The sequence below is a fragment of the Aureimonas sp. AU20 genome, assembly GCF_001442755.1.
Classification (GTDB): Bacteria; Pseudomonadota; Alphaproteobacteria; order Rhizobiales; family Rhizobiaceae; genus Aureimonas.
Window position 1 is genome coordinate 1 of the sequence record NZ_CP006371.1, and the last position, 101,355, is coordinate 101,355.

The following is a 101,355-nucleotide window of genomic DNA, read 5'->3' on the forward strand; positions in this document are numbered from 1 at the left end:
AAACGCTCTAGCATGAGCGAGCTGCATCGGAAATGTCGAATTAGTTCTCAGTTCCATCTGACAAGGAACTGAATTGGAATTAAGTCAGAACCGACCTGGAACCGATTCGGAACTCACTTCCTTCTGGACAGCATGCTAGTTCTCAGCTAGTTCCTTTTGGCTTCTGTGTCGGTTCGTGGTCGCTTTCTGGTAACCACATTTCGGCATCATGGCTGTTGCGAACCGTAAGGGAACTGAGAAGATGCCGGTGATTGTCCTGTGCTCAACAAAGGGTGGCGTTGGGAAATCCACAACTGCTCTCCTGCTTGCGCAGGTGTATGCTGAGGCCGGATCGAACGTGACATTGATCGACGCCGATCCCAACCAACCACTTGCCACCTGGGCTTCACGCTTTGCGAAGAGCGTTCCGAAGCGTCTCGAGATAATCGGTGACGTCACCGAGGAAACGGTCGTTGAAGTGATTGACGATGCGGCTGAGCGCAAACCGTTTGTGATTGTCGATCTTGAGGGATCGGCAAACGTGACCGCGAGCTATGCAATCTCACGCGCCGACCTAGTCCTGATCCCAATGCGCGGGAAACAACTCGACGTAGATCAGGCGGCAAGGGTGGTTTCACTGATCGAGCGGGAAAGTAAAGTTTTCAGGCGCCAGATCCCTTACCGGGTTATGTTCTCGATGATCGGTATGATCCAGAGCCGAGAGCAGAAGCACATCCGCACAACGCTCGATGAGAAGGGCATTCCGGTGTTGGATAGCGCTTTGTTCGAACGTGCAGCCTTCAGCGCTATCTTCCAGATTGGCGGCACGATATTCGACCTAACTGTCGAGGATGTCTCTAATCCAAAAGCGGCTCAAGAGAACGCAACCGCTGTTGCCCAGTCCGTGATTGCAGCTCTCAACGAGGAGAACGCACGATGAGCCGTGAACGCATCCCCCTAGATCTGCCAGACGTCACAAGCTTCCGACCGCGGACTGAACGTCCCGCCCTACCGTCACCAGAGGTGGTTAAGGCTGCGGAGAAGGCAGGTTTCCGAACTCGACATGCTCCCATGCCGAACGCGAAGGCCGAACCCACGAAAGAAGCCTTCGATGCTCGCGCGCTTCGCCGTTCGAACCGCACTGCCAAACTCAATATCGCGACGTCGCCAGAGGTGCGGGAGCGCTTCTGGAGACTGGCTCAGCAACATGACCTTTTATCCGGAGAAGAAATGCTCGTCGCATTGATGGATGCTTTTGAGCAGGCCTCGTAAGGAATCTCTTCGATGTCAAAGATTGATAGCGTCAGTCTGTCCGACAAGCTCGGAGCCATTCGCGACGAAGATTTACTCGCTGAATTAAGAGAGTTCGAGGGTCGCAGCACCTACGCTATCATGGTCAAAGAGCTGACGCGCCGACAGGGCAAACGCGATCGGGAGGCGAAGGCTGCACAAGCTATCGAGAAGCTCCCGGTTGGCGTCCGTCGGCGCGCTCGCGCTCGTATCCAAGTCGAAAGCGAGAAGCCATCAGCCGATTATCTCCGGTTTCTCCCAACCCCTCTAGCCATCTGCAGCCTACCTTATCGAGCGCTCCCCGCAGATGTGACACGCTACGAGCGCCGACAGGGCAAAATGTCCTTGGTGGTTTCGTCCGGCACACTCATGGCTCCGAACGGAGAGTGGACTCCTCAGCCGGTTCCCTGGGGACCGAAGGCGCGTCTGATAATGGCTCACCTCTCAACGGAAGCTCTACGGAACCAGAGCTCCACCGTAGAGACTGGCGCATCGTTCTCGGAGTTTATGCGCGAGATCGGCTTCGAGCCGACCGGAGGCAGGGAAGGGAACATCCGCCACTTCAAGGACCAGCTTAGGGCCTTGGCCGCATGCCGTATGACGTTCGGTGCGTGGGATGGCCACCGCTCCGCGACGATGGAGATGAAGCCGCTTGAGAAGGTCGAGCTTTGGTACGAGGGCCATCCGGATCAACGCAGCCTTAGTCCCAACACTATCCAGTTCTCCGAGAGTTTCTATAACCAGCTGAAGAAACATGCTCTGCCTATCGACGTTCGGGCTTTGAAGGCCTTCTCGAACTCTGCGCGCAAGCTCGACCTACTTTTCTGGATCACCTATAGGGCCACCCGCCTAGACGAACCCCTGATCCTAGACTGGAAACCTCTGAAGGAACAGTTCGGAGAGGGGATCTCGCGCGACCGGAAATTCCGCGAGCAGCTCACCGAGGATCTTGCTGCTATCAAAGAGGTTTTTCCAAAACTCCAGATAAAGGTCACCACACAAGGGTTGGAGATGAACCCTACGGACCCCTCCCTTTTAGCTCTTCCAAAAAAACGTTAAATTTCAGCACTTTAAGTTCGCATGTTCGGGGGCACCCCCTAAAGAACTCACGCATGTCCGGGGGCGCATAGCCCCACGCATGTTCGGGGGCGGCCTAATATAAGACAGGTCAAACAAAATCAGTGACTTATATAAACATTACGCATGTTCGGGGGCGCTTCCACGCATGTTCGGGGGCGGTTGGTCTGAGTGACACGCATGTTCGGGGGCGCTCGTACGCATGTTCGGGGGCGCTTCCACGCATGTTCGGGGGCGCCCCTATATAAGGAACAGAAATATTCAGAAACGTCTCCAGAAAACCACCTTCAGAATCCTGTCAGAATCCCAGAAATACAGCTTCGATGAAAAAACCTGTGAAAAGCGAATAACGGGCCAAGGAATGCATTCCATAAATTTTTGCGAGCCGGAGGTGCCTTCCCCTACGAACGAGCGCCTACAGCCATTTTCAAGAGAATTAGACGTATCCCACGGTAGACCGCCTCACATTCTTCTCGAATCCGGAAAATAAGCCGTTCAGAGAACGAATGGTTGCGAAGCGGGTGCTCCGGATCATGCAGCATCCGACCGATTTACCACCGCCGGCAGTTCCGTGATCCACTGGATAAGCGATCAATTTTGTATCGATCAGGTCGTTAGTCCTCCTCGCCCCAGATTTCGTCCATGAACCGCTTCTCTTCCTCCCAGGTGGTTGGGGCGTAAGGTCCCGCTGCCTGGGCCATGGCGAGGACCGGAGCCAGGCGGTCGCGGATGCGGATGGGGTCGCAGATCTCGCGCGCTGGCATCGTCAGGGCGGGGTCGAAGCTTGAGTTGCTGAACCGCGTCCCGGCGGGGTTGCACCGAATAAGCGTGCCGCTCGCAAGGGCCATCTGGACGCTGTGGTGCAGGTGCCCGTGCACCCAAAGATCGATCCGACCGGTGTCGAGGAGAGGAGACAGATCGGAGGCGCCGTTGCCGGCCAGGAAGGTGCCGTGGTCCTGCGGCGGCACGCAGTCGGGATGGGGGGCGTGATGCGTGACGACGACGAGCGGCTCGGGTCCGGTGTGGGCGTCGATCAGCTCGACGAGGCGTGCCCGCTCGATCCGGTGCTGCGCAACGGTGGCGCCGATCGTCAGCAGGGCCGTGCCGGGTCCGTGTTCGACTTCCTGTTCGACCCGGATCGCTTCGCCGGTCTCTCCGTCCGGCTTCACCGTGTCGCCGGCGAGCGCGTAGTCGCTCCACAGCGTCGTGCCGACGAAGCGGCATCCCGCCAGCGTCACCGCATCGCCCTGCAGGAGGGTGACCCCGTAAGCTTCGGCAGCTTTGCGGGCAGCGGGCAACCGCTCGCCCAGCACGCTGTTCCAGTGCTCGTGGTTGCCCAGCACGCAGACCACGGGCTTGTTCCCGGCCAGGCGCCGCAGGACGCGGAAGCCGTGCGCGGGATCGGCGCGCCAGACGTCGCCGGCGCAAACCAGGACGTCGAAGTCGGGGGGCGTGGGGGCGAAGGCATCGGGGTGGGGAAGGGTCTCCAGATGGAGATCGGACAAGATCCAAAGCCGGGCGATCGTGTTGGTCATCCGCGTTATCCGATGGCGTGGGGGGCGGCGGCTCTCACCAGCGCCCTTGTTCCGCTTCGAGGCGCCTCGGATCGCGTCCGACGTCGGTCGCTGGACCGGCCTCGACGGGCGGGTACCGACGCAAGCGGTTTGTCACCGGCGCGACGCTCAAAGAGCGGCATCAGGGCATCGTGGTGTCGGCCACGCAATGGCCACCCGAGAGCGATGCGGCCGTCGTCGACGCGGGAGGGGAGGGCGGATCCGCCGAACGGCCGGATGCTCGGCGCGCGGTCGCACACAGAGGCGGACAGGGGGAAGGCGGAGCGCTGTTCATCCTCGGCCTGCAGCATGAGCCCTCGTCCTTCCATCCAGGCCAGGCAAAGCGTAGCGGCTGACGGTTCTTGGCGCCATCCGGATCGGCGCGCGATGCGATGCATCAGCGGCATCGTGGACGCCAAGGTTCGGGCCCAATCGGAGCGATGCGGTTGAGAGAACGAGACAGGGAGGGAGAGGGGGAACTTCGTTCAGGAGAGAGAGGAAGACCCCATGCCCTGTTTGGCCTTTTTGGAACCGCATGAACTGGCGATCGAAGACCTGTCGGTGGACGGCAGCCTGTTGTTTGACGAGGAGGATCTGCGCTCGCTTGATGATGCGCGTCTGTGTGCCTACGCAATGGGGTACGCAGGCACGGCGGGCACGTTCCACGACGCTCCGGATCCCTACGCTCCGACGTATTGGGTGTACGCGATCTGCCGACCGGATGGGACGCCGTTCTATGTCGGGATGACGACGTGTCTGGAGCGTCGCTGGCAGGAGCATCGCGCCAGCATCGACGAGTTGCCAAAGTTGCGTGAGGATCTGGCCGGTGAGCCCAATCCTCACGCCGACACGATGCTGAGGTATCGTCGGATCCAGCAGATCGCGACCCATCTCGCAGACGGCACGGGGCCGATCTTCCGGCAGCTGGGCGAGGCGGGGTCGTGCAAGGAAGTGCTGGCGCTGGAAACGACCTGGGTGCACCGGATGACGGCACAGGGGCACAAGCTTCTGAACCCCGGCGCACACCGCGCCATTCCCAAGCACTACCGCAGCCATCGCCGCTACGAGCGGAAGTACCATTGCGACGCCGCTCAGGCCGGGACGCGGTGAGCAATCCCATCCGACCGGTTCGGGATGGGCATCGGGGCAGGGAATGGGCCAGGGAACGGGACGGTGGAAAGCGCTTTCGCCGTCTCAGTCGCTGGCGCGGGCAAGCGTCTCGAGAGCGGCGGCGAACTCGGCGGCGAGGAGGGGCTCGCAGCGTTCCGCCTCCTCACGCCGTTGACGGGCTCGCATCCTCTCCTCGACCCACCGCTCGGTCGCCTCGTGCAACCCGGCAGACGCGCCAGCCTGAACCGGGTTCTCGGGGTGACCACCGCCCGCTTGGTGAAGGGCGACCTGCACCAGCATGGCCAGGCGTCCCACCGCCTCCGGTTCGTCGGCCCGGTCAACAGGCTGGAGCATGCGCTCGACGATGTGAAGCAGGGGGAGCGACCCATGCTTTATCCAACCCTCCAGAACAAAGCGCAGGTGCAGGGACACGGATGCCAGTTCGTCGAACCCGACGCGGCCATCGGCATCGGTCTGCAGGCTGAGAACGCTCGCCATGCGCTCGGCGCCCATCCCGAAAGCGGCTTGCAGGATGGCGGGATCGAACACGTCGATCGCACCCTGGTCAGAGGCATGCAGTCCGATGCGTCGCTCGCGAAGAGCTTGATCGATCCAGCGATCGCAACGAGGGCCGACGGGGCCACGCTCGGGCATCAGCCAGACGAAGCACTTGGTGTCGTAACGCGAGTCAAACCCGCACGTGATCTCATGCTCGTCCGCGAAGGCGAACGCCCCGCCTTCTCCCGTTTCCTGGCAGACACCGGGCTCGCCACGAGCAAATCGCCGATAGGCGTCGATGGCAGCGTCCTGCATGCGGTGGCTCCTTCCTTTTCCGTCCGGTTCCCGCTGCGCCTCTTCGGGCTCGCTCGGACGAGCAGCGAAGAGGGCCCTGACATTGCGACGCATCAGCACGAGCGGCGTGTCGAAGAGGCTCGCTCGCCAGGTGCTTCTTTCCTGTTTTCTTGGCCGATCTGATGGAGGTTTGGAAGCCGCTCAAAGGGTGTTTCGCCGCGATCCCGGCGACGCATGCCGTGCCTCGCAGGACCCTGCTGTTTCCTCTCTTCTGCCTTTTCCTAGCGGTCTCTCCGGAGCGGAGCGACCGCTTTCAAACGGAGACCGCTTCGCGGTCGCGCTGGTATCTAGTAGCGAAGCTAATAGCGCACTTAGCTGTTGCTTTTCGCAACAGACCCTTGCTAGGCTTCAAAACATGCCGCTGACGCGGCCTTTTCGCGTTTTGGGTACGGTTTGGCGATCTACAGTTTCCGCCAGTCTGCGATTTCGGGGGGGTACGGCCAATCGGCCGTGGCCGCTGCTGCCTATCGTCACTCCGTTCGTATGGAACGTGAGCGCGGCAATCAGATCGAAGATTATTCCCATAAGAAGGGGACCATTCACTCCGAGATCGTCCTCCCGCCCAATGCGCCAGGCTGGCTGCTATCGGCACTGCACGTTCGGACCTACGATCCAGACTCCGCTGCCAACCGGGTCGAAGGCCCAGCCGCCGCTGTGGCCTCCGAGGCTCTTTGGAATGCGGTCGAGACCGGGGAGAAGCGGCGGGACGCCCACTACGCCACGGAACTGGTTCTGGCGCTTCCGGTCGAGCTGACGCGCGAGCAAAACATCGAACTCGTTCGCGCCTTCATCGAGCAGAACTATTCCGCCAAGGGGCGGGTTGCGGATTGGGCCTATCACCTTCCGGAAGGGCGCGAACACAATCCCCATGTTCACATCCTTTCGACCGTCCGACCTCTAACAGAACAGGGGTTTGGACCGAAGGCGACGATTGCCTACAACGAAGATGGAGAGCCGCGCAAAACCGCCCGGGGCGATGTGGTCTACGAGAAATGGTCGGGGACCAAACCCGAGCTTTATGCGATGCGCGCGTCCTGGGCCGAGGAGGTGAACCACGCTCTCTCGATCGCAGGTTACGACATCACCGTCGATCATCGCTCCTTCATGGAACGCGGCATCCACGAAATCGAGCCGACGCTCCACCGCGGCAAGACCCATCACATGCGGGAGATCACCCCCGAGCATGAGGTTCCCAAGTTCGATCAGGAAGACCGCGCCGCGAACTTCCAGGCGTTCTGCCAGAACCCCTCCCTCGTGCTCGAACACATCACCCGCGAGCAGTCGACTTTCGACACCCGCGACATCGCCAAGGTGCTTCACCGCTACGCCGGTCGAGGAAACGACATCCAGGGCCTGATGCAGCAGGTCGGAATGCTCCCCGAACTGGTGACGGTGCAGGCTCAAATCCACGATCCCGAAAGCGATCGTATCGTCCAGCGCGAGCGCTTCACCACCACCGCCGTTCTGGAACGCGAAGCCCTTTTGCAGGAGCGCATCCACTCCCGCCATCATGACCACAGCTTCGCTGTCGCGCCCGAGGTTCGCGAGGCCGCGTACCTTCGATCCGAGGAAGCCCAGGGTTTCTCCTACTCGCCCGAGCAACGGGCCGCCATCGAGCGCCTGACCCGGGACGAAGGCGTCGGCGTCATGGTTGGCATCGCGGGCGCCGGCAAGTCCACTGTCATGCGCGCGGTCAACGAGATCTACCACTCCGAGGAAACCCGTGTTTGGGGCGCGGCGCTGGCGGGAAAAGCCGCTGACAATCTCCAGCAGTCTTCCGGCATCGCGAGCCGAACCCTGGCCTCCTGGGAAAGCTCATGGTCGCGTGGCTTCGATCACCTGAACAAGGGCGACGTGTTCGTCATCGACGAGGCCGGAATGGTCGCGTCCGCGCAGATGCTGCGGGTGATGGAACGCCTGGACGAGTTCGGCGCCAAGGTTCTCCTCGTCGGTGACGCTCGCCAGCTCCAACCGATCGAAGCCGGTGCCGCCTTCCGGTCCATCGCGCATGAGGTCGGCTACGTCGAACTGACCGAGGTTCGCCGTCAGGAACGCGACGATCATGCCCAGGCCAGCGTCCTGTTCGGCGCGGGGCAAACTCGCTCCGCGCTGAGCATCTACCATGGCAACGACGCGTTCCAGTTCCACGAGACCGCCAGCAGCGCCTATCAGTCCGCCATCGAAGGCTGGAAACATGATTGGACTGCCGGCGCCGATGTCGTGATGTTGGCTCACACGAACCGGGACGTGTTGGCTCTGAATGCCTTGGCTCGCGAAGCCATCAGGCTCGATGGTGGTCTCTCTGACGGCGAGCGCTTCGTGACCGCGCGGGGCGTGCGCGAGTTCGCGGTTGGCGATCGCGTGCTCTTCCTCGAAAACGACCGACATCTCGGCGTTCGCAACGGCACGATCGGCGTCGTGGAAGAAATCGTGGAAGGCCGCCTCGGCGTGTCGGTGCCGGATCGTCTGGAGCCCGTCACCGTGTCGCGGGAGGGCTACAACAACATCGACCACGGCTACGCCACGACGATCCACAAGTCGCAGGGCGCCACACACGACCGCGTGCATGTCGTCGCCAGCGGAATGATGGACGCCCAGCTCTCCTATGTCGCCCTATCGCGTCATCGTGAGGAGGTCACGATGCACGTTCCGCTGGATGCCTTCACGCATCCCTCGCGGTCAGAACTGGCGACCCCCGATTACGCCCTCAACCGTCTGGCCATGGACCGGCTGAAGGACACCTCGCTCGATTACGCCCCTACGCTCGACTACACGCAAGCCAGACAGGCTCTGGATGAGCGTCGGGCCTACGAGCAAAGCCTGGCCGGTCGCTTCGATGCCTTCCTCGAACAGCGGGGCTTGCCGCATCCCTCCGACGTGCTCCAATCCGTGCGCGAGTTCGCGAACCAGTTCTTTGAACAAAGGCGTGCTATTCCCGCGCACGAGCAGATCCGAGTTCCGACGGAACGGGCCATTCCAGAACGCGACCCTTCGCATCAGTTCGAACCCGGCGAGGATCTGCGTCATGCCCTGAACCGCCTGGAGCATGTTCAGTCCCATTCCGCCGCCATGAACCACGAGGGCCTGGCACGGCGCTCGGCTTTCTTCACCGCTGAAAACGAGCTGACGCGATCGGTCACGGCCGAGCCGCTTCGCGCCTATGCGGAGACGGTCGCCGCGATCGTTCCGCCCTCTCTCGTCGTGTCGATCGGTCCCCACCTTCCCGACGCGCAAGACGAGCCTCGGTTGGCGCACCTGTCGCCGCCGGTTCTGGACGCTCTCCAGGCGAATTGGCGTGACGTCCACGCGGTCTCGCGAGGGACCTGGGAGCTTGGCCTTCTGGAGACCGTGCGTGCCATCGATACGAGCTACCGTCAGGAGCGAGAAGATCGCTCGGTGCTGCGAGACTACGAGCGGATGGTTGCGGACCAGCTCAAACGGCACGAACGCGTTCCTGAGCCCGTTTTGGAGCCTTCCGTGCCGGTCGCGCCCCGACGCGACTTCCTTCCCGCCGTGACGTCATGGTTGCTCAGCGTCGATCAAGCCGTCGCGCAGGCCGTGGCGCGTGATTCAGACGTTCTTTACTTCGAGACGCTTGTACGCAAAACGGCTCTCCATGTTTGGCGCGACGTTGAAAGCGCATGGGCTCAGGCCAAAGCGGAAATTGTTGCCTCTCCGAACAACGTGATGGTGACCATCAATCGGATCGAACGGGAGCCGCAGAGCTTTGGTGAGCTGCTGGGAGGTCGGACCTGGCTGCTTCGCCCCGATGCCGAGCGTCAAGCGGCGATCGAGCATGTGCCTCGCCTTGGGTCCATCGTTTACGAATACGCTGGGTCGCTTGCCAGAATGGAACCGATAGTGCGCGAGCGGGAAATCGCGTGGCGCCACGCCATGCGGCAGCCGCTTCCGGCCCTGTCGCGCGAAGCTCGCTCCCTTCTGGACGACCTCAATCAAGCCCATTCGATGCGGACCTCCGGCAAGCGGGAGCAGTCCCAGGAATTGTCTTTGAAGGCGCTTGAGAACAAGCCGGCGTGGGAGGAGCTACAAAGCTGGAGCCGCGACCTCTCCAGCCGCCTTACCATGCCCGACGCCATCCATCGGATACCCGGCCTGTCGCGCGAGGATCAAGCCACGGTCCAGCACACCATCGAGGCTGTGAGCGTCGCCGAACGTCAGGCCGATGCCGCGCAGAAGCATGAGCGTTCGCGCGTGTGGCAGATCGAACAGGAGCGCATCTATGGACATGAACGCGGGCACCAGTGGGAGTGGTAGGCCGCAACGATCGCACCCTTTGCCCTCGCGACCTGAAGCTTCGATGGATCTTTATGGCGTAGGATGCTCTCCACCGGAGATGCACCACAGGCTTAAACCGTAACGTTTTGGCGCGGCTGGTTCCAGCGACGGCTGGCGACCTCCGACCATCAAGGGCAACGCCTGGCATCGGTGCCGGCCTCGATCCGAAGCCCAATCCGGGCTTCGAGGTGCTCGAAGTTCAGGGGTGCGCCATACTCGACGAAATCCATGGCCGGTGATGCCGAAGCCAGCTCCAGCATGCTGCGCCGGAGGTCGTCGGGACTGGGAGCGAACCTCCGCTGCGAGAGTTCCCGGACCTCTTCCATGATCCGGTCGGTGTCGTACTCCAAAGCCTCGAGAACGGCATCGAACCGCTCGGCGCCGACGACGCCCGCCAGGTTGGACGGTCGGACAAGGCCGGCACCGAGGCACGCATGGATGTCGTAGATGTCCCGACCTTTCACGGCGGCGGGACTGGTTGCCCGGTAGACCAGTTTCTTGGTCACGACCTCTTCCGGATGCTCCAGGCAGAGATCGACTCCTTGGACGCGCACAGGAATGCCCGGATGCGGGGTCAGTGGCGCGGCGGCGAGCAGGTCGATCTCGCCGATGTCGTCCCACACGAGCTTCACGAAGTTGCCGGGATACTGGACGTCGCTGGTCAGGCTGCGCGGCAGCCCGCTCGCCATCAACCTGTGCAGATGCCCGGCGCGGGGTGCCGGATCACCGACAAAGAGGTCGAGGTCGAAGGACAGGCGATGGTCGACGAAGAACGTCAGCGATGTTCCGCCGCCGACGCGGAGCGTCGCGTTCTCCTTCACCCGGTAATGGTCGAGAATGGCCTCGGCGTCAGGAAGAAGTGCCGGCCATCTTTCTGACATTTCGGTTTCCATGTCGGCTGGCCCTATCCCGGATCGCGGCGACGTTGTCGCCGCTTCGCGCGCCCACACTGTCCGCGACCCCGGCAAGGGACCGATAGCCCATAGCCGACCGCCTGATCGCCGAGAAAAGAAGGGAGGGATCGGCTCCCTCGAGGAGCTTGCGAACGATGAAACGGTCGTGATCGCTACCGATTTCGCCAACGATCACAGCATAGACCGTTGCCAGCGTCGAAGAGCGACGTCCATAGGGCGTCCAAGCGTTCACGATCAGCGAGCGCCAAGCTTGGGGAACGTCGGCTTCCTCGATACTGCTCATTTTGGAGATCGCGACCATCAAATCCCCATATCACGACACGGCAACTGGTCAAAAGGCTCCCGCTTCCCCTCTCGCTTGAGACCCATTGTCTCGTAACATCGATCAGTGAGTTCCATCTGGTGGCAACTGCTACATAATAGCGAATGGAATGCTGCCCGACGCGGTCGCCATGCCAAACGAGCATGCCTAGCCAAGGCGATTTCTAGGCTCGTCAGATCCCGGCCAAGATGGCGTAGGATGCTCTCCACCGGAGATGGAGAGCCGGCTCAAGCCGCCACGTTTTGGCGCGGCTGGATCTTCAGCAGCGCTTCGCGCTTTGCCTCGCCTTCCGTTCTAAGCTCGAACGTCGCTTGTAGGCTCGTCCAGAACTCGGCAGACGTTCCGAAATAGCGAGCAAGCCTGAGGGCGGTGTCGGTCGTGACAGGGGTTTCCTCACGCGCCAGACGTTCGATCCGCGTGCGTGGAACGTCGATCGCCTTGGCGAGAGCATAAGGCGTCAGATCGAGCGGGATCAGGAACTCCTCCCGCAGAATTTCGCCGGGATGGATCGGCGGCAGCATGTTCGCGAGCATAGCAATCCTCAATAATAATCCACGATTTCCACGTCTTCAGGTCCGGCATCCGTCCAGTGGAAGCAGATGCGCCACTGATCGTTGATCCGTATGGAATGCTGGCCCTCGCGGTCTCCATGGAGCGCTTCCAGCCGGTTGCCCGGCGGGGCGCGCAGATCCTCGAGAGCAGCGGCAGCGTTCAGCATGGCAAGCTTGCGCTGGGAAGCCCTGAGGAGATCGCCTGGGAAACCCTTCGGTGACTCTCCCGAAGCGACCGCCTCCGTATGCTTGCCTCGATAGGCTCGGATCACGCCACGCCCTCAGCATGGTATCACCATATGATACGTTCATCGTTGAAGGCAAGTCGGAGGATGATGGAAAAGCTGTTGGATTGTCTCAACAGGGTGGTCGCCTCAGTGGAGGTGTCACAAAGCGCGTTGAAGATCGGATGGAGACGTTTGAGGTGTCACATCCAGGCGCCGCTCCGGGGTGCACCCTTGAGTTCATCAGCTTCAGCAGGTTGGTGCGCTTGCGCCAACACCTCGATGTTAGGGGGTCTCAGGCTCAGCTTCGAGAACCGCCGCAGTCTGGTAGCCGGTTTCCAGCAATGTCGCATCGATCAACGCGCACACCATCTTGTAGTTGAGGGAGACGGCAAGGTCACGAGCTTGCAGGAGATGGTCGATCAGCGCCATCTCCTGTTCCTTCCGTTCGCTCTCCAACGGGTGTGATAACGGTGGGTCGATATCCACCAGGTACCCGGAAATATGGGTCAGATCGCCATTCGCCGTTCGAAAGCAGCGTCCAATGGAGCGAACCCAACGCGTTCCATGCAAGCGGCTCATAAGCCGATACTCAGCCGTGAGCGAATTGCCCTCCGCTATTACCGTAGCGACGATCCGGGCGAGCTGTTCTCGATCGTCGGGATGAATGGCAGCAATGAAGCGCTCTGGTTTGACACCGTGGCGTCCAGTCTCAGGCGGGACGTTGATATATTCGCAGACCTGATCACAGGCGGTGACGAGATTGGTGCTGACCTGCCAGTTCCATATGCCGACCAGATTGCGAACGATCTGATTGTCCTCTGAGTCATTCATCGTTTCGACAACCCACGAGTATATCGCGCATCATGGACTTTCTTTAGACCTCATAGAGTCCTAGGAACCTCTTGGCGCAATGTCCACCGCATGGTGAGGCATCGAAATAATCTCTGGTTGCAAGACACAACCTAGACCCACGGATCGCTGTGGGCGTGGAAGGAAACGACAATGACCAGCGACCCCTTTGATCGGCATTTGGGCAAGCGCATTGAGGCACTTCGACGGGCTCAGAAAAAGTCCGTTCAATCTCTCGCAAGCGAACTTGGCATCACGCATCAGCAGGTTCGCAAGTATGAGAATGGCCAGAACCGGGTCAGCGCCAGCACGCTCTATCGCCTGGCGAGGACGCTGAATGTGACGCCCAGCGTGTTTTTCCAAGGAATGGAGCACGTGGACGCCAGACGCGCCCTTGGCCCGTTCCCTCGCATGGAACCAGCCTACGAAGAGCTGCTCGAACGCGTCAAGGACATGCAGGTGCGAGAGGCGTTACGCCACCTGTTCGCTGGGGTGGCAAAGCTCGACCAGCCCTAGCAGCGGATAGATCCCCTGAACGCCTTCGCCGGGGATTTTTTCCAAGAGTATCGCTTGCGATTTGTTGGACAGCGTTTAGATCGCTGCGGCATGAAGCCGTCATCTGACATTCAGGCCATTCGAGAGCGGTTGATCGCCCGCGAGGTGGCCACCCCCAATCGTCTCGTTAAATGCGACGTGTGTCTGGAGCCGGCAGAGGTCGCGGCAGGGCTTTGGATCTCGGGAGAGTTCGACGCGACCGTCTGTGCGCTGTGCCTTGCTACTGCCTTACGGAAAACCGAAAGTCTCTGACAATTCTAAAAACGCAGGTCCGAGCCACGACCAATGAAGGTGCAAGCCTTTTCGTTGTTCGGCAGCCGCACGATCAGCGTGCTCAACTCTGGTTCTTGAACATGGTCCGCTGCATCCAAGAGAGATAGCCAGGAAGTTTGACGTTCTTCCATTTCCTTCCATCGCTTCTTTTGACGCTTCACACGCATCAAAAAGACGGCGACCTCGGTGTAAGTGAATCTGCCTTCACCACGACGCCAGAAGTGGTAGCGACCGAGGGGCTTGTCCCAAACCTTTCCGAGCAGGCCCGCCTCCTCTTTCGCCTCGATTTTGGCTGCTTCCAAGTCGCTTATTCCAACCATGAGACCACCTTTCGGGATGATCCATCGCCCAGTTTCACGGGAGGTGACGAGGCAGATCTCAACCATGCCAAACTCTCCAACGCGGACGGGAAGCGCCGCGATCTGACGAGGCAGTTTGAGCTTGCTCATTCAGGATCCAACCGGTGCTGATCCAGACGGTTTCACATGGTTCCGTTAGCTTATCAATTGGCCCAGGGATGACCCATGCGTCTCCCGTATGTCGCCCGTGCAAGCCACCGATAGCGAAAAGACGCAGGGCTCCCCTTCGGTCTTTGCGCTACTGCCGGGCGTAGGCGAAGCGTAGGTTCCGAGCATCGAAAGAACACGAACACGCCGGCCACCACCGATGAGAGGCCGGACAGACAAGGAAGCCTCCCATGAACCTCGCTCGCTCCTTCAACGCTTGGCGCCAGTATCGCAGCACGGCCAACGAACTGAACCGCTTGTCGCAGCGCGAACTCTCCGACCTCGGCATCTCGCGCTCCGAGATCCCGGCTCTCGCTCGCCAGTCGGTGCGCTAACCCATTCCCCATCCGTCCAGGCCGGTCCTCCCCCGGCCTGCGGCGACCCGGCCAAGAGGTTTCTCCCACCCCTGGCCCTAAGCTGACGCCCTTGCCGGTCCTCCCCCGGCAAGGGCGTTTTCGTTTGCGCACGCTCACTTAAAACACCTTTTGCTGCAGGTGTTTCAGGTTTGGAAGAACGCCAACGATTTGAACTCAACTGATGTCGAGGCGTTTATGTAAGGCTACTCAGGACGCAGTAGCGCACCAGGAGTTGGAACGACAAAGCCGCCCGCTTGGCTCCGGCTCCCGCAGCTTGTGCACAACGGGCAAACCGAAACGCTGCGAGGTGATCATGGGCCGTCCCCTACCAGTGGTGGTGGGCGCACGGGCAAGGACAGAGTAGGAGGCAGACTGTGGGTTCTGGGCGGTTTGCGGATCGTCTCGCTTCGAGGAAATCACCTGCGAGAAACCACAGTTCGCCAGTCCGCATGGTCTGACCATCAGCATTAAGCCGGCGCTGGGCGCCGTTCAGGATATCCTCTCCTGCTGTCTGATCAGAACCTATATCGCAACGATCCGATCACGTTGCGGCCTTCGTCGCGGTAGCAATAGCCAGCTTGGCAACTGTCGGCGCGCTTGTCGAAGAGGTTCTTGGCGTTGATTTGGGCGCTAACGCCCTCGAGCTTCGGATTGGCTTTGCCGAAGTCGTATGACAGCGACGCGTCGATAAGGACGCGCGGGTCGTTGCGGGACGTGTTGGTGTCGTCACCCCAGCTTTGGCCGAGATAGCGAACGCCCGCCCCAAAACCAAGCCCTGCGGCCTGTCCGCTCTGGACGGTGTAATCGCTCCAGAGCGAGAACTGATGAGCGGGAATGCCGGACGGGACGCGTCCCTCATTGTCGCCCGCCGTGATCTCGAGGTCGAGATAGGTGTAAGCGGCAGTCAGGCTCAAACCTGCCATGAGGCTCGTTGTCGCCTCCAACTCGACGCCCTTGGACTCCACTTCCCCGCGCTGGATCTGGAAGTTCGGGTTATTGGGATCGCTCGCCAGAACGTTGGTCTGACGAATGCGGAAGAGCGCGGCATTGACGACCAAGTTGATGTCGGTCGGCGCGTATTTTACGCCGATCTCCTCCTGCCTGCCCTGCGACGGGTTAAAGGAGGCGCCGCTGAAGCTGTTGCCGATCACGGGCGAGAACGAGGTCGAGTAGCTGACATAAGGCGAGATGCCGTTGTCGAAGAGATAGCTCAGACCTGCGCGGCCGGAGAATTTTTCGTCGTCTTGTTCGCTGGTGCTGACGCTGAGCTGGTTGAATGCCTGCTGGCTCAGCCAGTCGTACCGGCCGCCCAGCGTCAGGACGAGGCGGTTGTATTGGAGCTGATCTTGGAGGTAGACGCCTGTCTGGTTCTGCCGTGTCGTCGTCGCGACGAAGTCGAGAGCGGGGGAGGCGATCGCCTGCGCGCCGTAGTTTCGCGTCACGAGATCGAGGTCTGGCGCGCTGCCCAGCCCGATCTTATCGTCCACATCGACATGGTTGTAGTCGAGCCCGCCGAGCAGCGTATGGGCGACCGGTCCCGTGTCGAAGTGCATCTGCGCTTGATTGTCCACAGCGATCGAGTCGAGATTGTCCACGATGCGTCCCGTAGACCGGCTAGCGGTCAATCCGTCCGCCGAGAGACTGCCGATCGAGGTATACTTCACGTCCGCATCGATATGCGCGTAGCGTAGGTTTTGGCGGACGGTCAACGTGTCGTTGAACCGATGCTCGAACTCGTAGCCAACCCGGCCTTGCCGTTGGTCGAAGTCGCCGAAGGCAGGGTCGCCGGACTCGAGGTCCGTCGGGCGGCCATTCTGGTTGAAGTAGGTCGCGTTGCCGCCAGTCGTGATGTCGGCATACTCGCCGAGGATGGTCAGATGCGTGTTCCGGTCGTCGGAGCGCAACGTCAGAGCCGGGGCGATGAACGTGCGGTCGTCGGGAACACTGGAAAGATCGGTCTCCGCGCCGCGCGCTAGGCCTGTGATGCGATAGAGGACGTTATCGTTGCCCGCCAACGGGCCGGATGCGTCGAACTGCGCCTGGTAGCGGCTGTTGTTGCCGATCTGGGTTTCGATCTCACGGAACGGCGTATCGGTCGGGCGCTTGGACGTCAGGTTGACGATGCCGCCGGGCGAGCCCCCACCGTACAGAACCGAGCTTGGACCCTTGAGGACGCTGATGCCTTGCAAGCCGTAGGGCTCGGTCTTGAAGATCGAGAAGTTGCCGGTGAGCTCGCGCAGGCCATCGCGATAAACGCCGTTGTAGACCACGTCGAAGCCCCGGATGTAAAAGCTGTCGAAACGTGGATCGAAACCAAAGGCGCCGACCCGCACGCCTGGCGTATAGGTCAAGGCTTCCGAAAGGCTTTGGACGTTGCGGTCCTCCAGCTGCTGTCGGGAGACCACCGAGATGGACTGCGGCACCTTATTGAGCGGCGTATCGGTCTTGGTTCCAACAGCCGCCGCCTTGGCAACGTAGCCGTCGGTTTCCAGTCCGCTGCCTTCTCCTTCTCCTGGTGTGGTTGAACCGGCGCTGCCCTCGACAGTGACGGTGTCGAGTTCGATCGTATCCTGCGCGCGCGCCATCGTCGTGCCAAACGACGTGAGACAAGTGCATCCCAGAAGGGCGGCGGCGAGCGCGCGGGGTGCATTGCGAGCAGCGAACATGGTGAATCCTCAAGGCATGCGACTTGTGATCGGCTGGTTGCCTGCGTAGGGAAACATGACTTAAAGAGTCAATATTTTCGAATAGCGCCTTTGGGCCTTTTTGCAGGGCGTTCTGTGAAAAAATGTTATGGAACAACAACTTGATTTTGTATCTCGTTCATAGCGGACCTGGCCAATCGATGCCAAGGTGTAGGCATTGCGGCAGATTGGTCACAGCTGCGTGACCTCACTTGCCACTCAATCCGAGGGCCGGTCCTTTTCCGTCCCGCAGACGCAGTTCTTCGACCTTGGATCGTCGGAGGCTGAACCATGGAGGGTCTTCGTGCACGTCCCACCTGGGGAAGCGCCGGCTGGGGGATGGCCCCTCCTCGTCATCACCGATGGCAACGCGATGATGGCGACGGCGGTGGATGCCCTTCGCGTCCAATCGAGCTACCCTATGGGTACCAATGTCGGGCCGGGTGTTATCGCAGCGATCGGCTACCCGACGGACGACGCATATGATCCGCTGCGTCGCTCCTTCGATCTCTCGCCACCGCCAGGGCAGTCCTATCCGCCATTCTTCGAGGGTGGGCCGCAGGTGCTGACAGGAGGCTCGCAACGCTTTCTCGACTTCATCGAGGGGGAGGCGCTACCTTTTCTCGACGGCCTTGCGCGGATCGATCCGGCACGGCGCACCTTGTTCGGTCATTCGTTCGGAGGCCTCTTCGCCTTGCATGCTCTGTTTTCGGGGTGCGAAGCATTCTCACGCTATGTCGCAGCCAGCCCAACCATCTACTGGGAAGGCGCAGGGCTACTCGACAGCGAACGGCGCTTCGCTACCGAGCATCGAGAGAAGGACATCGTAATCCATCTCTCGGTGGGCGAATATGAGGGAGACGCCCTCGCGCCGTTTCAGTACGGTCGCGAAGACACTGAGAAGCGCCTTTCCAATGCACGCACAGCCCGCACGCTCGAGCTCACAAGGGAGATGGCCGCACGTCTTTCCACGCTACCCCGCACCCGCGTCTGCTGCGAGATTTATTCGGGTGAAACCCATATGACGATGCTGCCTATCGCCGTGTCGAGGGCCATCCGAATGGCGTTTGAGATCGACGCTGTTTGATAGTGGTTGCCGACCTCGTAAAACCTCCAGAATGACCCGGCGCTGCACCGGTTGCGTTGTTGCCGTTCTAAGCGTGTTCGACACCCCGAACAACGACGTTAGGAACCGTAATAGCTGGGCAATGTCCTACAACTGCCGTGCTAATTGGACACAGCGCCCACATGTGGGCGCTCGCATGTCTTGCCTCACGCGCCAGCCGGTCGAGAACCTTCGTTTCTGTCAAAGGACGGTCGAACAAGTAACCTTGCCCCAATCCGCAACCGGCCTCCATAACGAAGGCGCGGTGCTCGGCAGTCTCGATACCTTCTGCGACGATGCCAAGCTGAAGGCGATGGGCAAGGGTGCATACGGCCGCAATGATAGCTGAACTGTTCTCATCGATACGGCATCTGTCTACGAATGAGCGATCGATTTTCAGCTTGTCGAAGGGAAACCGCTGAAGGTAACTCAGCGATGCGTAGCCTGTGCCGAAGTCGTCAAGGGCGATCCGGCAACCCAAGTCGCGTAGCGCTCGTAGGGTGCCGATCGCCACGGCGTCGTTTTCGATGAGCGCGGTTTCCGTGATCTCGATCTCAAGCCGTCGCGAGGCAACGTTGTGGTCCCTCAACGTTGTGGAGATGAAGGCTGCGAGGTCAGGATCGGTCAGCTGTCGGGCTGATATGTTGACGGCAACGAAGACATCCTCGGGCCATGCTCGCGCTGTCTCGATTGACTTATCGAGAATCCATCGGCCTAAGCCCAAGATGAGGCCGCTTTCTTCAGCTATTGGGACGAACCGTGATGGAGGCACGGCGCCAAGTTCGGCATGATCCCAGCGTACAAGCGCTTCGAAGCCCAGCGTCCTATTGGCTTGCAAATCCACGACCGGCTGGAAATGCAAGTGGTGTTCACCCCGTTCGAGAGCGCCTCGCAAATCGTTCTGGAGACGGTGGCGATCGAGAAATGCCTGCCTCATCTCCGGTTGGAACTCGATGGTACGACCACGACCTGCGACCTTAGCCTCGTAAAGTGCTAGATCGGCATCCTTTAAGGCTTCCGAGATGTGCGCTGGTTCACCTGTGCCAAGGGTGCGCAGGCCCAAAGTTACCCCGACCACGATATTACGTCCCACCGACGCGATAGGTTGGCGCATCCGATCTAGAATGCGTTCGCAGGCCAACCGGCTGCGTCGCGTCGCGTCGTTTCCCTCATATAGAACCGCAAACTCGTCGCCGCCGATGCGAGCCACGAGCGCTGCATCATCTGCTGCCTCAATGAGCCGACGCGAGACCTCGCCCAGAACGACATCGCCGACATCATGTCCATAAGTGTCGTTCAGCGTTTTGAAATGATCGACGTCTATGAGGATAACGGCGCACCCACGATCGATCGCGAGGCTCTCAAGCCGCACTCCAAACTCAAATCGGTTCGCCAAACCCGTCAACGTGTCGGTTCGCACGGTTCGGTCGAGCCGGCTGTTCTGTCGAAGCACAAAGATGACGAGGGCCGCCCCGAACAGAACGAGCATGAGCGTCACTGTGCAAAGGCTGACGAAGACGAGGCGCAGCTGCGTCTGATTATGGGCCACCTCGTCGCCAGCCATGGCGTGGCTGCGCGACGTCATTCGTGCTAGCGGTTGCACTAGCGGATCTAGGCTAGCTTCGGCTTGAGCTACAACCTCAGGGCTCGGCATACGATCCAGCAACAACTCTACATCTGTGATTGCCCTGGAAAGACGTGGAATGAGGTCGTCCCGCATTGCGGAGATCGGGAAGGTTGCGCTGTTCAGCAGGGTCGTACGGTTCTTCAGAATGGCGGCGCGCAACTCAAGCTCGTGCAGATCGTCTGCACTCTTGGCTTTGGCGAAAGCGAGTTGCAGTCGGAGGAGTTCTGTCAGCGTCTGTGTGGCGTCAAAGGTCCGGTTGTATCGCGATGCCTCATCGATGCGGTGCTGATAGGCAGCCGCCAGTACCGAGACCGTAACGGCGGTGACCGCAAGAAGCGCTGTCACCGCCACAAGTCCGATCCGCAGCCGATGGAAGCTGCGCGGTAGCGTCAACTTCCCTCGACTGATCACGGCGTTACAACAATCTCGGCGAGCTGCCAGACAGCACGACTATAATAAGCCTGATGCTGCGTTTCAGGTCGTTGATCGAAGGGGAAAACTAGGAAGATCGGCCCTTTGTCGCTGACCGGCATTGGGACACCATTCTGCCTCGTCGCAAATAGGCCGTCCCCAGCGATAATATCACTTACCTTAGCCTCCACCACGTAGTCGTTGAGCGCGATAAGCTGCAGGTTCTCGCCATGTGCGCCAACGGCTTGGAACAGGTCCCGGGCGGAAACGCCAGCGAACTCCACTGGGGTATCGTGCCAGGGAGTCGTGGTGGCGAAGCGGGTTTGCGGAAGCGCATCGAGGGCAGCAGCGTCGTACTCGACCCGACCGTCTTCAACATCGTCTCCAACCATGCCGATCACGCGGAGCATCGTATCGGCTGCTGCAGCGCGCAACGGCCTCCAGAAAACGAATGGTAGGACAGCAAATGCCAAAACGACATCTCGGCGGCTCAGCATACGGAACTCCAGAAACAAGGAGGCCAATCGCTAACTCACAAACTTTAAATTCGTGCTTCCTTCTATTGATCGAAAGTACGATCTTTCGAACTCATTAGCGGGTAAATCTGCATCCTTCCCACGCTTCTCGCGCGGAAGATACGTGGAGTGAACCCCGTTTCACAGAACATGCGGCGGTTGGGTTTGAAGGGATCGCAGCGCACGACGATCCCCATGCCCTTACGCAGACCTTCGCCAAAGTCCAGTATTGCCTGCACCGCCTGCGGACCCCATTCCCAATCCTGTGAACAAAATAGGAACAAAAGCTTCCCCGCAAGAGCGTTCGGAGTCATGGTCGCCGCACGGAATCAGGAGGGGCTGCGATGTCGAGATTGTCGGAACGGATCACGGATCTGTCGCTCGAAAACGATCTGGACGCAGCGATCGAGGAAGCCATTCGGACTTGTGGAGGCGACGCCCGCGTGGCGGTTGGAGCGCTGATCCTGGGTCAGCGTTCGCTCCATGAAGCCTATGCCCAAAGGATTTCGGCCGGGTATGTCAGACGGGAGCTGTACAAATGACCGGCGGGGGGCGGCGAACACAGCGGTGGCCGACCATCTTCGACGCGCACCGCGCCGACCTGATGCGATCGGCTTATCAGCTTTGGAGCGACTGCGTGCCCGCGATGATCAGTCTGCGCACTGACAGTCAGGATTATCACGCCGTTGCTCGCCTTCAGGCCTCCACCATCTCCTTTTCCAAGGAGATATCCGGGGGCCAGTCCTGGGTGAGCGTCGGCTCTACGACGCCGGCTTCCTATCAACCCAGCTGGCAAGCTGGGCGCGACGGCGAGATAGACGCCATTGTCTCGGAATGCGGCGGTGACGAGCGGCGCGCAATCCGAGCTCTGCTTGATGCCGTGAAGCGGCTGGAGCACGACCAAGAACGCTTTCTGGCGCTTCACCTGTAAAGACCGGACAGGAGAGGCTCTGTTCTCATGGCGCCGAAGGGAACAGTAACTCCGCTGTTTGGCTTCGCGGGCTCGCCAACAGATGGCGACATTGGCTCTGGGCGTAAGCACGGCCTACGTCATTCGGACGCTTTTAAGGTCGTCGGGCACATGCTTCAGATGGCAGCTTTTAAATGAGCGTACCCAGCTACGCTGTTCGGAGGAGGCATTGGAGGTGGATGGGCGATACAGAGCCGCCTCATGAACGCTCCGTCAGACAGCCTCATTCGCCTTGTTTATTCCTCCCGGTTGCGAGCCAACGTATCTGCCGAAATGGTCGCTGACATTGTCCGCGTTTCCGACAAACGGAACAGAGCTGAAGCCATTACCGGCATGCTGGCCCTTGATGACAGCCGTGTTTGCCAGATCTTGGAAGGGCCGCATGATGCCGTTGTGGCTCTCTTCCACGCGATCGAACGTGACAGCCGGCACGAGGGTGTCGTTGAACTCAGCCGTAAGCCTATCGTCTTCAGAGCCTATAGCTCTTGGGGCATGACACAGCGATCGATGGCTGAAGCTGCAATGGTAGCGTTCGCGGACTGATATCGAGGCCCTGTGCCGGCTGGAGGCGTCCAATCCCGCCTTCTTCGTCGGGCTACTCGACTTCATCCTGGCGCACGAGCCGACCTTGATGGCGTTTGCCGGCACGGCGGGGCTGGACCCGGCCGAGGTGGGCCTGGCGCGTCAGCGGCTGACCAGTGCCTCTGACCTGGCTCCTTAGGAGCGAGAGAGGGCTTCACTCCGTCGCCATCGCCTCGTTGCCGCCTTGGATCTCGGCGTCAGAAGACTGGTATCGAATGAGATGCACCGCTGTGCGCACGTCCTGAACGGCCTCCGCCAGGGTCTTCTCAACCTCCCCCAGCTTGGCCAGAGCTTCGATCAGGAGGGCGTTGCGACAGGCAGGCATAGGGGGTCCTCGACCTCAGGGAAACCTACAAATTTCAACTTATAGTGGTTTTGATTTCTTAATAATCCCCTCTTGAGTGTGAGGTCCTTACCTGATTTGCAGCGCGGCAGAATGCCACTCATGCTGCCCTTGTGGGTCATGACAAGACCGCATGTTGGGGTCACGATATCAGCCTCAAAGCAGACATCGTTCGAGCCGACGACGGAGAGCTCTCTGGTGATTTTGAAGGTGGATCCGGTCGATGTGGCCCTTGGCTTGCGAGTGCGGGCGTATCGAATGCAAAAAGGCCTGAGTATGCAGACCTTAGGGGGGCATCTCGGCGTCACCTACCAGCAGATCCAGAAGTATGAAACGGGTCGCAATCGCATCAGCGTATCGACGGCAGTTCGTATCGCCAGAGTGTTGGATTGCTCCCTCACGGATCTCATAGGCGCTGTTGAGTCGGGGAATGGTGATGCCAAGCCCCTGTTCGCAACCCGACTATCGCTTCAACTCTCTCGAACGGTGGCTGAACTCGCCACGCTGCCACCCAACGTTCGCAATCTGGTGTCTGATCTCGTCAGGGCGCTGTCGCAGTCGTCCGAGGGTCAGGATCTACCCCTCGGCGTCGCTTCGCTCACCCCGTGCGACGACCCGCAGGAGGTTGTCGGGAAGCGGGCGCTGAAGCGCTGACGCCTCTTTCCAGTCCCCGACTAGCCAGAGGTCGAACTCGTCGGGTTCGGTCAGGATGACGGGCATGGCCTTGGGGTGGATTGCGCCGACCGTCCGGTTCGCCTCCGTCGTCAGGAAGCCGAACGCCTCCACCGTGACCTCGCCCTCGGCCTTCTTGCGAACGCTCGTCCATTCGGTCCAGAGACCGGCAAAGGCCATCAGCGGCCGGTCCTCGCTGCCCGCGAACCAGACCGGGACCTTCTTGCCGTCCTCGTCGGTGTCGTATTCCGAGAACGAGGTGAATGGCACGAGGCAGCGATGGGCTGGGCCGAGCCAGCGGCGCCAGTGCGGGCTCTTGGTGTTGCGAATGTTCGTGATGCCCGGATCGGTCGCACGGCCTTTCAGGGCGAAGGCCGGCGAGGGCATGCCCCAGCGCGCCATCGTCAGCTCCCGCTCGCCGTCCACCGTGCGCACGATCGGCGCGCTCTGGTCGGGAAAGATGCCCGGCATGGGTGGCAGGTTGCCCGTGCGGTCCTTCATCGTCCGCGTGAACGCCAGGATCGCGGCCTGGCCCTTTGTCAGCGAGTAAAGGTTGCACATCAGGGGATCTCGCTGCCGGAACGGGGGAAGGCGCTGCCCTTCACCATGTGTTCGCGGTAGGCTCCAAGGCAATGTCGATGACCGAGGACGAAGCTGCAGATGGCTGACCAAAGGCTTCCAACCCTGGAGCAGGAGCGCGCCTTTGCCTCGCTCACGGACATTCTGGAAGGCCGACCCGTCGACACGTCCATGGAGCGCATCGTGCGGGACCGGGAGGCGATGGAACACACCTTGTTCGAGATGATGGCAGACAAGCCTCAGGCTCCAACCGCGACCCTCCGGCGGCCTTCCAGGCGGTGGCTTGTCGCGGCCGCGATTGGCCTCGGAGCGCTTGTCGTCTGGCTGACCTCGACGCCGGCACCGGCAGCCGGGCGCATCGAAGGCCGCGCGACCGTCGTGGACGGCGACACGCTGGCGATCGAGGGCACGAAGGCGAGGATCCGGCTCTACGGAATGGACGCGCCCGAGAGCAGCCAGACCTGCGACGACGCGGCGGGCAAACGCTATCTCTGCGGCGGCCGGGCAGCGCAGTATCTCGCCGACCTGATCGGCCGTTCCGGGCGCGTGACGTGCTTCGAGGAGGATCGGGACCGGTACGGGCGGATCGTCGCCGAATGCGCCACGCTGGGCAACGTCGTGCTGAACGCCGCCATGGTGAAGGCGGGTTGGGCGATCGAGTACAAACAGTACTCGGACGGGCGCTACAGCCAGGAGGAGGCGGAAGCCAAGGCCGCCAAGCGCGGGATCTGGGTGGGCCAGTTCATCGAGCCGTCCAGATGGCGCAATCAGGGCCAGCGGCTGGAAAGCGAGCGCGTGGCCGAGGGGCAGCCCAAGGGTTGCGACATTAAGGGCAACATTTCAAGCTCGGGCAAAATCTACCACATGCCGGGCCAGCAGAATTACGGGCGCACGAAGATCAATGAGAAGGCCGGCGAGCGCTGGTTCTGCTCGGAGGCAGAAGCGCGAGCTGCCGGGTGGCAGCCCGCAAAACGCTGAGGATTGAGCTGTCAGGCCAAGTCCACGTAATAGGCCACGCCTTCGAAGCTGTAGTTCGGGAGGTTGGCGACGATGGAGTCTCGCTCGGCTTCGCTTGTCGTGTAAAAATGCGCGCCGGTCTGCTTGTTGAAGAACCGATACAGCTCTTCATGCGCGCCGTTTTCGCTGCTCGTGTAGGCTTTATAGGCGACGCCCTCATAGTTGAAGTTGGAAAGCGTGCGGATCACCTGATCGCGCTCTGCCGCGTTCGTGGTGTAGAAATGGGCACCGGTATCCCGGTTGAAGAAGCGGAACACATCGGTCGTGTTCGCCCCGCTCTGCGTCGCGGCGTCGAACGCTTCTCCCTCATACCGGTATTGAAATAGGTTCTGAGCGATGCTGTCCCGCTCGGCCACGTTTGAGGTGTAGAAGTGCATCCCCTTCTCCGTATTGTAGAAGCGGTACACGGACCCCTCGTCGCCCACCGGGAGCTTGATCTCCAAAGCCGCCGCTCGCTTCTCGTAGAACGAGATGGCTTCGTTCGTTTCCGCCGTCGAGAAGGGATGCGTCAGGCCACGGCTGTTCAAATCCTCCCATCGCAGATTTCCGAGGAAACTCGGCTGGGCGCGAGCGAACTGCCACAGCTGGTCCGTCGTGAAGGTCCCGTCGGGCGTCTGAATTTGCTCGATGTAGTTTTCGGGTTTGAAGAAATCGATGATGTAGACCGTCTCGCCCGTGTTCAGGTCCGAAGCGACGAAATGGCGGTTGTCGATCAGGGCCGTGACGGCTTGAGACGAAGGCCCGAGCGTTTGGGTGTAGAGCACGTCATTGGCGGAACTGCCGCGATCGGCAATCGTGATGGTGGTGTTTGGTCTGGAATAGTAGGTATCGGCGCCGCTCCCCCCGATCAGGATCGAGTAGGCGGAACCGGCTTGCGAGGTCAGAAAATCATTCCCCGCAAGCCCGTATGTGACGCTGCCTGTGATGCCGACGATGCTATCGGATGCGGATGTCCCAATACGCTCAGCGAACCGAACCATGACCTGCCATTCCCTCCCAGCAGTTTGAACACGTCTAAAGATGCACGTGTCAGTGGTAAGGGGAACGGCGCTGGAAACGGATCACGCGGGAGTGATTGGATGGCAGTCGGTCCGAAATGGCTTCATCAGAGACCTGCATTCAAGACGTTGGGACACCTTTGCGACCAGGCGCACGGCGTCCAGGTGCCTTTGCCGGGGCAGCATCCTGGCCCAGGTTGATCACAACCGGGTTCGGAGAATGATCGAGGGAAGCACCGGTCGCAGCGTCCACTCCAACACCGATCAATCCCCCGGCGACGATGTTGCCGGCCATCGAGGCCCCGCCGCCGCCGCTCACACGAGTTCCCACAGCGACCGTCTGGGGGGCGTAGCCCGGCGCGCTGGCGGTCACCGTGAACGAGTCCTTCCTTGGGATTTTCACCACGCAAGAGCCCTGGCACTGCATGCCGTTCGACAGCCGAACAGCAGCATTCGAAGGGGTGACGTTGATCGCAACGTCCTCATTGCTCCCGCGAGTGATGGTCCCGCAGCCCGTGAGCAAGAGGGTAGATGCCAAGGCAAGAAAGGCAGATTTTACGTTCGTCCCCTAGTTGAATGTGGCGAAATCGTGATGGCACTTTGCGAGAAAATGAGCAATCTAGGAGTGCGGTTTAACGCTCTGTCGTTGTGGGTATCTTCGTAGTCGGGCTTGCTCGGGTGGCGGACAGGTCACGCCTTGGCTGAGCTCCCCAAAACAAAGCTCAAGACGACGGTCCACAACCGAAAGATGATCGCTTTAAGGAGGGGACGTCATGCGAAACTGGCTGTGTGTGGGCGCTGCGCTCCTGAGTTTGGCGTCGCCAGCATCGGGTATGTCCCTGAGTTCGCTTGCGCAGATTGCTCGGCCAGCTGCATCTTCACCAGCGCCGATGACGCCGATCCCTGACAAAGGGGTTCGTGTGGCCCAGGCGTGCTGCAAGACCTGCTCCAAAGGCAAGGCATGCGGCGATAGCTGCATCAGCCGGGAGAAGCAGTGCCATAAGGGGCAGGGCTGCGCGTGCGACCAGTGACCGCTCTCTCTGATCTCACGCCGATCCAGATCCGAGCGCTGATCAAGCTCGATACCCCAGGCGGTGACCCCGACAGCGTAGGCCGGCGGATCGAAGAGCTATCTCCGCAGATCCTGATGGGCGTGTTCGAATTGCTCGAACTGAAGCTCGCGACATCGGAACTCGGCTGGCAGAACACGGCCTGGTTCCGGCTGACGCCGAAGGGACGGGCTGTGCGGGAGTTTGGAGAAGCGTGATGTTTGCCTTCGCGGGCTCGTCAGCAGGGGGCGCAGAACACCTTGGAGATCGACCGAACGGCGGCGTTCGCCGTGTCGCTTCCGGGTCATTCAGGGACTCTTTCGAATGGCCCGCGTCTCCCTGACAAATGAGCCGGGTGACGCGGGCCGAACTGCTCATGGCGCAAGCAGTCCGCAGAATATAACCTGTGATTATAATATTTCAACGACAGTTTGGATTTCGGATCGACGCCGAGGTAACGCACCGTGGTCTCGACCTGCGTGCCGGGCTGGATGACACCGCCATGCGGGAGATCGAGCGCGGGCTATTGATAGCGCCCGAAGCAGCGCCAAAAGAGGCAGGGCTGTGCGAGTGATCAATGACCGTCCTCTCCAACCTCACGCCTATCCAGATCCGAGCGCTGATCAAGCTGAATACGCCAAGCGGTAAACCGGAGGGGTCAGAAGGGTTGAAGGGCCAGCGGCGGGGCAACGGATGCCGGCTGATCCGTCGCGTTTCCGGTGGGGCTAAGCACAGGGTCGCTTTGGCGAACGGGACTCGCGCGGAGCCGACTTCGGGTTGATGGACCTGATCTGTGAAAACAAAAAAGGACCGAATGGCTCCTTTGCGATGTCTGTTATCGCATCGGCCAGCCGTCCTTGCGGCGAGCGATATCTCGATTGATGCGTCTGCTGGCTATTTTGAAATAAGCAATGGCGACTGGCATCGCGGCCAAACCGAACAGGGCGACCAAGAGCAGCGGATCCATGTCGGACATTTCAGCTCTCCGCTTTCATCAAGCCCACAAGATAGAATGCCACGGCCTCGGATACGAGTGCAAACAGGGTTGCGGGCATCACGGTAAGGGAGACTGGATGTTGCGTGCTGGGATCTGCGAGATCGGCAAGCGCGATCCCGTATCCAGATCCGCCTCGATCATATCGAGGAAGGCGGGTTCGGCGATCATAAAAGCGTTGGAGACGGCGTTTCGGAACTCCGCTTCGACTTCGGTCCCGGATACCGTGTCTACTATACTCAGCGCGGAAACGTCATCGTCATCCTGCTTTGGGGTGGCGACAAGAGCACCCAACAAGGCGACATTCGAAAGGCCAAGAAGCTGGCCGCCGATCTGGAGGATTGAGCATGGTCAAAATCAGCGAACTCGAAAAGTACGACGCTGCCGACGTCCTCGAAACACCCGAGGATCGCGCGAGCTATCTGTCCGCAGCCCTGGAGGACGGAAATCCTGTCATCATCCGTAAGGCCCTGCAGGCCGTCGCTCGATCCATCGGTATGAAAGCGGTCGCTGAGGCGGCCGAGGTGTCCCGCGAAAGCCTCTACCGATCGCTCGGTGAAAAGGGGAACCCTGAGTTCTCAACAGTTCTGAAGGTCATGAAGGCGATGGGCATCGGGCTTGCAGCGATCCCGATCTCTGCAGAACAAGCCCCCTCGGAAGCAGCTTGATGATCTTCAATCGCGTGCACGCAGCTCCATGAGCCGCTGCGCGACGATCTCGCGCGTCGGCCGAGGCCTCGACGGGATACGGATCACCTGATACCGCCCCTGCGTCAGGAGCTTGTCTCTCGCTGCGTCCTTGCGCGCATCATGCGATCTATCGTCCAGCTCGATCACGGCGTCGACCTCACCCGAAGCGGGGTCCATCACGACGAAGTCCACCACCTTCTGGCTCACCTTGTTGCGCGACAGCGAATAGGCCTTCCGGCTCAGCCCGGCCCGGGGCTTGAGCAGTGCGCCCATCGAGACTTGGCAGTTCACATGATGGCGCGGCAGCAGCGCCCGCAGGATCGTCAGAAGCTCCAACTCCGCTTTCGTCAGCAGGGGGCGGCGTTCCAGCTTCGCCTTCGGCTTCAGCAATGCAGCCAGCACCGCATAGACGAGCACCAAGGCAACGCCGGCAATGGCATAGGGCGCGAAGGCGGCGAGAGGCGAGGCGTCGGTCATGCTGCTCCATAGCAGCATCGCCGCGACCATGAACCAGTCAACCCCAGCGACACGCCGACCCATCTGACCCAACACCACCCCGCCGGCTCGTCCGTTCCCCGCTGCACTGCCGCTGGTCCCGGCCGCGCCCTTCCCGGCCTCTTCGGTATCCCGCGCCCTGGCCATACCCCGGTCGATGACGGCCCAGCGCCAAGCCATAACCGCTGCGCGGTCCTCCTCTTCGTTCTGGTCCACGGCTGCGCTAGGGATGTTGGCCAGCCCTGCCCTCGCGGATCGGGTGGCTGCGGGGATTGGTCCCGCAAGCTGAAACCCCTAGATTGGAGGCGAACGTGAAGATCGACAGGCTCCAGATCGCCAAGGCTCTCAAAGCTGCCGGTATCGATCAAGACAAGGCCGACGACCTCGCGTAGGAACTCGCCAACGCCTACGACAACGCGGAGAAAGACATGGCCTCTCTCAAAGACCTCGATGTCATCAGCAACCGCTCCGATGCGCGTCTTGCGGAGGCACAGGCGAGGGTTCAAGATGCGCTCAATCGTCAGATCATCTGGATCGTGGGCATCGCCTTCTTCGTGGTCGGGGCGATCGCCGCTATCGTGAAGCTCTGATAAGCCTAGGAAGGCGGCTCCTGCGGGCTTCCATTCTCGCCACGCCCACCCTTCAGCACGGCGCTACACAATTGCGGAGAAGAGCATGGTTTCCATGAAGGATCTCGAGGAGATCAGTGCTCGCTCCGATGCGCGCATCAAGGCTGCCGTTAACCGCCAGATCGTCTGGATCGCCGTCATCGGCTTTGTCTTTACTATCGCGATCGTCGCCATCGTGAAGCTCTGACAAGCGACATAAGCGTGTCCCTTTAGGCCGAGCTTTGGTTGCTGTTCTCCCAAGCTCCTGAAGGGGTATCGGCTCTTCGAATCCGCTGCATCTCTGGCCGAAGATCTGCACTTGGTACACCGGTCCGGGCGCGGTGTGCCAGAGGCGAAAGCCAGGGGTTGGCTGGACCCAACCGGCGTGCTCGAGTCCCTCCAGGCTTGGTTGCAGACTCGTTGATGGCATAAGGTCCCTCGTGTTCCCTTTCCGAGCCTGTGTAGAGAGAGGGTCCCGCGAGCCGCAAGGCCGACGCGCGTCGCTCGGCGGCAGCGGCCGGACGGATGGTTGAGCGGCCCCTGTCGGCTTGCGGGCGGATGGGGGTTTGGACGACGCCGGTGGGGAAGGCGATCGTCTCGTTGTAAGCTCGATTATTGTTGGTCGAGATCACCGAAAAGCCGGACCTCAATACAGAGGTGGCCGATTAGTGGGTGGCGTCTTGCTTTTCCCCTCGGCGCACGAGATCAGCTTTCCTCTTCCAGGAGGCGCGCGGCGATCTGGAAGCCGGTTTCCAGAAGCGTGGCATCGATCAGCGCACCCACCATGCGGTAATCAAGTGACGCAGCTAACTCACGGGCCTTCGTGAGGAGATCGACAAGGGTTCGTTCCGGCTCTTGGCCTTCATGTTCGAGCTCCGAGGGTTGAGAACGTTCGATGTCCGTCAGATACCCGGAGATATGGGTAAGACGCCCAGCCGGGGTTCGAAAGCAGCGGCCTTGGGAGCGGACCCGCCGCGTGCCATGCAGCGTGCTGCGAAGCCGGTACTGCGCCACCATGGAGTCCCCCGCCTCAATCGCCATCTTGACGACCTCATCGAGCGCCACTCGATCGTCGGGATGGATCGCGGCGATGAAACGCTCCGGGCTCATCCCATGGCGACCAAGTTCGACCGGCACATTGATGTACTCGCAGACGCGTTCGCAGGCGATCACCAGATTGCTGCTGACCTGCCAGTTCCAGATTCCGATCAGATCACGGACAGCCTCATCGGTCTCAGGGTCATTCACCATTATGACAACCCCAGAGCATATCAGGCATAATCGACTTTCATCACGAGGCGAACAGTCGTACAAAGCTTCCGTCGCAATGTCCACTCTCTGGGGTGGCCGGATCATAATCTTAAGTTGTTGATCATGCAGACTTAGTGATTGTAATCTGAAAAAGCCCTTGAGGATCGCAGACCTTGAGCAATGACCCGATCGATATCCATCTAGGCAAGCGGATCGAGCGGCGTCGCTTGGATCAGGGCCGATCGCTTCAGTCCGTCGCGACGGATCTCGGCATCACGTATCAGCAGGTTCGCAAATATGAGAACGGCGAGAACCGCGTGAGCGCTAGCACGCTTTATCGACTCGCCATGGTGCTAAAGGTTCCGACGAGCTTCTTCTTCGAAGGAATGGAGGGCGAGCCCCTCGACGAAGTGAACTTGGCGAAAGAGGCAGTGCTCGAACCCGCCGTGGAGGACATGCTTTCCCGGATCAGGGATCCTGAGATAAGGGGGGCGATCCGCCACCTGTTCGTGCGAACGGCCAATCTTGGATCTCGCTGACCACCCCACATGAGGAGTCGTGGGCCGAAAGCAGACCACCAGCTATCAGCGTGATCGAGCGAAAAGTTGCTGTTCTGCAGAAGACCCATCATAGTCGTTCGAGGCTTCACCACAGACGGCAGCTGTCGAGTTCGGCTGCAATGTCGAGATAGTGGACGCCTGACCTTAGTTAGGCGCGCATCAGCGGCTCGGCGATGTACATGGAATTGACCGGCGCACTTGAGCAAATCCGAAATGCCCGACAACGCAGCATCAATCCCCTCCCTATCGGAAAGGTCGAACGCTCGGCGGTCGACGCTCAGCTTGTTGGCAAGCGGCCTGAGGAAGGGGAGCGGTTGGATCTGCCTTCCATCTTTGCGTTAGCGACGCTGGAGCGAGATGCTCGTCGTTAAAAGGAATGTGTTCAGCTGACAGGACGTCAATTCCGATCCGCGTTTAACTTCGCAATAAATGGTCGCCTGCTACCGTCCCTTGGGTGCCATCCTCAGGCGTCCTCAGGAAGGATTCATACATGAGAAGCTCATTCTTGGCGTGTATGCTCGCGGCAACCTTCACCCTGATCGGTGCCGCCGCCGCCGCCGACCTTCCCAACCCGAGCGGTCCCGTCGTCCTCACCATAAGTGGCACCATTTCCAACACCAACGGTGACGGGATCGCCCGCTTCGACTTGGCTGCCCTTGAGGCGATAGGTGGACGTTCCGCCACGATGGAAACACCTTGGACGGATGGTCCCACGCAGTTCAGTGGTCCCTTCCTTCGCAACGTCTTAGCCGAAGTCGGCGCTAAGGGCTCAAAGGTGCAGCTTATCGCGCTCAACGACTATGCTGCCGACATACCTGTTGGCGACGCGACCGGTCTCGACACGATTCTGGCGACCCGCATGAACGGAAAACCGCTTTCCGTTCGCGACAAGGGACCGCTGTTCCTTATCTATCCGTTCGACCAGTCGCCTGACCTCTACAACGAGAAGTATTTTTCCCGGTCCGTATGGCAGATCAAAGAGATCAGGGTCGTTGAATGACACCCGCTCTCGCCGGGGGCCGCGCCTCGGTCCGTAGGTCGACCCGAGCAACGTGGCTCTCGCTGGCCTCTTCGGTTTTGTTGCTCGCGCTACTCGTTGCCGCTTATGTGAATCTCGCCAACCGCAGCAGCGGCTTGCAGGACGGAATTCGAGAAGACGCTCTTTGGGCGGTCTACCAGATCGGCCACGAATCGAGCGCACTGTCATCGACCCTTCGCGACACGCTGGCAGATGGTATGATCGACGACGCGGAGGCCAAGGTCCTTGGACTGCGCTACGATATCCTATACTCGCGAATGACCGTCCTCGACGGTTCAAGATACGGTGCCTATTTCTCCGACGAGAACGACATTCGCAGCAAGCGCGTTCATGCGCGCCAGCTTATCGCATCATTGCAACCGACCTTCGATGCACTTGACGCTGGCGCAAGGTATGTGGACGCTCTGCGCGCCGCATTGAGGGACGTCCGCGAACTAGAAGTCACGGCCGAGGATCTGCTGCTTTTAACCAACACGGCAGTTTCTGCAGCCCGCGCAGACGCACGAGCCGAGCTTCTTCGTCTACAGGACGTCGCAGCTTGGATTGTGCTCGCTCTATTCGTCTCGGTCGGGCTGCTCGTCCTAAGCCTCTGTCGACGTCTCCAGGCCACCAGAGCTATCGGTCAGCAGATCCAGGCCGTAGCCGACGAGATGAAGGGAGCCTTCGCCGCCGCGGAGGCCGGGAATCGGGCGAAGTCCGAATTTATGGCGACGATGAGCCATGAGATCCGTACCCCGCTGAACGCCATCCTCGGCATGTCGGAACTCCTCTCAATGTCGAAGCTTTCCGCGGATGATCGCGAAAGCGTTGCCGCGATCGGGTCGTCCGGCACAGCGCTGTTGGAGGTCATTAATGAGATCCTGGACTTCACCAAAATCGAACACGGCAACCTCTTGTCGGAGTGCATTCCTTTCGACCCAGTCGAGTTGGTGCGCGAGGCCAACATCGTGGTCAACGTACGGGCTCTGGAGCGCGGCAACTCCATCCTGTTCGAGGGCACAAGCGTTACCGGCTTCTACGAGGGGGACCCCACCCGCTTACGGCGTGTCCTCATAAATCTTCTCAGCAACGCGACGAAGTTCACCGAAAACGGCTGCATCCGAGTTTCCCTGCGCGAAACAGGCACGCCCGACGCACCCCGTCTGCGCTTCGACGTATCGGACAACGGCATCGGCATCGCCCCCGAAGCGCGCCCTCTCCTGTTCCGGCCTTTCAGCCAGGTCGACGGTTCTATCAGCCGACGCTTTGGCGGAACAGGTCTTGGCCTTGCCATCTGCAAACGCATTGTCGAGGCTGCGGACGGCGAGATCGGCGTCGAAAGCGCGGCCGGTGTTGGAAGTCGCTTTTGGTTTGAGGTGCCAGCGCATCGCACAAAGGAAGCGCCATGCTCTTCATACGTTTCCACCCCATTGGCCCAGAACACGACCGCGCGCCGCAACGTGCTCGTGGTCGAGGACAACGTTTTCAACTGGCGGGTCGCGGCCCGCTTCCTTGAGCGCTTAGGGCACACCGCAACTTTTGCCGAAAACGGCGAGGCTGCGGTGAGGTTGGCGGTTAAAGGCGGGTTCGATCTGGTGCTGATGGACATGCATATGCCCGTCATGGATGGCCTCGAGGCGACACGACGCATTCGCGCCTCCGGCGAGCGCGTGCCCGTCGTTGCTCTGACCGCGAACGCATCCGAAACGGACCGGGAACGCTGCGCGGCAGTTGGAATGAACGGGTTCGAGACCAAGCCCATCCCGATGGATCGCCTGCGCGCGCTTGTGGAACGCTGGTGCGATGCGCAGAACGCAACTCTCAGCACCAACCCCGATCTTGGTTCCAAACCTCTCGCTGTTGTGTCGGGTGTAAGCCCGCTGGATATGGACCATGAGAGAGTGGCCGATCTTGTCGCGGCATTAGGCGAAGACGGTCTGGCCGAGCTGCGCGAGGAGTTCAAAAAGGACGCACGGTCCCTCCTCGCTGAACTTTCGGCCGCCCTCGGGACGGGCGATGCGATGGTCACTGACCGGGTCTTCCATACGATCAAGGGCGCTGCCTCGAACGTGGGCTATAGGGGGATCGCCGAACTCGCGGAAGCGGCACGCCACAAGGAGGACAAAGCCGGGCGGGAACCGTTGGAAACCGAACTAAGACGCCTGTTGGCTGGTGATCCGGAGGGGGAATTGGCGGCATGACCAAGAAAATCGTGGTCCTCCTCATTGAGGACAATCGTACCAATCTTTTGCTCATGCGCAAGCTTGTGGAGCACGCGGGCGCGTTCGAGGTCGTGTGCTTCACCGATCCGCTGGAGGCGGCCGCCAAGCTTAATGCTGTCCCCTTCGACATGGCCATTGTGGACCACCAGATGCCCGGCATGAGCGGCATCGAACTGATTGGGCGCATCCGCACCGAGCCTGGCAATGCCGACAAGCCAGTTGTAATGGTGACAGCGGACCGCGATACCGAACTACGCTTGGCCGCGTTGCGCGCGGGTGCTGTCGATTTCCTAGCCAAGCCGATCGATCCGGTGGAGTTTTCGGCGCGCATCGCCAATCTCGGCCGCCTTTGCGAGGCGCAGCGGCAGCTCGCAAATAGGGCGGAGTGGCTGCGGTCCGAGGTGGAAGCCGCGACGGCGGAGTTGCGACGCCGGGAAGAGGAAATCATTTACCGCCTGACGCTCGCTGCGGGATATAAGGACGAAGATACCGCCGCCCACACTGTGCGGATGGCGCGAATGTGCGGTGAACTCGCGCGAGAGCTGGGGCTTTCGGCGGAAGCGTGTCGCGACATCGAGATGGCTGCTCCTATGCACGACATCGGCAAGGTCGGCATTCGAGACGAGGTACTTCAGAAGCGTGGTCGGCTCGACGATCTCGAGATGAATCATATGCGCGAGCATGCACGGATCGGAAGCGACATTCTTCATGGGTCGGAGTGCGATCTCCTAAGGCTGGCGGCAACGATCGCCATGACACATCACGAGCGATGGGATGGAACCGGATACCCCAACCAGCTTGGCGGAACCGACATTCCCTTGGCGGGCCGTATCGCGGCAGTCGCGGACGTCTTCGACGCGTTAATTAGTGACCGACCCTATAAGCAGGCGTGGACCCGCGAGAAGGCGATCGCCTACATCGCTGAGCAGGCTGGGCGCCAGTTCGACCCAACCTGTGTGGTAGCCTTTCTTGCCATCATAAGTCGGGAAACCAGCACGGAGCGAAAAATCGAGCTCGTAGCCTGAATGAGTATCAGATCATAGTCTGGGCTGCCTCTGCGCAAACCGACATTCGGCAGCCGGCGCTCGGCATCATTCTTTCTGGAAGCGTCAGATCGGATACGTTCTGCCAATTGGTGCGACCGCAGCTGACCGCTCCAATTGACCATATCACGTTGCCGACCGCTCAATTCAACAGTCAGGACCCGTGCCCCTTCGCCATGACCAACGAGGTTTTGGAGCAAGCAAGCGATCGCGAGATCAAGCGGCAGACTGCATTCGGGCCTTGCTTGAGTACATACGCTCGTCTGCCCGACGGGCGATGCCGTCGATAGTGTCGTGCGAGCAGATTGCTGTAACGCCGACGCTCGCTCCGATATGAGCCGTACCCTGCGGCACGATGACCGGCTGCTCGAGCGCTTCGCAGATACGATCGGCAACAATGCGAGCACGATTGCGATCGCCGATCAGAAGCACAACGAATTCATCACCGCCAACCCGGGCCACGAATGACTCCTCACCAACGATTATTTGGATCCGTTTGGTTGCAGCACATAAAACCAAGTCTCCCGCATCATGCCCCAGCGTGTCGTTGACAGACTTGAACCGGTCAAGATCAACTCCCAACCAATGGAGACCATCGAGCCTCTCCTCGAGCGCTTGGCGCATGACAGCCTCAAGTTGACGCCGGTTCCAAAGGCCGGTCAGAGGATCCGTTGTTGCCAAGCGTTCGACGGAACGGTGATCGAGCAGGGCTTCTACCGCTCGTTTATATTGTAAACGGCAGTGTCCTACTACGGAAACGATGCCGACCAGCATTGAGATGGCAACATAAGTGCTCGTCGTGTCAACCAAACTGGTTAGAAAGATTGCAGGTACTGCTAGGGGTATCGCCGTTTGCAGGTAACCAATCTTTGGCTGTAGAGCGACATAGGGGATCGGACCGTAGGCCATGCCAACGGCTGTCGCGAGCGCCCAATTCAGCATCGAAGAATCGCCACCAAGCACGATGAACGAAGTAAACGCTGCGAACGCCAGAGACAGTCCGATGCCTCCAACACCGTACGCAATTTGCCAGCAGATCTGAATTCGGCGCAACTGCGAGCGATCAGCGAACCGAGCGTACGCTTCTGCTACGACTATTCGAATAAGGCAGGCGAGCCAAACAATGATCGCGCTCAGCCAGATCCCAAGAGGAGGCGAATTGTGAATGGCCGCGATCGTAGGCGCTATCGCGATGAGGACCATCCATCGAACGCCTGATCGCGACTCGTACATCCCTGCCGTCAGATCGGCGATCACATCGTCGGGAAGGTCCCGATAGGGTGGTATGTTCATGCGTTTCATACCCGGCCATTCCCTATGGTCGGGGGAAACTACCTAACTGGCGTTAACTAAGTGTTCAAAGCGTGCAGCTGTGCTTGACGCTCCGATTTCGCACGCCAGCCTCTCGACGAACTTCCACCCAACTCGGATGCATATCCGTCGATGGGAACGGGCTGATAGCGGAAGGTCAGCTTTTTGGGTGCAGTCGCGCAAAGCTGCCGCTTTGCTATCGTCGGCAGCCGTCGCCATTACGGACATTTTTTCAACATGTTACGCCGCCTCATAGCGTCTTGAGCAACCGCAACAGCGCCAGCATTTCTATGGGACTCCCGCGTTTGAATGCGATGTAGCTCGCTTTTTGATTGCCGTGGAACCGGCGTTTGAAGGCCGCTTGTCCCTGAAGATTGAAGATTTTCTCGTTGATGCGTTTGGATCGAAACGCTTGCTCGAAGGACAGGCGCCATAGCCGGCTTTCTGGAAAGGCGCTCGCTTTGATGCCGGCGAGCGGGGACAGTCCAAATGACAGGTGGAGGCGGCCCTCCTCCCTAAATCGATCGGCTGCGAACTTGGTTAGACCGATCTCCGCATGCGCGGTGGTTCCGACGAGCTTGCGCTTGAAGGCCGCAGTGTACCCGACGACATCCCCATCTTTGAAGATCGGATCGAAGTCGAGAATGGCGGTCGCTTGGCCATCGGGATGAAGGAGCATGAACCGACGCATGGGAGGAGCAAGGAACGGCTCGAACGGTCGGTTCAGGAACCGCATCTCACGCCGGCTGACGATGCGTCCCGTTCGCCAGTTCGAAGAGATGTGCCGTACTTGCTCCGCGTCGATGACCGAGCCGTCGCACTCCAGAATCCGGTAGCCCTTCTTTCGCAGCCACGTCTCGGAATAGCGGATCGTCTCGTATCGCTTGCCGGCGAAGGAATGTGTTTCGAGAGGGAGTTCGCTTTCGATGCCGATCTGATTGATGTGGTAGCCGAGGCCCGCCAGTACGCCTGCGGTCGCATGGCCGATCTGTACGAAGCATGGATGCCGGGTCTGTGCGACGAAACGGCGGATGTAGCCATCTCGCTCCCCCTCGCCCGTAACGGGATCGCCCAGAACGAAGGCGTGGCCCATCTTGGTGGCGAATGCGATGTAACCCTTCTCGTCGCCAAAATAACGAAGTCCGGGCTGGACCGCAGTGGAATAGGCGAGCGAGAAGTCGCCATGGTCCCGGCATAAGCGAAGACGTGTCGCGAGGTCGGGTTCGAAGGGTGGGACGTCCGGCAGCCTGGACTCCAACCACGAATCCAACAGCGACTTGAGGCTTGGCATACGCCGTGGTTCCTGCGTGGGCTTAGCGGTGAATGGCCTGCGTCACGCCGATCGACGGTTCGCTTTTCACGGTGAAGGCGCATAGTCAATCATCGCCCGTCGTCCCCCAAGCGGATCTTCATGAGCCGAGAACCCATCGTCAGAAACGTCGTCATCATCGGAGCGGGGTTGGCCGGGCTGACAGCCGCTCACGCAATGCGCCGGCACGGCATCGAGCCGCTCGTTCTCGAGAAGAAAAGCGACATCGGGGCAACTTGGGAAAGACGCCATCCGCAGCTGACGTTAAACACACACCGCTCGCTCTCGTCGCTGCCGGGACTCAGCTATCCCCCCGGAACCGGAGCCTTTCCCAAACGAAGCGCCGTGATTGCGCATCTCAAGGCGTTTCGGGATCGGCATCGCTTCGAAATCCGCTACGGCGTCGAAGTCCTATCCCTAGCCAAGACGGATGGGCGGTTCGTCATCGCCACGAATGTCGGCCCTCTCCACGCCAAGTCCGTAGTCGTGGCAACAGGACGGGATGCAGTCGTGTCCGTCCCGCAATGGAAGGGCGTCGAGAGCTTCACGGGGAGAATCCTCCACGCAGCCGACTTCGGCGATGCCCGAACTTATGTCGGACGATCCGTCCTTGTGATCGGCGGTGGCAATTCAGGCTTCGACGTTCTCAATCATCTCAGCCGCGTTGCGACCGGGCCTGTCTGGTTGGCGCTTCGGCGCTCGCCCGGGCTTTTGCCCAAACGTCTCGGTGGTTTCGCGGTCCATCGGCTGTCGCCGCTCATGGCTACCCTTCCCATCCCGCTCGTCGATCGCCTTATCGGGTGGACGCAGAGGATCGCGTTTGGGGATCTCACCCGACACGGCTTTCCACCGGGACGGTTCGACGCTGCGACACGATTGACCGAGAATGACGTCGCGATCGCAGTCGACGACGGTGCGGTGAAGGCAATCAAACGAGGGCAGATCGCCGTGGTCGCGGAGGTCACGGAATTCTCGTCGTCAAGCGTGGTGCTGGCTGACGGCTCGACGGTGGCACCCGACATCGTAATCGCCGCCGTCGGGTATGCATCGGCACTGCCTCCAATGCTCGACCAACTGGACGCATTCGACGGGCTTGGCCGTCCACGCCTGCGACGTTGGCTCGGCGAAACCTCAGTGCCCGGACTTTGGCTGGTCGGAATGCAGCCCAGCCTGACGAGCTACTTCCGACAGGCTCATCGGGAAGCTGAGCAAGCTGCCCGGTCGATCGCCAAGATGCAGGTTGCCTGATTTCATGAGAAAAGTAGCGTGGGCGAGGATGGGCCGAAGGCCGAGAAGCAGCTTCGAAGAGAGTGTGCCGCCGAGCTCACATTCCGTAGACGACACTTCGAAGATGGGTGCATCGTTGCAGCACCGGCACCGCAAGAGCCGCCTGAATTCATAAACCCACGGCTTGCGCAGCAGGCGCAAAGAGGCATGGTCGGGGAAGAGCTCAAGACCTAACGAGACACCGCCAGCGGTGAACCGTCCTACCCTGAAAGCAAGACGGCAGGACTGTCGTAAACGCGCCATCAACTGTGGAGTCAGAAACAGGCATAGGTTGAAACGGTCTGCTTATCGTTTCCTTGCATGATAACTGTTCCTTACGAAGTCCCACCCTTTGTAGTGATGACAAGGAGGACGTCATGAACGTTGCCGCTACGGTGCCACCGGTGTCAGGACCACGCGGGCTCGACATGCCCAGCTTCGAGAGCATCCTTCAAAGTCTTTCCCATCCGGTGTTCGCAACTGGTGCCGATGGTAACCTGACCTATGCCAACGCCTCGGCAGAAGCCTCTTTCGGCGGATGGATGATTGGTCTCAACATCATCGATGTCTTTCCGGATTTCGCGCTCTCGAACATGAGCACGATCGAACCGTCGTCGTTGGTTCTCACAACGAAGAAGGACGTCGCCTACGACGCCCTGCTGACACCGTTGGGAGGCGGCCAGTTCGTGTTCGACCTGAGGCCGTCTACGGGACAAGAGCCGCCGGCCATCGCGAGCGACCTCGACGATCTAACCGGGCTTGCGAAGCGTAACATGTTCATGGCGCACCTAGCGGCTGCCCTCGTGCAGGGTGGCGGTCCGACAATCGCCGTCCACTGCCTGGACCTCGACCGCTTCAAAATGATCAACGATACGCTCGGGCATGCGATCGGAGACCTCCTTTTGAAGAAGGTCGCCGATCGCCTCACCAGCGCGTGTCGAAAGGGCGACATCGTTGCGCGCCTGGGCGGCGACGAGTTCGTCGTTCTTCAGCACGACGTTCGAGAGGCTAAAGAAGTGGAGAAGCTCGCGGCCCGCATCGTCGACCTTATCGGACGAACCTATGTTCTGAGTGGCCATACGATCAATATCGGAGCAAGCGTCGGCGTCACGCTACAAGGCAGCCTGACCCAACCCCGCGACATCTTACGCAATGGAGACTTGGCCCTATACGAGGCCAAGCGCGCCGGACGCGGTCGATACCGAATGTTCGAACCCGGCATGGACGACCTTCTTCACAAGCGTCGTGAGATGGAAATCGACCTGCGGCGGGCGTTGGCACTCAAGCAGTTCGAGCTGAACTACCAGCCCATCGTCGATCTCAAGAACGACAGCTGCATCGGCTTCGAGGCGCTGCTTCGCTGGAAGCATCCGCTCAAAGGCAACATCCCGCCCCTCGACTTCATCTCACTGGCCGAAGAAAACGGTCTGATCGTCAAGATCGGCGAATGGGTGCTTCGCACAGCCTGCATCGAGGCGGCGTCCTGGCCCAGTGACATGATCGTAGCGGTCAACGTTTCACCCCTGCAGTTCAAGGCCGACGCACTTCTAGAGACTGTCGCATCCGCCCTGAATAAGGCCGGACTGCCGGCCCATCGACTGGAGATCGAGATTACCGAAGGCGCTCTCCTAGATGACACGGACAACGTCCTGGCGACCCTTCATGCGCTGCGCGATCTTGGCGTAAAAATTTCGATGGACGATTTCGGCACCGGGTATTCGTCACTGAGCTACCTGCAGAAATTCCCGTTCAATAAGATCAAGATCGACCGCTCGTTCGTTGCCAGCGCGAATGCCGACAGCAGAGCGATCCTCCGTGCGGTCGCGGGTCTGGGCGCCAGTCTTGGCATGGCCATCACGGCCGAGGGCGTAGAGACCGCCGAGCAGCTTGCACGCATTCGAAGCAAACGCTGCACCCATGTTCAAGGCTACCTGACAGGCCGTCCCATGGCGGCGGATCTGATCGCGGCCTTTCTGGAAAAACCCAACGCCGACAGGAATGGAGATCCTCTATGAACCAAGGCTTGCACCGGCTCGTCTACTACAGCCGCAACCACCTATCCGATGACAGCACCAGTTTCACGGCGAATGTCGCGGACATTCTGGCCAAGAGCCGAACCAACAACACCCGTGACCAGATTACCGGAGCACTGCTTTTCAACGCCGGTTGTTTCGCGCAGGTCCTCGAAGGTCCGCTCGAAAACGTCGAGGCCGCGTTCGAACGGATTCAGCAGGACGACCGGCATGGCGACGTTTCGCTGCTTGCGCTCGACCCGATTGAGAGCCGCAGCTTCCCGAACTGGGCTATGGGTTTCGTCGGCACGTCCGCCACGGACGCCGCTCGGTTCGCTGGCATCGGTGCATCCAGCGGCTTCGATCCGTCGTATCTCAGCGGCGATCAAATCCATACGCTGCTGCGTGACTTGACGATCGAAGAAGAGGCGGCTGTGTGAAAACCTTCACAAGAGATAGGGTATGACCCGTTTCAGAAGTTAAAACTGGCGCCTCATATTGTTGGGGATGGGCCGAAGGCGGCCTGTCCGCTTTCGAGGTAGTCGAGCGAAAAGTTGCCATTCCGCAAACGATCCTTCATTGCCGCGACGTTTCGAGTGCCTTTTGAGAGTAGCCATTTAGAAGTAAGGAAAGCTTCCCGCCTTGCCGTCTTGCGATTATGCATCGCGTTGTAGCAGGTCGGCGAGTACGTTTCCTCAAAGATTGCGGCTACCCAGTGGTGTCGCTGGTGATGCACGCTTCTTCCATGAATAGGGAGCACCTTACGCTGCGTTCGATCTGCTTTGGGTTGGAGGTGCAGTTCATGCTTGAGGACGTGTCGCATGCCGTCGGGTGGTTCGCGATGATCACCGTGTCACTCCTCTTGGTTCGTACGCAGACTAGGCTCCGTCGCGTTGAGATGCATGCGGCCGCTCTCGAGGAACACGTCTCCTGGTACAAGCGCGCTCTGCACATGGCCGGGATAGGCGTTTGGGAATGGAACATGCGCGATGACGAGTGGCGCTGGTCTGAGCGCATGTACGAAATCATGGGCTTCCCGTCTTCGGAAGCGCCGCCTAAGAACGAGGCCTACTACAAACGCATCCCCGAAGCTGATCGGCATATTACGTACGCTAGAGAAGGGGAATGCGTCGGCGGTCGGCAGAGCCTTCGTAACGAGTACCGCTTCGACACGCCCGACCGTGGCATCCGCTGGGTACGCGATGCCGGCGATGCAGTTCTGGATGACGAGGGCAAGCCCACGCACATGCTCGGCGTGACGATCGACATAACGGACGAGAAGGCTAGCCTTGGGCTTTTGGAGCGGCGCGCGTCTACGGATGAGCTGACCGGCATTCCGAACCGCGCTGCCCTCCTGCACTATATGCAGCAAGCCGTTGTGACCTCTTCGGCGGAACGCAACATCGCCGTCACCTTCATTGACCTCAACGGCTTCAAGGCGGTCAACGATAACTTGGGACACGAGGCAGGGGATGACCTCCTGCGACGTGTCGCGACAGCCCTGCGTGCTGCGCTTCCACCCGAGACATTCGTCGCTAGGTTCGGCGGCGACGAGTTCGTATGCGTTTGCTGGACGTCTCCGACCGAGACCAGAAGCGACCTAAAGGCGATGGAACAGACCCTTGAGCGCGTATTCACGAGCATCATGGTGGATGGCTTGGATATGACGGTCGGGGCAGCCGTCGGCATGACGGTATCCGGCAACGGCTCGACCGCGGGCAGCCTGATCAAGGACGCAGATGGGGCGATGTACGAGGCGAAGGCGACCGGACGTTGGTTCGCGATGCGTACGGCCACCGTGCCAGATCAGGACAATTAATCGTCTGCTCACCGAGTAAGGACGACGCGGCAGCGCATATGAACGTCCCCTGCTGTTTAGTGTCGTCTGAAAGCGGGCCGACTGGAATTAAGCCTCCCCTGCCTTCTGATCGGTTTCAGATTTGGCCCGAAAGCGGGAAGTCAGCTTTCTGCTAGATCGCGCGGGAAGCTGCTGTTTTGGAAACGACCCTTCGCTGCCTTTTTGAAGCCTTAAACGCCTTCCCAAAAGCGGTCATCCGAACGCGCGAACAGTGTCCCGCTTATCCGTTTCCGTTGGACCATTTTGAAAAAGCGCATTTCAGGAACGATTTTTGGGAACGGGGAAGCCGCCTTCGGCCTGTCGTTGGAGCGCAGCACGAGCTTTCCTACTTCACGTTCCTTATCGGGAAGCCCTGTAGCGAAGCCCGTCCACCAGCAGCGATACCAGCAAGCGCGCTTGCGCCGGATCCTGGTTGCTTCCCGCGCGACAAAGATGAGCCACGGCGCGCAGCAGGTCATGCGGGCGGGCATCCGCCCGCACTTCGCCGGCAGCCACAGCCGCGTCGAGCAGCCCTTGCAGGGCGGGTTCGAGATGCCGGTCGAAATAGGCAGGTAACGCCTCGTAGGCTGAACCACCGGAGTAGAGCGACGACGCCAGGCCCCGCTTGGCGACGATGAAATCGACGTAGTGCTGCATCCAACGGTCCAGCGCTTCCCCGGGTTCGAACCGTTCGAGCAGAGTTGGGGCCTCGGCAGCACAGGCGTCCACCTCGTGGCGAAAGACGGCGGCGATCAGATCGGCACGCTGGGGGAAGTGACGGTAGATCGTCCCTACGCCGACACCAGCCTTCTCCGCAATGTCCCGCATCGGCGCATCGATTCCCGACGTGGCGAAGACTTCCCGCGCCGCCTGCACGACGGTGCCGATGTTGCGGCGGGCATCGGCGCGGACGCGACGACCGCCCGTTTCTCCCTCTGCTGCCTGATCTTCGTTTCGCGCCACAATCACCACCCTTGCTAACCGGAACACCGTTCCGTATAAGCAAGCGGACGGGCGTTCCGTTTCTATCGAATGCCTGCCCATCTGACTAGGGATGCAAGGATCGACAGCATGACAGAAGATCGCGTTGCGCTCGTGACCGGGGCCAATCAGGGGATCGGCCTTCAGATCGCTAAGGACCTAGCCGGAAGGGGAATGACCGTCCTCGTCGGCGCACGCGACTTGGCGAAGGGCGAAGCCGCCGCCCGGGAAGTCGGCGGTCGTGCCCACGCCGTGCAGATCGACGTGACGGATCAGGCATCGATCGACGCCGCAGCCGCGCGGATCCGCCGCGAGTTCGGCCGCCTGGACGTGTTGATGAACAACGCCGGCGTTTCGCGCGCCAAGTCGAACCAGCCGTTCGGTGAGGCGGTCAAGACCAACCTCTTGATCGATGCACCCGTCGACGATGTGCGGGTGGTGTTCGAAACCAACGTGTTCGGCGTCATCGCCGTGACCCAGGCGATGTTGCCGCTGCTACGCGAAGCCCCCGCCGGTCGGATCGTCATCACCGGCAGTTCGGGAGCGTCGCTGACGCTGAACTCCGACCCGTCGAACACCCATCGGCGGATGTTCGGCAACTATTCCGCATCGAAGACCGCAGCCCACGCGGTCATGCTCGCCTTCGCGCTCGCACTCGAAGACACCAACATCAAGGTCAACGCCGCCTGCCCGGGATTCACGTCCACCGGCCTCAACAACTTCAACGGCACACGTAGCGTTGAGGAAGGCGCGCGCGAGCCGGTTCGCCTCGCGTTGATCGGCGAGGATGGCCCGACCGGCACCTTCTCCGACGAGAACGGCCTCGTCCCCTGGTGATCGGCATCCGCCTCTACGCCCCCCTTCCTTCTCGTCACGGCGGCTTCGGACACGGATCTCACCGTCTTACTGGGCGATGGGGTGTCGAACGAAATCCTGTCGGACCGTCACGCCTTTTGTCCGCCCGCCGGCACGAACCACCGGTTGCGGTTCTGGACACCCATCTGCAAGCCTTGGAGCTTTTGCGCGACCCCTCCCACGTTCGCGATTACCGATCATCCGAATCGGTGGCGAGGCTGGAGGGATCCGGCTTTCGGATCGACGATGTGCAGGTCTGGCGGCTGCGCATGGAGTTCGTTTCGACTAACATCCGCACACAATCCTAAAGAACGACTGGCTGAGTCCTTAACTTCGGTCCTCTAACGTTCTGCGCTGGAGGTATTTCGCGTGGATCTGGTCCTCACCTGCCTTGGCGTCCTGAACGATCCGGCTCTACTGACGCTGGCAACGGTGGTTTGCGTGATCGGTGTGCACGGATCGTTCTCTGTTGCGCGTCAGGCGGGACGTTGCGAGGGCGCCGCACGCCGCAAATGGGCTGTTCTGTCATTGGTGGCTGCCGGCTGCACGGCTTGGGCGACCCACATGGTGGCGTTGCTCGCTTTTCAGCCCGGAATGCAGTCTGGCTTCGAGCCTGTCACCACGGCGCTCTCGCTCGTGCTGGCCATTTTGGGCATCGGGGCCGGACTGATGTTGGCGCTCGGACGGCGTGAGCGATGGCGACGCTTTGGTGGCGGCGTCGTGATCGGCCTCGGCGTTACGGTTCTCCACTATGTCGGTCAAGCGGCCTACGTCGTGCGTGGCCATGTCCAGTGGGACCACGAACTCGTTGCGACAACCATCTTGGTCAGCCTGCCGCTGTTTGGGTTGGCGACGCTTGCGTCCGTCGAGCGAAAGCGTGTGGTCAACTCGATGAGTGCACCCTTGCTGGTGTCGGCTATCGCCATCCTGCATCTTGGCGGCATGGCCGCAATGCGCTTGACGTTCGACCCAGGCGTTCCTCTACCCGCTTGGACGGTTGCACCGGAGCATCTCGCCCCGGTTGTCGCGATCGTTTCGTTTGGTCTCCTGTCCGTTTCCGTTATTGGCGTTCGCCTAACCCTCAACGCCAAAATCAAGCTGCGTACCGAGCGCGTCCGGCTGGGAGAACTGGCCAACCTTGCACTGGAGGGCTTGGCGATCTGCGAGGACGAGCGGATCATCACCGCCAACGATAGCCTTGCCAAGCTGTCAGGTTTCCGGCGGGACGATCTGTCGGGCATGGCGCTCAGCACGCTCGTGCCCAATTTCGATTGCCTGAGCCTGCCTGAGCGTGAGGAAGTGGATGCCGATCTCGTCTCGGTGTTCGGCGATCTCGTACCCGTTCGCGTGCTGCGCAGCGACGTGCGGCTAGCGGGACGGCTGCAAACCGTCATCGCCTTTCGCGATCAGAGCGAGCGTCTGCGCAGCGAGGCACGTATTCGAACGCTCGCTTTCGCCGATGCGTTGACTGGCCTTGCCAACCGTCCCCGCTTTCACGACACCCTCGCCGAACTAGTTGAACAGAACCAGGCGAGCGGCTTGCCCTTCTCGCTCGTTGTCTTCGATCTGGATGGCTTCAAGAGCGTCAACGACGCGTACGGGCATTCGGGCGGCGATGAGGTTCTGCGCGTGGTCGCCGAGCGCGTGCGGGCCCTCGTCGATCCGAGCCATCTTATCGCCCGCTTGGGCGGCGACGAGTTCGCCGTCCTTCTCCCTGGTAGCGCGGACCCTCTGGAGGGTACATCGATCGGGCAAAGGATCATTCAGGCGGTCGAGACGCCCATCACGATCGAACACCAGATCGCTCATATCTCGGCCAGCGTCGGCGTAATGCCCTCACAGATCGAGCACGTCGGCATAGCCGATCTCATGTCTGGTGCAGACCTTGCCCTCTATGACGCAAAGGCGAATGGGCGCGCGCGAGTCAGACTCTTTACGCCCGAACTACGGCGCGCTTCAAACGCGCGGCGAAGTGTTGCCGAGGACCTCCAGGAAGCTTGGGACAAGAGGCACTTCGAACTTTACTATCAGCCGCAGGTCGATCTGACCGACGGCCGTCTTGTCGGCGCAGAGGCGCTGATCCGGTGGAATTATCCCTATAAGGGTGTGCTATCTCCAGCTGCTTTCCTGTCGGTCCTGGAGGCGGGGCATCTGGCGTTACCGGTGGGCGACTGGATCCTGCGCACAGCCTGCCGGGACGCCATGAAGATACGGGCTGGTCGGGATGATTTTCGCATTGGTGTGAACCTGTTTGCTGCGCAATTGCGGGCACCCGGCTTCGTCGAGGAGGTCGAGGACGCTTTGCAAACGACGGGGCTGCCGGCGAGCGCATTGGAGTTGGAAATCACCGAGAACATCGTCTTGCGCAACGAGCGAGTGATCGAAAGCAACCTCGCCCGGTTGCGTGCGATGAGTGTGGGCATCGCCTTCGACGATTTTGGAACAGGCTTTGCGTCGCTGACGATGTTGAAGCAGCTTCCCATAACCCGGCTGAAAATCGATCGATCGTTCATCCGGGACATCGAGACGGACGAGAAGGATCAAGGCATCGTTGATGCCATCGTCCGCATGGCCCAAGGGTGTCGACTGGATGTCATTGCCGAGGGTATCGAGACCCGGGGCCAAGCGGATTACCTGCAGGGACGCGTTGCCGAAGCGCAGGGTTATCTCTTCGGCAAACCCATGGGGTTCGAGGCGTTCGAGGTGCTGTATCGGATGCAAGCACAGCGCTGCGAGGCGCGACTTACCGCGTGATGTCTTGAGATACGGCAGGGGGAGCGGTTGGATCTGCCTTCGTCGTCAGAGGCCGTCGGGACGCGAGCTCGGCGAAGGAGGTATGGCACAACGCTCAGTGAGACAGGGCTGGAAGAACCAAGGAATGGCAGAGCGCGATCAAGCGAAAAAAGCTGTTTTGGATCCAGTCTACGAACTCCCATACGCGCCCGTAGCTGATGGCTGCATCCGGAGGCCCGACAGATGGCAGCATCCGACATCGTGCCACCCGACAAAAACCACTTGCATCCCGGGGGCATTCACAGATGCCATTCAGCTTTCGACTGATGGCAGAAGCTAGAGTGGTTTCCGAACCGATTGGAACCATTGTCATCGCCCTGGCGGGCGACCGCTCTAGGGCGCGCGTCCGGACGGCGCCTGGGTCGCCGCGTCGGAGGCTGGGAGCGCCAAGCGGCCGTCTAGCAGCGTCTGAAGGAGGAGGCGAGCGGAGGATGGTGCGTCCAGCCGGTCCGAAGGGATGTGCAGGTCCGGCGCGAGCGGGCGCTCGTAATCAGACCCGATCCCGGTGAACAGTCGCAGGGCGCCGGACCGCGCGCGGGCGTAGAGGCCTTTGGGATCGCGACGGGCGCAGGTTTCGATCGACGCATCGACGAAGACCTCAAGAAACCGGACAGCGCCGACGATGCGCCTGGCCTCGTCCCGGTCGCGACGATAGGGCGAGATCAGCGACACGATGACGATCAGACCTGCATCCGCCATCATGTCAGCGACATGGGCGACGCGGCGGACATTCTCGCTTCGATCGCCGTCGGTGAAACCGAGATCGCCGTTCAGGCCGCGGCGCAGGTTGTCGCCGTCCAGCACGACAGTGCTAAAGCCCAGGTCTTGAAGCCGCAGGTCAACCTGATCGGCGATCGTGCTCTTTCCGGCGCCCGACAGGCCGGTCAGCCAGACCACGACGGGACGCTGCCCCAGAAGCGCTGCTCGACGCTGCGCCCCGACCTGGAGCGTCTGCTGCGGCGTTGCGTCGAATGCTATTTCGGAATCGCACGCGCTCATGCTCGACATCTCCTGGAGCCTGTTCTGGAGCATAGACACGCCTTCCTCCACCCGTACCGATCTGCCGGGCAGGGACCGAATGGAGGCGGGAGCGGTGCTGCCGGCAAAACCGGCGACGCCCGCCGTCCGTTCGGAGCGGACGACCCGAAGGGATGAGTAAGCGACGTCATCCACAGCGTCAGCAAGATTTGCGCTGATCCGACACAAGACCTGTTCATGTTCCGGAACAACCTCTAGACCGAGCGCGCGATGTCGTAGCCGAACAGGTGTTCGACGTCGGGATCGAGCTGTGAGCGCACGAAATCGACGTCTTCGGGCGTCAGCGGGTCGTACCGCCGAGGCTGGAACGGGGTAAGCCCGTTGCCCTTGTAGGATTGGAGCGCGGTGAGGTCCGCCTGATGTGCGCGGCCGAGCGCTTGCGCGAGCGCGTCGAGCACCACGTGCGGCGTGGATGCGAGGACGGCCTGGTCGAGCAGCGCCAGATGGTTGCATCGTGTCGTCAGTTCGCTCCACGACCGCAGCTTCGCCGCCCTCTTGCGCAGCGCGTTCGCGAACCGGAGCCGTGTCGCGGGATCGCGCTCGTGCAGCATCTCGCGGCCGAACAGGGGATGGCGCGGTTCGATCCCGCCGAACTCAGCGTCCCAGTAACTGTGCCATTCCGCTCGCAGGAACTGGGAGAAGGCCAGCGTCTTCAGATCGGGATGGGCGTGCCAGGGCTGGCGATGCAAGCTGCGGATCCAGTCGAACGGATCGCGCGCCACGACCATGATGAGAACGTTGGCTGGAAACAGGATCTGTTCGGGGACGAACCAGTGCTTGAACCCGTAAAAATCGGTGATCGCCTCGGCCCCAAAATTGGTGGAGACGAGCTTGCGAAGGACGTTGGTTCCGCTGCATCGCTGGCCGAAGATCTGCACTTGGTCCACCGGTTCGGGCGCGGTGTGCCAGAGGCGAAAGCCAGGGGTTGGCTGGACCCAACCGGCGTACTCGAGTCCCTCCAGGCTTGGTTGCAGACTCGTTGATGGCATAAGGTCCCTCGTGTTCCCTTTCCGAGCCTGTGTAGAGAGAGGGTCCCGCGAGCCGCAAGCTGACCTTAAGCCGCAAGGCCGACGCGCGTCGCTCGGCGGCAGCGGCCGGACGGATGGTCGGGCGGCCCCTGTCGGCTTGCGGGCGGATGGGGTTTAGACGACGCCGACGGGGAGAGCGGGGTGCCGACACCTCCGGCCCCCGCGCCGCGCTAGAGCGATTTCCGCTCGGATGGGATCATGAGCACGGAATGGATGTGAGTTCGCAGCCAGGCGGGAGGAGGAAGCGATGCCGTGGCATCCTGACCAACGAACAAAGCCGCTGCGCGTCGATAGTGGACCGGCAGCTTCCGTGCCGATCGTGATGAAAGCGGCTATTCCGCTATCGACTCATTTGAGACGCTAAGACGGGCCAGACAGCGACGCAAAGTCTCGGTTGCTATGCCCAAAGGCTTCGGGAACCAAACCAAACGGGATCTGTATTTGTGTCAGCGGATCGTGAACGTTCAGGCCATTGTGACCTCTAAGACCGGAGCGCTTTCGATTTAGGCCAACCCAACCCAACCCAACCCAGCCCAGCCCAACGTTCACGGAGACGTTCAGTGACCGAAGCCCTCTCGCCGCCCGATCAGAACCACGCCGAAGCGGTAACGAAAGTCGGCAAGATGATTGCCGCCAACAAGATTTGCATGCTCACCACGAGGGGTGAGGACGGCGAAATGCTGTCGCGTCCCATGGCGGTGGTGGAACGCGAGTTCGATGGGACACTCTGGTTCGTATCGCACGATAACACGCGTAAGGCCCGGCAGATCGGTCGCGAGTCGCGCGTCAACGTCACATACGCCTCCGGAAGCGAGTGGGTTTCCGTCAATGGCCGGGCGGAGATCGTGCGCGACGTCGCAAAACTGAAGGAGATGTGGGACGCCGGGGTCAAGGCGTGGTTCCCGGAAGGACCGGAGGATCCGAACACTGTCCTGGTCAAGGTCAGTGCCGAGGGAGCCGAGTACTGGGACGCGCCTAGCGGATCGCTGGTTTCGTCCGCCCTTTCGTTCGTGAAAGCTGCGGCAACCGGAGAACCATATAAGGTCGAGAACGAACGCATCGGGATTTGAGCCTAATTTGACATGGGAACCCCGTACCGCGCTTGGCCAACTGGGCTCCATGCGGTGCGGGGCGCATGTTCAGCGGAGCCACCCCAGCGGAAGTGTCATTCGGAGCGATGAAGCTGGGCTTCCGATCGAACCGATGCCAGATCTGCGTGCGGTCCAATCGGATCGTAGCAGGGCAAACTGCATCGTGTTCTCAAAGACGGCTGTCCGCGCATGCCCCTGACGAACGACACGTACTCTTTGGACAGACCTTCACGGCTTATCACGAGACGCTGGCAGAAACGTTCGCGGAACGCTGCGGTCAGCGGAAGTTCGAGTGATGCAATCCCCAAAAGTAATGGGCTGCGCCGTCCCTCCAGCCCTGTGCCAGCTTAAGGTCCGACAACTGTGCTCAAGCAGTTTCCAGGAAAGGTGAAGCCATGTCCCCGACCGTTCTCGAAGCCAGTCCTATTACGGACGCCGAGAAGGAAGCCTTGGCGCTCTCGATGATCGAGGTCTCGAAGCTGACCCGTGACCTGCTCATGATGCATCTGGCGACCATCGCCCTCTCGCCGGGTGAAGACGATTACATGCTCGCGCTCAACCCCCGCGCCCCCACCGATCTCACGGAGGCCGCCGATGAACTTGGTGTGCGTCGGCTCATCGCTGCGAAGGCCTATGAACGGCTGTTGGTCCGGAACTTGGTCGAGATCGATGGCAACACGGTCACCCTTACGAAGTCCGGCAACGAAATCCGCTCGCAGATCTCGACCGTCTACCGCATGGTCGGCGAGGACATTGCAGACCGGCTAAGCGCCAACAGGATTGAAGTCGTGAAGGGTGTTCTGGCCGAAGCCAAACGGAACATGAAGCGGGCGTTCAAGCGGAAAGGTTAAGCCCACGATCCAGGCAGGAAGCGCGCGAGCCGGAAGACATCCCGAATGTTCCAAAGGGCCGAAAGCTTCCTGTCCGCTTTTTGCAAAACGGACGTGAAAGCTGCCGTTCTGCATTTGCCCCCTCTCAGACGTTCGATCCCGTGATCACTACGTCCCAACAGCGGACATGCGCACTCGCTTGGCGTAGGGTGCTTCCAGCTAACAGGCTGGGTCGTCGAGTTCATGAACGTTCAAAAGGGCTCCCAAGGCGAACCATGGAAGCGGCTCCTGCCTCTCGCGCGCCGCGATACGCGCTCACTCGGGCGTGAGAACGATGTTCCCTCGGTCTACGCCTTCGTCGCCCGCCACCGTGAACACTTCAAGGCGATGACACTTCCCAGCGACGGGCTCGTCCTGCTGCTCGAAGGCACGAAGGAGGTCCGGTTCGGCATCGACCAGACGACCTATCATCCTGGGGAGGCCTTCGTCGCGAGCGCGGGCGTCACGATGGACGTCACCAATCTGCCCGACCCCGCGTCCGGCCAATACCGCGCCCTCTTCGTCCGCCTGCCGCGCCCCTTGATCGTCGAGGCCGCCCGGCGCTGGCCCCAGTTCGTTGGCCGATCGACGTTCGAGCCAAGGTTCCTCCCAATGGATTCGACGCTTGTTGATGTGCTGCTCCACGCGTTCGGAGCGGACGATCGAGCGATCCGCCATCCCATCTCGCCGCAACTTGCACAGCATCGCTTTCTCGAACTGGTTCTCGTGCTGGCCGAACGGGGCGCGCTGTCGCTGACCCCCAAATACGCCGGGCAGTCGACCGTCGATGCCCTCCGTCAAATCGTGCGGCATCGCCTGCACCATCCCTGGACCGTAGCCGAGGTCGCCCAACACCTCGACTGCTCGGCGGCAACCCTGCGGCGCCGGTTGGTGGCCGAAGGCCAGAGCTTCGCAAAACTCCTCCTGTCCGAGCGCTTGGCTGCGGCCCGCATCCTGCTATCCGAGCGCGGTGCCGACGTCGCCGACACGCTGGCGGCCACCGGCTTCGCGTCGCGCTCGCACTTTGCCGCGCACTACCGTCGCCTGTACGGCGAAGGGCCCTCGAGCGCCCGCCATCGCCAGAGGGAACCATCGAAATCGTTTTGATCGTTTCCGGCGCATTCCTGATCGTTTCCGGCCGCCTCGCATGCCCTGCGGCAGGTAGCTTTTCGGTGTCCAATCCACCCGGAGCCAGCCCATGCGCGCCTCGACCTTTGCGTCCGTCCTCGCCTTCGCCGCCCCCTTCTTTCTAGTCACGGCGGCGTCGGCCACGGATCTCACCGTTTCACTGGGCAATGGGGTGTCGAACGGGATCATGCCGGACCGTCACGCCTTCTGTCCGTCCGCCGGCACGAACCCAGCCGACATCAGCCCTGCCGTCGCGTGGTCCGCAGGACCGAAAGGGACGCAGTCCTATGCCCTGCGCATGCAGGACCCGGACGTGCCTGCGGCGCTCGACCAGATCGAGCAGCCCGGCGTCGTCATCGCGAAAGATGCGCCGCGCATCAGCGTTGACCATTGGGTCTTGGCGGACATCCCGGCCGACAGGCGCTCGCTCCGAGAAGGCGAGGACAGCGACGGCTTCACCAAAGGCGGCAAACCGACCGGTCCGACAAGCTACGGCGTGCGTGGGTCGAATGTCTACGCCAGCTTCCTAGCCTCCAAACCCGACATGGCGGGTCCCTATGGCGGCTACGACGGTCCCTGCCCACCGCGCAACGACAAGCGACCGCATCGCTACGTCGTCGAGGTTTTCGCGCTCGACATCGAGCGTCTCGCGCTGCCCGATGGGTTCACGGGCGACCTCATGGCGAACGCCATGGAGGGGCACATTCTCGCACGAGGCGCTGCATCCGCCACCTACAGCCGATGGGAGGACACGAAGTGAGCCCTAGCCAGCACGACCTTGCCGCCAACCAGTTCAGCCCGCAAGCCGACGCCTATGTCGCCAGCCCCGTACATGCTGGCGGCGCCGACCTCGATCGGATGCGTGCCCTGGCCGCCGCGCGCCGTCCGGCTCGGGCGCTGGATCTGGGAACGGGCGGGGGGCATGTCGCCTATGCCCTGGCGCCCCATGCCAGAACGGTGGTCGCCTGCGACCTGTCCCCCGACATGGTCGCGGCCGTGGAGCGGGAGGCGGCGCGCCGGACCTTTGCGAACGTGACGGGAAGGGTCGCACCCGCCGAACAGTTGCCCTTTGCCGACGGTGAGTTCGACCTCGTCGCCAGCCGCTTCTCCGCTCATCACTGGGCCGACATGGCCTGCGGCCTGCGGGAAACACGGCGCGTGCTGAAGGTCGGTGGAACGGCGGTGTTCGTTGACGTTATCGCACCACCGGTTGCCGCTTTGGACACCCATCTGCAAGCCGTGGAGCTTCTGCGCGACCCCTCCCACGTTCGCGATTATCGACCATCCGAATGGGTGGCGACGCTGGAGGGAGCCGGCTTCAGGATCGACGAGATACAGGTCTGGCGGCTGCGCATGGAATTCGCTTCGTGGACGGCGCGCATCGCCACGTTGCCCGCCTCCGCCGCAGCGATCCGATCGCTGCAAACCAGCGCCGCAGCGACGACGACGGCCTACTTTGCGATCGAGCCGGATGGGTCCTTCGAATTGGATGTGGCCTGGTTCGGAGCAACCGCTTTCTAGGCCGCCTGATAGTCCGCTTCCCACCTGTTTCGACTTGAAACGGACTATCGGCTTTTCATCCTTCTTCGCCATCTGTCGACCCGGGTGAATCGGGCCGAAAGCAGACCGGCAGCTTTCAGTGTGATCGAGCGGAAAGCCGCCGTTCCGCTGTCGACCCTTTGCAGACGAACGGTCCGTTTGCTGGTAGGACGGACCGCATGACGGACCAGGCCAACATCCACGTGCAGCGCGCCGATCATATCGGCTTCGCGGTCGCCTCCCTCGATGAGGCCCTTCGGTTCTGGGTCGATGGGCTTGGTGCACGGCTCGTGCGCACGGGCGAGATGGGTGGCGAATTCCTTGGTCAGGTGACGGGCGCGCATGGAGCACAGGTTCGCATGGCGATCGTCTCGCTGGCGGATCAGACGATCGAACTCTTGGAATATCGGGGGTTGGATCGGCCAAACGTGCCGGCGAAGCCGTTCGACCCGGGTTTTGCGCATCTGGCCCTCGTGGTCGATGATATCGACGGGCTCCTTGCGCGAATTGGCCCCTACGGCTGGACGGCGCAAGGCAAGCCGCAACCGATCACTAGCGGCGCGCGGGCCGGAACGCGGGTGATCTACGCCGTTGGTCCTGACGGCGCGACGATCGAGTTCATGCAACCGCCAGCTATCGCGCAAGACTACTGATTTCGCTGGATCAGCGTCCGCTTTCCACCCAGTTGAGCCGATTGGCGAGGAGGAAGCAGACGTTCCGGAGTGGTCCATCCGCTTTCGACCCTTTGGAGACGTCCGAGGGCGTGTCGGCCTGCTCTGCGAACCTGCCAATCTAGTGGGCTACACCCGGCAGCCCCCGGAGGAAGGTGACCAGTTCGTCGACCAGCAGGCGCACGCGCTGAATACGCAGACGGCCCGGCACGGCTAGGATCGACAGAGGAACGGGTTCGGGCGCGTAGTCTGGAAGAACCCTTTCCACGACGCCGCTTTCAAGGAGGTCGTCGACCAGCCAAAGGTGGGCGGGCGCGATACCCCGGCCCAGCGCGATCGCCTCGCGTGCCGCCAGCCCATGATCCATAAGCAGTCGGTCTCCGAAAGGCAGGGTCGCGGTGCTCCGGTCCGGACCCCGCAGGACCAGCGTTCCGCTATCGGCTACGTTGCTCATGCGGATCGTGCGGTGGAGTCGCAAGTCGTCCGGTGATGTAGGCGTCCCATGTCGTTCGAGATAGTCGCGCGCGGCGACGAGGATGCGATGCGACGCGCCGACGTGCTTGCGATGCATCGAGCTGTCGGCCAGCGCCCCAAGCCGGATCGCGATATCGGCGGCCTCTTGAACGAGGTCGATCCGCACGTCGGACAACTTGAGGTCGATCTCGACACGGGGATACCGGTCCTGGAAGGCGAACAGGGCGCGCGCGACGTGACGGACACCGAGCGCAGCGGTGCAGGAGACGCGGACCGAGCCCGACAAGGCGTCGCTCGCCTGGTGCAGGCCCTCGCCCGCCTCGTCCACCAGCCGAAGGATGACGCGGGCGTCCTCCTGATAGCGCGCGCCTTCTGGTGTCAGGGTAAGGCGGCGCGTCGTGCGGTTGATCAAGGTGGTGCCCAGCGCCTGCTCGAGTTCCGCCACATGCCGGCTCACAGTCGCCTGACCGAGGCCTTCCTCGCGCGCGACCGCCGAGAAGCTGCCGCGTTCCGCCACTCGGACGAAGCTGCGCATGCGCTCCAGCGTAACGTCGGATCTATCCACGAAACGGAACGATCATATGCATTGGCTCCAGCTTCCAGATGAACGTGTGAGCATCTAGCTCCGTGGTCTGAGAACCGGAAGAGGTGCCGTCCCATGAACGTCCTAATCGTCTCCGCCCATCCCGAGCCCCGCTCACTGACCAACGCCATGCGCGATGCGGCGGCGGAACAACTGCGTAGTGACGGGCACGCCGTGCGCGTTACCGATCTCTACGCCGCCGGCTGGAAGAGCGAAGTCGACCGCGCAGACTTTCCCACCCTGCCTCCCGGGCAGCGCCTGCGGGTGCCGCAAGCCTCCGGCGAAGCCTTTGCGTCAGGCGCACTGACGGGGGACGTCGTGCAACAGCAGGAAGGCCTGTTGTGGGCCGACGCCCTGATCCTGGCCTTCCCGCTCTGGTGGTTCTCGATGCCCGCGATCCTGAAGGGATGGATCGATCGGGTCTATGCCTATGGCTTTGCCTACGGCGTCGGCGAACACAGCGACACGCGCTGGGGCGACCGCTACGGAGAGGGACGTCTGGCCGGCAAACGTGCCATGCTCGTCGTCACCGCCGGCGGTTGGCCTTCGCACTACGGGCCGCGCGGCATCAACGGACCGATCGACGACCTCCTGTTTCCGATCCAGCACGGGGTCCTGTTCTATCCCGGCTACGAGGTTCTGCCGCCCTTCGTGAGCTACCGGGCCGACCGGATGGACGAGGGAGGCTTCGAAGCTACCTCACAGGAGTTGCGTACGCGTATGACAGACCTGTTCACGGACACGCCGATACCCTTCCGTCGGCAGAACGGGGGCGACTACGCGATCCCGACGATGGAACTGCGCCAGGAAGCTGCACCCGCGCACGTCACTGGGTTCGCGGCGCACCGCATGCCAGATTGAACGTCCGGTTCTGCTACGCGCTTAGCCGGGAGCGGACCGTCGCCTTTCCACCCTCCCCTGCCTTCCAGTCGGTTTCAGATAAGGGCCGAAATCGGACCGGCAGCTTTTGGGCACGATAAGCGGCAAAGCTGCCCTACGGTTTCAACCCGAAGGAGAAGCTACCCGAGCGGGGGCGGTCATGGTTGGAGATCCCAAGCATTCGGTTCCTGAGCCGTGTTATGGATGGAAGATCCGACCTGCAGGCCGTTCCATGACCAGACGCCCACTTCTCCACGATGCGATCGGTGCAGCGATTTCCCGAACGGCAGCGGCTGAGGTTGCAACGTCGAGCAGGACGAAGTCCGCCGGGGCGCCGATCCGCAAGCCGTAGTCACGCGCCATCAGCCGGGCGGCATCCGCGGAGACCATCGCGAAGACGGCTTCCATCTCCTCGTCGCGGGCGAGTTGCGCGACGTTGGCGTAAAGGTTCGCCATGCGGATCAGCGAGGCATCGCCGAACGGCGTGAATGGGTTCAAGACGTTGTTCGTGGCAATCGTCGCGGTAACGCCGGCTCGGCGCAGAAGGTGGGCAGGTGCCACGCCTCGCGGTACGAGGCGTCTGATATCGCGGCCGGTGAGGAACAGATCGGTCGCGGGCAGGACGGTCACGGCGATGCCGGTCGCCGCCAGTCGCCGTGCCACGGCGTCCACCGCCTCCGGCTCGATCGCCGAAAGCTTCGTCGCATGGCCGACCGAGACGCGCCCGCCGAAACCGCGCCGCTCCGTTTCCTCCATGACATGGGGAAGCGCGGACCCTTCGGGATCGAGATCTAAATCGACGTGGAAGTCGACCAGCGTTCCGAAGCGTTCCGCAAGGTCAAATATACGCCGGACATGCCCAGCGGGATCCGGATCGGTGTAGGGGCAGCCGCCGACGAGATCGGCGCCAGCGGCCAGCGCATCCGACAAAAGGTGCTCCGTCTCCGGCTCCTGCGTCAGCCCTTCCTGCGCAAAGGCGCAGATCTCGATGTCGATCGCGAAAGCGTAATCGTGCTTGATGCGCCGGATGGCGGCCAGCGAACGAAGGCCGGCGCGCGGATCGACCTCAACGAACGTGCGCAAGAGCATCGTCCCATGCAGGATCGCCTGCTCGACCAGATTGGCGGCGCGAGCGTAGACATCCTCCTCGGTGAACGCTGCCTTCGCTCGCGCCGTTTCGCGGACGGCCTCCGCCAGCGTGCCCTCGCAGATCGCGCAGCGGTCGAGGATGCAAGCCTTGTCGAGATGGATATGACAGTCGACGAAACCGGGAAACGCCAGCCGTCCCGCCGCGTCATATTCGGACGCGGCGGCATCGAGGTTTGGCGTGATCGCCGCGATCCGCCCGTTCTCGACGCCGATATCGACGAAGTCGCCGCTCGTCGCGACGCGGGCGTTGCGCAATACGAAATCCATTCGGCTCAAGTCTCCATGCTCAGGCCCAGCGCGCAGCCGTCGCTGCGAGGATCGTGCGCCCCGGTCACGTCACCCGCGTCGTCCACCGCGATCACGCCGGCTTGCCCTGCCAGAGGACTGAGATCGACCAGCGCGGACACTTCGTGGCCACGGAGCGCGAGGTCCGCAAAGGTCGTCTCACCGGCAGACGCTTCGAGCTTCAGAGCGTCTCGCGCATCGGAGAACGTGCGCCCGAGCAGGAAGCGCGGAGCAGCGAGAGCGGCCTGCGGATCGAGGCCGCGATCAATCAACCGCGCGAGCAGGAGCGCGAGCGTCTGTGGCTGGCCGTCCGCACCCTGCGTGCCGTAGACGAGGGCTGGAGCGCCGGCGCGCAAAGCTATGCCAGGGTTCAGTGTGTAGAACGGCCGTTTGCCCGGTTGCAGGCGGTTGGGTCCGGTCGCGCTTCGATCGAACGCGGCACCGCGGTTCTGCCAGAGGATACCGGTGTCGCCCGCGACGACGCCGCTCCCCCAGTCGTAATAGAGGCTTTGAAGAAGCGCGACCGAGCGACCCTTGCCGTCCACGACGCCAATGAAGGCGGTATCCCCGGTGCGGACAACATGCGGCCAGGGCAGCGCCCGATCAGCATCAACGGCAGCCGCCTTCGCGCCGAGACGCTCCGGGTTCAGCATGCGCCCCAGCGGCACGTCGGTGAAGTCCGGATCGGCGATCGCGCCGCGGTCGAGAAAGGCTTGCTTCACCGCCTCGACGACCACGTGCAGAAAGTCCGCACTGCGGTCGTCGACCCCAGCCAGCGACGGCAGCCGGTCGAGAATGCCCATGATGGCGAGCGTCGTCGCACCTTGTGTTGGAGGCGGGGGCGCCAGCAGTTCGAGCCCGCGATACTTCATCCGAAGCGGCGGCGCCTCGCGCGTCCGCGTCGCAGCCAGATCGGCGGCTCGCAGCGGTGAGCCGGCGTTCTCGAGGCCTCGGGCGATGCGCGTCGCCAGTTCGCCCTCGTAGAACTCTCGCGCTCCACCGAGAGCCACGGCGCGAAGGCTTGCGGCCACGCCTGGCTGGCAAAACGGGCGCGCCTCCTTCCCGACGGCGAACAGCGCTTCGAAGCGCGGCCATCCGCTTCGCTCGGCGGCGCGGAAATCCAGCCAGAAGCGCTGCGAGTCGGACATCGGGAAACCGCCGTCGGCCAGTTCGATCGCGTCCGCCAGCAGCATGTCGAGCCCTTCGGACCCGTCCCAAGTCCGACGTGACCAATCGAGCGCCGCGCCCCAGGAGTCGACGAGGCCGGCGCTTGTGAGCGTCGACAGGGGGCCCGCGCGTCGGGATCGGATTGGCGTCTGGTAGGAGCTCCGCAGACTGACCGATACCGAGGAGGCACACCGAGTATCCCGTACGGTCGGCCAGCATCCATACGCCGTCGCCGCCGAGCCCGCAAAAATGCGGATAGGTGACAGCGAGCGCCGCACTCGCCGCGACGGCTGCCTCGACGGCGTTGCCCCCCCTCGCCAGGACACGTGAGCCCGCTTCGCTCGCCAGTCGATGGGGGGTCGTCACCATCGCCCGGAACGGTGGGGATGCTGGCAATGGGGCTGTGGGAGGGGTCTCGGGCACGCTCAATATCGACCTACCAACGTATACTCCATGCCGCCCCCTTTCCGATGTCAGAGAAGTATGAGGTGAATCGGGTTCGTTCTTCCACCCAATCTAAGCGTTCTGCCCAATCTTGTGAGGGCCGAAAGCCGACTGGCAGCTTTCGAGCAGGCTGGGTAGAAAGCCGCCATTCCGCTGTCGACCCGTCAAGGTAATTCGAGCGACGAAAACCTATACCTGAAAGCGGCCGTAGCCGATTCCAGAACTCGTTCGCACCTCAGCGCGTCCGGGACCACCTCGACCTTTCGTCTGTAAACTACGGCATGCGTTCGAAAGGATTGAAGACGGGGGGTCTCGACGCCAAAGTGCAACAGCCCACCTACGAGCTACGGAGGAAGCTGGCAGCCCTTCGGGACGCGACCACGGGTTTTGGCCGGCTCCCCCACGGGAGATCGAGGGCAAGACCAGGGTAAGAACAGGACGACGCAACGTTCTGTCGCGCGATGAAAGCACGGCTCACGAGAATCAGGTGTGAAGCTGAGTCGCGATCTCGTTCAACGCCTTGATGATGCCCTTTGGCGGATACGGTTTGGCGAAGAACAGGCCGTTCTCGGGCATGTCTGATGCTTCTACCTTGATGCGTCCGGACGTCATGATAATCGCCACCGGTGGCCAACGGTCGCGTACGCCTCTCGCGAGCTTCAGACCGTCCATCGTTCCGGGCATCTCTACGTCGGTAAACAGGACACGGATGTCGGAATGGCGCTCCAGCAGGCGGATGGCTTGATCGGCGTTACGCGCCTCGTAGGCCGTAAAGCCTGCTTCCTCGCACAGGTCCACCGCTTCGGCTCGCACAAGAGCATCGTCTTCCACGATCAGAACGGCGTATCGGGCGGGATCTAAGGATTGGGTCATTGATGCGCGGTCAGGTCTTGAGAGCGTTTACGGGCTGCACGAGCGATCCGGTCAACGTGAAACAGATACCGGCTGGATCAAACTCAATATGGCCCTCGCCGTCGAAGTAAGAGGCAACAATGCGTTCAATCAGCTTGGAGCCGAACCCGCGCCGTTTCGGAACGATAACAAGGGGCCCCCCGGTTTCGATCCAATGAAATTTGAATCCACCGTCGGCCACGTCCCAGATCATTTCGATGCGGCCTGTCTCGTTCGATAGGGCTCCATACTTCGCGGCATTCGTCCCCAACTCGTGGATGGCGAGGCTCAGGCCGAGCGCCTGTTGCGCCGACAGGTCCGCCCTTGGGCCTGACATGGCGACGCGCTCGCCCGCCAGCCGATGCGGTGCGATCGCCGCCTCGACGACCTCTCGCACGTCGGCTTCGGAGAAATTCGTGCGCGTCAGGATGTCCTGCGCCCGCGCCAGTGCCAACAGCCGGCTGGAGATGGCCTCGCGGGCCTCTTCCCTCGTGTGGGCCTGCCGAAGTGTCTGGGTCGCGATCGCTTGCACCATGGCAAGCATGTTCTTCATGCGGTGCGACATCTCCTGCGTCAGGGCCCGCTGAGCGTCCTCCATGCGCTGACGTGCCAACGCCACACGAACCCGGTCGCTCACCTGCTCGACGAACTGACGCTCGCCGTCGGTCCAGGGATGAAGCGTGCGAGAATGCGCAAAGACCACGGCATAGAGGCGGCCGTCGAAGCTGATGGGCAGGTCGAGGAACGACCGGGTCTGGATCGCGTCAAACTCCCCATGTCTGCCGCTAGTTCGTGCGTCCTCGTAGATGTCATCGACTGCAACAATGTCACCGCGTCTGAGGTCGGCGAGGTACGATCCATAGGACGAGAACGCATGCCGCCCGACTGCGCTCGGCATACCCGGTTCGCACCAATCGGACCGAACGTCGATCGTATCCTCACGAAGGTTCACGATGCCCGAGCCCACACGATCGACTTCAAGGCCGTCGGCCATACAGCTCGCCGCCGCCGTCACGATGGTCTCCAGGTCTGACCGACCACGCAGTTCGTCCGCCAGCGTCAAAAGCGCTGCCTGGCGGCGATCACGCTTGATACGGTCCGTGACGTCCATAAAGATTACTGTGAAGCGATCATCGCCGATCGATTGCGCGACGCCGTCGTACCAACGGTCCAGCGTACCAACCCGGCGCGTGAAGCGAGCGGACTGACCGGTCTCGACGACACGCGCGAACTCGTTGACCCACTCGTCTTCAATGCCGGGAAGCAGCTCACGCACGGTCCGTCCCGCTGCCGTTCCGCGCGGTATGCCGATGATGTCATGCCAAGCATCGTTCACCGCCTCGTAGCGCCAGTCGATGACATAACCCGACGCATCTCGGATCAATTGGCCGAGGATGAAGCCTTCGCGCAAAGTCTCGAAGACGGTGCGCCAAGTGGCTTCGCTGCGAGCCAGAGCGTCCTCGGAGGCGCGCCGCTCCTCGATGTCGATCAGAACGCCTTGGAACATCGTCGGCGTGCCGTCCGGCGCACGATCGACGCGCCCGTTCGCCTCCAGCCAATAGTAGTGCCCGTCCAATCGCCGCACGCGATACTGGTGCGCATAGTGGCCACCGCGGGCAACGACCTTGCCGATCGCATCGGCCAGTCCGGCCTGATCGTCGGGATGAACCGTCTCGACGATCTGCGAGAGCGGGATGCCCTCGCGTCCCAATGCCGGATCGAGACCGATGGCCCTGGCGAACGGTTCATCGATCGTGAAACTATCGGCTCCGATGTCCCAGAACCAAGTGCCGATGATGGCGCCCGCGCCAAGCGCCAACTGGACGCGTTCGAAGTTTGCCCTTGCGACACTCTCGCTGACGCGCAGCTTCTCGGTTGCAGTGTCACGTTCCCGTTCCGCCAGTATCCGGGGCGTTGCGTCTGAGGCGATATTCAGCAAGCCTGAGATTTCACCCGTCTCGTCGTGGACAGGCGAGTAGGAAAAGTCCCACCACGTGTCCTCGGCATACCCGTTGCGCGTCATGACAAGTGGCATGGCCTGGAACGTCACGGTCTCGCCGCCAAAGACGCGTGTCACGAGGGGCTCGATGTCGGCCCAGACATCGGGCCAGACTTCGGCAAACGGCCTGCCGAGCGCCTGCGGGTGGCGGGCGCCGAGGAACGGCGCATAGGCGTTGTTGTAGAGAAAAGTTTGCTCCGGTCCCCAGGCCAAGCAGATCGCATGGCCCGAGGCCAGCATCATATCGACAATGGTGCGAAGGCTCTGAGGCCACTGCCGATGCGAGCCGAGTGGCGTGCCTGACCAGTCATGATGCGAGATCTGGTCTGCCATCGGCAGCACTTTGCCGGGGTCTTGCTCCGCGCCGGAAAATGCCCGCGCCGTCATCCTGTCGCTCAAAGGTCGAAACCGTTCCCAATCGCACACCGCTTGCGCCATTCGTAAGCGTTCCACGGCTGAGATGGAAGGATGTTCACCATTCGCGGACGACGGTTGTCGCCTGGGGCACAACTGATCGCTGACGGGCATCTTGCTGTCCCGTCGTGCAACACCGCGGTGGGGAAGTGGAAGGCTGGATGAGAACTATCCGCTTCAGACATCTCGCAGACCACTGCGCGGATGCAGCAACCTCCTGAAAGACGGACTCGCTGAAGGTAGATAGCGCCTGCCCGATCAGTTTTCCACGCGAGCATCAGCTCGATGCAACGCCTTGAGAATGGTCGCCCGTAGGTAGGGCTTGGAGAAGAATTCGCCTCCCTTCGGCACCTGGGCATCCGAAAGCTGAGTATGGCCCGAGACGATGATGATGGCGATGTGTGGCCAGCGCTTGCGCACGGTGCGCGCCAGCTCAAGCCCATCCATTTCACCGGGCATGTCGATATCGGTGAACAGGATGCCGATGTCGTCGCGGGTTTCGAGTATTGCCAGCGCCTTGGCCGCGTTCGAGGCGGCGCAGACCGGGAAGCCTTCATCCTCAACCATGTCGACGGCGTCGACGCGGATTAGGGGCTCGTCCTCGACGATCAGCACACACTTGTCAGTCACGATGTCATCCATGGTCTGCAACAGGGCGTCGGGGGCTTGGTTCCGGCGAGGTTGGCGTTTCCGTCGGAAGCTTGCCGTTGAGGACGTAGCATAGGCCCTCCGGCGTGAAGGCGGTCTCTCCGCTGCCCTCGAAGTAGGAGGGGACGATCTGGTTGGTCAAACGGGAGCCAAAGCCGCGGCGCGCAGGCTTCACGACCTCAGGGCCGCCCTCCTCACGCCATTCAAAGCGGAAGGCGCCATCGGCCCCCTGCCGCCAGCTTATGCGGATGTGACCCGTATCGTTGGACAAGGCCCCGTATTTCGTAGCGTTGGTGGCGAGCTCGTGGATCGCCAGCGATAGCCCAAGCGCGGCCTGCGACGGAAGGTCCAGACGAACGCCCTTGATCGTGACCCGGTCGTCGCTTTCCAGATGAACCTTCAGCGCGCCCCGCACCACCTCATGGATCGTGGCGCTGCTGTAGGTCGTCTGGCGCAGGAGGTCCTGTGCGTTCGACAGCGCCGCGATCCGCTGGTCGATCGTTACGGCGGCTTCCTGCTTGGTCTCGGCGTGCCGCATGGTCTGCGAGACGATGGCCTTCACCATGGACAGGGTGTTCTTGATGCGGTGCGCCATCTCGTTCTGGAGTTCGCGCTGTTGCCGCTCAGCGCGCTCCTTGGCGGCGATCAGTTCGTTGGCGTCGACCAGGGCGGCAGCCTGTTCGGTCTCGGTGGTGATATCGCGGGCACTGGAGTAGAGCTTGTCGCCCTCCGGGAAGGCGACCCAAGATAGCCTACGCCAACCGCCTGCCTTCATCCGGTATCGGTTCTCGAACTGAAGAACCGGATGACCGGCTCGCACGCGTTCGAACGCGGTCAGACTCGCCGCCACGTCGTCGGGATGGACGAAATCGTTATAAGGCTTCCCCTCGATCTCCCGGATGTTCCAGCCAAGCGCTGTCATCCAGGCCGGATTGACTCGGTCGAACGCGCCGCTCGGCATGTCGATGACCGACAGGAGGTCGGGACTGAAGCGCCAGGTCCGATCCTGCTGCGCCGTTTGCTCGGCGATGGCGGCTTCCTGTGCCCTTTCGTCGGTGACGTCGCGGGCGATACAATAGAGAAGCCCGTTCTCTGGAACCGCAGTCCAGGACAGGGTCCGGTAGCCGCGATCCTTGGAGCGGAGGCGGTTCTCGAACTCGAACGTCTCGTGGCCCGAGGCCAGGTGGCCGATCTCAGCACGTGTCTTGGCGACGTCGTCGGGATGCTCCATCCATTGCGACGTGTGCCCGACAATCTCCTCCTGCCGCCAGCCCAGCGTGCGCGTCCAGGCCGGATTGATCGAGAGCCAGACACCCTTGTCGTCGGCGACCCCCAGCATATCGCTGCAGAGCTGCCAGATGCGGTCACGCTCGGCCGTCTGCGCCGCGACCTGGCGCTCCAGGTCGGCGTTCAACTCGCGCAGCCTGTGCTCGGCAGCGCGCCGCGCGATCTCAACTTCGGTGCGGTCCATAACGCGCCGGGCAAACAGCACCTCGTCTGAGGACCAGACACGCGGCCCGTCCTGGTTCAGGCACAGCACGACCTTGAGGTGGTCACGGTCCATGAGGGGCAAGTTGGCAAGGGATCGGACCTTGATCGATCGGAAGTTCGCCGCCTGGTCGATGGTCCGAGGATCGGTGGCGACATCGTCGATGACAACGTCTTCGCCGCGCCGGAGCGCCTTGATGTAGGAGCCGTAGGTCTCGAAGTCGTGCGTGCCGGCAAGGCTTGCTTGCCCGTCCGCTAGCCAGTCCTGCTCGATAACAATGTGTCGCCCGGCAGCATCCATGTCGCCGTAGGCTACGCGCGACAGGTCCAAAGCCTTACCGACCGTTTCTGACGCCAGAAGCGCCATGTCCTGCGGGTCGTCCAGCGATCGCAATCTCTCGCTGAGCTCCCTGAGGATCCGTTCCAGGCGTCGGGAGGCGGCATCGATCAGGACGCCGGAAAAACGCATCGGCGTGCCGTCCGGGCCATGCTCGACGCGCCCGTTGGCTTCCAGCCAGTGGTAGCGGCCAGTGTGACGGCGCACCCGGTACTCGTGCGCGTAGGCCCCGCCACGTCCGACCGCTTCGTTGATCGCCGCGGCCAATCCCGCCTGATCGTCGGGATGGACCGTGGCCACGATCTGGGCGAGCGGTATGCCCTCGCTGCTGAGGGCGGGATCAAGGCCGAACGCAGCCGCGAACGCCTCGTCGATCGTGAAGCGATCGGCTTGGATGTCCCAGAACCACGTGCCGATGATGGCGCCCGCCGCTAAGGCGAGTTGCACCCGGTCCGCGTCCGCCAAAGCCGCATCACTCTGCCATGCGGTCTGCTGCGGCTCCATCAAGTTGACGATCGGTACCGTCTTGGTGGGGAGGTTCATGGAGGCACTCGACGAAATGGGCCGTAGGTCACTCATGCAGGACAAGCACTTGTGCTGGCGAAAGCACTGCATCGTAGGGCTTAGCGTTGCAAGCGGTGTCGCTGCGAAGAATCGCCCTACCCATCCGAAGGGCTGGTTTTATCGCATACTGTCAGAAAGCGGACCGTCGCCTTTCCACCCTCCCCTGCCTTCCAATCGGTTTCAGATACGGGCCGAAAGCGGAACGTCGGCTTTCGAGCCAATCGTGAGGAAAGCTGCCGTTCCGCTGTCGACCCCTTAGAGACGCTTCTAGCCTCGAAAGTTCACCTTGTCAGCGGACATCGCAAGAGCTTGGGAGACCATGGCGGTCGAGGCGTTGACCCCGACTGCCACCGTGCGCCCCCGGTACGCTGCGTTCTCGACAATCGGTATCCGAATGGCTTGCGGTTGACCTATTTCGGATTGTCCAGTTCCGTGACGCCGCTGTTGCGGTCGGCGTAGGCTGCTTGGAACGCTGGCCGCTGCTGCCAACGCCGCCAGAAGGCGTCGAGGTGCTCGAACCGCTCGTCCAGCGGTGTCGCGTTCACCGGGAACTTGGAAAAGGCGATGGCCGTCGCCAGCGTAATGTCCGAGAAGGTCGGCGCGTCCTTGCCCAGCATCCACTCGCGTCCATCCGACAAGTGCTGGTTTACCAGCCCCGCATGGGCAAGCGCTTCCTTGCGGCAGTGCTCGCCCCAGGCCGGATTGTGAGTCAGTTCGAGCTTGGGTCCCAGACCCTGATGCAGGACGTGGAACATCGTGGTGATGCGGTAGAGCACGTGGACCCAGATGCGGTTGTCCCACATCGCGTCGAGGCCCTGGTCCATCGGCGTCTCGCCCATGATGCGGCGTCCGGGAGTGGCCTGGTCAAGGTAGCGAACGATGGCCGCCGTTTCTGAAAGGATGCTGCCATCGGCCAGCCGAAGGGTCGGCGTTTCGCCCCATGGGTTCATCTTGAGGTGACGCCACTGCCGCTGCTCGCCGCCTGGCGACATGTCGTAAACATGCTCCTCGAACTGATCGGCAATGCCCTTCTCATGCAGGAAGAGGCGCAGGCGCTGCGGGTTCGGGAACGCGGACGGCGAGGTGAAGAGGCAAGGCTTGGCTGTCATGGGAACCCTCAGTCGTTTTCGCCAACCTGTCGGCAGGTAGGCATAAGAGACGTGTGGACTCTTTCCACTCGGTTTGTCAAAGCCTATCTACTGTCAGGCAGTCGGGAGCGGAGATGACCACCAAGACCAGAGACAGGATCATGGAGGCTGCCCGGCTAACCGTTCAGGACCTCGGCTATAGCGGTCTTAGCTTCCGCGAGTTGGCCAAGGAAGTCGGCATAAAGAGCGCTAGCATCCACTACTACTTCCCGACGAAAGGAGAGTTGGTAGTGGCGATCGTGAGACGATACGTCGAGCGGCACGAGGCGTTTCTCAACGAACTTCTGGTTGAGGGCGCCGATCGCGGCACCCTCATGAAACACTACACCGACATGTTCCGCCGCACGCTCCTCAATGGCAACCGCATGTGTCTGGCGGGAATGCTGTCTGCCGAGCGCAACGAACTTCCTGAAGACGTCCGGTCGGAGGTGGTTCGGTGGGGAGAAATGAACGAGCACTGGCTCGTCGGCGTGCTGGCATCCGGGGACGCTGAGGACGCGGATCGTCTGCGGCCTCGCGCCAGGGCGATCTTCGCCGCGATCTCCGGCGCTCAGATGATCGCGCACGGACGCAACGAGATCTCAGCTTACGATGATGTCATTGCGGCCTACCGAGGCAGCGGCCTTCTTCCATAACGGTATCGGTCGAAGGTCGGCGACACATTGGCACTCCAGAATACCTACGTCCGGTTCTTGTGTCCAACCAGTCCGAAGCGGACCAACGGCCAACCACCCTCCCCTGCCTTCGATCGGTTTCAGATACGGGCCGAAAGCGGTTCGTCTGCTATCGGAAGCTCGACAGGAGAAAGCAGCCGTCGTTAAACACTGCTGGCAAGCGGCAGCTTCCGACCAAAGTAGGCCTTTCGCTTTTTCTTCGGCGGCTATTAGCTTTGAAGCCTTGAGCTTCCGTACAGAAGTTATAAGCCCGCCCCTTGTCAGTCGGACTTTTTATCGTGCCACGTGAACGTGGGTCTGCTTCTGAACGTGGACGCCCTTGAGACCCTCGAAAGAGGCACCCGTGATGATCAACTGAGCGCCCTCGAACGCCTCCTCGGCGAGGAGGTCGATGAAGGGCTGCACAATGAAGTTCTCGCTGTCCTTGACCTCTTCGCCTGAGAACTCGCCCGGAACGTCGATGATGGACAGTCCCGGGTAGTGCATGCCGGGGACGGGGCTTAGCGAGAGCAGCCCGTACTGGTAGGCCATTAGGAAGTAGAGGGAGTCCGTGCCGCCGAGGGCGATCTGCCAGCGCTTGCGCCCGACCCGGAAGCTGTTGGTGGACCTGGAGATATCGACCTCAACCGGGCTATGCTTCCAAGTCTCCGGCCGCTGCGCATTGAGGGCGGCGAGGTAGGCGTTCATCCCGTCTTCGAGTTTCTGAGCGGCGGCGTTGAAGTCGACGGATCGGTTGGCCTCGTCAACCTTCTCCTGAAGCGGATTGATCTCGTCTTCGAGGGCCTGGACCTGTTCAGTCAGGCTCTTGCCCAACTCGAGCGCTGCGGCCACCCGGTCCATCTGGCGTTGCCGCTCCGCCGCCTTGCCCAGAGCCACATCAATCGCGCTCACATCGGCTTGGGCGACGGCAGCTACGGCGCGACGGGCGGGCGCGAGCTCGACCTCAATTGTTCGCAGCTTTTCATCGGCGGCCTGCGAAGCCTCTGTCTGTTTGTCAACGTCGCGCTCAAGAACGGAGATGAGCTCCTCCGCTTCGAGCAGTTCGGCGTTCAGCCGATCCTGCTCGAAGCGGAGCCGAACCTCGCCGAGCCCGGAGATCTCCGGCTCCTCGGGCAAATGCTGGTGGCAGACGAAGCAGTGGTCAGGCTTAAGATAGGGGATGATCCCTTGGTCGCAGGCCGGGCAGTGGGTGACTTTCAGATCGGCGAGCAACTGGCTGGCGTCGGCGACCCGACCCATTCGTTCGATCTCGGCCGCGAGGTCCGCGCGGTATCGCCGGACCTCGGCCAGCCTGTCCTCGGCTCCCTGTCGCTTCTGGCGCGCCGCCGTCACCTCTTCGAGGGCCGCGGCCCGCGCATGGCCAAGCTCGGTGACGCGCGAGCGATCGGATGCGGGAAGACTGATGTTGCTGGCCGCCGCCAGGACTTCGCCCCTCCGGGTATGCAGGCGCTCGACAGTGTCCCGAAGCCGTTTCATGGCAGCGGTGACGGTGGCCTCATTCACGCCAAGGGGGGCGTCCTCCGAGTCGAGGAGACCGCTGGCTAGATCGTTAAGGGTCTCGCTATACTGCTCACGGCGTGCTCTCAACCGCATCGACTTGAGCTTCAAATTCACGAGCTTGCCGTAGTCCTCACTGTAGATGCGTTCGGCTAGGCCGAGGAAGAGCAACAGGCTGGCGTGCTGCTCGGTGTCAGCCTGTTGATCGACGAGACCGCTCCAGAAGCGCTGCTGGCGGAAGATGTGCCGCAACAGGGTGCGGAAGCTGAGCTCCGGCCAAGTCTGGCCGGACATCGGGTTGCCTCTGGGAAAGTTCAGCAGCGGGATGCCCAGCTTCTCCATGAGCCAGTGCTGGAAATCCCTCACAAGCATGCCTTCGTCGTCGACAAAGACCTTCCCTTTGGCACCGGTCTCCCGCCAGCGGCGCTCGATCCGGAACGTCTCGTCGGCGATGCAGAGCGTCGCGGCGGCCGCATCATATTTCGCGGCGAGCCCTTCCTCGTTGCTCTGCTCGTAGGGGTTGGCTCCGGTGTCGCCGAGCAGGAAATCGAGCGTCTGCAGCCACTTTGTCTTACCGGTATTCGGTCGTCCGACGAAGACATTGACGCCGGGTTTAAAAGTGAGCGACTCAACGTTTCCGGTCGCCAGCCGACGTTCCAGGGTTCGGATTGAGAGGAAAGATGCGCTCATTTGGTGATGACTTGTCCTAGGGGCCGTTTACCGACCTCTTCGTCGAAAAGCTGGTAGATGAGTGTTTTTAGGAAGGTTCCTGACTTGCCACCAAAGGCCTTCTTTACGGCCTTCTGGCGCTCGATGAGCGTGGCGAAGGACGGGCGTTTGGCGAGAGCCTTGGCCTTTTCCGCGCCCTCGGTTGACAGCGCAATCTGGTAGGAATTTTTGACCTTCGACACGGTGATCAATCGTCGCGCCTCAAGATGGGCGAGGACCTGATAATAGCGCTTGTCCCAAGGACCGTAGTGATGCCGCACCATCGTGGACTCGATGGCGTCCGAACGGTCGAAGGGCGCGGACTGTGCATCGGGTTCGGTCGCCGCCCGCGCAGCATCGAAGAAGTCCGGGTAGCGGGTGAAGAAGTCGAGCTTGGCCATCTTGGTTAGACCATCGATCCGGCCCGCCGTCCCGCAGACATGCATGAGCAGCAGCAACCGTGCGGCGTGAAATTCGAGGATGTCGTCGGCTGCCAGCGGGAGGCTAGCGGGACGAGTTCCGAGGCGCGACAGAGACTTCACAACCCCGTCCGATCGAAGCGCAGAAGACACCGGTCAGCGATGTCGTACATGCAGCCCTTGAGGAAGGCGGACCGGTCGCCTTGGTCCGCCGGCAGGGAAGCGTTGATCGCATCCATCCGATCGACGCAGAGCGCGTGGAAGGCGGGACCGTCGAGATCGAGGGTCCCGGCCGCGCGTTTGGCACTAAGGTTCTGGACCTCGGATTTGACGCGCCCCTGAAGCTGACTGGCTTCATCCGGCTGCATGTAGCGCGAAGTCCGTACGGAGCGGGCGTAATCAAGCCGCATATCGACGGCCATGGCTACCACCGTTCCTGTGAGGGAGGCGTTACTCATCTTCTCGATTAGCTTGCCGCCCGAAGGCTGAGCGGCGTCGTCCTTCAGCTTGGCCAGGCACGCGTCCCACATGGTCAAGAAGGCCTTGCGGGTGAGAATTTTCTTGGCCTTATCCGGCTTCCACTTCGCATCGCCGGCCGTCTTCACCAGCTTGCGCAGCTCATCGAGTAGGATGTCGATATGCTCTAGCAGAAGTAGGCTTCCGGCGGCTTGCATGATCTCGAAGAGCCGCATCCTGTTGTGCGTCTTGACGGCCACCTCGTCGTGGCGAGCGTCCCACTGGCAGTTGTCCAGCCAGTAACCGGTCCCATTGCCCCGTTTCGACACGACGTTGGGCATTCTTCCATCAAGGTCCGCTTTAAGGGCGACCATCTCGTCGCAATCTATGGCCCGCGCTTCGTTTCCCCGCTTGTAGGTTAGCGGTGTCAGAGCGGAAACCACCGGACGTAGGGTGACGATCCTGAAGCACGCGGTCTCTTCGTGCTGGTCGCGATCCAGAGACTTCTCAAAGATCGACGATCCGACAGCCTGCTTCTTGCGCAGGCAAAGGTCCGCGACGGACCAGAGTTTGTCCGCTTCGGCACCTTTAACCTGCACAAACTCAGCGACTAGGGGCGGCGCGCCGTTGGCCCAGACGAGCACCAGATCGTCATGGGTCTCAAAATGGATCTTCACCAGCTGGGGGTTGTCCAACATCTCCAGCACGAAGCCGACGGCGATCTCGTCCTGATAGTTGAAGCCCTTGCGCGCGATAGGGCCGCCTTCTTCGGAAGGGCGGGCGTCATCGATCGATGGCCAGGCATCTTCGTCGTTCTCAAGGTTTTCAGTCTCTAACGACAGATCTCGGCGCTTTCGGCTTAACTGTCACAGCCCCCGCTGTCACATCCCGTCAAACTATAAGCGCGGGGCGATACATCCGACAAGTGTACGGAGGCGTAGGTCGATGCGGATCATCGCACCTACAGCCGGCAAGGATGATGTCCATCGGAAGGGGATCGTTACAGGCCGGGTACGCGAATGTCCGCTGGTGACAGAAGCCGCCGTTCAGCAAGCTGTTTCGGAATGACGGCTTCGTCCCAATGCCAGTCGTTTCGACTGCCGTTCGGGGGTTCGTTCACGAACGGCAGGTTTCAGGATCGCGCGGAATTAACTTGGACGGCTTAGATGGGCGCAAAGCTGCCATACGAACCTGGTTGCCAGGACCGTAGTCAGTTCGCCCCTAGCGACTCTTTCAGCTCGGCAGCGTTTGTAGCCTTGGCTTCATCTCGAGCTCTTTGGATGGTCTGCCGGCTGACGCCATAGTCGCGCGAGAGCTTGGAGACCGAGGCCCCCTCCCCCAGCTTCTCGCGAACCACCTGCTTCTGCGCCTCTGTCAGGCTTCGCGGGCGCCCCAAGACCTTGCCCTGCTCCTTCGCCCGCATCAAACCAGCTTGGGTGCGCTCGATGAGAAGGTCGCGCTCGAACTCGGCGACCGCATTGATGACGCTCATTGTCATGCGACCGGTCGAGCTCGTCAGATCGACACCGCCCAGCGCGAGGCAGTGGACCTTCACGCCCATGCCTGCGAGCAACTCGACCGTCGTCCGCACGTCCATCGAGTTACGGCCGAGCCGATCCATCTTGGTGACCACGAGGATGTCGCCCTCCTCCATTCGATCGAGAAGCCGAGCGAACCCTTCGCGCTGGGCGGCGGCCATCGAACCGGAGACCGTTTCGGAGACAACCCGCCGCGCGTGAATGTCGAAACCGGCCTGTCGGATTTCGCCGATCTGGTTTTCCGTAGTTTGGCCGTTGGTGGAGACGCGGACATAGGCAAAAGTTCGGGACATTGGGGCTCGAAACCGACCGAAAACGCCACGATCTTATAGGGCATGTCCGTTAGGACGGATACCTATCATTTGGTCAGGGGCGAAGCTTCCTGTCCAAAACCGATCAATTTAGCACATGGATGCCACGAATAGATGCGCCCTCGCAGGCAGACGGTGACAGGATTGTCGTCGGAGGGCTAGCTGTCTTGGGTTTTACAAATTGACTGAATATGCCATTTTATAGAAAATTTGGCAGACCCGGCGTGATAGTTCGCCCATCCAGCGAATGTCAGCATGGTCAAAACATTAGGTACAGTCCCTTATAGGGGAATCCTGATTGTATCACCCATTTTTGAGGTTATGTGATGGTCGTCTACGAATTGCCACTGCAAGATAATGGGCGCGTCGTCCTACCAGCAGCCCTTAGAAAGGCCCTTGGGCTGATGAAGGGAGATAAGGTTTTAGTCGAAGCTGAGGGCGATCATGTCACTCTGACCACGGCGCGGCTTAGACGCAAACGGGCCCAGGAGATTGCCAAGAAGTACGCTCAGCCTGGCGTCAGTATCGTGGAAGAGTTTCTGCAAGAGAAGCGAGCCGAGGCTGCGCGTGAGAACGAGCAGACCGCATCCTCACACGAGGTGTCAGGTTCGTGACGGCTTGCGTGATCGACACCTCCGCTATCCTCGCCTATGCCTTCGCCGAAAAAGGCGCGACAAAGGTCGAGAGATGGATCGATGAGGGAGCTGCGGTTTCCACTTTGACGGTTCAGGAAGCGATCTCGAAGCTCTGTCAAACCGGTATGAGTGTGGAGGAAGCCGAGCAACTCGTTTGTGCCCTCGGCCTCGTCGTTCATCCTCTGAATTTCGATCTTGCCGTGCGGGCAGGCGGCATGTTTGCTCTCACCAAACCGTTTGGATTAAGCCATGGAGATCGTGCTTGTTTGGCGCTCGGGCAAAAGCTTGCAGTGACAGTCGTCACGGCTGACAAAGCTTGGTCGAAGGTCGCGCGTGATCTCGGACTGCGTGTCGAGCAGTTTAGGTAGCTGCCTAAGTGGAGAACGAATTTCCTAAGGACAAGGGAAGCGGTGTTGCTCATGACGAGACGGTCACCTCAGCCGTTCATATGACCCACCCTCGCAGCGACGAAAAAGTCAGATTACGAGCTTGCGACGGTGCGTTAGAAGGCCCTCAATAAATAAAACAATTCCGGTGGAACGCTAAGTGGAATCTCTCTCGCCAGGAGCTGGAAACCGAGGTCATCCGTCTGCGTGGCCAGGCAGTCGAGTCCGAACGCCTGCTTCGCCGCGAGGCCGTGTTCGACAGCGCCGTCGACTTTGGCATCGTCGTCACGGACAAGTCGGGCATCGTCACTGACTGGAATCGCGGCGCCGAACTGACGATGGGCTGGTCGGCAGGCGAGATGGTCGGCCAGTCCGCCGAACGGTTCTTCACCCCCGAGGACCGCGCCATCGGACGCATCGAGACCGAGATGCGAACCGCCCTAAGCGATGGGAGCGCCGCGGACGAGCGCTGGCACCTGCGCAAGGATGGCTCCCGGTTCTAGGCATCCGGGGAGATGATGCCCCTTCACGATGACGAGGGGACCCACCGTGGTTTCGTCAAGATCCTAGGCGACCGCACCGCCCAACGACTGGCGGGCGAGCGCCTGCGCGTGTCGGAGGAACGGTTCAGGACGCTCCTGGAGACGATCGACACGGCGTTCACGCTCGTCGAGGTTCGCTTCGACGCCGACGACCGCCCCGTGGACTACCGCTTCCTTGAAGCCAACCCGGCCTTCGAGCGGCAGGCGGGCGTCAACCTTCGCAGCAAGTGGGTGACAGAGTTCGCGCCGAACCTGGAGCAGTTCTGGTTCGACACCTACGGGCATGTGGCGCGGACCAGGGAAGCCGCGACCTTCGAGAACTATGCCCAGCCATTCTCACGCTGGTTCGACGTTCGCGCCATCTGCGTCGGTGACCCGGCCGAACGGCAGATCGCGATCTTCTTCAACGACGTCACCGCACGCAAGGAGGCCGAAGCGGCGTTGCGCGCCAGCGAGGCGATCGCCCGCGAGAACATCGAGCGGGTGCAGTTGGCGCTCGACGCCGGCACCATCATCGGCACGTGGTTCTACGATCTCGTGAACGACCGATTTACGGTGGACGAATCCTTTGCCCGTGCTTTCGGCCTCGACCCGGACTTCGGCCGAGTGGGGTTGAGCATGGCGCAGGTCATCGACACCGTCCACCCGGACGACCGCGAGGCGCTCGCGGCTGCCATAGCGGCTCCTATGCCCACCAATACCGCACGCGGCGCGCCGACGGGAACTACTACTGGCTGGAGGCCAACGGGCGCGTGAACTCCGCGTCCGACGGTACACCGCTGAGCTTCCCCGGTGTCCTGATCGACATCGAGGAGCGGCGTGCCGTCGAGCCGTTGACGACATACTCAGATGTTTCAGGCAAGTTGACCCGATGACCCATCAGCTCCTGCATCTCGCCTCCCTGCATTCCGGTGGATTCGTCGTAACGGCATTGGTCATCTGCGTTGTCGCGGGATGGCTCCTCGCCGCACTGCGAGGAAAGGTCGGCGAGGTGACCGCAGTTCATCGCCGGCACTGGTTGCTGGGGACAGCCCTGGTCGCCGGCCTTGGTGTATGGACGACACATTTCGTCGCCATGCTCGGTTATCGGCCAGACATGATGCTGTCCTACAATGGACCGATCACCGCAGCCTCGGCCTTGGTCGCCGTCCTGCTGGTCGGGCTGCCGCTGGCGTTCTCAGCGATCGCTCCCTCTTGGCAAGTTCGTGCCACGCTTGGTGCTGTCGGAGGGGTTGGCATCGGCGTCATGCACTACGCCGGGATGTTGGCGATCCAAGGTTGCCTGCAAAGCCATTCGATCCTTACAGGAAGCTTAGGCGTTGCCATAGGAGCATGCTGCCTCGCGTTGGCGTGCGGCCCCTCCGCACGGTTTGCGTCGCCGCGTTTCGTCTGCGCGCTGTTCACACTCGCCGTCTGCGGCACTCACTTTACGGCTGTCGCAGGGACAGAGTTGGAGCAGATCTCCGGACAGACGGTGTTCGCGCATGAGAACGTTACGCTGAGCGTGTTCACCGCCATCGGAGCGGCCGTGCTCTTCCTCGGCGCGTTCTTGACGATCCTCACAGTTAGACGCTTCGATGCCCAGGAAAGGGCGCATTCAACCGTTCTTTCGACGGCGCTCAACAACATGTCGAATGCCTTAGTTTATCTCGATGCGGAGGACAGAGTGCGCCTTTACAACAGGCGCTATCTCGACCTCTACGGCTTTGACGATCAGGCCAATCTCATCGGGAAGTCGGCCGACGAACTCATCCAACTCGTTGGAGACCGGCAAGCGTGGACGGCGGAACGACGCGACCAAGCTCGCCGCCGTCTCGACGAATGGTGGAGCGTCGGGAGCTTTACGCAAATTGACTATTCCATGGACGACGGGCGTGTCATGGAGGTTGAGATCCGTCCAGTGAGCGGGGGCGGAACCGTCATCACGTTCAACGATGTCACAAAGGACCGTGAAGCGCAGCGCCGCATCGCGGAGTTGGCATTTTGCGATCCATTGACCAAGCTTGCCAATCGCCGAGCGTTGAACGCGCGAATGGAACGGGACTACCATCCCAAGCGCAGGTTCAAGCTCCTTCTGCTCGACCTCGACCGCTTCAAGCCAGTCAATGACACCTATGGTCACGCCGTCGGCGACCTCCTTCTCATCGAGGTTGCCTCACGTCTCACCGAGATCGCCGGTCCGGACGGATTCGTGTCGCGTCTCGGCGGCGATGAGCTGGCCCTCCTTGTCTACGGGGACCTCGAGAAGGCGACGGCGGTGGCGACACAAGTGCTGCAGGCTATCGCCCTCCCTTTCCGCATCGGCGAGATTACACTCAACATCGGATGCAGCATCGGCATGTGCTGCACTGATGACGCTCGCGATGCCGCGGAGCTCATGCAGTTCTCCGATATCGCGCTGTACGAGTCCAAGCGCAACGGACGCGGCGTCGCCAGTTGCTATACCTGCGGCATGTTGGAGGCGGTCTCTGAGAGGGTTCAGTTGGAGACGGACATGCGCACGGCCATCGAGCGCGGCGAAATGCATCTGGCCTATCAGCCTGTCCTCGCTCTCTCGGACGACCGCATCATTGGCTACGAAGCGTTGATCCGCTGGGAGCATCCGAAACTGGGGAACATACCGCCCGTTCGCTTCATCCCGTTGGCGGAAGAAACGGGACAGATCGTAGCGATCGGTGCCTGGGTGTTGCAGGAAGCCTGCCACCAGGCAGCCTCTTTCGACGACGACGCGTACGTTGCCGTCAACGTGTCACCCTGCCAGTTCCGTTCACCGTTGCTGCTGTCGCATCTGACACAGGCCTTGGCATCGAGCGGCCTTCCGGCGCGAAGGTTAGAGATCGAACTGACCGAGACCGCCATCGTAGAGGACGGGCAAAAAATCGCAGATATTCTCGGAGCGATCCGTCGTCTAGGTGTGTCCGTAGCGATGGACGACTTCGGCACGGGTTATTCGTCACTTTCGCATTTGAGAGACTTCCCTCTTGACCGCATCAAGGTCGATCGTTCCTTCGTTGCGACCGCAGAGACAGACCGACACTCTATGGCTGTGTTGGAAGGCATTACACACATCGCCCGCAAGCTAGAAATCGCCATTCTAGCTGAAGGCGTAGAAACCGAATCCCAACTCACACTCCTCCGCTCCATCGGCTGCGATGCGATCCAGGGCTACCTAATTGGTCGTCCCGAGCGAATGTCTCTCGTCGACCGAAACGCCAGGCGATCAGCGTAGGCATAGGGTGCCTGTAGATATCCTTGATGCGCTTCAGACGAAGGGGCGGTGAGAGCTCACACCTCTCTCCTTGCAGATGTTGGAAACATCGTCCTGGAACGCTAGGCTGCCACCACCAATGCCATCTCCCTCGGATGCTGAGCCATTCCTCTTGGTTTCAACAACCTACCCTTAAACAACCTGGGTATACGATCGGTGAGTGTGCGGTCCGTGCAGCGAACGCCTGACCGAGGATCAGCATGGACAACGCTACCCTTCACTTCACCGACGCGCTGGTCAATCTAGCCTGCGGTCTGACCTGCATGTCGCTGTGGTTGAACCAGCGAAAAGACGCCTGCCTCACATACTGGGGCGGCGGGCTGCTTCTCTACGGCTTGGTGAACTCGCTGTTTCCCTTTGCCCCGAGCACACCGCTCTGGAGCAGCGCCGGGCTTTCGTGTCTTAAGGCCGCGGACATACTTTTGTGGGCAGGGTTCCGTCTCTTCGACGGCAAGCGACCGATAAACCGTCGGCTGACGACGCTGCCGCTCGTCCCCATCAGCACCTGCTTCGTCGTCGGCGAACTGACGGGTGATTGGGCGCTGGGCGAGCGCGGCGCCTTGCTGGCCTATTGCGCCATTGCCTTCGCACAAGTCGTCTATGTGTTCCGGCGGCGCCTTGGCGTTTTCGGTCCGCGCAGCATCTCGGCGTATGCTGTCACCTTGAACGTCGCTGCCGTCCTGGCCGTCAGCCTCTTCCAGGGCATCTGGTTTACCGCAGTGGTAGGAGACTCGTTGTTTCTACTGACTGACCACGTCGTAACGATCGTGTTCACACTCGCCGTCATCGCCATGTTAGGCGAGCGCGACTACCGCACAGTCCTGCGCACCGCACATCGTGATCTTCTGACTGGTGTCCTCAACCGTTCAGGGCTGGCCGACGCGATGACCAAGGGCGCAAACGTGCGTAGCCTCCTACTCGTCGATCTCGACAACTTTAAGCTCGTGAACGACCGCTTCGGGCACGACGGCGGCGATGAGGTCCTGCGCGACTTCGCTGGCCGCATGACTCGAGCCGTCGCCGCCGACGACCTCGTGGTGCGCCTTGGTGGCGAGGAGTTCCTGATCGCCAGCTCCCGCCCGTCGCTCGGCGAGGCGACAGCTCTTGCCGATACCATTCGCAGGGCGGCGAAGGAGCGGCCGTCGGTGGTGGGGGGGAAGCTTATTGCCTTCACCACAAGCGTTGGGGTCGCCATGAGAGTGGGGCAAGAGGACCTCGACTGCGCCATAAAACGCGCGGACATGGCGCTTTACCGGGCGAAGGAGGAGGGGCGAGATCGGGTTATCGACGACAATTTTGGCAAGCCGGGCAGGAAGGACGATCGCAAGGACGCCAACGTGATTCGACTGCAGACACTCGTTCGGGCGAAACCGGTGGCATGATGGGCGCGGGCGAGTGAGGCGACACGCTGCCACGCCTGTAGAATCGCGCGCCGCACTTGTCGTCAAGCCACAAGCTTGGCTAGTCAGTGGAAGATTCCGGGGGCTTCGCTCTCCACATCACAGCTGCTTCCGGCTCGTAGTCGGCGACCCTAGCGAGGCGAAGGGCGCCGAAGAGCAACTAGGCGAGACGCTCGAGAACGCTGACAACCGCCCCGGGCTCAGGGCCATTGTATCCACGCTTGTTGAGGTTTCGCGCTAGGGCCCCCCTCGAGGGGTTCGTACCAGCATCTTCGGCCCCCATGAGTTCCGTCGTATGACGTTGAGGCAGAGATGTTCGATCCGATCGTCGCGGGACAGGTGGTCGCGCCGATGAACAACCTAATGCTGGGCAATGCCGAAGTTAACCCTTCGCCAGCCTACACCTGCATCTTGGGCGGAACACCGTTCTCCGTAATTTCGGTTTTGCTAAACTGTGCCCGTCACCGTCATATTCGCAGAAGTATTTTAACCGTGGGGCTGAAGGCTGCGTTCACATCATCCTGATACGGTCTCGCCCGTCCGGCTTGAGTGTCGGGACGGAGTGTCGAACATGATCGAATGGATGAAGCTGCGAACACTTGAGCCAGAACTGGCCGTCGCCCAGTTCGCCGAGCTTCGCCAGCAAGTTCCGATGCTGTACGTGCTGCTCGCAGTCAACACCGCAGCCGCCGCTTATACCCACTACGAATTGGCACCGACTTGGCTGACGGTTTGGATTCCAGGTGCGCTGATCAGTGTCGGCATCCTCCGCTTGGTAACATGGCACCTGCGCCCGACGTCGAACATCTCGCCCGATCTGGCGATCGCCTACCTGCAACGCACGGTCGTGTTGGGCGTCGCCATCGCTTTGGCCTTCGTGGCATGGGCCCTCATGCTCACGCATTATGGCGGGAGTGCCGAAGAGGCCCACATTGCTATCTACATCGCGATCACGGTGATCGGGTGTATCTTCTGCCTCTTCCCGCTTCCTCAAGCGGCGGTATCGACCACTGTCACTGTGACAATACCCTATCTCGTCTATTACGCATCGCTCGGTGACCCAGTCTACGCCGCTATTGCCGTTAATATCCTCCTCGTTACACTAGTGATGATGCGCGTTCTATTCAACAATCACCGGAGCTTCGCCGAGCGGGTTCGGCTTAACGGCGCCGTGACCGCTCTATCACTGTCCGACCATCTCACCGGGCTACCGAACCGCCGGCACTTTTTTGCCGAGCTCGAGCGCCGTGCGGCAGCACCCCGCGACATCCTCTCCTGTCTCAAGCTATCCGTCGGCGTGCTCGACCTCGACCGCTTCAAGGCAGTCAACGATAGCTACGGTCATGCGGCGGGCGACGAGCTGCTTCAGCAGGTTGCCAAGCGCCTGTTGGATGTGTTTCCCGCGGAAGCAGTGATGGTCCGGCTCGGCGGTGACGAGTTCGCCTTCATCCTCGATGCGGACGCCGCGATGGTCAAGGCGCTGGCCGAGGAGGCTTGCAGCGAACTCACGCGGCCATTCGTCCTTCAGGTCGCTACCGTGGCCCTGGGAGCGTCGTGCGGAATTGCCATGGGTCGCGAACCGCGCAGCGAGGGGAGTCTGTACGACGCGGCGGACTATGCACTGTACGCTAGCAAGCGGGACCGCCGAGGAACAGTGACCGTCTATTCGGCGGAGCATGCGCAGCGCGTTCGGGACGACCGGCAGATCGAGGCGGCACTCCAGGCCGCCGACCTCGAGCGGGAGCTTGAGGTCGTCGTCCAACCTATCGTGGAAGGCGCCGAGGCTGGCGCTCTTGCGGTCGAGGCACTCGCGCGCTGGACCAGCCCTCAGCTCGGAACCGTGTCGCCGGCTGTATTCATTCCCATCGCCGAGCGAACCGGCGCGATCCACCGCATGACGCTCGTGCTGTTCGCCAAAGCCCTGGAGTGCGCCGAAAGCCTGCCGCCAGGTGTGAGGCTCTCCTTCAATCTTTCGGCCCACGACCTCGCCAGCCCGAAAACGATGCTCAGCCTGCTCACCATGATCCGAAGGTCTTCGGTCTATCCCGGCAGTCTTATTTTCGAACTGACCGAGACTTCCCTCTTGCACGACTTGGAGGCAGCCGAGACGTCTATCGCGATGTTGAGAGCGGTTGGAGCCCTAATCGCCCTCGACGACTTCGGTACGGGCTACTCAAGCCTTGAGTACCTCCGGCGCCTGCCGATCGATAAGGTCAAGATCGACAGGGGGTTCATCGTCGACCTCGATAAGCCCGGCGGTCGCGAGATGTTGGCGGGCATCTTCGCGCTTTGCGACCGCATGGGCATGGCCTGCATCGCGGAGGGTGTAGAGGACGAGCGTCAATACGATGCATTGCTCGAACTTGGGTGTCCCTCGTTCCAGGGCTACCTCTTCGCCAGACCCATGCCAATCGATTCCTTCCTCGAATGGAACAAAGATAAACTAAGGCAGGCCGCGTCTGTAGGGAGCAGACGCCATGAGCGCTCGGAGGAGAAGCTGTAACCTATCGGTTAGAAAGTCGATATCCCCGAGCGTCATCGACAGGCTGTCAGTGCTTGAAACGCGGCACCTAGCGGCGGAGGCCGGAGACGATGATCTGCGCCAAGTGGACACAGGCTACAAAGCGAGCAATTCGAAGAATGTTTCGCCCCGCGCCTTGAGGGAGACAAGTTCGTGGCCATCCTGTCCCGTGCCCCGAACTGTTCGCAGGTCCACCGACTAATCCATCGGTCGCTTAGCGACTTGGACATAGTCACAGAGGTGTCCGGACAAATGGCAAGGATGTCAGGGACGGTCGGCGTCGCTTGGTTCGGTCGAGACCGCCCGAACGCGAGGGGATCCTCCGCAGAGCCGACGCCGCCCTGTACGAAGCGAAGCGTACGCGCAAGGGGACCGCTTGTACGTACGGAGATACCCACGTGAGGCGGCTTGCCGGATAGGCGTCAAGCGATCTCGCTTTGAACGTAAGCGTCGTCCCGACCGCACCTTGCTGAGGGCGAGGTAGGCGTCGAGTCTGAGCCCTTCGCGTTGCAGGAGGGCTTGGAGCTATGTCGATGTCATGTGCCGATGCTGGCCCGGAGCCGGTTCGGCGGTTCGAGGTGTTCACGGGCGCGGGCCGTCGGCGCGAATGGAGCGATGAGGTGAAGGCTGCGATCGTTGCCGAGAGCTATTCGGGCCTGGAGAGCGTGAGCGCGGTGGCTCGCCGCCATGGGCTCGGCCATTCCCAGCTCTTCACCTGGCGCCGCCAGCTTCGCGGACCGATGAATGACGCCGATCGAGCTTCGCCGCTTTTGCCCTCACCGGTCATCGAGCAACGCTTCGTGCCGGTGGTGGTCGCGGCGGCGAGCGTGGAGACTAAGGGTCCGGCGCGCAAGCGACGTCCGCGCTCCGCCGGCAAGGCAGGCCCAACGATCGAACTGGAGATCGACGGCGTCTCGGTGCGGATCCCCAATGGCACCGACCCGCGCACGATCACGGCGGTGATACAGGCGTTGAAGGGCTCATCGTGATCGGCCCCTCGGGCTCGGTCCGGGTGATGGTGGCGACCAAGCCGGTGGACTTCCGCAAGGGCGCCGAAGGGCTGGCGGCCCTGGTGCGCGACACGATGGGCGCCGATCCCTTCTCGGGCGCGGTCTACGTGTTCCGCGCCAAGCGGGCCGATCGGATCAAGCTGGTGTTCTGGGACGGCACGGGCGTCGTCCTCGTCGCCAAACGCCTGGAGGACGGCGAGTTCCGCTGGCCGAAGGCGCAGGACGCCGTGCTGCATCTGACAGCGGCCCAGCTCTCGGCGCTCCTGGAAGGCCTCGACTGGCGCCGCGTCCATGCCGTGCGGGAGACCCGTGTGCCGGCTCTGCCAGGCTGACGTAGGAGCGGCAAAGCCTGTTGCCGCTGGGATTGGGAGGTGATTCACTGGCTCTATGACCCTAGCGGCCGACACGCTTCCCGACGATCCCAGCACGCTCAAGGCGATGCTGATCGCCGAGCGGCTGCGCGCCGAGCGGCTCGAGCAGATCATCAAGGAGTTGCAGCGTCACCGCTTCGGCCGCCGCGCCGAGACGCTGCCCGAGGACCAGCTCCTGCTCGGGCTGGAAGACGTCGAGCAGGGCGTGGCCGACGACGAAGCGGCCGAAGAAGCTTCCGCTCCGAAGGCGAAGGCCGAACGGGCCGTCCGCCGCCGGGCGAACCGGGGTTCGCTGCCCGCTCATCTGCCGCGGATCGAGACCGTCGTCGACATCGAGGACAAGGTCTGTCCCTGCTGCCGGCATGCGCTGCACGTGATCGGCGAAGATGTCGCCGAGCGTCTCGACATCGTCCCAGCCCAGTTCCGGGTGCTGGTGACGCGGCGCCCGCGCTACGGCTGCCGGGCCTGCGAGGGCGTCGTGGTCCAGGCTCCCGCGCCGGCACGGCTGATCGAGGGCGGTATGCCCACCGAAGCGACCGTTGCGCAGGTGCTCGTCTCCAAGTTCGCCGACCACCTGCCGCTCTACCGCCAGGCTCAGATCTACGCCCGGCAGGGTGTCCATCTCGATCGTTCGACGTTGGCCGACTGGGTCGGGCGTGCCGCCTTCCTGCTGCGGCCCGTCCACGAACGGCTGCTCGGTCATCTGAAGGCCTCTTCCAAGCTCTTCGCCGACGAGACCACGGCGCCGGTGCTCGATCCCGGCCTCGGCCGGACCAAAACCGGCCAACTCTTCGCCTATGCCCGCGACGATCGCCCCTGGCAGGGAGCCGATCCGCCTGCCGTTGTCTTCGTCTATGCCCCCGACCGCAAGGCCGAGCGTCCGGTCGAGCATCTGCAGGGCTTCACCGGCACGCTGCAGGTCGACGGTTATGCCGGCTATCGGGCGTTGGCCGACAAGGGCGAGGTGAAGCTCGCCTTCTGCTGGGCGCACGTGCGACGCAAGTTCTACGAACTCGCCGCTGCCGGTCCCGCACCGATCGCATCGGAGGCGCTGGAGCGCATCGCTGCGCTCTACCGGATCGAGACCGAGATCCGCGGACGATCCGCCGAGGTGCGTCGCCTCGTGCGCCAGGACCTCACCCGGCCGCTTCTCGACGCACTCGAAGCCCTGCTGCGCGAGAAGCTCACGCTGATCAGCCAGAAGACCAAGCTCGCTGAGGCCATCCGCTACGCGCTCTCACGCTGGGAAGGCCTGTCCCGCTTCCTCGACGACGGGCGCGTCGAGCTGGACAACAACGTTGTCGAGCGCTCGATCCGTCCGCTCGCCCTGACGCGAAAGAACGCCCTCTTTGCTGGATCCGACGCAGGCGCTCGACACTGGGCCGTCATCGCCTCACTCGTCGAGACCTGCAAACTCAACGGCGTCGATCCACAGGTCTACCTAGCCGATGTCATCACCCGCATCGTTCAGGCCCATCCCAACCGCGGCATCGACGAACTCATGCCGTGGCGGTTCAAATCCGCTGAGACTGCGCTCGCAGCCGTGGCCTGAGGACAGCGCTTACCTTTGAACGAACAAACGGCGTCGTTCGTGTTGGCTTGGCAGTTGGGATCAGCTAACCCAGCCTTTGCCGCGCGAGCCATTGCGTTGGCGTCAGATGAAGTTCGGAGCGGAAGGCTGCGCGCAGGGCATGGGCGTTGGGGAAGCCGCTGCGTATGGCCACGTCGTCGAACCCGCGGGCGCCCGCTGCCAAAATCTCCTGCGCCCGCGCCAAGCGCGCATGTTTCAACCACGTCCCAAGATTGCCCCCGGTTCGCGCCCGGATATGCCGCGTGAGGCTGCGTCGACTCATACCCGCCTTCTCGGCGAGCGCATCGAGCGAGGGGGCGAGCATCGGGTCCGCACGCACCTCTTCGAGCAATTGGGTAGCGCGCCGGTTGGCCGAGGATCCGAGAGTGGGACTCTCGATCAACTGAGGTTGGGTGCCGGCTCGTTGCGGGGCCACCACGAGATGGCGGGCGACCCGGTTGGCTTCGCCCGTCCCGGACATCCGGGCAACAAGATGAAGGCAGCAGTCGACGCCCGAGGCGATGCCCGCAGAGGTTATGACCTGACCTTCATCGACGAAGAGCGCGCCGGCATCCACGGTGACGCTTGGGTAGCGTGCCTTAAGGGTCTGAGTACGCGACCAATGCGTCGTCGCCCGCCGCCCATCGAGCAGACCGGCCTCGGCCAACCCGAACGCCCCCAGGCACAAGCCGACCACGATCGCGCCGCGCGCATGAGCGGCCAGCAGTGCGGCCACGATGTCGGCGGAAACGGCTTCGTCCGCGTCCCGCCAACCCGGTAGGATGACGATGTCGGCATCGTGCGTCGCTTCAAGCGACAGGTTCGCTTCGATGGTCAGGCCGCCGCTGGCGGAAAGACGTAGCGCACTGGAGCACACATCGACCCGATACTCAGATCGGAGGAATGGTTCTGCGAACACCGCGAGCGGCGTCGACAGCATGAAGGGGCTGATGCGGTCGTAAGCGATAACGGCAATGCGCATTGGCCCGATCTAGCAGAAGAATGGCCATCGGGACACTCGTTCGAGGACGATTGGCGAGGCTAAGGTCCGCCACGACAAGCCAAGGAGCCTACCGTGCCTCGCACTTTTCTCGTGATCGACATCCAGAACGACTACTTTTCAGGAGGTGCCTTGCCGCTCTGGCAGGCAGCAGAAACGGAAGCACGCATCATTGCGGCAATCGCCCAAGCACGATCGGGCGGCGACAAGGTCGTGCTTGTCCAACACATTTCTAAAGACCGAACGGGGCTTTTCGCGAACGGCGCACCAGGCACTGCCCTGCGTCCGGCGATCCTCGCAGCGGCCGCTGACGCGCCGATTATCACGAAGCGTTATGCCGATGCCTTCCAGGACACCGAACTTGCCAAGCATCTGGACGTGGACAGTGAATTGCTGATCTGCGGAATGATGACACAGAACTGCGTCGTGTTCACCGCGATGTCCGCGGTAGCCGAGAGTTTCCAGCGACGCGTGGTCGCCGATCTCTGCACCGCGCCGACCGAACCCGTCCATCGCATCGCGGTCAGTGCGCTGCGTTCAAAGCTCGATGTCGTGACCGTTGAGGAGGCGTTTGTCTGACCGGACATCCCGCCCGACGCAGCACCCCGAGCACGTTCGGCGACCCGCGGCCGCTCAACGCCCGGGACGCTTGGATATCTCTGCCGCGCTAGTTCAACACCCACCGGCAATTCCTTTGAAGACCGAAGTCACTTCAGCTTCAGAAACCCTTCGGAAACGGCTGCCGTCACATCGAGTTCAAACTCCCGCAATTCCGAGTTTTTGATTATGGTCCGGCAACCTTCCTCCTCCAAATGGATCACGTAGCGGCTTGGAATATGTCTTATAAGATGGGAGCCATAATGGGTCGTCCATTCACGAAAACCTTCGTAGGGTCCTGCAGGGAGCATAAAACTCGTCACCTGAAATGCCTTCTCGGCATAGTACGCTTGCAGGGCCGCGATCCTATGCATGCCTATGCCAGCTTCCGATAATAAGACCAAGCGGATTTCGTATTTTTTCATCGTTCAAGCGAATTCTCCTATCTCATTTATTCTTATGCACTTAGGCGTTCAAAACTGTTATCTTCAAGCATCATCTCAAAGCCGTTAGAAATTGGTTTTGATTCTTTACGATCGGAGTAGTGCAACCCCGTCTGTTTGTTCTGGCGATTTATGGTTCTGCTAAAAGTGGCATTGCTGGACGCTACATCGTCGGGTGGTGAAACGTAGTTGGTAGAAGCTCGGGGCGATGGCTGCACGGCCGAACCGGTTTCCGCATCGTTCAGAGTGAAAAATGCGGTCCGCTCGCTGAGAACACCCGCTTCTGCCGATAGCTCGCCGGCAGTGGCAGCCATTTCGTTGGCAGACGCAGCATTGGTTTGCGTGACCTGATCGAGCTGCTGAATGGCCTGATTGATCTGCTCGATGCCGATCGATTGCTCTCGGCAAGCAGCCGAAATCTCCGACACAAGTTCAGCCGTGCGCCGGATGTCAGGGACAAGGACGTCGAGCATATGTCCTGCTTCTTCTGAAGAGGCCAATGTTTTGGCTGACAGTTCCCCGATCTCGAGGGCTGCATGCTGGGACCGCTCGGCAAGCTTACGCACTTCGGAGGCAACAACGGCAAACCCCTTGCCATGGCTACCGGCTCGTGCGGCTTCAATTGCTGCGTTCAGTGCGAGAAGATCGGTCTGACGAGCGATTTCCTGCACGACTCGAATCCGTTCGGCAATGGTTCGCATCGCTTCCACCGCCTCCGATACGGCGACGCCGCTCTTCTCAGCACTGTGTGAGGCTTGGACGGCAATTTTCTCAGTCTGAGTGGCGTTGTCGGAGTTCTGACGCACGTTAGCCGTCATCTCTTCGACAGCAGCTGAAGCTTGTTCGGACGCTGCGGCCTGCTCCGTCGAACCCGACGAGAGTTGGTCCGCCGTCATAGCTGATTGCGAAGATCCCCCCGCAACTTGAGAGGCGGACGTGCGAACGCTATGAACGATGGTGACCAAACGCAGGCGCATCTGGCAAAGATGATCCAGAAGATCGCCGATCTCGTCACGCCGCGAATGGACAATCCGCTGGGACAAATCCCCAGAGGCCATTCGATCGACATTCTCTTCGATTTGGCGCACGCCTCTCATAAGAGACATCGCCATCCAGATCGCAAGGCCAGCGCCAACCGCAACTGCCGCTGCGATCATGGATATGAGTTGATTACGAGTCGTCTCGTAGTCCGCTCGTGCTTCGTTGACGAAAGCGACAGCACGGTCCTGAGAGCGCTTTGTCAGCTGATTGAGGCGCTCACCGAGAGCGACGGCCGCTGGCTTTTGTTGGTTTTGAAGAAAAGCGATTGCTGTTTGAAAGGCTGTTTGCCCACTGGGATTGGAAAGCGCATCAATATCCACAGCTGCGACCAAGGCAAACGCGTCGTCCGAGACCGCCTTCAGGGACTCGACTGTCGGTTTGAAATCGGCGATCTCAGCTTTCCCGGCGGCGCTTTGCACTGAGTTGATATAGACCTCAGTCTCCTGAATGATCCGCGTCCATGTCGCCTCGTACTCGGTTTTCAATGTCGCCCGGTCCGCAACCGGTGTCGTTATATCCGTACGCAGAATACGACGAACCCGCTCGAATTCGGTCGATAAGTTGCCGATCGCCTGAACTTGCTGAAACGGTCGATTAGCAAACTGCTCGAAGTGTTCGGCGTTGGCAGCCAGTGACCGCATCCCAACCACACCGACGCTGCTGGTAAGGACAAGAACGGCACCAAAGCTCAAGGCGAGCCGGGTTCGAAGAGAGAAACGCATGATCAACTCGCCGAGTGAGGTCTATCGTGCATTCCTTATCGCCAAAAATGTTCGTTCGGACGTTAAAATCCAAACTCGAATGCAATGCTTAGGGAAAGACCTCTCGCCATGCTTTCCAATGAGTTATTTATCAACCATAAATAGTTTAAACCCCGAAGAGTTGTATTTTAGACAAGATTCCTAAACTTCGTCCGCTTCCATATGCAGTTTTATTTATAATTAAGAGGATAAACAATACTCCTGAGACGTTCACGCACGAAATGAATCGTAATAATGAATTTTTATATATTTTAATTCCTCGTGTTAGTCGATCAGCTCCGAAAAGGCAAATCTGTTTTCAACATAAAACAAATTATTTCTTCAAAAATGATTAATATACCAATATATTATGAGAAAACTATTCGAATATTACTGTAAATTCTCTTTATGATAATTAGCTCCGCAGGAGCAACATGCAGCCGCAGGTCATGGCAAACCTATCTGATGAGCAAGTCGGGTTGACTAGAATTTGAAATTCAGCAAAAACCATCAATGCCCTGGAGCTGACCCGTTCAGGGACGTCATCGCTTCCCGCATCCGTTCGGCCAACTGTCGGAGCGAAACTTCCGATTTGGAAAGGATTTGGTCAGCAGCAGTGCTCAGAGCATGCCGCTCGTCCGTCGTTAAGTCCTTAGACGACAGGACGACCACCGGGATGTCCGCCCATTCTGCTTGGGCGCGGAGCTCCTTCAGGAAGTCGAAGCCGTCCATGACGGGCATGTTGAGGTCGAGCAGGATCAGAGCCGGGCGGCGTTCAGCGACACGCTGGAGACCCAGCCGCCCGTTGGTGGCAGAGGCGAACTCGAAGCCGAGCCGTTGCAGCATCGACGCGTAGCGGCCGAGCGTGTCTTCATCGTCGTCGATGGCGAGGACGAGGGCGCCCGGAGGCTCCCGGTATCGATCCATGACATCCTTCAACCGATCCCAATCAACGGGTTTCACGAGATAGTCGGAGGCACCCAGCGCGTAGCCGATCCGCTTCTCGTCGAGGCTGGAGACCATGACGACCGGGACGGTGGAAAGTCGCGGATCGGCCTTCAGCTCGGCGAGCACGGACCATCCGTCCTTCTTCGGCATGGTGACGTCGAGGAGGATGACGTCGGGGACGATGGCACGCGCCATCTCCAAGCCCGCGACGCCGTCAGACGCGGTACGCACTGCGAAACCCTCCTTCGTGAGGAACCGCGTGACCAGGTCGCGGGCATGGGGGTCGTCGTCGATCGCCAGCACAGTTCCCGCAGGACCAGGCACCGTCGCATCGCCGCCGGTCGGCGCGATCGGCTCGTCCTGGCCTTCCTCCTCCGCAACTGCTGGGATTTGGATCGTGAAGGTCGTGCCTTCCCCCTCAACACTGGCGACACCGATATCCCCACCGAGCAGGCGGCAGAAGGCGCGGGTGATGGCAAGTCCAAGGCCCGTACCGCCGAACTTGCGGGTGGTCGTTTCGTCGGCTTGCGCGAAGCGCTCGAACAGGCGCTCGACCTGCTCGGGCGTCATCCCGATGCCGCTGTCGGTGACAGCCAGCGAGATCCAGTCCCGCGAGCCATCCGACGAGCGATGTGCGGAAAGCGTGATCGTCCCGTTCTCGGTGAACTTGGAGGCGTTCGAAAGGAGGTTCAGGAGGCACTGCCGGATTTTAACCTGGTCGCTGTGCATCTCCCCCAGCGTCCCGACGTGCTCGATGACGAGACGGTTGTCCTTCTTGGCGATCAGAGAGCCCACCGTCGATCCGACCTCCTCCAGAACCGTCGCGAGGTCGAAGGTCTCGGCGTAGAGATCCATGCGCTCGGCCTCGATCTTGGAGAGGTCGAGGACGTCGTTGATCAGGCTGAGAAGGTGACGCGCATTGCCTTCGATCTTCTTGAGGTCCGGCAGGAGATGGGTCTGGCCAAGATCCTCGACCTCTTCCTCCAGCATCTCGGCGTAGCCGATCACGGCCGACAGCGGGGTGCGCAGCTCGTGGCTCATGTTGGCGATGAACTGCGACTTGGCACGATTGGCGTTCTCGGCCACTTCCTTGGCGGCCAGGAACTCCTCCTCCAGGGCTCTTTGTTTGGTCACGTCGGTGTTGGTGCCGAACCAGCGAAGGATCGCCCCATCCACGTCCCGGATCGGAACGGCCTGCGTCAGGAACCAACGAAACGTCCCGTCGACTGCCCGTAGGGGGAACGTGTCTTCCCAGGGTTCGCCGGAGGCGATCGCGGAGCGGTAGCCTTCGTCGACCCGTTCGGCATGCGCGGGCTCGATGATGGACGACCACCCCTCGGCAGCCATGTGCTCCGGCGTCGTCCCGGTGTAGTCGAACCAGCGACGATTGTGCCAGACGATCTCGCCGGAAGGCTGGGCCATCCAGCCAAGCTGCGGGATGTTGTCGGCTATGGCCGTCAGGCGATGGCTGGTCTCGTCGAGTTCGCTGGCGGTCCGATGCAGTTCCGTGGTTTCCATCACGAACACGCCGACGCCGCCGGTGCCCTTGGTGGCTGCGCGGGTCGGGAAGGCCGACACCACCGCGCGACGCTCATTCGCGTCGCCGAAGACGAACTCGCGGTCAGTGTGGGTCTGCCTGTTTGCCAGGACGCGTTCGATGACGGGCAGGAGCCAGCGACCAGGTGACGTGGCGGCGTTGGCGGACACGATCTGCGCGAACTCCGCGTTCGCCCTGAGCAGCTTGCGGTCCGAGCCGAAGAAGGCCGTGCCGACGGGTGCGGCGTCCATGAGGTCGCTGAGAAGATCGGCCCCGGCCCGGAGCTGGCGTTGACGACGCGATGCCAACATTGCCAGATATGCCGCGGCCGCGATGGCTGGCACGAAGACCCCGAGCTGGAGCCATGTCAGGAACCGCTCGAAGCGTGTGTTGTCCGCGATGATGGCGGCGGAGGCAGTTTTCAATTCTTGCGTCGTCCCTCGAAGGTCGGCCATGAACTGCCGACCGACCCCGCCCGTCACCAAGCCTGATGCGGCATCGAACCCCGTTTCCGTCCGCGTCGTCACGACGGTCTGGAAGAAGTCCATGGCCTGCTGGGCGCTGTCCTCGGCGACCTCGATTTGCTCGCCGTCCGCGCGAGCGGTTGCCAAGGTCTGCGTGACGGCGTCCAAGTTGGCGGGGAAGTCGGCCACCGCCTGTCGGTACGGGCTCAGGAACGCATCGGTGCCGGACAGGACGTATCCCCGCATGCTGCTTTGCGCGGTCGTAACGGTTGCCAGAAGTTCGGAGAGCGATCCGTTTAACGCTGCCTGAGCGTCGCTCGACGCCGAGCGCGAGTGAGCTGCCCACAACGTCCAGGCGAATACGGGGACGGCAAGGGTCAGCACCACGGCGCTGACAAGGAACCCGTTTGATCGATCCCGACGAACGGCGGCTGCGCCGATAGGTGCCGATCCGATCATGTTGATCGCCATAAACGTATGTCCTTGTCAGCCAGATGGGGCTGTCACTAAAGTGCGAGGCCGCAGAAACGTTGCGCCGCTAGTGTTTTGCAAACTTTCGACTATACGCCTTGAATTGACCGTCCAAGCTGTCAAACGCAATTGAGAGAAAACGACCGGCATCGGGTTGGGTATGCTCAAGATTGCCATTCTGTCATCTCACCGGGAACGGCCTGTCATCAGATCGCTTTAGCGGTCTGTGCGGTCAGCGACCTAGCTTCTTGACGCTAGCTGGCAGATGATGAAGGGCCAAAAGCATGCGAGTTCTGAGGGTTCTGATCGTCGAGGATGAACCTCTCATCGCGTTGGATCTGCAGGATATTCTGCAGGACGCTCATCATGAGGTCGTTGGTATCGCCAACAGCATGACCACTGCGCTCACTTTGGCTGAGGCTCATGTACCGTTCGACGTTGCTATCATGGACGTCGATCTTGCCGATGGCTCCAACGGCATAAAGACAGCGCAACGTCTCCGCGACGAGCACAATGTCGCGTCGCTTTTCGTCAGCGGTCGACTGACGGAAGAGAACCGAGCCATGGCCGCAGAATGGCGACCCGTTGGCTTTGTCTGTAAGCCGTTCCTATCGAGCCAGATTCTTGGCGCCTTGGAGAAGGTCCGCATTTAGACAATCAGGTTCGATTATCACGTTGAAATTTCTCTCGGGAACGCTCATTCACCAAGCCCATCGTGCACAAGACAATCCGGGTTCGATGCGTGAGCGGACGTGAGACTGAGATGACTGATCTTCGGCCGACCGATGGGCGCGAGTTGCGCAATCGTCAGATCATCCAAAGCATTACCGAGTTCGCGATCATCGTGACCGATCGCGATGGGATTATTACGGACTGGAACACCGGCGCCGAACAGATCCTTGGCTGGACGCGGGCAGAAATGATCGGACGATCGGCCGAGGCGTTCTTCACGCCCGAGGACCGTCTCAAAGGACAGATCGACCGGGAAATGATGGCGTCTCTTCAAACGGGACGTGGGATAGACGAGCGTTGGCATCTGCATAAGGACGGCTCATGTTTCTGGGCGTCCGGCGAAATGATGCCGCTTCTGGACGAGGCCGGTGAGCATACGGGCTTTGTCAAAGTGCTCCGCGACCGGACGGAACAAAGGCTTGCAGGGGAAGCGCTGGAAGCCAGCGAGCGGCGGTATCGTTCGCTCTACGACGCGATCGACGAAGGGTTCTGCATCCTCGACCTGCGCTTTGACGATGACGGCCATCCGATCGATTACCGTTTTCTGGAGGTGAACCCGGCTTTCGAGCGCCAAACCGGCCTGAAGGGCGTTGTCGGTCAATGGATGAAGTCGCTGGCTCCAGGACACGAGGCCTACTGGTTCGAAATCTACGGACGCATCTCCAGAAGCGGCAAAGCCGAGCGGTTCGAGCAGTTCGCCAACGAGCTCGGTGGTCGTTGGTACGAAGTTTATGCTTACCCGGTCGGTGATCGATCTGACGGGCAAGTCGCCGTCCTATTCAACGACGTGTCCCAACGCAGGCATGACATCCAAGCCCTCGCTGAGAGCGAGGAGAAGTGGCGGGGTCTGTTCGAGAACCTCGAGGAGGGGTTCATTCTGGGTAAGGTGCAACGAGACGCCTCCGGGCGTGTCGTCGACTGGCGCTATGAGGAGGTCAACGACGCCTGGGGCAAGCTGGTGGGCATCGAACCATCGACGGTAGTCGGTCGGACGGTTCGCGACCTCATCCCTGGCGTCGAGGACGCATGGGTCAACGAGTTCGCACAGGTCGTCGAAACCGGCCAAGCCATCCGGTTCACGCGCAAGGTCGATACGCTCAGCCGATGGTATGATGGAACCTGCCAGCCTGTCGCGGGGGACCGGTTCAGCGTCATCTTTGTCGAGGTCACCGAGCGCGTTCGATCCGAGGTTCGCAGCAAAGCTCTTTTGGAACTCAGCGAAACCCTTGCGGACCTCGACGATCCAGATGCAATGCCCGGTGCTGCCGCTCGGATCATCGGGAAGGCGCTCGGTGTCGGGCGCGTGGGCTATGGCACCGTTGCCGATGATGGCGAAACCTTCACCGTCCCGTCGGATTGGACAGCGGACGGCTATCCCAGCCTTGCCGGCACGTACCGAATGGATGACTACGGTGGATATGCCAAGAATCTGCGGCGAGGCCGTACCGTCGTCATACCCGACATTCGCCTGGACCCTAGAACATCATTCAACACCGACCCTCTAGAGCGGGTTGGCGTGCGCTCGCTGATCAACCATCCGATCGTCGAGAACGGGCGAACGGTCGCGGTTTTTTATGTGAACGACGACCGGGTCCAGCCATGGACCGCCGAAGAAGTGGCGTTCATTCAGAGCGCCGCCAACCGTACTCGCGACACGGTGGAGCGGCGAAGGGCCGAAGTGAACCTGAAAACCAGTGAGGAGCGGCAGCGTTTGGCTATCGCGTCTGGCGAGGTGGGGATCTTCGACATCGATTTGGCGACTGGTAGCCTGACCTGGGACGACCGTGCTCGCGCCGCTTTTGGCGTGGCGACCGGTCATCTCGTTGGCCAAGCTGAGAAGCTGTCGACTCTCCATCCCGAAGACCGGGCTACGTTCGATGCTGCCCTTGCCGCTGCGATGGAAGGTGCTCCGTTTGATCTTCAGTTCCGCACGATCGGCCTCGACGATCGGCAAGTGCGGTGGGTAAACGTGCAAGGGCAGGTCGCCGGCTCGAAGGGCGCGCAGCACTTTATCGGTGCTGTTCGGGACGTGTCCCAGCGGGTCGCAGCCGAACAGCGGCAGACCGTTCTCAACCACGAACTGGCTCACCGGCTAAAGAACACACTGGCCGTCGTGCAATCGATCGCGACGCAGACCCTGCGCAACGCACCGGACATGACAACGGCTCGTGACAGCCTGACCAAACGCATCCAGACGCTGTCCAAGGCGCACGACATCCTGCTGTCGGGGCAGACCGATGCGGGTTCGATCGACGCCATCATTCGCAGCGCCGTTGCCTTGCACGATCCGGATGAACGCATTGCGCTGCGGGGGCCAAGCATCGATATCGGTCCCAAGGCGGCATTGACACTCGCCCTTATCATGCACGAACTCGCCACCAACGCAGTGAAGTATGGTGCGCTCTCCGTGCCGGAGGGACGCGTCCATGTCGCTTGGGTAGTGGATATCGACGAGACCACGAAGCTTCCGACGCTCGCTCTCAGCTGGCGGGAGGTCAATGGTCCTCCGGCCTCTCCCCCGACCCGAAAAGGCTTTGGAAGCCGACTGATCGAAATGGGGCTGTCAGGGTCAACTGGGGGCTCGGTCGAGCTCGACTATGCCAGCGACGGATTGAAATGCCGCATCCGCGCCTCGCTGACAGAATTGCAAGCTGACGACGCATGACCTCGGCGTTCTTTGACGATCCAGAGAACCGTATGGTTCTTCGGATCTGCCAAACCTCACCGGGCTTCATCCCGATCGTCCTCAAAGGCAAGTTGCACCCGGTCCGGGAGAGCAACATCGCTCACTATCCCGTGTCGGAAAATCTCTCGTCCGAGGACTTCGCCTTGGGGCTGGAGGTGCTGGGGTGTCGGTTAGTGAGAACAGCGGTCGATGATGTCGTAGTGCAGGAGCCGGCTGCGTTTCGAACGCCGGTATGGCGGGACCGCGCCCGACAAATCCAAGCTGTCATGAACGACTTTTGGGAAGGGCGCGGGACGGCGTTGTCCGAGTACCTCAAGCAGCGAGCCTAATACGTTGCTCGGCTCAACGCTCAAACGCAAGAGGAACCAATATGATCTCGCCGGCTCAATGCCGTGCTGCACGGGGCTTGATCGATTGGCCTGCATCCAAGCTATCCCGTCGCTCAGGCGTCAAAACCTATGACATTCGCCAATTCGAGCGTGGCTCTACCAAGCTTCGGGAACGTGAGAATGCTGCGGTTCGCTCAGTGCTAGAGGATGCAGGGATCGAGTTTATCGATGGCAATGGTGGTGGTGCTGGGGTTCGGTTCCGCGCGCCGAACAACGATGCTCAGACTTCTCAGATGAGCAGCTAAACACCCTGGCGGTCTTTTAGCTGCCGAATCTTTTCCTGAGAGAAACATCGTAGACCATGCACAGCGCCATGCCATCTTGTCGCAGACAGATGGGTTGGGAGATGACGAATGACGCCTCAGCATCGCGAGGGCCAGGCGGCGCACGACGAAGGTAAGGATAGACGCGGCAATCCCTACGATGTGAACTCAAATGAATGGATGGACTGGATGGATGGCTTCGATCAAGCCGCCACCGAGGCTGAGCTTAAGCGGAATTCCAAGATTGTAGACACGGCAGCAGAGAGCGTGGAAACGCTGACTGTCTATCGTTCCTCCAACGGCGATGACTGGATGGTGGAGCGTAGCCAATCGGGTGCCATCACAGCCGTCCTCCATCGCGCCAACCTTTCGTCAGGAGGCACACAAACGCGCATGACTGTGGAAGAGTTTTTCGAGCGAGGTAGCAGCGGCCCGGAAATGGCGGCTGTGCGATCAGCGATAGAGGGGTAGTGGCTCGATCCTCTTTCTCACCGCGGGAGAGCCTGCACCGCCCCACCGCGTTCTTGCTCCTTTCTTAAACTCCGCCAAAAAGCATCGGGCTGTGCCCGGCCGAGTAAAAAGCCTTGAAGATGGTCGCAGTTCTGACGCTGCAGCTCAGTAAGCTGTTGTGCCGTCTCAACCCCCTCGGCAGTCGTCGACAAGCCATAGGCTTCGCAAAGCGTAATGATCGAGCGTATGACACTGGTGGATTTGCTCGTCTCATTGATTCCCGACACGAAACTGCGGTCGATCTTGATACGGGTAAGGGGTAGCTCCTTCACCATGCGCAGCGACGAGAAGCCAGTCCCAAAATCATCGAGCGCAATTCCAACACCCAAGTCGCGCAGCTCGGACAGGATCTCATTTGCCAGGGTAGGATCCGCTAAGACGGCGGTTTCAGTGACTTCCAGTTCCAACCGACACGCTGGCAAACGCGTTGCAGCCAATGTCGCCTTGACAACTTCTACAAAACCCCGGTCCCGCAACTGCATGGCCGACACATTAACGGCAACGACGAGCTCGGTAGGCCAAGAGGAGGCGTCGCGGCAAGCGGTCCGAAGGACCCAGGCGCCGAGTTCCGGCATGAGACCAAGCTCTTCCGCCAGCGGGATGAAGTGTGCGGGCGACACCTGCTTGCCGGTTTGGTCCTGCCATCGCAATAGGGCCTCATATCCGACGACAACCAGCGTGCGCGCATCGACGACTGGCTGATAGTGAAGCTCGAAGTCGTGCAGCTTCAGGGCTTGGCGAAGCTTTAACTCCATGACCCCACGCGAGAGCGCCTGGGCATTCATGCTGGGGTCGTAGATCTCAAACCGCCCTCGCCCATTCTGTTTGGCGGCATAAAGAGCAAGATCCGAATTTCGCAGGAGTTCTGCTGCCTCGCAGCCGTGGATCGGCGCGTGCGCCACCCCGACGCTGGTTCCAACGACTACGATGGCGTTGCGAACAGAAATGGGTTCGGACAGCGTCTGGACAATCCGGCAACTCAGTTCTGACGCATCCTCAATGGTCGGTGAGCCAAACTGCAAAACAGCGAACTCGTCACCGCCCAAGCGGGCAGCAATGCTGCCAATCGGGATGACGGCCTGGAGGCGTTCACCGATCGTGCGCAGAACCTGATCCCCAACGGCATGACCGAAAGCATCATTGACGGGTTTGAACCGATCGAGGTCGATGTAGTGGACCGCTAACCGCGCACCGTAAATCAGCTGCGGTACTTCATCATCGAGGCGCTCGAGGAATTTGGATCGATTGAACAGGCCTGTCAGGGCATCGTGCCCTGCTTGATGGGCAAGCTGAAGCTCGGTCTCCCGTTGGGCTGTCAAATCGCGGGTAATTTTCGTGAAGCCAATAAGACCTCCGTTCTCATCGTGGATCGCGTCGATCACGACATTCGCCCAGAACTTGGTTCCGTCCTTCCGTAATCGCCAGCCATCTTCAGTAAATCGGCCGTGGTCGCGGGCATGCTGCAGGTTCAGCTCAGGGATGGATCTGAGGCGCTCCTTTTCTGAGTAAAATACAGCGAAGCTACGGCCCACAATCTCATCGGCGTCGTAACCCTTGGCTAGCCGAGCCCCCCTGTTCCAGCTTTGAACCACACCGTTCGGATCAAGCATGTAGATCGCATAATCGGTCACAGCTTCAACCATGAGACGATACATGTGATCGTTGATGGGTAGGTTCGTCACGGTCAGTCTCCGATTTGCTTCCAGAGCTAGCACGTGTTCGTGACCGGTCGGTTTATATCGTCTACAAACTTCGCCGATCGCGTCGAACTCACTTCTGCGATCGCGATCCGCTGCGAAGTCCTTGCGAGCCAAGCGCTCGGATGGGGCCGAATGCTTGGGCGTGTAGTCCAACGTAATCTCCTTGCACCTGTCACGCCCAGGCCGCGCCTAAAGAACCGCAACGTCCCGGAACTCACTCTAGCCAACATGAAGGCTGACGCCGTCTTGATGGCGCGTCCTCTCCATATAGGTCGGGTACCGGTCCATCGTCGAGGAGGCCAGCATCAGCCCGGCCCCCTGTTTAGCCTTTCGTTTTGGGATCGTCATGACATAGCCATAGCCAAAGGCTCAGGGCTCGTTCATGGTCTCACAAATCCGCTAGCGACCGATCAGGTCTGGGCGGCCCTCCCGCTCGTCCGCACATTGTCGCCCTCGCCGAGCGCCGAGGGCGCTTGTAAGCTGCAAGCGACCCCGGATCAGCTCGGGTTTGGTATCCAAAACGGTAGAGGCGTCTACGAACCGTCGGAGCGCAAAGCGGCTTGAAGTCCCCTCCCCTTCCAGAATCTCCATCCATCAAAAACATGCCTTGCGATGCATGTTAACTTTTGGACATGGTCACAATCGTTCGTTTCTGGCCATGGCGCGAGAAGCGATGACGCCCGCTGTTGGCCTTTGTCATCGCGTACGCCGTGGGTTTTATGATATCATGGACATATGGCACACACATGCTCATGTTCCTACAATGCCATTAACGCGGCAATGTCATCTTATCTCACTCTGAGAACAAACGTAATGTCAAAGACTGATTTTGTAACCGATGTGCGCGTTGGCCCAAACGGCAGATTGGTCCTTCCTCTTCCTGTGCGAAAAGCCATGGGATTGTCTGGGGATGCGCGGGTGATCTTGACCGTTGAGGGCGACGAGGTTCGCCTTTCCCCGATCAAGCATGTGGTTTCCCGCTTGCAGGGTTTATACCGAGACAATGCCACCAAAGATGCTGATTCAGATGCATTCCTTGTGGAGCGGCGCTCAGACGATGGCCTCTCACGTTGAGCGCACTTGTCGTCTTTGACACGTCGGCCGTGATTGCTCTTCTGCGCGACGAGCCTGGAGCTGACAAGGTGGCGTCGTTGGTGGGCCAGGCGGCTATATCAGCGGTCAATCTGCAGGAACTCGTCAAAAGCCTGCTTCTGCGCGGGCTGGCCTTGCCCATTATCGAGGAGATCGTCTCGGACCTGCGTATGGAGATCCATGACCACGATCGAGACGCGGCCTTTGCCGCAGCGACACTGGTCGAGGCGACCAAGACTTATGGCAGCGGCTTGGGCGACCGGTCCTGCATGGCGCTCGCGATTAAACTCGGGGTGCCCGCCCTCACCACTGACAAGGCATGGACTCAAATTCGCGTAGAGGGCCTTCGCGTAGAAACGGCTCGATAGATGGTTTGCAGCATCAACATCTGACACATCGAGTCTATTGCTTCAGATCAATAAAAATAATTCTATCCAGAAAAATACTGATGATCCGGCTGTTAATTTATATATATTTCCCCCTTTTTTTATTATAAATTACATTTCAATAACGAGCGCTGATCAGAACCGATGCGCTCAATCGCGCATGCCGATGGAGATTATTCCCTCAAGGCTGATTGACGAGCTTGTTCCAGGTTCTGCAACAGTGGGCGACGATGTCGTCGTAGTCGTTGAAGACGCGGTTGGAGAGCCAGTTGTCGAATAGGAACTGCCAGACGTTCTCGACCGGGTTCAGTTCGGGCTCTTGCGGCAGCAGGAAGAGCAGCGTGCTATTGGCGGGCACGACGAGCTTGGGCATCCTTATGCCAAGACGACGCTGCATCTCATGCAACGCGATGTCATCCCTGCTGTCGACCAGGTTTCGCAGGAACTTGGCCTCCGCTTCGATGCGACCTGAGCGGTGGTCCCGCCCACCGGCAGCGGATCGCTCCGGCCAACCCGATCCTGCGAACGCCAGCGCACCGCTGTTGCGATCGCGATTCCAAACCACTCGGCCGTCGCATGGGTCGAGGCGCCATCGCACATCGCCCGCAAAACTCGGTGCCGAAGATCAATCGACAGTGCTCTTGCCATCCCTGCTTCCTGCCAAGGAGCGATTAGAATCACGGATCAATTCGCGACTCTACCCGCCAGGA

At 61.0% G+C, this 101,355-nt stretch carries 91 protein-coding genes and 4 pseudogenes; 55 read left to right on the forward strand and 40 right to left on the reverse strand.

Annotation, left to right across the window (positions count from 1 at the left end):
• Nucleotides 1–241 precede the first annotated feature (241 nt).
• The 3 genes from M673_RS22440 (at nucleotide 242) to M673_RS22450 (ending at nucleotide 2,328) form a co-directional block, all read left to right on the forward strand.
• A complete protein-coding gene (locus tag M673_RS22440) occupies nucleotides 242–919 on the forward strand; it encodes a ParA family protein (RefSeq protein WP_061978979.1) in 678 nt (225 codons plus the stop codon).
• Between the two features lie 131 nt (nucleotides 920–1,050).
• On the forward strand, nucleotides 1,051–1,251 hold the full coding sequence (locus M673_RS22445) for a hypothetical protein (protein WP_061978980.1): 201 nt from the start codon (nucleotides 1,051–1,053) through the stop codon (nucleotides 1,249–1,251).
• A gap of 12 nt (nucleotides 1,252–1,263) precedes the next feature.
• A complete protein-coding gene (locus tag M673_RS22450) occupies nucleotides 1,264–2,328 on the forward strand; it encodes a replication protein RepA (RefSeq protein ID WP_061978981.1) in 1,065 nt (354 codons plus the stop codon).
• A gap of 632 nt (nucleotides 2,329–2,960) precedes the next feature.
• On the opposite strand, the gene M673_RS22455 is transcribed toward M673_RS22450, so the two are convergent.
• On the reverse strand, nucleotides 2,961–3,881 hold the full coding sequence (locus tag M673_RS22455) for a metallophosphoesterase (RefSeq protein WP_244510324.1): 921 nt from the start codon (nucleotides 3,879–3,881) through the stop codon (nucleotides 2,961–2,963).
• A 525-nt stretch (nucleotides 3,882–4,406) separates the two neighbouring features.
• Here M673_RS22455 and M673_RS22460 point away from each other — a divergent pair.
• Nucleotides 4,407–5,009, forward strand: coding sequence for a GIY-YIG nuclease family protein (locus tag M673_RS22460; protein WP_061978982.1), 603 nt, complete (start codon nucleotides 4,407–4,409; stop codon nucleotides 5,007–5,009).
• Between the two features lie 84 nt (nucleotides 5,010–5,093).
• On the opposite strand, the gene M673_RS22465 is transcribed toward M673_RS22460, so the two are convergent.
• The gene (locus M673_RS22465) at nucleotides 5,094–5,822 is read right to left on the reverse strand and encodes a hypothetical protein (protein WP_061978983.1); all 729 of its coding nucleotides are present in this window, start codon (nucleotides 5,820–5,822) and stop codon (nucleotides 5,094–5,096) included.
• 432 nt (nucleotides 5,823–6,254) lie between these two features.
• Here M673_RS22465 and traA point away from each other — a divergent pair, with 432 nt between their 5' ends.
• Nucleotides 6,255–10,136, forward strand: coding sequence for a Ti-type conjugative transfer relaxase TraA (gene traA, locus M673_RS22470; protein ID WP_082640063.1), 3,882 nt, complete (start codon nucleotides 6,255–6,257; stop codon nucleotides 10,134–10,136).
• 149 nt (nucleotides 10,137–10,285) lie between these two features.
• On the opposite strand, the gene M673_RS22475 is transcribed toward traA, so the two are convergent.
• The 5 genes from M673_RS22475 to M673_RS23865 all read right to left on the reverse strand — a co-directional run bounded on the left by M673_RS22475 (nucleotide 10,286) and on the right by M673_RS23865 (nucleotide 13,002).
• Nucleotides 10,286–11,050: a nucleotidyl transferase AbiEii/AbiGii toxin family protein gene (locus M673_RS22475; protein ID WP_082640065.1), complete on the reverse strand. Its 765-nt coding sequence runs from the start codon at nucleotides 11,048–11,050 to the stop codon at nucleotides 10,286–10,288.
• Nucleotides 11,007–11,372, reverse strand: coding sequence for a hypothetical protein (locus M673_RS22480; protein WP_061978986.1), 366 nt, complete (start codon nucleotides 11,370–11,372; stop codon nucleotides 11,007–11,009). The genes M673_RS22475 and M673_RS22480 overlap by 44 nt, the downstream gene beginning before the upstream one ends.
• Before the next feature lie 248 nt (nucleotides 11,373–11,620).
• Nucleotides 11,621–11,926 carry a HigA family addiction module antitoxin gene (locus M673_RS22485; protein WP_061978987.1) on the reverse strand — a complete coding sequence of 102 codons (306 nt, stop codon included), beginning with the start codon at nucleotides 11,924–11,926 and terminating at the stop codon, nucleotides 11,621–11,623.
• Between the two features lie 8 nt (nucleotides 11,927–11,934).
• Nucleotides 11,935–12,216 carry a type II toxin-antitoxin system RelE/ParE family toxin gene (locus tag M673_RS23860; protein WP_082640066.1) on the reverse strand — a complete coding sequence of 94 codons (282 nt, stop codon included), beginning with the start codon at nucleotides 12,214–12,216 and terminating at the stop codon, nucleotides 11,935–11,937.
• Between the two features lie 237 nt (nucleotides 12,217–12,453).
• On the reverse strand, nucleotides 12,454–13,002 hold the full coding sequence (locus tag M673_RS23865; RefSeq protein ID WP_082640067.1) for a PAS domain-containing protein: 549 nt from the start codon (nucleotides 13,000–13,002) through the stop codon (nucleotides 12,454–12,456).
• A 171-nt stretch (nucleotides 13,003–13,173) separates the two neighbouring features.
• On the opposite strand from M673_RS23865, the gene M673_RS22495 reads away from it, so the two are divergent.
• A complete protein-coding gene (locus M673_RS22495; RefSeq protein WP_061978989.1) occupies nucleotides 13,174–13,536 on the forward strand; it encodes a helix-turn-helix domain-containing protein in 363 nt (120 codons plus the stop codon).
• 296 nt (nucleotides 13,537–13,832) lie between these two features.
• On the opposite strand, the gene M673_RS22500 is transcribed toward M673_RS22495, so the two are convergent.
• Nucleotides 13,833–14,297 (reverse strand): NUDIX hydrolase, encoded by a 465-nt coding sequence (locus tag M673_RS22500; RefSeq protein WP_082640068.1) that lies wholly within the window; start codon nucleotides 14,295–14,297, stop codon nucleotides 13,833–13,835.
• Between the two features lie 248 nt (nucleotides 14,298–14,545).
• Between M673_RS22500 and M673_RS23870 the strand changes: the two genes are divergently transcribed.
• Nucleotides 14,546–14,689 (forward strand): DUF1127 domain-containing protein, encoded by a 144-nt coding sequence (locus M673_RS23870; RefSeq protein WP_082640069.1) that lies wholly within the window; start codon nucleotides 14,546–14,548, stop codon nucleotides 14,687–14,689.
• A 536-nt stretch (nucleotides 14,690–15,225) separates the two neighbouring features.
• Here M673_RS23870 and M673_RS22505 read toward each other — a convergent pair.
• Nucleotides 15,226–17,376 carry a TonB-dependent siderophore receptor gene (locus M673_RS22505; RefSeq protein ID WP_082640070.1) on the reverse strand — a complete coding sequence of 717 codons (2,151 nt, stop codon included), beginning with the start codon at nucleotides 17,374–17,376 and terminating at the stop codon, nucleotides 15,226–15,228.
• Between the two features lie 220 nt (nucleotides 17,377–17,596).
• On the opposite strand from M673_RS22505, the gene M673_RS22510 reads away from it, so the two are divergent.
• On the forward strand, nucleotides 17,597–18,481 hold the full coding sequence (locus M673_RS22510) for an alpha/beta hydrolase (protein ID WP_061979051.1): 885 nt from the start codon (nucleotides 17,597–17,599) through the stop codon (nucleotides 18,479–18,481).
• A gap of 67 nt (nucleotides 18,482–18,548) precedes the next feature.
• On the opposite strand, the gene M673_RS22515 is transcribed toward M673_RS22510, so the two are convergent.
• A complete protein-coding gene (locus tag M673_RS22515) occupies nucleotides 18,549–20,519 on the reverse strand; it encodes a putative bifunctional diguanylate cyclase/phosphodiesterase (RefSeq protein ID WP_148640233.1) in 1,971 nt (656 codons plus the stop codon).
• 14 nt (nucleotides 20,520–20,533) lie between these two features.
• Nucleotides 20,534–20,947, reverse strand: a complete 414-nt coding sequence (locus tag M673_RS22520; RefSeq protein WP_148640234.1) for a hypothetical protein — start codon at nucleotides 20,945–20,947, stop codon at nucleotides 20,534–20,536.
• Between the two features lie 449 nt (nucleotides 20,948–21,396).
• Between M673_RS22520 and M673_RS22525 the strand changes: the two genes are divergently transcribed.
• From M673_RS22525 to M673_RS25030, 4 genes are all read left to right on the forward strand, one after another.
• Nucleotides 21,397–21,594, forward strand: a complete 198-nt coding sequence (locus M673_RS22525; protein WP_061978993.1) for a hypothetical protein — start codon at nucleotides 21,397–21,399, stop codon at nucleotides 21,592–21,594.
• Entirely contained in the window at nucleotides 21,591–21,983 is a 393-nt protein-coding gene (locus tag M673_RS22530) for a hypothetical protein (protein ID WP_061978994.1), read from the forward strand. The genes M673_RS22525 and M673_RS22530 overlap by 4 nt, the downstream gene beginning before the upstream one ends.
• 240 nt (nucleotides 21,984–22,223) lie before the next feature.
• Nucleotides 22,224–22,565 (forward strand): BLUF domain-containing protein, encoded by a 342-nt coding sequence (locus tag M673_RS22535; protein WP_082640071.1) that lies wholly within the window; start codon nucleotides 22,224–22,226, stop codon nucleotides 22,563–22,565.
• A 19-nt stretch (nucleotides 22,566–22,584) separates the two neighbouring features.
• Nucleotides 22,585–22,743, forward strand: a complete 159-nt coding sequence (locus M673_RS25030; RefSeq protein ID WP_274534692.1) for a DUF3572 family protein — start codon at nucleotides 22,585–22,587, stop codon at nucleotides 22,741–22,743.
• 15 nt (nucleotides 22,744–22,758) lie between these two features.
• Here M673_RS25030 and M673_RS24750 read toward each other — a convergent pair whose 3' ends face one another.
• Complete coding sequence (locus M673_RS24750; protein ID WP_156421158.1) at nucleotides 22,759–22,929, reverse strand: hypothetical protein; 171 nt, start codon at nucleotides 22,927–22,929, stop codon at nucleotides 22,759–22,761.
• 138 nt (nucleotides 22,930–23,067) lie between these two features.
• Here M673_RS24750 and M673_RS25235 point away from each other — a divergent pair, with 138 nt between their 5' ends.
• The gene (locus M673_RS25235; RefSeq protein ID WP_374755576.1) at nucleotides 23,068–23,601 is read left to right on the forward strand and encodes a helix-turn-helix domain-containing protein; all 534 of its coding nucleotides are present in this window, start codon (nucleotides 23,068–23,070) and stop codon (nucleotides 23,599–23,601) included.
• Here the strand turns inward: M673_RS25235 and M673_RS22545 are convergent.
• Nucleotides 23,524–24,180, reverse strand: a complete 657-nt coding sequence (locus M673_RS22545) for an SOS response-associated peptidase (RefSeq protein WP_061978997.1) — start codon at nucleotides 24,178–24,180, stop codon at nucleotides 23,524–23,526. The two genes, M673_RS25235 and M673_RS22545, sit on opposite strands and share 78 nt — an antisense overlap.
• Nucleotides 24,181–24,279: 99 nt before the next feature.
• Between M673_RS22545 and M673_RS22550 the strand changes: the two genes are divergently transcribed.
• Nucleotides 24,280–25,176: a thermonuclease family protein gene (locus M673_RS22550; protein ID WP_338013602.1), complete on the forward strand. Its 897-nt coding sequence runs from the start codon at nucleotides 24,280–24,282 to the stop codon at nucleotides 25,174–25,176.
• Nucleotides 25,177–25,187: 11 nt separating this feature from the next.
• Here M673_RS22550 and M673_RS22555 read toward each other — a convergent pair whose 3' ends face one another.
• Nucleotides 25,188–26,195: a hypothetical protein gene (locus M673_RS22555; protein WP_061978998.1), complete on the reverse strand. Its 1,008-nt coding sequence runs from the start codon at nucleotides 26,193–26,195 to the stop codon at nucleotides 25,188–25,190.
• A gap of 1,036 nt (nucleotides 26,196–27,231) precedes the next feature.
• Here M673_RS22555 and M673_RS22560 point away from each other — a divergent pair.
• Nucleotides 27,232–27,480 (forward strand): hypothetical protein, encoded by a 249-nt coding sequence (locus tag M673_RS22560; RefSeq protein WP_148640235.1) that lies wholly within the window; start codon nucleotides 27,232–27,234, stop codon nucleotides 27,478–27,480.
• A gap of 617 nt (nucleotides 27,481–28,097) precedes the next feature.
• On the opposite strand, the gene M673_RS24755 is transcribed toward M673_RS22560, so the two are convergent.
• Nucleotides 28,098–28,238, reverse strand: coding sequence for a hypothetical protein (locus M673_RS24755; protein ID WP_156421150.1), 141 nt, complete (start codon nucleotides 28,236–28,238; stop codon nucleotides 28,098–28,100).
• A 93-nt stretch (nucleotides 28,239–28,331) separates the two neighbouring features.
• On the opposite strand from M673_RS24755, the gene M673_RS23885 reads away from it, so the two are divergent.
• Nucleotides 28,332–28,601 (forward strand): type II toxin-antitoxin system RelE/ParE family toxin, encoded by a 270-nt coding sequence (locus M673_RS23885; RefSeq protein ID WP_082640092.1) that lies wholly within the window; start codon nucleotides 28,332–28,334, stop codon nucleotides 28,599–28,601.
• A 2-nt stretch (nucleotides 28,602–28,603) separates the two neighbouring features.
• Entirely contained in the window at nucleotides 28,604–28,924 is a 321-nt protein-coding gene (locus M673_RS22570) for an addiction module antidote protein (protein ID WP_187301372.1), read from the forward strand.
• A 6-nt stretch (nucleotides 28,925–28,930) separates the two neighbouring features.
• Here the strand turns inward: M673_RS22570 and M673_RS22575 are convergent, their stop codons facing one another.
• Nucleotides 28,931–29,620 (reverse strand): DUF2726 domain-containing protein, encoded by a 690-nt coding sequence (locus tag M673_RS22575; protein WP_148640236.1) that lies wholly within the window; start codon nucleotides 29,618–29,620, stop codon nucleotides 28,931–28,933.
• Nucleotides 29,621–29,868: 248 nt separating this feature from the next.
• On the opposite strand from M673_RS22575, the gene M673_RS24760 reads away from it, so the two are divergent.
• Entirely contained in the window at nucleotides 29,869–30,030 is a 162-nt protein-coding gene (locus M673_RS24760) for a hypothetical protein (protein ID WP_156421149.1), read from the forward strand.
• Between the two features lie 94 nt (nucleotides 30,031–30,124).
• The gene (locus M673_RS25130; protein WP_274534691.1) at nucleotides 30,125–30,256 is read left to right on the forward strand and encodes a hypothetical protein; all 132 of its coding nucleotides are present in this window, start codon (nucleotides 30,125–30,127) and stop codon (nucleotides 30,254–30,256) included.
• A gap of 497 nt (nucleotides 30,257–30,753) precedes the next feature.
• On the opposite strand, the gene M673_RS22580 is transcribed toward M673_RS25130, so the two are convergent.
• Nucleotides 30,754–31,299: a PAS domain-containing protein gene (locus tag M673_RS22580; protein ID WP_061979002.1), complete on the reverse strand. Its 546-nt coding sequence runs from the start codon at nucleotides 31,297–31,299 to the stop codon at nucleotides 30,754–30,756.
• Nucleotides 31,300–31,472: 173 nt separating this feature from the next.
• On the opposite strand from M673_RS22580, the gene M673_RS22585 reads away from it, so the two are divergent.
• From M673_RS22585 to M673_RS22600, 4 genes are all read left to right on the forward strand, one after another.
• The gene (locus tag M673_RS22585) at nucleotides 31,473–31,838 is read left to right on the forward strand and encodes a helix-turn-helix domain-containing protein (RefSeq protein WP_061979003.1); all 366 of its coding nucleotides are present in this window, start codon (nucleotides 31,473–31,475) and stop codon (nucleotides 31,836–31,838) included.
• 511 nt (nucleotides 31,839–32,349) lie between these two features.
• Nucleotides 32,350–32,859 carry a molybdopterin-dependent oxidoreductase gene (locus tag M673_RS22590; RefSeq protein ID WP_061979004.1) on the forward strand — a complete coding sequence of 170 codons (510 nt, stop codon included), beginning with the start codon at nucleotides 32,350–32,352 and terminating at the stop codon, nucleotides 32,857–32,859.
• Nucleotides 32,856–35,078 (forward strand): ATP-binding protein, encoded by a 2,223-nt coding sequence (locus tag M673_RS22595; RefSeq protein WP_061979005.1) that lies wholly within the window; start codon nucleotides 32,856–32,858, stop codon nucleotides 35,076–35,078. Before M673_RS22590 ends, M673_RS22595 begins: the two co-directional genes overlap by 4 nt.
• Nucleotides 35,075–36,124 carry an HD-GYP domain-containing protein gene (locus M673_RS22600; RefSeq protein ID WP_082640076.1) on the forward strand — a complete coding sequence of 350 codons (1,050 nt, stop codon included), beginning with the start codon at nucleotides 35,075–35,077 and terminating at the stop codon, nucleotides 36,122–36,124. The genes M673_RS22595 and M673_RS22600 overlap by 4 nt, the downstream gene beginning before the upstream one ends.
• Nucleotides 36,125–36,358: 234 nt before the next feature.
• On the opposite strand, the gene M673_RS23890 is transcribed toward M673_RS22600, so the two are convergent.
• Nucleotides 36,359–37,444, reverse strand: a complete 1,086-nt coding sequence (locus M673_RS23890) for a GGDEF domain-containing protein (RefSeq protein ID WP_082640077.1) — start codon at nucleotides 37,442–37,444, stop codon at nucleotides 36,359–36,361.
• Between the two features lie 259 nt (nucleotides 37,445–37,703).
• The gene (locus M673_RS22605; RefSeq protein ID WP_061979006.1) at nucleotides 37,704–38,744 is read right to left on the reverse strand and encodes a phosphatidylglycerol lysyltransferase domain-containing protein; all 1,041 of its coding nucleotides are present in this window, start codon (nucleotides 38,742–38,744) and stop codon (nucleotides 37,704–37,706) included.
• A 120-nt stretch (nucleotides 38,745–38,864) separates the two neighbouring features.
• Here M673_RS22605 and M673_RS22610 point away from each other — a divergent pair, with 120 nt between their 5' ends.
• The 4 genes from M673_RS22610 to M673_RS22625 all read left to right on the forward strand — a co-directional run bounded on the left by M673_RS22610 (nucleotide 38,865) and on the right by M673_RS22625 (nucleotide 43,859).
• Nucleotides 38,865–40,010: a flavin-containing monooxygenase gene (locus tag M673_RS22610; protein ID WP_061979007.1), complete on the forward strand. Its 1,146-nt coding sequence runs from the start codon at nucleotides 38,865–38,867 to the stop codon at nucleotides 40,008–40,010.
• Between the two features lie 395 nt (nucleotides 40,011–40,405).
• Nucleotides 40,406–42,043 carry a putative bifunctional diguanylate cyclase/phosphodiesterase gene (locus M673_RS22615; RefSeq protein ID WP_061979008.1) on the forward strand — a complete coding sequence of 546 codons (1,638 nt, stop codon included), beginning with the start codon at nucleotides 40,406–40,408 and terminating at the stop codon, nucleotides 42,041–42,043.
• The gene (locus tag M673_RS22620; protein WP_061979009.1) at nucleotides 42,040–42,480 is read left to right on the forward strand and encodes a BLUF domain-containing protein; all 441 of its coding nucleotides are present in this window, start codon (nucleotides 42,040–42,042) and stop codon (nucleotides 42,478–42,480) included. The genes M673_RS22615 and M673_RS22620 overlap by 4 nt, the downstream gene beginning before the upstream one ends.
• 362 nt (nucleotides 42,481–42,842) lie before the next feature.
• Entirely contained in the window at nucleotides 42,843–43,859 is a 1,017-nt protein-coding gene (locus tag M673_RS22625) for a sensor domain-containing diguanylate cyclase (protein WP_187301373.1), read from the forward strand.
• 378 nt (nucleotides 43,860–44,237) lie between these two features.
• On the opposite strand, the gene M673_RS22630 is transcribed toward M673_RS22625, so the two are convergent.
• On the reverse strand, nucleotides 44,238–44,840 hold the full coding sequence (locus M673_RS22630; protein WP_244493294.1) for a TetR/AcrR family transcriptional regulator: 603 nt from the start codon (nucleotides 44,838–44,840) through the stop codon (nucleotides 44,238–44,240).
• A 108-nt stretch (nucleotides 44,841–44,948) separates the two neighbouring features.
• On the opposite strand from M673_RS22630, the gene M673_RS22635 reads away from it, so the two are divergent.
• Both M673_RS22635 and M673_RS22645 read left to right on the forward strand, forming a co-directional pair.
• On the forward strand, nucleotides 44,949–45,695 hold the full coding sequence (locus M673_RS22635; RefSeq protein WP_061979011.1) for an SDR family NAD(P)-dependent oxidoreductase: 747 nt from the start codon (nucleotides 44,949–44,951) through the stop codon (nucleotides 45,693–45,695).
• A 387-nt stretch (nucleotides 45,696–46,082) separates the two neighbouring features.
• Complete coding sequence (locus M673_RS22645; protein WP_061979013.1) at nucleotides 46,083–48,467, forward strand: bifunctional diguanylate cyclase/phosphodiesterase; 2,385 nt, start codon at nucleotides 46,083–46,085, stop codon at nucleotides 48,465–48,467.
• 372 nt (nucleotides 48,468–48,839) lie between these two features.
• Here M673_RS22645 and cysC read toward each other — a convergent pair whose 3' ends face one another.
• Both cysC and M673_RS25035 read right to left on the reverse strand, forming a co-directional pair.
• Nucleotides 48,840–49,679 carry an adenylyl-sulfate kinase gene (gene cysC / locus M673_RS24765; protein ID WP_244510325.1) on the reverse strand — a complete coding sequence of 280 codons (840 nt, stop codon included), beginning with the start codon at nucleotides 49,677–49,679 and terminating at the stop codon, nucleotides 48,840–48,842.
• Between the two features lie 59 nt (nucleotides 49,680–49,738).
• Complete coding sequence (locus tag M673_RS25035) at nucleotides 49,739–50,422, reverse strand: hypothetical protein (RefSeq protein WP_061979014.1); 684 nt, start codon at nucleotides 50,420–50,422, stop codon at nucleotides 49,739–49,741.
• A 710-nt stretch (nucleotides 50,423–51,132) separates the two neighbouring features.
• Here M673_RS25035 and M673_RS22660 point away from each other — a divergent pair.
• From M673_RS22660 to M673_RS22685, 6 genes are all read left to right on the forward strand, one after another.
• Nucleotides 51,133–51,642, forward strand: a complete 510-nt coding sequence (locus M673_RS22660) for a pyridoxamine 5'-phosphate oxidase family protein (protein WP_202814335.1) — start codon at nucleotides 51,133–51,135, stop codon at nucleotides 51,640–51,642.
• A gap of 416 nt (nucleotides 51,643–52,058) precedes the next feature.
• The gene (locus tag M673_RS22665) at nucleotides 52,059–52,514 is read left to right on the forward strand and encodes a hypothetical protein (protein WP_061979016.1); all 456 of its coding nucleotides are present in this window, start codon (nucleotides 52,059–52,061) and stop codon (nucleotides 52,512–52,514) included.
• A gap of 222 nt (nucleotides 52,515–52,736) precedes the next feature.
• Nucleotides 52,737–53,639: a helix-turn-helix transcriptional regulator gene (locus tag M673_RS22670; protein WP_061979017.1), complete on the forward strand. Its 903-nt coding sequence runs from the start codon at nucleotides 52,737–52,739 to the stop codon at nucleotides 53,637–53,639.
• A 91-nt stretch (nucleotides 53,640–53,730) separates the two neighbouring features.
• Nucleotides 53,731–54,420: a YbhB/YbcL family Raf kinase inhibitor-like protein gene (locus M673_RS22675; RefSeq protein WP_061979018.1), complete on the forward strand. Its 690-nt coding sequence runs from the start codon at nucleotides 53,731–53,733 to the stop codon at nucleotides 54,418–54,420.
• The gene (locus M673_RS22680; RefSeq protein WP_244493292.1) at nucleotides 54,417–55,181 is read left to right on the forward strand and encodes a class I SAM-dependent methyltransferase; all 765 of its coding nucleotides are present in this window, start codon (nucleotides 54,417–54,419) and stop codon (nucleotides 55,179–55,181) included. Before M673_RS22675 ends, M673_RS22680 begins: the two co-directional genes overlap by 4 nt.
• A 197-nt stretch (nucleotides 55,182–55,378) precedes the next feature.
• Nucleotides 55,379–55,852 carry a VOC family protein gene (locus M673_RS22685; protein WP_082640080.1) on the forward strand — a complete coding sequence of 158 codons (474 nt, stop codon included), beginning with the start codon at nucleotides 55,379–55,381 and terminating at the stop codon, nucleotides 55,850–55,852.
• A 139-nt stretch (nucleotides 55,853–55,991) separates the two neighbouring features.
• Here M673_RS22685 and M673_RS22690 read toward each other — a convergent pair whose 3' ends face one another.
• On the reverse strand, nucleotides 55,992–56,909 hold the full coding sequence (locus tag M673_RS22690) for a LysR family transcriptional regulator (RefSeq protein ID WP_061979020.1): 918 nt from the start codon (nucleotides 56,907–56,909) through the stop codon (nucleotides 55,992–55,994).
• A gap of 93 nt (nucleotides 56,910–57,002) precedes the next feature.
• Here M673_RS22690 and M673_RS22695 point away from each other — a divergent pair, with 93 nt between their 5' ends.
• Nucleotides 57,003–57,788 (forward strand): NAD(P)H-dependent oxidoreductase, encoded by a 786-nt coding sequence (locus M673_RS22695; RefSeq protein ID WP_061979021.1) that lies wholly within the window; start codon nucleotides 57,003–57,005, stop codon nucleotides 57,786–57,788.
• 216 nt (nucleotides 57,789–58,004) lie between these two features.
• On the opposite strand, the gene M673_RS22700 is transcribed toward M673_RS22695, so the two are convergent.
• The 7 genes and pseudogenes from M673_RS22700 to M673_RS22730 all read right to left on the reverse strand — a co-directional run bounded on the left by M673_RS22700 (nucleotide 58,005) and on the right by M673_RS22730 (nucleotide 68,301).
• Nucleotides 58,005–59,222 carry an amidohydrolase family protein gene (locus M673_RS22700; RefSeq protein WP_061979022.1) on the reverse strand — a complete coding sequence of 406 codons (1,218 nt, stop codon included), beginning with the start codon at nucleotides 59,220–59,222 and terminating at the stop codon, nucleotides 58,005–58,007.
• Between the two features lie 5 nt (nucleotides 59,223–59,227).
• Nucleotides 59,228–60,776 (reverse strand): annotated as a pseudogene (locus M673_RS22705) (gamma-glutamyltransferase family protein).
• Nucleotides 60,777–61,334: 558 nt separating this feature from the next.
• On the reverse strand, nucleotides 61,335–61,724 hold the full coding sequence (locus M673_RS22710; protein WP_061979023.1) for a response regulator: 390 nt from the start codon (nucleotides 61,722–61,724) through the stop codon (nucleotides 61,335–61,337).
• 10 nt (nucleotides 61,725–61,734) lie between these two features.
• Entirely contained in the window at nucleotides 61,735–64,179 is a 2,445-nt protein-coding gene (locus M673_RS22715; RefSeq protein WP_061979024.1) for a PAS domain-containing sensor histidine kinase, read from the reverse strand.
• A 234-nt stretch (nucleotides 64,180–64,413) separates the two neighbouring features.
• Nucleotides 64,414–64,797, reverse strand: coding sequence for a response regulator (locus M673_RS22720; RefSeq protein WP_061979025.1), 384 nt, complete (start codon nucleotides 64,795–64,797; stop codon nucleotides 64,414–64,416).
• On the reverse strand, nucleotides 64,790–67,171 hold the full coding sequence (locus M673_RS22725) for a PAS domain-containing protein (protein ID WP_061979026.1): 2,382 nt from the start codon (nucleotides 67,169–67,171) through the stop codon (nucleotides 64,790–64,792). Before M673_RS22725 ends, M673_RS22720 begins: the two co-directional genes overlap by 8 nt.
• Before the next feature lie 431 nt (nucleotides 67,172–67,602).
• Nucleotides 67,603–68,301, reverse strand: a complete 699-nt coding sequence (locus M673_RS22730; protein WP_061979027.1) for a glutathione S-transferase family protein — start codon at nucleotides 68,299–68,301, stop codon at nucleotides 67,603–67,605.
• Between the two features lie 113 nt (nucleotides 68,302–68,414).
• Between M673_RS22730 and M673_RS22735 the strand changes: the two genes are divergently transcribed.
• The gene (locus tag M673_RS22735) at nucleotides 68,415–68,975 is read left to right on the forward strand and encodes a TetR/AcrR family transcriptional regulator (RefSeq protein ID WP_061979028.1); all 561 of its coding nucleotides are present in this window, start codon (nucleotides 68,415–68,417) and stop codon (nucleotides 68,973–68,975) included.
• Nucleotides 68,976–69,287: 312 nt separating this feature from the next.
• On the opposite strand, the gene M673_RS22740 is transcribed toward M673_RS22735, so the two are convergent.
• The 4 genes from M673_RS22740 to M673_RS22755 all read right to left on the reverse strand — a co-directional run bounded on the left by M673_RS22740 (nucleotide 69,288) and on the right by M673_RS22755 (nucleotide 73,925).
• Entirely contained in the window at nucleotides 69,288–71,201 is a 1,914-nt protein-coding gene (locus M673_RS22740; RefSeq protein WP_061979029.1) for a hypothetical protein, read from the reverse strand.
• Entirely contained in the window at nucleotides 71,198–71,761 is a 564-nt protein-coding gene (locus M673_RS22745; RefSeq protein ID WP_148640237.1) for a hypothetical protein, read from the reverse strand. The genes M673_RS22740 and M673_RS22745 overlap by 4 nt, the downstream gene beginning before the upstream one ends.
• Complete coding sequence (locus M673_RS22750; protein WP_082640083.1) at nucleotides 71,758–72,936, reverse strand: dsDNA nuclease domain-containing protein; 1,179 nt, start codon at nucleotides 72,934–72,936, stop codon at nucleotides 71,758–71,760. Before M673_RS22750 ends, M673_RS22745 begins: the two co-directional genes overlap by 4 nt.
• Nucleotides 72,937–73,304: 368 nt before the next feature.
• Entirely contained in the window at nucleotides 73,305–73,925 is a 621-nt protein-coding gene (locus M673_RS22755) for a recombinase family protein (protein ID WP_061979032.1), read from the reverse strand.
• Nucleotides 73,926–74,269: 344 nt separating this feature from the next.
• Here M673_RS22755 and M673_RS22760 point away from each other — a divergent pair, with 344 nt between their 5' ends.
• From M673_RS22760 to tnpC, 11 genes and pseudogenes are all read left to right on the forward strand, one after another.
• Nucleotides 74,270–74,557: an AbrB/MazE/SpoVT family DNA-binding domain-containing protein gene (locus M673_RS22760; protein WP_082640084.1), complete on the forward strand. Its 288-nt coding sequence runs from the start codon at nucleotides 74,270–74,272 to the stop codon at nucleotides 74,555–74,557.
• A gap of 8 nt (nucleotides 74,558–74,565) precedes the next feature.
• Nucleotides 74,566–74,946 carry a PIN domain-containing protein gene (locus M673_RS22765; protein ID WP_187301370.1) on the forward strand — a complete coding sequence of 127 codons (381 nt, stop codon included), beginning with the start codon at nucleotides 74,566–74,568 and terminating at the stop codon, nucleotides 74,944–74,946.
• Between the two features lie 200 nt (nucleotides 74,947–75,146).
• Nucleotides 75,147–76,333: pseudogene (locus tag M673_RS24385) on the forward strand (PAS domain-containing protein); the annotation flags it as partial.
• Nucleotides 76,334–76,377: 44 nt separating this feature from the next.
• A complete protein-coding gene (locus tag M673_RS22780; protein WP_061979037.1) occupies nucleotides 76,378–78,735 on the forward strand; it encodes a bifunctional diguanylate cyclase/phosphodiesterase in 2,358 nt (785 codons plus the stop codon).
• 239 nt (nucleotides 78,736–78,974) lie between these two features.
• On the forward strand, nucleotides 78,975–80,156 hold the full coding sequence (locus M673_RS22785; RefSeq protein ID WP_061979038.1) for a GGDEF domain-containing protein: 1,182 nt from the start codon (nucleotides 78,975–78,977) through the stop codon (nucleotides 80,154–80,156).
• A gap of 330 nt (nucleotides 80,157–80,486) precedes the next feature.
• Entirely contained in the window at nucleotides 80,487–80,699 is a 213-nt protein-coding gene (locus tag M673_RS24395; RefSeq protein ID WP_148640238.1) for a hypothetical protein, read from the forward strand.
• 46 nt (nucleotides 80,700–80,745) lie between these two features.
• Entirely contained in the window at nucleotides 80,746–82,677 is a 1,932-nt protein-coding gene (locus M673_RS22790; protein ID WP_061979039.1) for a putative bifunctional diguanylate cyclase/phosphodiesterase, read from the forward strand.
• A gap of 123 nt (nucleotides 82,678–82,800) precedes the next feature.
• Nucleotides 82,801–83,097, forward strand: a pseudogene (locus tag M673_RS25240) (diguanylate cyclase domain-containing protein); the annotation flags it as partial.
• A 131-nt stretch (nucleotides 83,098–83,228) separates the two neighbouring features.
• Nucleotides 83,229–83,684 (forward strand): IS66-like element accessory protein TnpA, encoded by a 456-nt coding sequence (tnpA, locus tag M673_RS22795; protein WP_148640090.1) that lies wholly within the window; start codon nucleotides 83,229–83,231, stop codon nucleotides 83,682–83,684.
• Nucleotides 83,681–84,037 carry an IS66 family insertion sequence element accessory protein TnpB gene (tnpB, locus tag M673_RS22800; RefSeq protein WP_061976826.1) on the forward strand — a complete coding sequence of 119 codons (357 nt, stop codon included), beginning with the start codon at nucleotides 83,681–83,683 and terminating at the stop codon, nucleotides 84,035–84,037. Before tnpA ends, tnpB begins: the two co-directional genes overlap by 4 nt.
• 55 nt (nucleotides 84,038–84,092) lie before the next feature.
• Entirely contained in the window at nucleotides 84,093–85,628 is a 1,536-nt protein-coding gene (gene tnpC, locus M673_RS22805; protein ID WP_061976823.1) for an IS66 family transposase, read from the forward strand.
• Nucleotides 85,629–85,692: 64 nt separating this feature from the next.
• Here the strand turns inward: tnpC and M673_RS22810 are convergent, their stop codons facing one another.
• A complete protein-coding gene (locus tag M673_RS22810; RefSeq protein ID WP_061979040.1) occupies nucleotides 85,693–86,628 on the reverse strand; it encodes a GlxA family transcriptional regulator in 936 nt (311 codons plus the stop codon).
• Between the two features lie 93 nt (nucleotides 86,629–86,721).
• Between M673_RS22810 and M673_RS22815 the strand changes: the two genes are divergently transcribed.
• Nucleotides 86,722–87,225, forward strand: a complete 504-nt coding sequence (locus M673_RS22815) for an isochorismatase family protein (RefSeq protein ID WP_061979041.1) — start codon at nucleotides 86,722–86,724, stop codon at nucleotides 87,223–87,225.
• Between the two features lie 128 nt (nucleotides 87,226–87,353).
• Here the strand turns inward: M673_RS22815 and M673_RS22820 are convergent, their stop codons facing one another.
• The 3 genes from M673_RS22820 to M673_RS22830 form a co-directional block, all read right to left on the reverse strand.
• Nucleotides 87,354–87,668, reverse strand: a complete 315-nt coding sequence (locus M673_RS22820) for a hypothetical protein (protein WP_061979042.1) — start codon at nucleotides 87,666–87,668, stop codon at nucleotides 87,354–87,356.
• A 32-nt stretch (nucleotides 87,669–87,700) separates the two neighbouring features.
• Entirely contained in the window at nucleotides 87,701–89,449 is a 1,749-nt protein-coding gene (locus M673_RS22825) for a methyl-accepting chemotaxis protein (protein WP_062120658.1), read from the reverse strand.
• 528 nt (nucleotides 89,450–89,977) lie between these two features.
• Nucleotides 89,978–92,887 (reverse strand): response regulator, encoded by a 2,910-nt coding sequence (locus M673_RS22830; RefSeq protein WP_082640087.1) that lies wholly within the window; start codon nucleotides 92,885–92,887, stop codon nucleotides 89,978–89,980.
• A 284-nt stretch (nucleotides 92,888–93,171) separates the two neighbouring features.
• Between M673_RS22830 and M673_RS22835 the strand changes: the two genes are divergently transcribed.
• The 4 genes from M673_RS22835 to M673_RS22850 all read left to right on the forward strand — a co-directional run bounded on the left by M673_RS22835 (nucleotide 93,172) and on the right by M673_RS22850 (nucleotide 97,428).
• Nucleotides 93,172–93,540: a response regulator gene (locus M673_RS22835; RefSeq protein WP_061979045.1), complete on the forward strand. Its 369-nt coding sequence runs from the start codon at nucleotides 93,172–93,174 to the stop codon at nucleotides 93,538–93,540.
• Nucleotides 93,541–93,650: 110 nt separating this feature from the next.
• Nucleotides 93,651–96,284, forward strand: a complete 2,634-nt coding sequence (locus M673_RS22840) for a PAS domain S-box protein (protein WP_061979046.1) — start codon at nucleotides 93,651–93,653, stop codon at nucleotides 96,282–96,284.
• Nucleotides 96,281–96,634, forward strand: coding sequence for a hypothetical protein (locus tag M673_RS22845; protein WP_061979047.1), 354 nt, complete (start codon nucleotides 96,281–96,283; stop codon nucleotides 96,632–96,634). Before M673_RS22840 ends, M673_RS22845 begins: the two co-directional genes overlap by 4 nt.
• Nucleotides 96,635–97,047: 413 nt before the next feature.
• Nucleotides 97,048–97,428, forward strand: coding sequence for a hypothetical protein (locus M673_RS22850; RefSeq protein WP_061979048.1), 381 nt, complete (start codon nucleotides 97,048–97,050; stop codon nucleotides 97,426–97,428).
• A gap of 17 nt (nucleotides 97,429–97,445) precedes the next feature.
• On the opposite strand, the gene M673_RS22855 is transcribed toward M673_RS22850, so the two are convergent.
• Nucleotides 97,446–99,320 carry a putative bifunctional diguanylate cyclase/phosphodiesterase gene (locus tag M673_RS22855; protein ID WP_148640239.1) on the reverse strand — a complete coding sequence of 625 codons (1,875 nt, stop codon included), beginning with the start codon at nucleotides 99,318–99,320 and terminating at the stop codon, nucleotides 97,446–97,448.
• A gap of 660 nt (nucleotides 99,321–99,980) precedes the next feature.
• On the opposite strand from M673_RS22855, the gene M673_RS25245 reads away from it, so the two are divergent.
• Both M673_RS25245 and M673_RS22860 read left to right on the forward strand, forming a co-directional pair.
• Complete coding sequence (locus M673_RS25245) at nucleotides 99,981–100,241, forward strand: AbrB/MazE/SpoVT family DNA-binding domain-containing protein (protein ID WP_082640089.1); 261 nt, start codon at nucleotides 99,981–99,983, stop codon at nucleotides 100,239–100,241.
• The gene (locus M673_RS22860; RefSeq protein WP_061979050.1) at nucleotides 100,238–100,627 is read left to right on the forward strand and encodes a PIN domain-containing protein; all 390 of its coding nucleotides are present in this window, start codon (nucleotides 100,238–100,240) and stop codon (nucleotides 100,625–100,627) included. The genes M673_RS25245 and M673_RS22860 overlap by 4 nt, the downstream gene beginning before the upstream one ends.
• 168 nt (nucleotides 100,628–100,795) lie before the next feature.
• Here M673_RS22860 and M673_RS25040 read toward each other — a convergent pair.
• Nucleotides 100,796–101,012, reverse strand: a pseudogene (locus tag M673_RS25040) (IS630 family transposase); the annotation flags it as partial.
• Nucleotides 101,013–101,355 lie beyond the last annotated feature (343 nt).

Excerpts from the sequence above, each read along its gene's own strand:
- M673_RS22440 (WP_061978979.1), top strand. The coding sequence starts at position 242 with ATGCCGGTGATTGTCCTGTGCTCAACAAAGGGTGGCGTTGGGAAATCC.
- M673_RS22445 (WP_061978980.1), top strand. The coding sequence starts at position 1,051 with ATGCCGAACGCGAAGGCCGAACCCACGAAAGAAGCCTTCGATGCTCGC.
- M673_RS22450 (WP_061978981.1), top strand. The coding sequence starts at position 1,264 with ATGTCAAAGATTGATAGCGTCAGTCTGTCCGACAAGCTCGGAGCCATT.
- M673_RS22455 (WP_244510324.1), bottom strand. The coding sequence starts at position 3,881 with ATGACCAACACGATCGCCCGGCTTTGGATCTTGTCCGATCTCCATCTG.
- M673_RS22460 (WP_061978982.1), top strand. The coding sequence starts at position 4,407 with ATGCCCTGTTTGGCCTTTTTGGAACCGCATGAACTGGCGATCGAAGAC.
- M673_RS22465 (WP_061978983.1), bottom strand. The coding sequence starts at position 5,822 with ATGCAGGACGCTGCCATCGACGCCTATCGGCGATTTGCTCGTGGCGAG.
- M673_RS22475 (WP_082640065.1), bottom strand. The coding sequence starts at position 11,050 with ATGGAAACCGAAATGTCAGAAAGATGGCCGGCACTTCTTCCTGACGCC.
- M673_RS22480 (WP_061978986.1), bottom strand. The coding sequence starts at position 11,372 with ATGGTCGCGATCTCCAAAATGAGCAGTATCGAGGAAGCCGACGTTCCC.
- M673_RS22485 (WP_061978987.1), bottom strand. The coding sequence starts at position 11,926 with ATGCTCGCGAACATGCTGCCGCCGATCCATCCCGGCGAAATTCTGCGG.
- M673_RS23865 (WP_082640067.1), bottom strand. The coding sequence starts at position 13,002 with ATGAATGACTCAGAGGACAATCAGATCGTTCGCAATCTGGTCGGCATA.
- M673_RS22495 (WP_061978989.1), top strand. The coding sequence starts at position 13,174 with ATGACCAGCGACCCCTTTGATCGGCATTTGGGCAAGCGCATTGAGGCA.
- M673_RS22500 (WP_082640068.1), bottom strand. The coding sequence starts at position 14,297 with ATGAGCAAGCTCAAACTGCCTCGTCAGATCGCGGCGCTTCCCGTCCGC.
- M673_RS23870 (WP_082640069.1), top strand. The coding sequence starts at position 14,546 with ATGAACCTCGCTCGCTCCTTCAACGCTTGGCGCCAGTATCGCAGCACG.
- M673_RS22505 (WP_082640070.1), bottom strand. The coding sequence starts at position 17,376 with ATGTTCGCTGCTCGCAATGCACCCCGCGCGCTCGCCGCCGCCCTTCTG.
- M673_RS22520 (WP_148640234.1), bottom strand. The coding sequence starts at position 20,947 with ATGCTCCGCGTGATCGGCATGGTTGGAGACGATGTTGAAGACGGTCGG.
- M673_RS22525 (WP_061978993.1), top strand. The coding sequence starts at position 21,397 with ATGTCGAGATTGTCGGAACGGATCACGGATCTGTCGCTCGAAAACGAT.
- M673_RS22530 (WP_061978994.1), top strand. The coding sequence starts at position 21,591 with ATGACCGGCGGGGGGCGGCGAACACAGCGGTGGCCGACCATCTTCGAC.
- M673_RS22535 (WP_082640071.1), top strand. The coding sequence starts at position 22,224 with ATGAACGCTCCGTCAGACAGCCTCATTCGCCTTGTTTATTCCTCCCGG.
- M673_RS24750 (WP_156421158.1), bottom strand. The coding sequence starts at position 22,929 with ATGCCTGCCTGTCGCAACGCCCTCCTGATCGAAGCTCTGGCCAAGCTG.
- M673_RS25235 (WP_374755576.1), top strand. The coding sequence starts at position 23,068 with ATGACAAGACCGCATGTTGGGGTCACGATATCAGCCTCAAAGCAGACA.
- M673_RS22545 (WP_061978997.1), bottom strand. The coding sequence starts at position 24,180 with ATGTGCAACCTTTACTCGCTGACAAAGGGCCAGGCCGCGATCCTGGCG.
- M673_RS22550 (WP_338013602.1), top strand. The coding sequence starts at position 24,280 with ATGGCTGACCAAAGGCTTCCAACCCTGGAGCAGGAGCGCGCCTTTGCC.
- M673_RS22555 (WP_061978998.1), bottom strand. The coding sequence starts at position 26,195 with ATGGTTCGGTTCGCTGAGCGTATTGGGACATCCGCATCCGATAGCATC.
- M673_RS24755 (WP_156421150.1), bottom strand. The coding sequence starts at position 28,238 with ATGTCCGACATGGATCCGCTGCTCTTGGTCGCCCTGTTCGGTTTGGCC.
- M673_RS22570 (WP_187301372.1), top strand. The coding sequence starts at position 28,604 with ATGGTCAAAATCAGCGAACTCGAAAAGTACGACGCTGCCGACGTCCTC.
- M673_RS22575 (WP_148640236.1), bottom strand. The coding sequence starts at position 29,620 with ATGGCTTGGCGCTGGGCCGTCATCGACCGGGGTATGGCCAGGGCGCGG.
- M673_RS24760 (WP_156421149.1), top strand. The coding sequence starts at position 29,869 with ATGGCCTCTCTCAAAGACCTCGATGTCATCAGCAACCGCTCCGATGCG.
- M673_RS25130 (WP_274534691.1), top strand. The coding sequence starts at position 30,125 with ATGAAGGATCTCGAGGAGATCAGTGCTCGCTCCGATGCGCGCATCAAG.
- M673_RS22580 (WP_061979002.1), bottom strand. The coding sequence starts at position 31,299 with ATGGTGAATGACCCTGAGACCGATGAGGCTGTCCGTGATCTGATCGGA.
- M673_RS22590 (WP_061979004.1), top strand. The coding sequence starts at position 32,350 with ATGAGAAGCTCATTCTTGGCGTGTATGCTCGCGGCAACCTTCACCCTG.
- M673_RS22595 (WP_061979005.1), top strand. The coding sequence starts at position 32,856 with ATGACACCCGCTCTCGCCGGGGGCCGCGCCTCGGTCCGTAGGTCGACC.
- M673_RS22600 (WP_082640076.1), top strand. The coding sequence starts at position 35,075 with ATGACCAAGAAAATCGTGGTCCTCCTCATTGAGGACAATCGTACCAAT.
- M673_RS23890 (WP_082640077.1), bottom strand. The coding sequence starts at position 37,444 with ATGAAACGCATGAACATACCACCCTATCGGGACCTTCCCGACGATGTG.
- M673_RS22605 (WP_061979006.1), bottom strand. The coding sequence starts at position 38,744 with ATGCCAAGCCTCAAGTCGCTGTTGGATTCGTGGTTGGAGTCCAGGCTG.
- M673_RS22610 (WP_061979007.1), top strand. The coding sequence starts at position 38,865 with ATGAGCCGAGAACCCATCGTCAGAAACGTCGTCATCATCGGAGCGGGG.
- M673_RS22615 (WP_061979008.1), top strand. The coding sequence starts at position 40,406 with ATGAACGTTGCCGCTACGGTGCCACCGGTGTCAGGACCACGCGGGCTC.
- M673_RS22620 (WP_061979009.1), top strand. The coding sequence starts at position 42,040 with ATGAACCAAGGCTTGCACCGGCTCGTCTACTACAGCCGCAACCACCTA.
- M673_RS22625 (WP_187301373.1), top strand. The coding sequence starts at position 42,843 with ATGCTTGAGGACGTGTCGCATGCCGTCGGGTGGTTCGCGATGATCACC.
- M673_RS22635 (WP_061979011.1), top strand. The coding sequence starts at position 44,949 with ATGACAGAAGATCGCGTTGCGCTCGTGACCGGGGCCAATCAGGGGATC.
- M673_RS22665 (WP_061979016.1), top strand. The coding sequence starts at position 52,059 with ATGTCCCCGACCGTTCTCGAAGCCAGTCCTATTACGGACGCCGAGAAG.
- M673_RS22670 (WP_061979017.1), top strand. The coding sequence starts at position 52,737 with ATGAACGTTCAAAAGGGCTCCCAAGGCGAACCATGGAAGCGGCTCCTG.
- M673_RS22675 (WP_061979018.1), top strand. The coding sequence starts at position 53,731 with ATGCGCGCCTCGACCTTTGCGTCCGTCCTCGCCTTCGCCGCCCCCTTC.
- M673_RS22685 (WP_082640080.1), top strand. The coding sequence starts at position 55,379 with ATGACGGACCAGGCCAACATCCACGTGCAGCGCGCCGATCATATCGGC.
- M673_RS22695 (WP_061979021.1), top strand. The coding sequence starts at position 57,003 with ATGAACGTCCTAATCGTCTCCGCCCATCCCGAGCCCCGCTCACTGACC.
- M673_RS22700 (WP_061979022.1), bottom strand. The coding sequence starts at position 59,222 with ATGGATTTCGTATTGCGCAACGCCCGCGTCGCGACGAGCGGCGACTTC.
- M673_RS22710 (WP_061979023.1), bottom strand. The coding sequence starts at position 61,724 with ATGACCCAATCCTTAGATCCCGCCCGATACGCCGTTCTGATCGTGGAA.
- M673_RS22715 (WP_061979024.1), bottom strand. The coding sequence starts at position 64,179 with ATGGCGCAAGCGGTGTGCGATTGGGAACGGTTTCGACCTTTGAGCGAC.
- M673_RS22720 (WP_061979025.1), bottom strand. The coding sequence starts at position 64,797 with ATGGATGACATCGTGACTGACAAGTGTGTGCTGATCGTCGAGGACGAG.
- M673_RS22725 (WP_061979026.1), bottom strand. The coding sequence starts at position 67,171 with ATGAACCTCCCCACCAAGACGGTACCGATCGTCAACTTGATGGAGCCG.
- M673_RS22730 (WP_061979027.1), bottom strand. The coding sequence starts at position 68,301 with ATGACAGCCAAGCCTTGCCTCTTCACCTCGCCGTCCGCGTTCCCGAAC.
- M673_RS22735 (WP_061979028.1), top strand. The coding sequence starts at position 68,415 with ATGACCACCAAGACCAGAGACAGGATCATGGAGGCTGCCCGGCTAACC.
- M673_RS22740 (WP_061979029.1), bottom strand. The coding sequence starts at position 71,201 with ATGAGCGCATCTTTCCTCTCAATCCGAACCCTGGAACGTCGGCTGGCG.
- M673_RS22755 (WP_061979032.1), bottom strand. The coding sequence starts at position 73,925 with ATGTCCCGAACTTTTGCCTATGTCCGCGTCTCCACCAACGGCCAAACT.
- M673_RS22760 (WP_082640084.1), top strand. The coding sequence starts at position 74,270 with ATGGTCGTCTACGAATTGCCACTGCAAGATAATGGGCGCGTCGTCCTA.
- M673_RS22780 (WP_061979037.1), top strand. The coding sequence starts at position 76,378 with ATGACCCATCAGCTCCTGCATCTCGCCTCCCTGCATTCCGGTGGATTC.
- M673_RS22785 (WP_061979038.1), top strand. The coding sequence starts at position 78,975 with ATGGACAACGCTACCCTTCACTTCACCGACGCGCTGGTCAATCTAGCC.
- M673_RS24395 (WP_148640238.1), top strand. The coding sequence starts at position 80,487 with ATGTTCGATCCGATCGTCGCGGGACAGGTGGTCGCGCCGATGAACAAC.
- M673_RS22790 (WP_061979039.1), top strand. The coding sequence starts at position 80,746 with ATGATCGAATGGATGAAGCTGCGAACACTTGAGCCAGAACTGGCCGTC.
- tnpA (WP_148640090.1), top strand. The coding sequence starts at position 83,229 with ATGTCATGTGCCGATGCTGGCCCGGAGCCGGTTCGGCGGTTCGAGGTG.
- tnpC (WP_061976823.1), top strand. The coding sequence starts at position 84,093 with ATGACCCTAGCGGCCGACACGCTTCCCGACGATCCCAGCACGCTCAAG.
- M673_RS22810 (WP_061979040.1), bottom strand. The coding sequence starts at position 86,628 with ATGCGCATTGCCGTTATCGCTTACGACCGCATCAGCCCCTTCATGCTG.
- M673_RS22820 (WP_061979042.1), bottom strand. The coding sequence starts at position 87,668 with ATGAAAAAATACGAAATCCGCTTGGTCTTATTATCGGAAGCTGGCATA.
- M673_RS22825 (WP_062120658.1), bottom strand. The coding sequence starts at position 89,449 with ATGCGTTTCTCTCTTCGAACCCGGCTCGCCTTGAGCTTTGGTGCCGTT.
- M673_RS22830 (WP_082640087.1), bottom strand. The coding sequence starts at position 92,887 with ATGGCGATCAACATGATCGGATCGGCACCTATCGGCGCAGCCGCCGTT.
- M673_RS22835 (WP_061979045.1), top strand. The coding sequence starts at position 93,172 with ATGCGAGTTCTGAGGGTTCTGATCGTCGAGGATGAACCTCTCATCGCG.
- M673_RS22840 (WP_061979046.1), top strand. The coding sequence starts at position 93,651 with ATGACTGATCTTCGGCCGACCGATGGGCGCGAGTTGCGCAATCGTCAG.
- M673_RS22845 (WP_061979047.1), top strand. The coding sequence starts at position 96,281 with ATGACCTCGGCGTTCTTTGACGATCCAGAGAACCGTATGGTTCTTCGG.
- M673_RS22850 (WP_061979048.1), top strand. The coding sequence starts at position 97,048 with ATGACGCCTCAGCATCGCGAGGGCCAGGCGGCGCACGACGAAGGTAAG.
- M673_RS25245 (WP_082640089.1), top strand. The coding sequence starts at position 99,981 with ATGTCAAAGACTGATTTTGTAACCGATGTGCGCGTTGGCCCAAACGGC.